Here is a 93067-nt window from a genome sequence, read left to right as displayed (position 1 = left end):
TTCTGGAAGCAAACCAAACAAGCGTACACTCCATCTCATAGCCAAAGGTTAAATGTGTACACTTAAGAACTTCCTATTTTTATTGGTAACAGATACCAGTGTTATTACCTCTCATAAAAACTGTTCATCTCTTCCAACTGTATAGCATGGTTAATTGTTCTCTTCTGAGTTCGCTAACGTAAACAGGGATTAAATGAATCTAGTTTATCTTCAAGCTTTTTTAATACTAAAGAATTGTTTTTCTGTCAAAATTGGTTTCTTGTGCTATTGCTGACTTAAACCAGCCTAATTGATGTAGCTCTAGTATCATAAAAAACTCCGTTCCAATTAACATCGCTATATCACTCTTTCAAATTAAAAGTACTTAATGATTATCTGTTATGAACGGAAAAATAGTCTTTCAGCCAGAAAGGATATCCTTATAGTAATGCCTGTATAGAATCGTTTCACGCCATATTAAAGAAAGAAGAGTTTATCATGCGCAATACACGGACTATTGGGTAGAAAAGTTGGCTATGTTTCAGTTTATAGAAGGATGGTATAACCGAAATAGAAGCCACAGCAGTATCGAACAAACTATTGAAGACAAGGCTACAAGAGCAGCTTAAGACTTAACTTTTTCGTGTCCAAATTATTGACTTAAATCCAAAACTTATAATTGATTTTATCTTCGATCATAAGTTGCTTATATACCGAGTCCCTTCTGTTAATGTATCTTCCACACCTGTACCAGACTCCACTACCTATATATACAATTTCGTCATTAATCCAACTTTCGTACACCGTATATTTTTAACTTTTCTTAACTCATCTGAATTTATTCCGTACTTTTTAATAAGTTAAATAATCTCCTCTTTTGTTTGTAGCAAAAAAATCACCTTGACTTTGAAATCAGGGTGATTTTTATGAGACAAAATTGATTTTTTAATATTACCTAGCTTATTCTATTGGTTCTTTTATTTCTAATGCTGGTAAACTATTGACTAAGTCAACTGTTTGAACAGATACATTAATAATACGGAGTAACAAATTAAAAATATACTTTTCATCCTCGGAATAATCATTCGGATCATCAATAATACCTGATGTCTTATCCTTTTTAACTTGGTACTGATCAATAATCCATTCAATTGCAGGACGACCGTTCACAACATATTCATATGCTCTTTCAGGGATTTTAAAAATTGTTATATCCTCATTATATAGAATGGTATCAAGCATATTTCTTTTTGGATGCTTCATTTTAGTTACTTTAAATGAGGGATTAGGTTTAGAATTAATTTCAATATTACTGTATGGTGTAACTGATTCATAATTAATATGGAGATCAATAAGCTTGCTTCCAATTTCTATAAATTCATTATAGTTAGCTAAATAAGGAATTGTCGGCAATCCTTTTTGCAATTCATTCTTATTATTTTCAATGTATTCTTTGGAATGTAATACTCCATAAATATAAGCAAATACATCCTCATTTGAAAGTTCTATTCCATATTGATCTTTCCAGGTTTTTATATAATTTTGGCTAATCGCAGATGCATTTGTACTTCCAAATAGTAAATCTGCACTTTCATCATAAACGAGATATGGAAATCCCTGTGCACCACCAGAAAATAAATTCAAATCTGAAACTGTATCTGTGACCAAACAAGAAAATTCTTTGGTGCCAGATTTTCCTGGCATCATAATTACTTTATTATTAGATGCTGGATTTGGAAAAATCTTAGGCATCAAATATTGCATGTCTAATAATGAGTTTTCAAAATAGAGGTGTTTTTTAGTGAACGGTCGATATAAACTAATAAATATTCTTTCTTTCACATATTTCAACTTTTTCTTATTCTTGAAGTTTGAAATTAGTCCTCTAGTCCATTTTATTTGGGTTGGTGATGTCAATTGTTCTTGAGTTAATCCCTTTTCTATACCATCATTATAATTATCAATCATCCGATTTATGTTTTGAATTAAATCTCTGTTTGAAAAATTGTATGCCCAAGAATCACGTCCAGTAGCTATACCTCTTGAATACGTTGTAAATACTGTGGTTTTTTCTTTATCTTTTTTATTACCAATGTCCACCGTATTTTCTTTATCAACTCTTTGATTAGTCCAATCATTATATTCATTGGGAACAATTGAGGCAAAATCTATGTTGGAAATTGTTTTCCATGAACTTAATGTCTCCAATTTTTGATCTCGAGTTAAATAATCATCTACTTGTTTGTAATGAATACTGCAAGAATCTTTACTGCTATTTTTAACCATAATTACTATTGCAACAGTGGTCCGAGAACCCGAACCAAATATTTTCCCTCCTTCTTTTCTAGAAGTTTCACCTGATGTTCTCTGGTTTCCACGCAAATTAACTATGTAAATGTCATTAAACTCTTCATATAATGAATAGCGCATACCATCCGCAGCTGCACCATCTATAAAAGAACCATTACTTACGAAAGCTACAATTCCATTTTCACCGATTCTATCTGAAGACCATCTGAAAGCACGAGCATAAGAATCATATAGAACTTGTTTATTAGTAGCTGTAGAATGTGTTACATATGTTTTCTCAATGGATTTATCCAATTTTGAGTACTTGATATTTTGTAAATTATCGTTATTACTTCGCTGTTTAGAGGAATATGGAGGGTTTCCAATTATAGCAAAAATAGGATTCTCTTGCTGCTTCTTTAAACGCTCATTGTTTTCATTAAATAATTCACTTATAAAAGAATCCTTTGTTTCTGTACTCTCAAAAGTATCTGTAAGTACAATACCTTCAAAAGGAAGATAGTCTCCTCCGTAAATACTATGAAAAGTTTCTTCTATATTGATAGCAGCAATGTAATAGCTTAATAAAACAATCTCGTTCGCATGAATTTCTTGTGTGTACTTTCTTAGTAAATCTTCCTTAGGAATTAGACCACTTTGTAATAAGCGTGTTACGAATGTCCCTGTTCCTGTGAATGGATCAAGTACATGTACTCCTTTACTTGCCAAAGATTTGCCAAAATGTTTTTTTAATACGTCATCCACTGAATGGATGATAAAATCAACAACTTCAACAGGTGTAAATACAATGCCTAAACGTTCTGTTGTTTCTTTAAATCCAACTTTAAAGAACTTGTCATACAGCTGAATGATAATATCTTGTTTTGCTTTTAAATTATCGATGCCTTCTGCACGAACCCGAACGCTATCATAAAAGTCATTTAATCTCTCTTGTTCCTTCATTAATCCCTGTTCATCTAAAATACTTAGAATAGAGTCCATCGCTTTAGATACCGGGTTATTATGAACAAAACTATAAGAGTCAAATAATGCTTCAAAAACAGGTTTTGTAATCAAGTGTTGTGCTAACATTTCAATCGCTTGTGTTTCAGAAATTGAGTTATTAATGTTGTAACGTAGACTTTCAACAAATTTTTGAAATTCAGTATATACTTCGCTCTCTGTATCTTCAAGCATAACTCGTATACGTAACATATGTTGCTGTGCAATCTCTGCAACATCTTTTGACCAGTCTTCCCAATAACGTACATTACCCACTTTTTTAACAATTTTACCGTAAATAGCGCGTTCTAAATCTGACCAATCTTCTTCTGACAGCTCCATCGCCAACTGTTCGTTGCCATGGCTGTCTTTTAATTTTCCACCTTCCGGAGCATCACCCACGCCTATAATTTGAATTTGGCTTGGTTTCTTTTTATTTAATTCTAATTTATTAATTGTTGCATCAAAGCGCTCATCCAAAGAGCGTAATGCATTTAATACTTCCCATACAACTCGATATTTATCGTTATTATTAAGGACCGCATGTGCATCTTTTCCAGATGGTACGCCTATAGGTAAAATAACATAACCGTAGTCTTTTCCTTCTGATTTACGCATTACACGTCCAACCGCTTGAGCTATATCAATTTTAGATTTACGAGGTTTTAAAAACATTACAGCATCTAAATCAGGAACGTCTACACCTTCTGTTAAGAAACGTGCGTTTGATAAAATACGACAGGTATTATCAGGTACTTCTGACTTTAACCAGTTAATTTTTTTATTCTTTTCTAAAGCATTCATTGAACCATCTGCATGGTCAATTTCAATTCCATATTTACTTGTTTCATCATCTTGATTAAGATATTGATTTACTACGTGAGCAAACATATCTGTAATCAATTTTGATTCACGAATTGTACCTGTAAATGCAATTGCACGTTTCATTGGAGCACCAAGTGTTTCGTCTGAATGACTCTTTCTTTTTACTAACCCGTTCCAACACCCAATAATTTTCGTATAATCATCAAATTCTAATTCAGATTCTTTATTCGCTAACATCTGTTGAAATTTGCGAGCAATGACTTCTTCATCTACAGCTAGAACCATTACCTTGTAATCAGTTAGAATGTCCTTACGAATTGCATCACCAAATCCGATACGATAAAATTCTTCTCCGTAAATCTCGGGATCGCTCATGTCTGCAATCAAAACAGACATTTCTTCTGCCTTCTCTTTGGCGTCTTCCCCGTATACCCGTGGTGTTGCAGTCTGATAGAGACGCTTAGAAGCCTTGATATTGTCATCACTATGTACTTTTGTAAAAGCAGAAGCTTCACTATTAAGTTTCGTTGCACCAGTAGTACGATGCGCTTCATCACAAACAACTAGATCAAAATGATAAAAACCATTTTTCTGGGCTTCAATGATTACGTCAATTGATTGATATGTCGAGAAGACTGTCAAGAAGGTTCCTGAATCATCACTATTTTCAATACGTTCTTGATATTCTAACAGCTTTTCAGTATTTGTAGTAGCTGGATAGCCTATATCTGCAGCTGCAATGTCTTCTAGCTCACTTTCGCCTTTTTCCTTCGTTACCTTTCTATCCGAACACACTGCGATGGAATCCATCTTATAGTTAGTATCGGCATTCCAACTCCGTAGTGTTTGTGATAATAATTGAATACTCGGAACCAGATACAGGACTTTGAATACTCCATTTTTTTCAGCAGCCATTTTTTCAGCAATGGCCATGGATGTATAAGTTTTCCCTGTACCAGGAGCCATGATTAGTTTTCCGCGATCAGCGTTCTTAAAACCTTCAAGCACAGCATCGATGGCTGGTACCTGGTGAGAGCGAGGAGTCTTTTTGCCTTGCAGCCTAACTTGTTTTGGATTGTTAAATGAATAAGCAGACCAATCAATTTGACTTTCTTGTAAATCCGCCAATGAGATACGCATAATAATTTTGTCTCGGAACTTCAGAGCGTCATCTGCATTTGCACTCCATTTATCGGTTGTTGTGACAATGATTCCTTCAGAGTAATAGCTCTTTCCGACCTCATTTAAAAATGAATCAATGTGTGCTTTTCTTATGACAGTATCTTGGGAATAATATTTACATTGTATGGCTACCAACTCTCCTGTTTCTCGTTTTTTTGCTACTAAATCTACACCTGTATCTTTTTTAGGAATATTATATTCAGCTGGAACATCACTTAATTTCCAAATTTTTTCAAAAACCCGGGTGTACATCGGTTCATTTTCTAAATATGCAATAATTAATAATTCAAATAGTGTTCCCCTATCACGTTGCGTATGTTGCTTCGTGTCTATCTCATTAATTAATGTCACGAAACTTTTATAATTTTTTGATTCCAAACTTCTTCACCTATCTTTCACCCAATAACTTAAATATAGCTATTATTTTATCATGAAAACACACAAAAAATGTACGGCTATAATAGTGGTTTTTTGATAAGAAAGGATTTGAAAGTTATGAAAAAAATTTCATACTTGTTAATTCATTTTCCAAAGAGATTATTTTTTGTTTAGAGACTTGCTATAACTTCAACATCCTATGGGTCAGTGGGTAATGGAGCAGTGGGTGGAACTTTCTCCGTTACTCAGGTTCGGTTAGGCTTGACTTTTTGAAATTTGATTATCAAAGATAATTAGGTATTATCTTTGATTTATATAAAAATGTTATTGTTATTTTAAAAGGTAGGGCCAACTGAGCACTCCCTTTATTACTTGGATAGCAGAGAAACATGACATGACAAGACCACGGTCTTAAATCACTTAAGACTTTCCTCTCCACTAAACATTACTTTTCCCAATTCCTTCTGCAAGGATTCGTAATACAACCTCCTGCATGCTGATTCCTTCTCTTTCTCCTTTCTTTTTGATTTTTTCTTTCATATTTTTTGGGAGTGAAATCGTAAGCGTCTCCATATCCGTCTCAATAAAAAGGTAGCCTTCCTGGTCGTAGAGAAGAGAACCTTTGGTGACATACCTGTCTAGGAAGTGGAAAAGGTGCTCGGGCACTTCTTTCAGAACGGTTTTCTTTAAATGGATTTCCACGTCATTCAAGGTATCGTAATCAGTTGGGTCAAAATGAAGCAGTAGATTCGAAAGTTCATACTGCTGGTAGACCATATCAAAAAACTCCATCGTTAATGGATGCTTAGCGGGCAAAACCATTTTTAAAAATCCCGGTCCCGTGTTCGGTTTTCCGTAATTCAGTTCATAAGAAGATTCCAGTTCCTCTTTGAACATTCCTTCCTCATAAGATTTAATCTCATGCGTATCTGGAAATAAGAATGCCCATCTGCCATCTGAATCGAATACCAGCCGGGCTTCTCTTCCCGCTTTCGTCGAGAACTTCTGGAAGAAAGCGATGTTTCTCTCCTTATCATAATAGTGCCGTCTTTTTAAACGCTCGGATTGAAGATAAGCAGCATTTTCGCCTGCGAACTGCTCGAGATCTATCTGGTTAATATAAAAAATCTGCCGGCCACGGTATGTTCCTTGTACAGCTGGAATGGTTCCCTCCTTCACGAGCTTATGCAGCGTAGAGCGTGAAACGCCCAGGAATTTCGCAGCCTCTGTTGTGGTGAGTCCTAATTTTTTCTCCTGTTTTCTTGCCAGTTCCTCTACTTGCTCTTTTGGGAATACTCGTGTGTTCAGCATTCTCCATTTATGGTCTGGAAGCGGGACTAATAGGCCTTTCTGGATATAGTTATAGATGGTAGCTTTCGACTTGTTGAGCATCTTTGCTGCTTCCTCGGTCGTATAATACTTTTTTTCTTCTGTCATTTTCTTCCCTCTTTCTTTGATGGATTGCTGTGCCTATCTCGTAAACTTACTCTTCTATGTATAGTTAGGTATCTCTATTTGAAGTTACTACTAATCTTTTTTAAAAAACATTCTTTTCAATTAGTTATGTTTCTTCCATTATTTTAATTATAATTTCTAATTTTGTTCATTTCAATTTATATAATTAAAAACAATAAAATAATTTATCTTTTATAAAAATGATAATTATAAAAATATCAAAAGAACATAGATAACTGATATATAAACAAAGAGAATATTTTTTTATATGTATCAGAAAATGACTTTCTTTTGAATCATTTATAAAACAGGATTATAATTATAGATAGATAAAAAACATATATTTTAAAATAAAATAAATAAAAACGAAAAGAGGAAAAAGTACATAATGAAACCATTATCTATGTCTGAAAATAAATTGACTCTTTTCAAGAACTCTGAAGATATGGACTACTCTTTATTGCTTCAGATAAAGGAACAGTCTGAAAAACAGGGAGAAGCGCCTTTTTCCCAATTTGATGATAGGGATATGCTGGCTTACTTCCTGTATCAGCAAACAAACATCGACCAAAAGAAAAACAAATCTGAGAGAACAATCAAGGAGTATCAGCGGGAACTTACTATGATGATCGAACACATGCTTCGGTATGCAGATGAAATGGATCTTGATATTGAAAGAATCATTGAAGGGTCCTTGTTCAAAAGTTTGAGCAAGCGGCATTTAAGGAGATATCAAGCGTGGGTAGTGGAGCGGAGCCCTCATGTTGTAGAAAAGGGTCCTTATTCCCCAGCAACCGTTGCCCGGAAAACCGTGATTTGGAAAAGCTTCTTCTCTTTCCTTCACCGGTCGGGATATATTAAAGAAGCCGTCCATGAGGGATTGCTCAGCGCCACAGTCCGAAAAGAAGACCGACCTAATCGAGACTTAGGGCCAAACGAGGTCGTCCAGCTGCTGGATTATTTTAAACGTGAAAATCACCCGGTTCTTTTTGGCCTTATGCATATTCTGGTCGCAACAGGTTTACGAAATGAAGAGTTATGTAAACTAAAAGTTTCTGATATAAAATATGACAGCTTATTCGGTGGTTATTATCTATCCGTGTGGGGGAAAGGCAACAAACACCGTTCTATTCCCCTGAAACCAAAAGTGGTGGAAAGCATTCGTCGTTACAGAGAAGCTAGACTCTTGGATACTCATTTTTCGGAGAACGATAATTCGCCTCTCTTCCCCACCAGTACCGGAAAGGCTTTCTCTCCCTCTTATCTCGCTCAATATTTAGGAAAGGCGATTGAACGGACGGATCTGCCCTTCCTGCAGAATCGGAGCTGTAGGATCACCGCTCATACATTCCGGCACAGTTTTGCCATTATATCGAGAAGAGCCGGTGCAGATATTTATAAAATTATGCGAAGCCTGGGTCATGAAAAAATCGAAACGACCATGATCTATCTGGAGAAAATATTCGAACGTGAGCAACATGCTGTTCATGACTGGAAAGATGGAATTTTAGGAGACTATATATAATAGGAAGAAACTCGTCATAAAAAGAAGCAATTAAGGTATACGCGTTTTATAAGATCGTGGAAGAAGCAGTGGATTTAGCCGGAAAGGATTCAAAAAAACAGCGCTATTGGGTCCGTCATACCTTTGTGATATTGATGTTAGAGAAGCTATGTCACTGATAGGTGTTAAAGATGACCTTGTCAAACCTAGACAAAGTAAAGTTATTTTTTGCTTTTAGGATGCTGAGAGAAGGCTAATTTTGCATCGAAATTTAATTTCTCATAGAGAGATGCTATTCGATGCAAAATTGACCATTATATGAATGAGTGATCTTTTTGATTTTTAATGAGAATTATTGCTCCTGTTTGCTAGTTTTACTTAAATTTAATTTGAATTTTGCACAGTTTGATTTTTATATTTATTCTTCTAACTAACCATTGTATAAAGAGCTAATAAAGGTTATTTAATTATGATATAAAAATATGAGAGCCTTGCTACATTTTATTATAGAAAGGCTCTTTAAAGTGGTTTATTTTATATCGGTTTAAATGCGTTTGCACTCAAAAAACAATAGTGAACCAAAGACGTCGAATAATTACTTTTAAAACTTTCATTTTCCATTGAGAGCACCTCTTTTCATACTAACTCTCTTCATATTACATTGTTTTTTGACAAAACTGAAAGTTCTTCTTTCCCTATTCGAAGAAGTTCTTCAAATACCTCCCGATTGTGTTGACCTAGCGTCGGCGGGCCAAGTTTTGTTTGAATATTTAACCCGCTATGCCGTAGCGGACTGGCCAGCAGCTTTACCTCTCCCGTAGCATGAGGAACTGTTTCAATTCCTCCTCTAGCGATTACTTGATCTTGCTCCAATGCCTGTTGAATATTATTAACACGTCCAACAGGAACTTTAGCTTTTGAAATAATTTCAACCCATTCACTTGATATCCTAGTCGCTAATACTTCCTCAATAAGCTGAACTAATTCATCTTCATGTTGTTTTCGATCATTATTTGTTAAAAAGCGTTCATCACTGCCCCACTCTGGATGCTCCAAGGCGTGAGATAACTTTCGAAATAAGTGATCGTTCCCTGCACATATCATGATGGGAAAATCAGCTGTTTGGAATAATTGATAGGGTGCTACATTATTATGCTGATTGCCTTTCCGCACAGAAATCATTCCAGTATTTAAATAAGCAGTCGCCACATTGGCCATACTCGATACTTGAACATCCAGCAAAGACATGTCGATATATTGGCCTTCTCCCGTTAGATCTCTTTGCCTTATTGCAGCTACTATGCCTAATGCCACATAAACCGAAGTAATAATATCCGCGATCGGAATCCCTACTTTTGTCGCTTCACCATTTGGGTCGCCCGTGACATCCATCAACCCACTCATCGCTTGTATGACTGGATCAAATCCGGGCAATAAACCTAGAGGGCCATTCTGCCCAAATCCTGTAACCGAACAAACAATGATACCCTTATTTCTTTCCTTTAAAACTTCATAATTCAGCCCGAGTTTTTCCATCGTTCCAGACTTAAAATTTTCAATGACGACGTCTGACTTTTCTAATAAATTTAGGAATAGTTTCTTTCCTTCTTCAGTTTTTAAATTAAGAGTAATAGACCTTTTATTACGATTGGCACTTAAGTAGTAAGTACTCTCTCCATTTTTAAAAGGTCCCCACTCTCTCAAACTGTCCGATCCGCCTGGCGGCTCCACACGTATGACGTCTGCCCCCATGTCTCCAAGTGTCATCGCTCCAACTGGGCCCGCATAAACTCTAGATAAATCAAGCACACGTATATCATGCAGGGGTTGTAACAATTTAACTCACCTCTTTTACTTTATTGACGTTTTATTTTTCCCGAAATTCGGTTTTCTTTTTTCCATGACAGCCCGCACACCTTCTTTATGATCTTCCTCTTCCATGACAAGCGCCATTTTCGATGAAATATAATCAAGTGAAGAGCGTAAGGACATTTCGCTATTTTGATAGACTGCACGCTTGATGAGCTGCGTTGCCAGTTGAGGGCCGCAGGCTAAACCTTTTGCGTAGTCTGCAACTGCTTGGTCAAGTTTCTCATCTGGTACAACAAATGTAACAAGCCCGCGTTCTTTTGCTGCTTCTGCTGTCAACACTTCCCCTGTCCACAACATATGCAATGCCATATCCCGGCCGACAAGCCGCGGCAAGAAGTACGCTCCACCATCTCCAGGTACGATTCCTACTTTGATATAGCTTTCAGACAATCGGGCTGATTCCGAAGCAAAACGAATATCACACATTAGAGCCATGTCAAGTCCTGCTCCGAAGGCCGCTCCATGTACTTTCGCAATCACTGGTTTATCGATTTCTTCTAACAAAAGAGGAATTCGCTGCACTTTTTTCCATAGCGAGTTCTTACGATTGATTCCTTTTGAAACATTATCTTGATTCGACTTGTAGAATCCATTACCAGCGATCATCTCCTTAATATCTCCACCGGAGCAGAAACCATTTCCTGCTCCTTGGACAATTAAAACAGAAATCTCATCTGAATCCCTCACTTTCTCAAGCGAATCAATCCATAAATCAAGCATTTCACCACTAAACGCATTCAGTGTTTCAGGACGATTTAATGTGATTGTTGCAATTTTATTATTTATTTCAAACAGTAGATCCGGCATGTGTTTCCTCTCCTTTTACATGAGTAATCGATTCCCAAATCGTTTCTTCTCGAGCCTGATACAAACTAGCTAACTGATCAGCCCAATATGTCTCATTTCCTGCTTCTTCACGCCACGACCACAAACGACGAGTAAAATGATGAAGTTCATGTTCATATGTCATCCCAATTCCAGCATGAAGCTGGTGTGCAGCTTTTGCGACTACATTTGCGTTAGCAGATAACTCGATTTTAGCCATTGCAATTTGCTCTTTCCCTAAGTCTGATGGATAAAATGAACTCGCCACAGAAAGTGCTGAATAGGCAGCAGCCACCTCGCCCGCCATTGCAGCCAGGTGATGCTGGATGGCCTGGAACCTGTGCAGGGGACGACCAAACTGATGGCGCTCTTTTGCATAAAGAGTAGATAAAGCGAGCACACTTTCCATCGCACCTGTCATCATTGCCACACGGCTAAGCGCTAAGAATTTCGTGTAATTTTCTAAAGCCTCTTTAAAACTTAGATCTAATTTCTTTGTTTCTCCTAGATTTAAAAAGGTTAAGTTATCACGAGGCTCTGCAGCTAAATTGGCATTCTTCTCAATTTCACCTGTTAATACATCCACAATTGAATAAGAAGCTTGTTGACCCTCCTGCCGGATCACAACCACTTCGTCAACATATCTTCCGTATGGAACATGCATCAACTTATACGGAGATTGAATCATAGAACTCTCTTCAGCTAAATGAACGACTCTTAATTTATCCTCCACCTCACCGTCATGTGTGGCAAGAAATTGATTGGCGTATATAACCTCAGCTAAAGGAATTGGAGCAGCGTACTTTCCAACGACGCGCAAAATAGCAAAAACGTCCTCATAATCCCCGCCGACTCCACCTTTCTCTTCTTCAATTCCAAGTAATGTTAGCCCGGATTCTTGAATCGTTTTCCAAAGTGAATTTGCCCACTCACCTTCTTCAAAACGTTCCCGTTGTTCTTTAGTCGATAAGTCTTTTAAAATTTTTCCAGCAGTGTCTTCAATAAATGATTTCATCTCACTCATGCAGATATCACTCCTTTTCCTACTATTCCTCTGAGGATTTCAGTTGTCCCCCCGCGAATAGTAAACCCTGGACCGTGTAGAATGGATTCCGCTAACAGCCTGACATACTCATCTTCTGCATTCTTGCTTGGCACCGCTGGTAAAAGAAGCCGAATGACTTCAGCTACATGTTGCTCAAAGCTGTTGCCAAGATCTTTCACTAGAGCAGCTGCTAAGTTCACATCTTTTTTCTCTTCAAGCAGAGCTGCAATCCCTATCGACATATTACGCAGTGACCACATTCGGCTTACTAGTTTCGAAGCATCCATCAAACCTCTATGATCCTTTTTTTCTTTCAATAAACGAATCGCCTCTTCAAGCAGTGGAAATGTGCTTAAAATTCGTTCGGGACCACTTCGTTCGAATGCCAGTTCAGTTAACCCTTGTGCCCATCCATTCCCAACTTCTCCAACTACTCTGTTATCTGGAACAAACACGTTTTCAAGAAAGATTTCGTTAAAATGATGTTCACCCGTTAAGAACTGAATTGGCCGAATAGTTACACCATCAGATTTAAGATCAATAATTAGCTGACTCATACCCCCATGACGATTTTTTGGATCCTGAGGAGAAGTTCGGCAAAGGGTGATCATGTAGTGCGAATGATGAGCACCAGAGGTCCATGTCTTCATTCCATTAACGATCCAGCCGCCATCCACTCTTTCAGCAGTTGTTTTTAGTGATGCTAAATCAGATCCTGAGTTCGGTTCAGAAAGTCCAATGGAAAAATAACATTCACCTTTCACGATTTTTGGAATGAAAAATTCCTTCTGTTCTTCTGTTCCAAACTTTAAAAGTAACGGTCCAGATTGACGATCTGCAAACCAGTGTGATGCAACAGGAGCTCCAAAAGCCAAAAGCTCTTCTGTAACGATGTAACGATCAATCGAGGAGCGTGCTTGCCCTCCGTATTTTTTTGGAAATGTAATCCCGATCCAGCCTTGGGCCCCAATCTTTTTCGAAAATTCCTCACTATATGCGCTAAGCCAAGAATCAGCATGTGTGTCAAATGTTCCTTTTTGTTTCTCAGCTTGTAAGAAAGAACGTACTTCTTTCCGAAACTTTTTTTGTTCTTCCGTAAATTTAAATGCCGGAAGTTGTAATTGTCTCACCACTCCTCACTCCTTTTACCGTTATAGTGTAACCATTACGCAAACGGTGTATAGAAATTCAAGTTAATCCACCTTCACTTTATTTGTTAATTTAGAATTGACAGAAAATTTCACATTAATTTATTCGTTGATTAAGAATTAGTGTATCCCATAGGCTTCGGCTAGCAGTTTAACAATATGAACAACTTTGATTTTTTCTGCCTTCCCTATGCGCCTGGCACCTAATTTCATCTGTAAATGGCAGCCCGGATTACTTGTGACGATGATATCTGGCTCTACTTTTTTAATATGATTCATCTTTTGATTCAACACTTCCATCGCTTCATTGTAGTGGACAACATTGTAGATTCCTGCCGATCCGCAGCACCCATGTCCTATTTTTCAAAAAAACGATAATCAATCCCTCATATCTTCTTTATTAATTGCTCAGGCTTATTAATGACTTTTTGAACATGCCGTAAATAATAAAATAAAAATCATATTTTTCAAACAATCCAGTATTCTTTTGAGCTAGTGAATAGTCTTTCTTTTTTCCGCTATGATGCAAAAGAGCTTCACAGACTGCTAGTTGCAGCAGTTTCACGCTGTCATCATTGATTTTTAAGAACATCATATCCATAATACAGCCAACAAAAAATACAACCGTATAAGTCTTCTTCCCAATTGAAGGTAATACTTTGTATTCTCTTTCTTTTTCGGCATCTTGATCTCGGGGGCGGTGGATTCCGTTGCCTCCGCTTAACCCTGTTAGTACTAAGAAATAACATACGGGATACAAATGATCGTTTGGGCAATTAAAAAACTTGTTGGTGTATCCGCAAACATCATCGGTGAAATAAATAAGCAAGGTAATCCCCAATACTAAAATTAAACAACCTGAGTCTATATCAATATAGAGCCCAGGCTGCATAATTATGCTTTTTTTATTGACTATTTGACAGGGATCAATTCACTATAAGAGTGCTTATGATTCAGTCTATATTGGGCAACGTCAGCAGAAAACGTAAAAAATATGTTAAGAGTTATGTTTATATATCACAATGTTTTTACAATGAACAGTTGCTCTTTGAATTATTTGTTTTAATATCCATGGAAATATATTTTTCCTCTAAGTATTCGTCCAGTCCTTGATGTCCACCTTCACGGCCCTTTTATTCCTCCAAATGGTGCTTGAGCAACAGTAAGAACGGCCATATCCGGTAATCATAAAAGCCTCCTGTACAGTAATATGAATTTACTGTACAGGAGGCCTATTTCTTGTAAAGCAATAGCTGATAACATAACAAAAGATAAGTTTAATCACTCGTTTGTAAACTAAAGGCTCATATTCACTAAAATTTTACACTGACTGCGGTCTTTCGTTAATGTTTCGAAGCCTTTTTCAACAATGTCATCTAATGCAATCTCACTTGTAATTACGGCATTCCCGTCAATTATGCCACTTGCAAGCAAACGAATGACTTCTGGGAATAAACGAATATATGCATATGATCCACTGATTTTCGCTTCCGTTCTAACGATCATATTAGGATCAAAATTGACCGGTTTTTCCCACACACTTACAACTTTGAATTCACCGCCTGGGCGTACAGACCCTACGCCACTTGTAAATGTTGCTTGAACGCCTGCAGCATCATAGGCAACGTTTACTCCCCCATTTGTTTTTTCACGAATAAACGCTACAGCATCTGTATCAATTGGGTTAAGCACATATGTAGCTCCAAGTTCTAACGCCTTTTGACGACGTTCATCCGATACTTCCACTATAAAAATTTCACTTGCTCCTGCTGCTTTAACAGCTTGTAACAACAATAATCCTATTGGGCCAGCACCAAATATGGCTGCAGAATCCCCGAGCTTTAATTGACTTTGGCGGACAGCGTGAACCGCAACAGCTGTTGGCTCAACGAGTGCACCAAGCTCTAAACTCATATTTTCAGGTAAATGGAAAGTATTTTCTTGCTTCACCACTGCAAATTGGGCAAATCCACCTGAAACCGTATACCCATAGCCTTGACGTTCCGTACACAAATTTACAAATCCTCTTTGGCAATTATCACATTTTCCACAAGGAATAAGAGGTTCAACGGCTACCCGATCTCCCACTTTTGTCTTTGTTACTCCTTCTCCTACTTCTACAACTACACCCGAAAACTCATGACCTAGAACAGGCTGGGTACGCATTGGATAAGTACCAGCTAAATACTCATGCATATCACTTCCACAGATACCAGCGTATTCAACTTTTACCTTTACCATTCCCTCTTCAAGGGTGGGTAATTCTGCTTCTTCTACTCGAATATCTCTTGCTCCATATATTTTTGCCGCTTTCATCTTTCCTTACCTCTTTCCTTATTCTAAAGTTGCTTGTAGTCCATTCATGATAAAGCTTACAGCCAGATCTGCTACCTGTTCAGGAGACAATTCAGATTGAGTTCGGTTCAAAAATGCGTTATTGAGAGAATACATTAATGTTCCCATTATAAAATTAACTGCTGCATCAACCGATGGAAAATCGATCGTTTTTTTATCCTGACACTCTTGTAAAATTAAGCGAAGCTGCTCCCAGGAAGGAAGAAATACATCTGTCAGCATCTCTAATCTCGGACTATTCATTACTAACTCTTGTTGCAATATACTAACTAATTCACTTTCTTCATTTCTAAAAATAACAAACTGTCTACAAAAACTCTTAAGTGCACCTAATGAATCAGATAAATCATATTTCATATTCTCAAACAGTTGTCTAATCGGTTCAAACATCTCAAAGAAAACGTTCTCTTTCCCTCCGAAATGATAAGAAACAAGAGCCAACGAAACATTCGCCTCATTACAAATCTGTCTAACAGTTGTTCCCTCATAGCCTTTTCTCGCAAATAGTAGCTTTGCTGCTCGAAGGATTTGATCTCTTACATCTTTATTTCTGTCATTACTTCTGCTCTGTTTTAATTGACTCATCCCCTTTCACACTTTTTAATAAAGGTGTTGAGTATTTTTTGAACAACTGTTTTGAACAATCGTTCAAAACCTATTATACTCTTGTTATTTTTTATGTCAAAAATAGAATTCACCAGTTATTTGCTCAAATTGAACATGTCCCCGTAATCAATCAACTTACATCGATTACAACCAAAGTAGTAGAAGCTGCATGAAATAGCTCAGTAATTGGACGTATATCATAAAGAAACCAAGTTAATCTTCTCGTGTAGAGATACCCGGGTTTTTAAAATTGTATAAGCAAATTATCTCTTAAAGTACCACTTGAATGATAATCAACATTCTTTTTGGGTGCTTCTACGGAAGTCCATTTGGAATAAGAAATCTCGTACTAAGCCCGATCTGTACAATAATCCAGTTCCACTCCTCTCGACTATAAGAAAATGTTTGTTAAATGATATGGCTTGTACATATTTAATAGATTTGCTTCTGTTGGGTACTACAAGCAGACGCGAATTTACAGCGTTAAGGACATACAAATATAAAAAGCCTAATTCCTCAGGTGTTATAAGTGAGAAACTAGACTTTAGTCACTTCAGAAAAGCGCTTTTTGAAGTAAAATGAGCATCTGTTAGATGAGGGAGTTTAACAAGAAAAGCGAATCATCTCCAACATAATTTAGTTAATAATTGTCCGTTTTATATTTTTTGTAAGCTAATGGTGTCATGTTCATCGAATGTTTAAACTTCTCAATAAAATAACTTGTACTATTAAACCCTACTTGATAGGCAACTTCAGTAACATTAGATTCTGCTTGTTGCAATAGACTCAAGCTTTTTTGAATTCGATAATCTATAACGTAATTTAATGGGGTAGTTTTTAAAATTCGCTTGAAGTAGCGACAGCATTCCGATCGACTCAATTGGCCAGCCCTTGCAATATCCTCTAGCATGATTTTCTCAGCATAATGTAGATGTATCCAATTTAGCATTTGCTTCATTCGCTGGCTCTTTAACATTTCTGTCTGAAGGTATTCAGGTTGAAAGCCATTAAAGAGTAGATTTTTCCAAATTAATGCTAGTTGCATGGTTATATCGATTTCAAAGTACTGTGTTTTTCGCTCAATCAACTGTTTGATTTTTAAAATGGCATCTACTATGTTTTTCCCCCAAAGCTCAGTTGCATCTACAAAAACGTAAGGTAAATTAGTTGCTTGCATATAAGGAACTACATAACTCATGTAGAGTTCTTGTGGCAGGACGAAATGAGGGGAAACATTTAAACAGATATAGACACAGCCGGATTTTTTCTTTTCTTCTGCCATGTGCAGACAGCCACTATTTATAAATAGCCCGTCGCCTTCCCTTACTACTATTCTTTCTTCATTTATTTGAAAAATTGCTTCCCCTTTAACAATTAGAACAAATTGAATTTCCTCGTGCCAATGGAGGGGTATATAGCCATGTATATTTTGCTTAATCGTTGTTTCATAACATGCAATCGGTAACTCAACTGTACGATGTTCAGTTAGCTCTTTTAAACTTTGATTAACAATGAAATTTTTTATCTGCAAATAATCACCTCAATATATTTATATTTTTTGATTCTATTTAAGTATTATTAGAACGATTTTTCACTTATTATAACATTATTATTATATTTAAGATGGAGAATGATCATGAATAGACCTACTAGAAGAACAGGATTATTTCTCGTAATAACGGGAGCGATATTTTGGGGTGTTGGCGGTACAGTTGCACAGAAGCTCTTCCAACAATACGCAATCGATGTAAATTGGCTCGTAACGACACGATTGCTCATCGCTGGTTTTTTACTCTTAACAGTTCAATTTTTTGTAAAAGACCGTTCTGAAGTTTTTGGTGTCTGGAAAAATAGGGGGACAGCTGTTCAACTGATTATTTTTGGATTACTCGGCATGCTTGCGGTTCAATACACCTATATGGTGTCCATTAAATATGGGAATGCTGCTGTTGCGACACTATTACAATACTTAGCGCCTGTAATGATTATCATTTACTTAATTTTGCGCAAGCAAACTGTTCTCACGCGGCAAGATTTATTAACTGTTTCACTTGCTTTAGGAGGGTGCTTTTTCTTATTAACGAACGGTTCAATCTCCAGCCTGTCTGTGCCGACAATTGCCATCATTTGGGGCGTATTATCCGGACTATCGTTAGCATTTTACACCTTATACGCCGTTCCTCTCCTTGAGCAATATGATTCCCTTGTCATTGTGGGCTGGGCCATGACGATCGGTGGTTTTTCATTAAGTTTTATCCACCCACCTTGGCAAATGGACTTTACAGGCTTAACAGCAGAAGCCTATTTGTACTTAGTATTCGTTATCATATTCGGTACAATGATTGCATTCTGGTTTTATATCGAAAGTTTGCAAAGCCTTTCACCTGCCGAAACAAGCCTTTTAGGTAGTTTAGAACCACTAGCAGCTGTTCTCACAACGGTCTTTTGGCTAAAAGAACCTTTTGGTTTTTTTCAATGGGCTGGTACTGCCTGTATTCTTGGGATGATATTGTTACTGGCTTTGAATAAAAAATCTCCTTCCAAGACTAAGCAATCTCTAAAAAATAAAGAGCCTTTCAGAGTTAGCTAATTTCAGCAATTCTGAGGGGCTTTTTAATATAATCCTGCTTCGTAAAGTTTAGGATCATTCTTTTCAATCTCTTCTAAATTTCATCTATAAAGAGATGTAGCAATTTTCAAAAGTAAGCCACGGGTGCCTTTCCAGAAACAAGGATAATTGCTCTTTTTCCATTTTAGCCCTAAATTAAGAAAGCCTATGCTCATATAATTAATTAATAATGATTGAGCATTGTGATATAGTAAAGCTTATAAATAATGGAAAGGAGATGTTGCTTTTATGTTTAGCAACCAGAGCTTTGAGATTGTAGCAAATGGGGAGGTATGTGCAAAATAAATTATGCATAAAACCTCCCAAAAGTTATGATCTAAACTTTAGGAGGAAATGAAATTGAATAATACTGATATGAAAAATTTAGGACTTACTGAAGAATATATACAGGAGTCTAAACTATATAAAGATCTTTTTGTAGGTCGAGTTTCTTCGCAATCTAAAAATCTGTATAAGGTAATTACGGAAGATGGCGAGATTGCAGCTGAAATATCTGGGAAATTTCATTATAGTGTAAAAGAACTTTCTGAATACCCTGCTGTTGGAGATTTTGTAATGGTTGACAGAACGGATAATTCACAGGGAAACGGAATTATTCATCATACACTTACACGGAAAAGTGTTTTTGCACGTAAAGTGGCAGGTTCTAGGGAAGATATTCAAATTGTTGCCACAAATATTGATACAGTTTTTATATGTATGTCGTTGAATAATGATTTTAATCTTCGCAGACTCGAACGTTACCTCTCTATTGCTTGGGACAGTGGTGCCATACCGGTTATTGTACTTACAAAATCAGATTTATGTAAAGAAATAGAGGCAAGACTTAATGAAATATCTTCTATTGCCATAGGTGTAGATGTGCTTGTTACAACAAGTGCTTTTTATGAAGGATATCAGTCCTTAAAGAAATACCTTGCCAATGGTAAGACCGTTGCGTTTATAGGATCATCTGGAGTTGGAAAATCGACCTTAATCAATTGCCTGCTTGGTCAAATTGTATTAGATACAAATGGGATAAGAACTGATGATAAGGGTAGACACACAACTACAAGACGCGAACTGATTATGCTGCCAAATTCAGGTGTTGTTATAGACACTCCAGGGATGAGAGAACTTGGGATTATTAGTGCGGATTTAATGAAATCCTTTTCTGATATTGATGAACTTGCTTATGATTGTAAATTTAATGACTGTACACATAAAAACGAGCCAAACTGTGCAGTGCAAAAAGCCATTAAAGATGGCGTCTTATCGATTGAAAGGCTAGAAAGTTATTGGAAACTAAAAAAAGAAACTAAGTATGAAGGTTTAAATTCTAAAATGATTGAAAAAGAAAAGATAAATGACATGTTTCATGGTATGGGTGGCATGAAAAACGCTAGGAAATTCATCAAAGAACAAAATAGAAAAAAAGAAGATAAAGTCTGAGAAATGTTAGATATGAAGATCGGGGTAACGGCTCATCATTGAGCTGTTACCCTATTTTGTCGGATAAAATAGGGTGTATAGTGAAATGAAACCTTGTTCATTTTTAATTCGAGTAATTTACTAGAAGCTTCATGATAAAAGATTTTATTCCATTCAACAAAAACAGCTAATGAAACTAGATCGATTGGGTCGGGATGGTGATGGGATCATACTAATCAACTTTAATCTTTTTTTGAATAAAAATTATAGCTAAAAAAAATCGACTTCCAAGGAGCAAAATTATATATAAAGTCGGTGTGATTTTTCGAAATTGATGTGCACAGAAACCCTTGTGTCATCAGCCTTAACCACACATTTGACTTTGCAGGTCGGGTAAGTGTAAAAGGCAAATTAACAGATGAGATTAAATAGAAAAAAGATGAATAAAAAATGAATATTCGTTCCGACAACTAGTTAAGAAAATAATAAGAAACCCAGCTAACCTTCTCATGTGAAGGCAGCTGGGTTTTAAAAGTGAAGGGGCAAAATAGAACGATTGAGAGTTTTGTGTAATAAAGTATAGCTAAGGTGAAAAATCCTGGTTAACAAGATTTCTTATCAACCGTGATCTTAAAGCCATATTTAACGATGATATTGAAGCAGTTAAATACTTCAATCCATTTATACGTTATACCTTTAAAAGTGAATTAAATCTAAGAATTTTTAAAGGTTATTTTTTATTCAGCTACTTCACACTTTAAATTTCATAATCAATTGCTGGAGTTCTTCTGATATTTCTGCTAAAGTCGTAGACGCTTTAGAAATTTCCTCCATTGAAATTAACTGTTCTTTTGTTGCTGTTGACACGCTTTCATTACCTGCTGCTGACTCTTCGGCTACATCTTTGACTAGATTCATTGAATTAGCAACTTGTACTGTACCCGCAGACAATTCGTTAATCGCGCCAGCAACATCTTTAATTTGGGAAACGACTTCATGAATAGAGTTCTCAATCTTTTCAAACGACTCCCCGGCTTCCTGTACTACACCCAAGCCTGCTTCTACTTCTGTTGCGGCAGATTTCATGGATTGCAATGTTTGGCCTGTATTGTCTTGAATAACTTGTATTAAGTTGGTTATTTGCTCGGCCGATGCTGCTGATTGTTCGGCAAGCTTTCGCACTTCATCTGCAACTACAGCAAATCCTTTCCCTGCTTCCCCTGCTCTGGCTGCCTCGATGGCAGCATTTAAGGCAAGAAGATTCGTTTGACCGGCAATAGCTGTAATCACTTCATTAATTCTCCCAATTTCACTTGAGCTTTCACTCAGCCCTTTTATAGAAACGTCTAATCCCATCACATTTTCATTGATTGAATTCATCTGTTGGACAACCTTTTCAATCGATTGCTTTCCTTCAGAAGACATTTCAGAAGTTTGGGCAACCTTTTGTGACACTTGCTTAGCATTTACAGTGATTTTTTCCGCATGTTCCGCCATCTCATTAATAATTCGTGTGCTCTCTTCCACACTTCGCAGTTGGCGGTTTGAGCCTTTCGCCAGTTCTTCAATATTTGTAGATACACTTTCTCCTGCCTGGCTGTTTTGCTCAGCACTTGCACTCAACTCTTCAGAGGAAGCTGCAACCAATTCGGATGTCACACTTACGGTTTTAATAATTTGTTTTAATCCATTAATCATATTATTAAAAGATCGTACTAGCTGACCTATTTCATCTTTAGAACGATAATTCCCCTCGATTGTAAAATCGCCATCCTCCGCTTTGGACATTAAAGTTTGAATTTGTTTGATTGGATTTACAATGATTCGAGTAATTATCCATCCGATTAAGATTAAAACAGCAACCCCTAGTAATCCAACTGTAGCTGAAACGACTGTGGCTGTTTTCATCCTCTCATTATTTTTCTCTTTCACGTTATTGGCTAACTGTTCGTTGAAATTTTGCAAATCATTAATTGCTTGATTAATTTCCTGACGTTGAGTCAGATTTTTGTAAAGGCCATAGGCTTCCGCATCTTTACCCTGAGCAGCTAAATCGAGCACTTTCTGCCTCGATTTTTGAAGGCCAGCTACACTTGTTTGAAAGGACTTCAATCCTTGTCTTTCCTCAGGATATAAATCCAATTTTTCATACCGCTGTATCCATTCATCGTTTTCATTTGCCGCCTTGCTAATATTCTCCATAAGTTCATCATATTTAGCAGGATCTTTGGTCATGATCGCTTCCAGTGTAAAAGAATCGATAGCATGATTATTTGCATTTACCTGCCCTAACCAATCAATTGGTTGCAAATAATCTGTATACATCTTTGTTGATCCCTCTGCCATATCTTTCATATTTTTATAACCGACTATGCCGACTATGCTCGTAATTAGAGCTGAAATGATAATCAATAGCAACAGCTTTTTTGATATCTTTAAATTTCGCAGAAACCTCATCATCTTTCTCCTTTTTAAGCTTTTTATTACGTTATATCGGATACTTTATTAATAAAGTGAAGAAAAAATTTTATCTTTCCAATACTTTTGTAGCTCTCTTCAACTCAATACGGGGCTGTCAGGAAATTTAAGAAGCATGCACATTCTCTTTAATTAACTTTAATTCCCTTAGTTCTAATAAGCTATCTCTCTAATATTTTGGTGAAAATCATTACAAATCCTATTCTTCAACTAATGAGAAATAAAGTATTCATTCAGCGACCATAGATAGAGAAGCTCTTATAGGGTATTAATTAAGATAAATGTATTTGAATTTTGCACTGTTTGTTTTTTAAAAAAACATGCCTGATAACAAGCGCGCAAGCATGGCAGTATTTCATAACTATTATTCCCCCAGCTATTAGACGATTTATACTTATAACCCCTTGTTCTAGATTCATTGTATGTTCAGACGTATAAGTTATAAACAGCTTCTAACCTTTGGTGAAAGTAGCTCTACTAATTCTTCTCTTACTTTAATTATTCTGTTTCTTCCTTTAAATGTACTCCACTTAAGTTCCGATTAAAAACAGTTGTAGTCGGTTTTTTATTCAAGATGGCCAGTAACTGTTCAGCCATATAGCCAGAACTGTATTTAAATCCACTATTCACCCACTCAATAATCATGCCAAAAATAGCATGTGAATGATAACTAGCTGCAAGTTCACGATTTATAGTAGAAGTGGAGGCATCGTCACTAAGATCTTGCAACGTTAAAGTGGTAAGGATATCACATATTTTATAATGGAATCCTGATAAAACTTTTGAATTCACAATTAAGGTATAGAAATTGGAATGGTTATTTACATGTTCAAATACTTTGACGGCATTGGAAGAAAGTTTACCTACGTCAAAGGTGTTCTTATTTTTATAAGGGTCACGATACGAGGCAATCAAATCCGTAATAACGTCATCTATGATTTCATTTAATACATCTTCTTTATATTGATAATGCTTGTAAAAAGTCCCTCGATTTACATCGGCTAGCTGAACGATTTCTGTAATTGTGATCTTTTTGAAATCCTTTAGCTCCATTAATGACAGTAATGAGTCTTTTAGTGCTTTCTTCGATTTAATAATTCTTCTGTCAACTTTCACCTGTTTATTAGACATAAGCCACCTCGAATGCTCAAAAAATAAATTAATCATCATTAGCGAGCCATACTGTATATTAATCAACAAATACAGCTCTTATTGCGGATTGAAACGCTTACACAAAAGTAATTATACTATAAGTATGTTGATTAAATAATGAACATTTGTCCATTATTTAATCAACTAAAAAAGTAAAGGAGGAATGGAAATGAGACTTCAAGATCAAGTAGCTGTAGTAACGGGGGCCGCTTCGGGAATGGGAAAAGCGATTGCCATTCTATATGGAAAAGAAGGAGCAAAGGTAGTCGTTTCAGATATTAACCTAGAAGGAGCCAACTTAACCGCTGAAGAAATTAAATCTAATGGAGGCAATGCCGTAGCCGTATCAGCTAATGTCGCTAAAGAAGAGGACATTCAAAAACTTATTGACACGGCTGTGAGTACATATGGAACTTTAGACATTCTTGTTAATAATGCCGGTATTATGGATAATTTTGAGCCTGCTGGTGATATTGAAGATGAGAAGTGGGAAAGGATCTTTGCCATTAACACAACAAGTGTTATGCGCGCTACGCGTAAAGCTCTTCCTATCTTTTTAGAGAAAGAAAAAGGAGTGATTATTAACGTTGCCTCTGCAGGTGGAGTGCAAGGAGCACGCGCGGGTGCAGCTTATACTGCTTCCAAGCATGCCGTAGTTGGATTCACAAAAAATACAGGCTATATGTATGCACAAAAAGGCATTCGCTGTAACGCAATCGCACCAGGAGGAGTTGAAACAAATATCAGCCATTCCATGACAGGGGTCAACAATTTCGGTATGGAGCGCATCCAGCCTGGGCTGGGGATAAATCCTCGTGTTGGAAAACCAGGTGATATTGCGTCCGTAGCTTTGTTCCTGGCAAGCGATGACTCAAGTTTTGTAAATGGCACAGTCATAACGGCCGATGCTGGCTGGACTGCTTATTAGAGTAAGTAACTACTATTTGTACAGAATGATAAACGTAGATCACTATATCCCTAGCATCAAACAAAGCAAGACCTGAAAAGGGCAGTTGCAGAAAGGAAGAGGATCATGAATAGTTCAGATCAAATCCAGCCTGAGAAGGCCGTACTAGGTGTGTTGAGCGGTGAAATCGGAGAAAACCCCTTCCCTATATTCGCACAGTTGCGAGACATGGGATCGGTCATTCCCATTCCCTTTCCAATGGGTGATGCCGATAGTCAAGTATGGATGGTTACACGTATGGAAGAGGCTATGAAGGTCTTCAAGGATCATGCCCGCTTTACGGTTGACCGAAGAAATATTGTAGATAATAGCAACATTCAGCAATCCTTAACTGGGAGTGAGGAACAAACTGATTCATCTCTTTTTCTCGCCAATTCCTTGAATGCGATCGATGAGCCCGATCATCGGCGATTACGTATATTGGTATCTAAAGCTTTTACACCGAAATATATGGAAAGCTTGCGCCCTCGTGTACAACATATAGCAGATGAACTGCTCGACCAGGTTCAAGAAAAAGGGGAGATGGATTTAGTCAAGGACTATGCTTATCCATTACCAATCAATCTTATTTCAGACATGATAGGCGTGCCGAAAGAGGATCGGTCCAAGATCCATGAATGGTCTGAAGGCATCTCGAATGGCCTTGGCCTCGGAAGGCTTGAGCCAGAAGTTGCCGGAAACCTCCAAGCTTTCGGTGATTATATCAGACAGCTTGTGGCCGATAAACGCAAGTCCCCTAATGATGATTTAATTAACCAATTGATCGCCATTGAAGAGGAAGGGGATCGTCTCAACGAAGATGAGCTGATCTCGATGGTCCAGTTATTAATCTTTGCCGGCCATGAGACTACTTCGAACTTAATTTCCACAGGTGCTTTACTCTTATTAGATCACCCCAATCAGTTGGAGATGCTTAAAGCCGATCGCAGTCTGGTTCCTTCAGCTGTTGAAGAACTGCTGCGCTTTAATGGCCCCTCTACAATTACTGGACCGCGGTTCGCTCTCGAAGATACTGAGCTTGGAGGCCAACAGATCAAAAAAGGGGATGTACTGCTTCTTTTAGTGAAATCGGCCAATCGAGACGAGCTTCAGTTTACACAGCCGGAAGAATTAGATATCACGCGCAAAATTAAGCGTCATCTCGCCTTTGGCCACGGCATTCATATGTGTTTGGGCGCCCCTCTCGCCCGTGTTGAAGGAGACATTGCGTTTACCACCCTGCTTAGACGCATGCCAAATCTTCATCTAAGCATTCCCCGGGAGAAGGTGAGCTGGCAATTCAAGCTATCCTCACAAGGGTTAACTTCTCTTCCCGTCGCTTTTTAGGAGTATTAATATATTTTGATGCCAGAGGAGAGTGAGGATGGGGTCTCATTCTCTTCTCCTCCTGCCGAGTTTCTTGCTAGACTATAGATTTTTTCATATTCTTTCCTCTTTTCGACCATGTGCATACTATCTAAATGTACTTGCGAAAGAATGATTCCTTTTTATATAGGTCTCTTTTAAAAGAGTTTTCCCTGTGTCACAAAATATCTTCTTATTATTCAGCTAAATTTAAATTTCCATCAACATCCCGCCTGTTTTTAGTACGATATTGTTAAACTAAAAAATTCAAGAGAGACTGCTGATTGTAGAATAAATACCCCCGTATATAACCATCAACTTAAGGAAAGGTATACAATATATAGAGTTGGGCACAAGACCTTGTTTCTTTGCTTATCTTTCCTAGTCAGACTGTTAACTCTGAATCATGAAAGAGTTGCTTCTCTTTCCAATTCACGATGTAATACCTCTCCCATACGCCTCATGCCTTCCATGATTTTCTCTATAGACATATTTGAGTAATTTAAACGCAATGTATTTTTTTGTGTACCATTTGGAAAAAATGGCACACCAGGTACACAAGCAACATTGTTTTTTAAACACTCGGTAAATATATGTGTTGAATCAATGCCCTCTGGAAGCTCAATCCAAATAAATAATCCACCTTCTGGTTTACTGTAAGACAAATTCTTTGGGAAAAATTCTTCAATACAAAATAACATCGCTGTGCATCTTTCTTTGTAAACCTCTCTGATTTTATTAATGTGCTCTTCAATATCATAAAGTTCCATATACTTCGCTGTAATTCTTTGTGCAAAACTATCAGTATGTAAGTCAGCTGTTTGCTTAAAAGCAATGTACTTATCAATGAAAGATTTGTCTGCACAAATCCATCCAAGTCGAAGACCGGGAGTAAAAATCTTAGAGAAAGTACTTAAATAAATGACCCTCCCCTCCGTGTCAAAATGTTTCACAGGCGGGATTTCCTCTCCAGCAAATCTTATAGCTCCATAAGGATTATCCTCTATAATCAGCACATCATATTGATTAGCAAGCTCAATCATTCTTTTTCGTCTTTCGAGTGTTAATGTACGTCCGGTAGGATTTTGAAAATCTGGAATAGTATAGATGAATTTTGTCTTAGGATGCTCTTGCAGCTTTTTCTCTAGCTCTTCCATAACCATGCCATTATCATCCATAGCTACTTCAACAAATTTGGCATTGTATGACTTGAATGCATTAATGGCTGCAAGGTAGGTTGGGCTTTCACAAATAATTGTATCTCCCTCATCGATAAATAATCTTCCGGTAAGATCAATAGCTTGCTGGGATCCTGATGTAATAAGAACATTTTCAATAGTCGAGTTGATTCCAATCACTTTCATCCTTTGACAAATAGCTTCTCTTAAAGGAATATACCCTTCAGTCGTACTATATTGAAGAGAATCGGCACCTTCTTCATTCAATATGGCATTGCACACATCTTTAAGGGCTTCTATAGGAAACAACTCTGGAGCTGGCAGACCTCCCGCAAAAGAGATGACTTCTGGTCTTTCTGTCACTTTCAATATTTCACGTGTCTCAGAAGATTTTACTAAATGCGTTCTCTTAGCAAATTTATTTTCCATTTATAATCATCCCTTTATATTTTTTGTAATTGATTACGTTTAACAATTATTTTAAAAGTTTAATAGCTCCCTCTACCTCTACTTCAATAGCATTATGAATATTCAGTTATTTGATTAGACATTACTCTGTTTATTGATACGTGCCCAAATAATAACGGGAATAAGCAGTAATGAAAGCATAGCGCCACTAATTGAAAGAACTGCATAACTAGAATGGGCTACAACCATTCCAGATAAACCTCCTCCTAATGCTCCTAACAAAGCAATCCAAACATCTACAGAACCTTGTATCTTAGCCCGAGCAGCTGGTGGGGTTGCGTCTACAAGGATGGCTGTTCCACTAATTAAACCGAAATTCCAGCCAAGCCCAAGTAAAACAAGTGCAGTAATGAGTACTACCATCGAATCAGCAGGCCCCATAGCGGCTAAAAAGCCAGAAGCAAGCAGCGTAATGGCAGAAGCAATAGCCATAACAGCACGCCCCATCTTATCAACAAGAAAACCCGTTACTAATGAAGGCAAAAACATAGCACCTATATGAAATCCAATGACAATCCCTACTTCATTCAAACCATGACCATGGTGTCCCATATGTATGGGCGTCATCGTCATAACAGCCGTCATCACAAATTGAGTAAGAACCATGACTGCAGCCCCTGCAAAAATTCCTCGCCTGTTTATCGATAACAAATTAGAATTTTCCTCTGAAATTAAATGACTGGTTGTTCTCTGAGCATCTGATATTGCTTTTGCAACGATAAAGGGATCAGGACGAAGTAAAATGAAGAGAATCAAACCAGCCAGTGTATAAGCTGCGGCAGCTAATATAAATGGACCAGCTAAAGCAGGGATTCCTACAGACATTGCAAACTTGCCCATTACATCGACCAAGTTTGGACCTGCAACAGCACCGAATGTGGTGGAGACCATGGCCATACTAACAGCCTTTGCTCTTTGCCTTGAATTTGCCAAGTCAGTTCCCGCGTAGCGTGCTTGTAGATTTGTAGCTGATCCAGACCCATAGATAAGCAGTGAAATAAATAAAAGCAGAATGCTATTTGTTAATGCTGAAATGACTACTCCAATGGCACCAAGACCTCCAGCCAAAAATCCTGCCGCAAGTCCAGAACGGCGCCCATGCACTTGAGAAAGTCGGCCCACAAGCAATGCGGCCCCTGCTGATCCTAAAGTAAATAATGCCGTAGGAATTCCAGTTACACTATCTGTACCTAACATGTCTTGGGCTAGAAGTGCCCCTACTGTTACTCCTGCTGCAAGTCCTGCTCCTCCAAAAACTTGAGATAGAACAATAATGATTAATGTTCTCTTATATAGTTGTTGCTGTTTTTCTGGTGAACTAACGTAGCTTGGTAACCAATCTGATTGCCGATCTAACACTTTTACATTTTCTTTATGTAGCACAGTCTATCCTCCCTTTTTAAAAAATGAATTCTATTTCTTATCATCCTCCAACTAAATTTGAATCATCATAACACGCACAAAAATGCCATACAATATTATAATTGTATGGCAAACAATATTAGGTAAGATTGATTAGTAAACGTTGAAGGATGATCAATCCTTTCTCAAGCTCTTCGATCGTATTGGGCGCACAGATAGAGACCCTTACTGCTCTTTCTGGACAACTATTCCCAACTACAAAACGTTCGGCCGCATACACTTGTACTCCCTGCTGTGCAGCTAACGTTTCAAATTCAGCACCGGTAATTTTACCTGGTAATAGCAGCCAACGAAAGATGCCTGTTTCAGCACCTAAACACATATAGTCACCCAAATATTGATGTACAACTTGGTTTCTGCGAATGGTTTGTTCCCGATGACTCTCAATTAAGCATTCAAATTGATTTGATACGATCGTACGTGCTGTCAGTTCTGCTAATAACGGAGACACAGTTATATTTAAGTTATAAAGTGCCTTTGAAATTGGCTCCTTAAATTGACTTGGCACTGCTACATAGGCTAGTCGTAACCCCGGTGCTAATGATTTAGATAAACTTGCAATATAAATAACTTGTTCTGGTGCAAATGATGCGACTGCTGGCAGTGGTTTTTTATTGAGAAGATGGTACGATCCATCTTCAATAATGAACTGATTATACTTTTTGGCAATGGCTGCAATCACTTTTCGGTTCTCAACCGACATAAAGGAAGCTGTCGGATTATGATAATCTGGAATCAAGTAAACGCCTTTAATATTTTCATTTTTACATGCATATTCAAAAGAAGTTGGGCTCATTTCGTAGTTATCTGATTTGATCGGCACTATTTGCACATTAAGCATTGCTGCCACAGTTTTTAAGCCAGGGTATGTATGCTGATCAACACCAATTCGATCTCCGGGCTTACAAAGACTCGCCAGTGTGGCAGCAATCGCATTTTGCCCGCCATTTGCAAATAAAATGTGATCAACAGTTGTTTCAAATCCACTTCTTCGGATTAGCTTTATAGCTGCATCCTTTTGCCATAGGCTTTCGCCTGCCCGACCATAACCAAACCATTTTTCATAATCTGTCTCTTGCAGCATACTTTTTAGTTGGAGTAACAGCGGCTCGTAAGAAGCATGATCTGGGAGGGTTGCTCCCATTTCAATTAAATGTTTCGGCTTTGTATCTTCAAGTAAATACGCATTCGATAACGCGTCATACGATACAAATGTGCCGCTTCCAACAGTTGCACTTAACAATCCCTTTAACTCACACACTTTAAACGCTTTTGAAATGGTACTCAAATTTAAATCTAAATAATCGGCCAGTTCTCGCTGTGGAGGCAGTTTTGTTCCTGGTAATAGAACTCCGTTTAAAATATCCTGCTCCAATTGCCCTGCGAGTGCTTGATAAATAGGCTTTTTAGTTTTATCAATCGATGGCTTCCAGCTCATCGGGTAGTTTTCAAAAGAGTTAATTGGCATGATACGCATCCTTTTTCAAACAATTATATGATTGCTCCCTTTATAAAACAATGATCATTGAACCTTTTTAAACTAGTCTTTGCTTACATACATAATCCACAATCCTATTAAAGAAAGCTTTATTGAAACTTATGTAGGTCGTAAAAACTTAGATTATACGCATAGTTGAATATTAAATTCCTATATGGCTCCCCTGCTACCTTATAAAAGAGAATTGTAGAACATAGATGTATATACACCGTCATGGTGTTAGGGGCTACCAAGCCTATCTTATGACATGAATAAATTGACATTTTCTGATCTTACAAATGTACAACTATTTGATTAGGCTTCTGGACAAAACACAAAAACAGCCCTTTTGATTGGGCTGTTTTCAAATCTGATTAAATACCGCGTTAGTGATCCATTGTTCCGGTAAAACTATACAAGATTTGCTTGAACTTATCTCTTTTTTAAGAATTTATTTCTTGGTAAAAGTGTATATATTTCATCAGTTCTGTGATTCCTTTCAATTGAAGTAATAGTTGATTGTTCAGATTTTCCAATGCTAACTGAAAGGAATATTCAATTTTATCATAGTTTTGTGTGTCTAAATCGTTTAATAATTTTTTCATATTTTCTATATAATAAACGGTTTTTCTTAAACTGCTTATGATCAGTATTTTTCGAAGTTCAGGTATCGAAAACATTCTATAACCGTTTTCTTTATTTCTTTCTGAATGGACTAACCCTTCATTTTCCCAATGGCGGATAGCTGAAGTATTTACTCCCGCTATTTTTGCCGCCTCTCCAATACTCATACACTCATTTAATTCCACGTTTTTATATTGAATAAATTCAGCATTTTGAATCATGGTCAGGATTTCTTCCACTCGCTGTTTCTCCACTTGTATATGGAATTGCTGTTCATTCACTAGCCACAGGGCTTCTTCAAACCTTGAACTTTTAATCATTCTCATAACTTCGTAAACAATGGGTATGTCATATCCTTTTAACAAGGCTTTAATGGTAGTAAAAGCTTGGAAGTGAATCGATTTATAAAGACGGTGATTACTATTCGTTCTTGGTACAGCAGGAATGAGATCTTGTTCTTCATATCTTCTCAAAGTTGTTGTGCTAACATTTAAGGCGTTTGCAATTTGTTTAGGGGTATATGAATCCATTTATTGTCTCCTTTTTTAAAGTAAAACCTTCAAGTGCTACAATAATATATTTCAAATAAAATCCCAATATATATAGGGAGAAAGACGAAAAACCGAAATATTGCATGAATGTTATACGATAATAGTATAAACATTTTAGGAGTGATAAATATGGAGAATAACATAAAACTTATGGATGAATCAGAATTAAAAGTTGGTTTAGTTGGGAATCCCGACTCTCCAGCCATCATGCTTCCAATTGCTAAAGAATCTGTATATGGACAAGCAGCTGAAAACCTAAAGTTGTGGGGAGTAGACCCCGAATTAGGGAAACATTTTATTGAGGGCCTCGCGGACAAGTTTCAGATTCTATATTTCGACTACGAAGGACACCGTTTGCAACATCCGACCCCTGAGAATCTCACACCTGAAAATATAGTAAAAGATTTGCTAACAATTGCTGATGAAATGAACGTTAAGAAATTTAGCTACTATGGATATTCTTGGTTAGCTTTAGTTGGATTACAATTAGCCATTCGGACAGATAGATTAGAAAGTTTAATCATGGGTGGTTTTCCGCCAATAGATGGTCCGTATAAAGAAATGATGGTGGTAACAAATAAAACATACGAACAAGCTTTGTATAATCAAAACTCTCCTGTTAGTAACGAACAGAATCATGTTAATCCAGAAAATGTTGAGTGGGATAACATACAGGTAAAAATCGACACGAATCAAATTAAACAATTTGTTACAATGTACAAAAATTTGATGGAGTTTGATGATCGAGAGATTCAGTATAAATTAGTTATTCCAAGATTGGCGTTTGCTGGGGAAAAAGACACTATTGTTTATGGAGAAAACTTTGGCAGTGTAACAGTAGATATTATCGGTATACTTCAAAAAAATAAACAAGAGTTAGAGCATCTTGGATGGGATGTAGAAATCATAGAAGGAAATGATATGGATCACACCAAAGCTATGCAGCCTGTAACGGTACTGTCATTGATAAAGCACTGGTTGATTACAAATTTGAATATAACTCGTTAAATATAGTAATCCCCTACCCTAATCTCACAGAGTCGAACAGGATGAACAACTTGACAGACCTATTATTCCTCCCAGACCTTAGAGCAATAAAATCGCCACAAGAAAATGAAACTGACATGATTCAAGAAAGCAACTAATTATGGACTTACCCATTCGTTTAAAACGAGTGGGTTCACAATTAAATCGAAGAAGGTATAAGTGTCGTAAATGTGATTCTACTATGGAAGTAGCTGAAAACATTGGTGTAAACGAAAAGGCCGTTAGAAATGTCTTTAAGAATCGTGTGGCATTCAAAGAACGCGAATACCAGTTTGAGACTCGTAAATGGCTAGGGATTGATGAAATACACATGATCCGTAAGCCCCGTCTTGCACTGACTAATGTTGAGCATAAAACTATCTTTGATATTAAGCTATAACCGTAATAAAGAAACAGTTATCCAGCGCCTAACTGAAATAGATGATAGATATGGCATTGAATATGCCACAATCGATATGTGGAAGTCTTACAAAAATGCAGTTAATACGGTATCGCCTCATGCTAAAGTTGTTGTAGATAAGCTTCATGTAGCCCGAATGGCTAACCAAGCCCCTAGATAGCTTTAGAAAGGCTATGAAATCGAAGCCTTTCGTGCAGTTTGCCTATCTAGGCAGCTGCGTTTGATGTTTAATTCCCTCTGCTAATAGCAAGAGCGATTTTCCCGTCTGCTACGTGGTATGAACGAAGTCTCATCGCTACTCCATCGACCATTTCAATAACATAGGCATCCAGAGGGTGTATTTTACGCCTGACAGCTTCTACACAGGCAAAGAAAGAGTAAATCCAACTATGAACTAGTTGTTCAATAAAAAACTTTTCTTTAGAAAATCAATTTGATCGGCGATAATTCCCTCACGCACTCCCGATTCATAAAAAGCGAAGTGAGAAACCGGATACTGTTTCACCATTACTTTAGACAAGTTTCTGATGAGTTCTATCGTCTGTGGCCCTTGTGTTTCCTTATCATACTCACCATAACAATTCCCTTTATTTTATTCGCAACATTGCTTGGCTTATATTTCATCATTTCTATGAGCGCTCTTGGAGCAATCTCATTACGCCATGTTTTTGACTGCACACCTGCTATTGCTTTTATCGCTTCATCACCCACCATAACGGCCAATTCTCCAGTCTTGCCAATTGCAGGTATATATAGGAGTGTCCTGTGTACCCCCAAATCCTGCGCCCATAATGATACATGGTCTTGCTAAATCAGACTTTATCCTATATAGATATCCAACACATGTTATTCCACTGCTTTTAAACTCCAACCTCTCCTTACTTACTTTCTTTTCAGCCATTTTTCTATTAATACTATCAGGGCTTTAATCGTTTCTTTTTATATGCTTTAGTTCGTATCCCATTATTTTAGGCTTCTTCTTTCACTACCTTGCTCCGTTCGTTCAATAAGAAAAACTGAAGTCTAGATGTCGCTGTAAAATTAAGTTTGATTAAAAGCACATCGCAATCCTAGATTTCACAATAAATAAGAAGAATCCTTTTTAAAAAAGCTGATCAAAATGGAGACACTCTTTTTAGAGACGTATGACATTTTTATAAAAAGTTTAATCAAAATCACTTAGAATTCTTTGCTTGAAGGGATAACACATCGTATCTTTTTTGTAAGCATGCCACTTTCTTTAAAGCCTCGCGTCTTTTTTAACCATAATTACACATACTTATGCTCTTTGCATCAACGCACAATGAATTAATTTTCAATGAACCTATAAAAACTAGATGAATTGTGTTCTTACAAACCCAACAATCGCCTATCTATAAATTTGATAGGCGATTGTTAAAGTCGTTTAACTTTAGAAGTAGAATAATGATTACAGCATTATATTAATACATGGTTTTTCCTAAAAAGCCCTGTGCACTTGAATAAAATTACACTTATATACTTGGATATTTGTTTATTTGTGTTATTATTTATCTTTTCACCAGGGCTATCACGTGAGTCAATTCTTTACTACATGATAAACTTCCACCATAGTTTGTAAAGGTCCGAAACAAGGCTTCTGTAGGCACTGTCCTATTTATGATTTTCTTTAAGGTGATTATTTCAATATATAATTACTCACCCCGGAATACAGGTTTCCTTTTCTCGGTAAAGGCTCGAACTCCTTCCTGTACATCTTTGGTCTCAAAACAAATTTTGATAGAGGCGTACTCTTGTTTTAGAATGGTCGTAAGATCCGTGTCAGGGCTTACGGCAAGCATTCTTTTGGATAACGTCATCGCAACCGGTGGTCCTGCCGCTAGTTCCCTAGCAAAATTCATAACCCGATCCTGAAATTCTATATCAGGGAATATCCCGTTAATCAAACCGATCTGCTCGGCTTCTTCAGGATAGATGTCTCGACCTGTATAGATCAATTCGGCTGCTTTGGCCTGTCCCACTAAACGCGGTAAAAAATAGGTCATTCCCGCATCGGGGCTTAGACCACGACGAATGTATCCGGTTGTTACACTTGCTCCAGCAGACATAAAGCGCATGTCGCAGGCCAGAGCCAGGGCGAGTCCTGCACCAGCAGCTATACCATTGATCGCGGCGATAACCGGTTTATCACAATGAACAATGCCTAATGCTTGATGACCAACCCAACCCAAGTCATCTAATCTTTTATGACGGGAATAAATGGATGGATTTCTCTTTGAATAATCAGACAGGTCAAGGCCTGCACAAAAGCCTCGTCCACTCCCGGTTATTACAAGGACACGGACTTCATCATCAGCTGAAGCCTCCTCAATAGTCTCGATTATCTCCATACTAAGCTTATCATTTACGGCATTGAGACGCTCAGGTCTGTTTAAGGTCAGTGTGCGAACCCCATTTTGTGTATCCACGATAATATGCTCCATATATTTATTCCTCCTTAAACTATTGTTGAAATATACATATGTATTAAGGTCTTTTTTATTTTTTTACTAGTCATCGCTACTGTACATCGAGGAATACAATTACTTTCCACTTTCATCCGTAATGACAATGCCATCCCTTTTGCCGCCGATATGATTTCCATTAATCCCCGAGCTAATTGAATTCAATTTATTAGGGCTAGTATATTAATAGCAGCTGTTATGGTCGCCGTGATTTTCGCTAAAACAATAGATGCCCCTCCATGCAATAGTCCAGTAGGCTATCAAGTTTGAGGTTCTACTGGCATCGTTATAATCATACGGTCAGGTATAAATTCTAAATAGTCTATATTAAGTTCTTTAATAAGCTCATGTTTATCCCAAAATCGAAGCTATTCTGAAAAATCCGCCTCATATTCCGCATTATATAAGTCTAGTACTTATTTAGATACGAACATTCAATTTATATTCTTCTGTTTTCATGCTAAAAGGATGGATTTATGTTGCCACAGCCCATCAGCAAAAAAATCCCCGCTTCAGGTATTAAGGACAGAACTCTCCAATTTCTCTTTTATTCTTATTTCAGCTTTTGAAAAGGGTATTTTATAGGTAATGCAGCCGTTTCTCCATCTTCCTTTAATAACTTTGCTCCCTCAACCTGCTTGCAGCATCAAAAGAATTCATTTGTTTCAGTAAACTTTGCTTTGTTTGAATATACTCTTGATAGAGCTTGTCTATAAATGCCGCTGTAGTTGTGATCTCATTAATGGTCCCAATGCCTTGACCAGCTCCCCAGATATCTTTCCACGGTTTTGTCTCTCTAGCAAAATTCATCTTAGAAGGATCACTTTCAGGAAGATTATTAACATCCAAACCGGCAGCACGAATGGATGGGGCCAGATAATTCCCATGTACACCTGTAAAGAGATTACTATACACAATGTCGTCAGACGTACTATCCAAAATGGCTTGCTTATATACATCAGAAGCATTGGCTTCGTAAGTGGCAATAAAAGGTGTTCCAATATAAGCAAAGTCCGCCCCCATTACTTGAGCAGCAAGTATCGCTCTTCCGCTTGCAATGGAACCTGCTAAAGCAAGTGGACCATCGAACCACTGTCTAATTTCCTGAATTAATGCAAAAGGACTTTTTACACCAGCATGCCCTCCTGCCCCTGCAGCAACAGCAATCAACCCATCCGCGCCCTTTTCTATTGCTTTATGTGCGAAAGTGTTATTAATCACATCATGTAAAACAACTCCCCCATAACTGTGTACCGCGTCATTTACATCTTCCCGTGCGCCTAAAGATGTAATAATAATAGGAACTTTATACTTCTCACAAATTTCCATATCCTTTTCCAGGCGTTGATTAGTCTTGTGCACATTCTGATTAATTGCAAATGGCGCGGCAAGACGGTCTGGATTACGTGCGTTATACGAGTCGAGTTCCTCTGTGATTTCTGCCAGCCATTCGTCGAGTTGCGAGACTGGCCGAGCATTGAGCGCAGGCATTGATCCGATAATGCCGGCCTTACATTGTTCGATTACTAATTTGGGATTACTAATAATGAACAGTGGTGAACCGATTACAGGCATTCGTAACCCTTGAAATATTGACGGAACTTTACTCATAATTTTTATTCCTCTCTACGTAAGGTTATGTAAGTGGAACGTTCATCTGTCTTTCATTTGCAAATATTGTCTCTACTGAACTTTTTGTTTATCTTCGATCTCGTAAAATGGTCTGGCCATTTATCATTGCAGTTCCAGCGGTGTCCCTTTTAAAGCAACCTTTTGTAGGAAAAAATTTCGTTTGAAGGCAACACCAAGTTCATTCACTCTGTTTCTAATTTTTCAAAAGAAATTATATGGCAGTTCCTATTTCTTAATGAAGGAACTTAAACCGTCTGCTAATCAGCTGGAGCGATTTTACACTTTCCGAATATGCAATCATTTATAGTAGTTTATGTTGTTGATTTTGTTGAACAAACTCAATGCCTAGTTCCTAATAGGATTCTTCTTTTTTTAGTATTGTAAGTGATGTCAAAGAAACCCTCTAAAATATTATAAATAGATTTCCAATAAACCCCTTTTCTTTTTTTAGTCACTTCAATCATCCTAGCCACTCCTTGGCCGCCACCGCCACAGAGGGTTGCGATCCCGTATCTTTCTTGCCAGCAAATTATTTCAGGAATTAAAGTGATGACCATGCGGGCACCAGCCGACCCAACCGGATGTCCCTCCCCATTCGCATTGCCCTTGTTAATATCAAGCCACAATTCCCAAATAATAGCCGCTGCCTGGAAAGCAAAAGCTTTATCATGATAATTAGCTATATTGTTAACGCAAGAAATATGCCCACACTAAAAATTACTTTTATCCTTGTTTGTCAACCTGGAACAACATATTATTCGAGAAAAGCAAGGTTACTCCTCCCTTTCAATAATTGCCGCAATTCCTTGGCCTCCGCCAATACAAGCTGTAATAAGACCATACCTTCTATCGGATCTCTTCAGTTCATAAACAGCTTTCGTAAAGAGAATGGCTCCTGTAGCACCAAGTGGATGACCGTGTGAAATAGCGCCGCCGTTGACGTTCACTTTAGTAGGGTCCATTTTTAGTTCCCTGTTACAAGCAATCACTTGTGCAGCAAATGCCTCGTTAATTTCAATAATATCCATATCACCTATAGAGAGACCGGTTTTTTCCAGAACCTTTTGTGTAGCCGGAACAGGACCGATTCCCATTAGATTTGGGTCTACACCAGCAATAGCGTGTGCTTTAATGACCGCTAGTGGTTGAATGCCAAGCTGCTCTGCCTTTTCTCTTGACATTACAACTAGAGCGGACGCCGCATCATTCAATCCGGAACTATTTCCTGCGGTCACTGTCCCCCCTTCCAGGAATGCTGGTGAAAGTTTAGCCAAAGCTTCTTTTGTTGTTTGAGGTCTTGGATGTTCATCCTTCTTAAATACAATGGGGTCTCCTTTTCGGACAGGTATATGTATCGGCACAATCTGTCCTTCAAAACGCCCTTCTTCCATTGCCTTAGCCATTTTTTGCTGACTTTTTAAAGAGAATTCATCTTGTTCTTCCCGGCTTATTTGATATTTTTCTGCTAAGTTTTCAGCGGTTATTCCCATTGGAGGATCCCCAATTCCGATTGGGGATAACTGAGATTTCCTAAATTTTGGTGGGGTAGCGCTGTAAGGTACTTCTGGCCGATCCATCAAGTAGGGGGCTCTGCTCATACTTTCTACTCCACCAGCAATATACACATCACCCTCTCCAGCTCTTATTGCTTGAGCGGCTAGAATAATGGCATTTATACCGGATCCGCACTGGCGGTCTACAGTGAGCCCTGGAAGTTCCATGCCCATTCCAGTCTGTAAAGCGGTCAATCTCGCGATATTGCCGCCTCCGCTTAGGACATTTCCTAAAATGACATCTTCCACCCATTCTGCTTTCACATTCGCCCGCTTTAATGCTTCTTTTATAATTTCTGCCCCAAACAAATGGGCTGGTACTTTTGCAAGCGCTCCCCCTTGCTTTCCAATTGCCGTGCGCACCGCCGATACGATGACTGCGTCTCTCTTCACTTATTGATCCTCTCCTTGCTTCTATCTTAAAAATCATCTTATCTTTTACCTCTGCTTCACTATGTTGCTTCACGTTAATGAGGATCTTAAGAAGACAAGCTTCTTTCTAAAGCGCCCTTATTGCTGACTCTATCTGTTTCGACCTATGAAGCCGGCCAATTTTGCATAAGCAGGGAACGATCTCCGGTCTGGCTCCAGTCTCCTTAATTACTAGTTATATAGGCTGCCCTTTCTCTAAATCCTCCTGACGCTTCTTCCCTTCCTCAGCTGTTTCAGCAGGTTGGATCAGTTTAAATGTCCCTGTTCCTTTTGCTAACAGCCCCCCTTCTTGATCTTTTAGAATTCCCTCAACAAACGCCGTTTTATATCCTTTAGAGATAATGGAGGCTTCAGCAAACATTTCTCCAGCCGATACAGGCGCTGTGTAGTGAATCGTTAAATTTGTTGTCACACAACGTGTTTTTGTCACCGAGCGCAGATACATGCTTTGAATAAAATCTAGAACAGACGCATATACACCACCGTGCAGAGTATAATTTGTGTTCAGCAAGTGCTCTTGTATGGTTAGCTTAATCCTTACATCGCCTTCTTCAAATTTCAGAATATCCAATCCAAGGTGCTGTAAAAAAGGACATTCCTCAAACTCCTTTATAATATCTTCAAGCAACAATCCTCATCCCTCCTTAGTTCGCCGTAAACTGTGGTTTTCTTTTCTCAAGAAATGCACTTGTCCCTTCGTTTTTATCTTCCGTTGCGAACAGAACCGCTTGAGCGAGCCTCTCTACGGTTAAGCCTGTCTTCATGTCCGCATCAAACCCAAGATGAATGGCTAGTTTGGCCATTTTGACCGCGAGCGGGCCCTTCGCTAAAATTTGCTCCGCCACCTCTAGTACTTTCTCCTTTAATTTAGCTGCCGGCACGGTTTCTGAGATTAGACCGATATGCTGGGCTTCTGATGCACTGAGCATTTTCCCGGTTAAAATCAGCTCAATCGCTTTGCCCTTTCCGACCAGACGAGCAAGACGCTGTGTGCCCCCTGCACTTGGAATAATCGCAAGATTCAATTCGGGTAAACCAAATTTTGCATGTTCTGAAGCGATCCGGATGTCGCATGCCATCGCGAGTTCACAGCCTCCTCCAAGGGCATAGCCATTGACCATCGCAATGGTCGGTTTGTCATACGCTTCAATATAGCTGTATACCTCTTGCATACTGCCTGGCTTAAATACATCAAGAGGCGTGCGCGTTTTTAATTGGCTGATATCAGCGCCCGCAGCAAAGGACTTTTCTCCGCGGCCGGTGAATACAATACAGCCAATCCTTTCATCATGCTTGAATTCCTCAAGCGTTGCTGTTATTTCCTCTAATACTTGCTTGCTGAGGGCGTTTCGCTGATCTGGACGGTTAATTATGATAAAAGCAATGTTTCCCTTTCTTTCTACTAAAATAGCCTCAAATTTCTCCATGATCCCACCTCATTCTTTATAGGATTGCTTTGCTTCTGCTGTTAGCAGTTTGAAGGCAGCCATGCCTGAAGCGACAAGGCGCCCGCTCTCATCGAAGATTTCTCCCCGCCCGCTTGCGTTTTTTCCTTCTATTCCAGAACAATAGCCTTTGCAAACAAATAAGCGGCTTGCTTCATTGCGTAAAATCTGAACATGCAAATCTGTTGTCACACCAAATGCTCCGCCTGCCTCTGACACTGCCGTTCCCATCGCAGCATCGAGCATTGTGTAAAAGAGGCCTCCCGCTACTTTTCCTGTTTCCGACAAATGGCTGTCAACCAGCTTCACACTAAGAACAGCGGCCCCCGCTTCATCCTCCTGCCGCTCCAAGCCTAAATAGGAAAAAAAGAAAGAATGGTCAACCTTTTTGGCTGCTTCCATATTCCTTCTCCTGCCGTCTTATATTTTCAATCATGATCGCCATCCCCTGTCCGCCGCCAACACATAATGAGGCAATCCCATATCGGCCTCCTCTTCTGCCAAGCTCGTGCATCAATGTGACGACAAGCCGTGCACCAGTCGCTCCCACAGGGTGGCCAAGCGCAATGGCTCCTCCATTTACATTCAGTTTATCGGAGCTGATGCCTAACTCTCTTTGAACGGCTAGCGCCTGTGACGCAAATGCTTCATTGATTTCAAATAAATCAATGTCGTCTATTGACATTCCGGTACGGTCAAGCAATCCTTTAATGGCAGGGACAGGCCCGATTCCCATTATTTCCGGTGCTACTCCGACTGCCGCCCAGTCGACAATCGCTGCTTTCGGCTGTAACTGCCGATTTTCAGCCTCCTCCTCTGATAAAAGAAGGAGTGCAGCCGATCCGTCATTTCGTCCGCATGCATTTCCAGCTGTAACCGATCCTCCTTCTTTAAAAACGGGCTTGAGAGTAGCAAGCTTTTCCATCGTTGTTTCGGGCCGCGGATGCTCATCTTGATCGAAGAGTATGGTTTTCTTCTTCGTAGTGACATGGAATGGGACTATTTCCTCTTTAAAGATTCCTTGTTTCATTGCTGTAGCTGCTCGGCACTGGCTTTCAAAAGCAAAACGGTCCTGATCAGCTCGGGAAATATTATATTTTTCCGCTACATTTTCTGCTGTTATGCCCATTCCCAGCTGATCTCCATACATTTCTTTCGGCTGCTGGCCCGCTTCGAGATTAGAATCAACGAGATAGGTCTTGTCTCCGCCAAAACGCGCTCCTCGCAAGTAGATTGGCGAACAGCTCATGCTCTCTGTTCCGCCAGCCACTACAATGTTCGCCTGTCCCGATTGGATTTGCTGCACCCCGGAGGCAATCGCCTGCATGCCAGATGCACACAAACGGTTGATGGTAAAAGCAGGAGCTTCCACCGGAATACCGGCTCGCAGCGCAGCCACACGGGCGACGTTAGAAGATTCGGTGGACTGCCTTACTTCACCTAATATTACTTCGCTTACCTGGTCTGCCGGCATGTTTGCTCTCTCGAGAACTTTTTTGATCACATGAGCGCCTAGAAAACCAGAGTTGACCTCTTTTAGGGAACCGCCGTACCGGCCGATTGGTGTGCGAACACCTTCTGCAATAACGATCCTCTTCGTCTCCATTGCTTCTCCTCCCGTCAGCTGTATTCTTTATTCAATTGCCCAGCAATAATGTTTTTCTGGATTTCTGAGGTCCCTTCATAAATGCGAGTAATGCGGGCATCCCGATAAAAACGCTCAATGGGATAATCGGAAATATAGCCAATGCCTCCGTGTACTTGTACAGCTTTATCCGCCACACGGTTATACACTTCAGAACCGAACAACTTCAGCATCGCTGCTTCCTTAATAATCTTCTTCCGCTCATCCACCATCCAAGCAACACGGTAGGTAAATGACCGCAGGGCTTCAATGTCTACTGCCATTTCAGACAGCATATGAGCTACTGCCTGGTGTTCGATAATTGGAATGCCGAATTGAAACCGCTCTTTCGCATAGCTGACGGACAAATCGAGCAGCTTCTGACTGGAACCGAGGTTTCTAGCGGCTAAACCGGCTCGCCCGTTTGCCAGAATCTTCAAAGCATTGACATAGCCTTCTCCTTCTTCGCTTAGCACATTTTCTGCCGGCACCTCGCAGTCTTCGAGAATAATTTCCGCAGAGTGAGAACCGCGCAGACCCATTTTTGGCTCCACAGCCCCCACGTGAAATCCTGGAAAGTCTTTTTCTACAATAAAAGAAGTAATGCCTTTTGCCCCTTTGGACGGATCAGTCACCGCCATCACTGTAAAAATATCTGCTTCTGTGGCATTGGTTATGTAATGCTTCGTGCCGTTTAGTATATATTTATCCCCTTTTTTGACCGCAGTGGTTTTTAAATTTGTTGCATTCGATCCGGCAGCAGGCTCCGTCAGGGCAAAGGCTCCGATACGATGGCCTGCAGCCATATCCGGCAAATATTTTTTCTTTTGTTCTTCGCTGCCCATCTCCACGATTCCCACCGTGCCAATGCCGGTATGCGCTCCAATTAACGTTGTATAGCCGTTATGTGTCGCTCCGATCTCCTCATAAAGAGCACACTTGCCAACCATTCCGATGCCGAGGCCTCCATACTTCTCTGGAATGCTTAACCCGAACAAGCCAAGCGCTTTGGACATGTCCACAATGCGCTTTGGAATTTCATCCGTTTCTTCTATTTGCATAGCCACTGTTTCTACTTCATTTTGAATAAAATCGCGCACATTTCTCTTTAGAAATTGAATATCTTCGTCAAATTCAAAGTTCATGACCGCCCCTCCTCCAGCTTTTCCCTGCCCATATTGATAAGGTTGATCATTCCGATCCATCTTTTATGGCGAACCGGAACGATAAAATATCCTATTTAAACCGTCGCCTTCAGCTTCTCAAACTCCTCTGTCAGCATCGGCACGACTTCAAACAAGTCGCCGACAATCCCATAATCCGCTACTCCAAAAATACTCGCTTCCGGATCTTTATTGATGGCCACAATAATTTTAGAGTTAGACATACCGGCTAAATGCTGAATCGCTCCCGAAATTCCACAGGCAATATATAAGTCTGGTGTGACGACTTTCCCTGTCTGGCCAATTTGCAGCGAGTAGTCGCAGTAGTCTGCATCACACGCTCCGCGGGAAGCGCCGACTGCGCCGCCAAGTGCGGCAGCGAGCTCTTGCAGCGGCTTAAAGCCATCTGCACTTTTCACACCACGGCCGACTGCAACAATCACTTTCGCCTCTGATAAATCAACGCCTTCCGCTGTTTTGCGAACCACTTCCTGAATAATTGTACGAATATCTTTAATATCCGTGTTTACAGAATAGACATCACCTCTGCGGGATTCATCTTTTTCAAGCGGCACAATGTTATTTGGACGTACCGATGCCAGCAGAAGCCCTTCGCTCACTTTTTTCTTTTCAAAGGCTTTTCCCGAATAAATCGGACGAGTGAAAATCACTTCGCCGTCCTCTTCTTCTAACGCTGTTGCATCCGAAATGAGCCCAGCTTGCAGTCTAGAGGCGATCTTTGGAGACAAATCCTTTCCAAGCGCTGTATGGCAGAAAATAATCGCATCTGGATTTTCGCGGTCTACAACAGCAAGCAATGCCTGTGAATAACCGTCAGATGTATATTGCGCTAACTTTTCATGCTCCACAACCGCCACACGATCGGCTCCGTAATGAATAAGCTGCTCGGCTAGGTCGCTGATAGATTCGCCAACCAGCACCCCTACTACTTCTCCGCCCTGGGCGACTTTTTTGCCAGCTGCCATCGCTTCAAACGAAACATTTCTTAGTGCCCCATCACGTGCTTCTCCCAATACTAATACTTTTTTTGACATATGAATCCCCCTCCTGTCCTGTTTGTCCTTTAGATAACCTTTGCTTCGTTATGCAGCAAGCTCACAAGCTCTTTTACCTGGTCGCTTACATCGCCTTCTAAAACGCGGCCCTCTTCCTTCTTTGGCGGCAGGAACACATCGATTGTTTCGGTCTTTGCTTCTACGTCGTCTTCATCAAGCTCTAAATCATCCAGCTCTAACTCTTCAAGCGGCTTCTTCTTCGCTTTCATGATGCCCGGCAAAGAAGGATAGCGCGGATCATTTAAACCTTGCTGAGCTGTGACAAGCAGCGGCAATGAAGTCTCGATTTTTTCCGAGTCCCCTTCTACATCTCGCACAATGCGAACGCTTTCACCTTCGATTTTAATATCCGTAATTGTTGTTACATACGGGATGCCGAGCTGATCGGCTACGCGCGGGCCAACCTGTCCGCTTCCGCCGTCAATGGCGACATTTCCAGCGATAATTAAGTCTGCTTCCTTGTCTTTTAAAAACTCAGCAAGAATCTTGGCCGTTGTGTATTGATCACCGTTTTCGACATCGTCTTCTGTATTGATGAGCACGGCTTTATCAGCTCCCATGGCGAGCGCCGTACGGAGCTGCTTCTCCGCTTCTTCGCTGCCAACGGAAACAGCCGTTACCTCACCGCCTTTCTCATCACGGATTTGAATCGCTTCCTCCACGGCATATTCATCGTATGGATTGATAATAAATTCAGCGCCTTCCTCCTGAATTCGGCCATTTGCCACGCTGATTTTTTCTTCTGTATCAAACGTTCTTTTTAGCAATACATAAATGTTCATGTTGTCACCCCCACTTTTTGGCCTTGCTCATTGTATTCATAAAAACCTTTGCCTGCTTTTCTGCCGAGCTCTCCTTTTTCGACTTTTTCCTGGACAATTTTAGATGGTCTGTCTCTTTCATCACCGCTTTCTTGAAAGCGCTGCATGCGAACAAAATAATTTACATCCAAGCCTGTCAAATCCATGAGTGAAAACGGACCGATCGGATGATTTAACGCTTTTGTGCAGACCAAATCAATCTCTTCATGTGTGGCATAGCCGTTCTCTAACAGGAAAAGTGCTTCATCTACTAATTTTCCGAGCAGGCGGTTTGCAATGAAACCTGAAATCTCCTTTTTTAACAAAACCGGCGTTTTATGAATGGAACGGATGAACGTCATGCTGATTTCAGCTGTTTCCTCTGATGTATGAGGCCCTTTGACCACTTCCACGAGCTCCATTACAAGCGCCGGATTAAAAAAGTGAATATTGCAAACATTTTCTGGCCGGCTGACCGCCTCCGCTATTTTTGAACTGACGATGGTTGAACTATTCGTTGCTAAAATGGTGTGTGGCTGGACAATGCCTTCCAGTTTAGCAAACAGCTCTTTTTTGGCCTCTAGTTTCTCCACAATGGCTTCAATCACCATGTCCGCTTCCTTCAGCTGCTCCAGGGCCGTTGTAAACATAAGTCTGGCAAAGGCCTTCTTCGCTTCTTCTTCAGTGAAACGGCCCTTCTTCACCCGCTTCTCCATTTGTTCCTCTAAAGATCGCTTTGCTTTCTCCAGGCTTTCCTGCTGAATATCATGTAAAATAACGGGGTAGCCGGCTAGTGCGCAAACCATCGCAATCTGCGAGCCCATTGCTCCGGAACCAATGACCGCTACTTGTTTAATTGACTGGCTTGTCATGTTTTTGCTCCCTTCTTTCCATTTCCTCTTTCACTAACAATCTCTTGAGCAGCTTTCCCACGCCGTTTCTCGGCAAACTTTCTCTCACTTCTATTTCTTTCGGCACCTTGTAAGGGGTCAGTTTTGTGTAACAATAGTTTCGTAGTTCCTCACTGTCTACCTCTTTGCCTTCTTTTGGAACAATGTAGGCTTTAATGATTTCACCGTGTATCTCATGAGGCAATCCCACGACCGCTGCTTCTTTCACAGCCTCGTGCTCAAATAACACCCCTTCAATTTCCTGTGGATAAATATTGAATCCCCCGAAAATAATCATTTCTTTTTTTCGGCCCACGATATAAAAGTAACCGTCTTCATCCATCGTGGCGAGATCGCCAGTGTATAGCCAACCGTTTTGCAGTGCTTGTTTCGTTTCTGCTTCATTGTTCCAGTACCCTTTCATCACCTGAGGTCCTTTAATGAGCAATTCACCCACATAGCTCGTTCCGAGGACATTATTGTTACGGTCGATAATCAGGCAATCTGTACCTGGTACCGGAATGCCGATACTTCCTGCTTTTCTCTCTCCATGGATTGGTGTGCGGTGTGTCGTTGGTGATGTTTCGGACATCCCAAAGCCCTCTAAAATTTTTGACTTTGAAATTTTCTCAAACCTTTTAATCACCTCTATCGGAAGAGGGGCCGAACCGGATGAACAAACCTTTAAGGAATCTAGCCCATACTCATGAGCTCGTGGATGATTAGCGAATGAAATATACATTTTCGGCACACCTGGGAACATCGTCGGCTTATACTGTTTAATTTTTTCCAGCACTTCCTCTGTATTAAATTTTTTAATCAGTAAAATATTAGCCCCAATGTACAGCCCAAGATTCATTGCACTCGTCATGCCGTATACGTGATATAAAGGCGTCGCAGCTAAGACGGTCTCTTGCCCTAGCTCAATTCTCTGCCGGTACATGGTGAAACTTTGATAAACATTTGTGGTTAAGTTATAATGCGTCAGCATCGCTCCTTTTATTTTTCCTGTCGTGCCGCCGGTATACTGAATCACCGCTACGTCTTCTTTTGGATCCACGATAACCGGAGTTTGAAGTGGGGAGCCCACGTTAATCAAGTCTTCTAGATGCCACAGAGAACCGTTTTTTATTTCACTCAGTTGTGAACCCATCACTTCTCTAATCTTATAAATCTCTTTTATCTCCTCTATCGTGTCAAAGGAACGGTTGTCCACTATCACGTAAGAGACATTGGCATCATCCAAAATTTGCAGCAACTCTCTGGTTGTATATGCCGGGTTAATCTGTACAACAATCAGTCCGAGTGCCTGGGCAGCATAATAAGAGATAATGTAATCGGGATGGTTGCTTATCATGAGCCCGATACGTTCTCCCTTTTGAAAATTCATGGTTTTCCAGCTGCCAGCGAGCCGGTCCACTCTATTTTTCAATTCACGATAATCGATTGTCTCGCCGTTATAGGTTATGGCTGTTTGTTCACTATATCTCTCAGCGGAGTCTGCCAGCAGGGAATAAAGAGAAACCTCGGGCAGTGATAACTGAAAGATGTCATCCTGATAATATTTGTGCCATGGCTGCTGTTGAACTTCCTGCAATGTCATCCCCCCATTTTTTAAAGAGCTTTTCAGCCGCTATGAATCAATTCGACGTTTTAAGCAGGCTGTCTTCCTGTTCTTTTTCTACATTTTTTTGATTAGCAGGTCTCACTAACATGATGAATAAGATAGAAAATACCAATACAAGAACGGCCATAAATAGAATCGACAGGTTATAACCGAACAACTTATCCGATTTAGTCAGTCCCACAATAAAACCAGTCACAAGCGGCGCCACAATTCCCGCAATATTTCCTGATGAAGTTAAAATGCTTGTCATCAAGCTGCCTCTTTCAGGCAATTCGTTGATCATGATGGTCGGTCCAATCGGCAAAATCGCATAGGTTAAACCTTTTGCCAAACACATGGCAGCCACTACCCAAACCGGATGCTGAAAAATCGTAATGGAAGCCATACATAATGCACCGATAGCCATGGAAATGCCTACGACATACACTCTTGACAATCGCCAGTTCTGGTTCTTTTTAAATAAATAATCTGATAAAGCAGAAACACCGATATAAATAATGGTGGAAGCGATTCCAATAACCATGACACCGAATCCCATTTGGGCCGAGCTCATCTTGACGACTTCAACAAGATAGATCGGAAGCCATACGGCAATCCATACGACAAGAAAATACGTGGAGAAGTAAGCAAGTGTTGTAAATAAAGCGGAAGGAGAAGCCAGCAGCCTTAGAAAATCTTTGATATTCAGCTTTTCCAATGGTTTCTTCTTTTGGCTCTTCGCTTTCTTATACGCGTCCACAGGACTTTCCTTTGTCATGAATTGAAAGGCAATCGCCCAGATAATACTCGCTGCCCCTAGCCAGGCAAAAGCCATTTTCCAACCTAATATATTAATAAGCGCAACTAGCAAGGGAGCTACAATCATAGCTCCGACAGTCGCTCCTGAAACAACGACCGAGTTGGCAAATCCGCGGAGCTTCGGTGGAAACCATGAATGGGCATGACTATAGGCAACCGGGCTGAAAGGCCCTTCAAATGCCCCAAGCAAAACACGGTATACTACAAGAAGCGGCAATACTGTAATGGCCAACACGCCGAACTGCAGAACAGCCCAGGTCAGCATTAGCACCCCCAACACTTTTTTGGCCCCAATTCTGTCCGCAAGAGCTGCGCCGAACACACCTGTCACTGGATAGAGCCAGTAATAACTACTTCCGACGATGCCCCATTCCGCATAAGAAAGGTTCAGATCTTTCATAATGGGAACAGCAGCAAGCCCGATAATAGATTTGTCTGCAAAATTAATAATCATGCCAAAGAACAGAAGAACGAGGACAACCCAACGCATAGCAAACCCTCATTTCATGATTAATAGGTAGATACTTCTTAATTTTCTTCCAGTACTTTTCTTGCAATAATCATCCGCTGAATTTCGTTCGTTCCCTCATAAATTTTTGTAATCCGAGCGTCCCGGTAAAACCGTTCTACAGGATAGTCTGACACATAGCCCATGCCACCGTGAATCTGCACTGCTTTATCAGCTACTCTATTAAATACATCAGAAGCAAATAATTTTGCCATCGAAGCCTCTTTAATGGCTTTTTTGCCTTCATCAATCATTTGAGCTGCACTTATGGCCAATGCACGGGCCGCTGCTGTTTCAGTTGCCATGTCTGCCAGCATCCATTGAATTCCTTGATTAGCAGCAATCGGCTGTCCAAATTGCACCCTTTCTTTCGCGTAAGAGGCCGATAATTCAATCAGCTTTTGACATGAACCGACTGCGCGGGCTGCTAGACCAACACGCCCTTCGCCCAAAATACGTAAAGCAGAGACATAGCCCATGCCGACTTCCCCAATCACATTTTCTTCCGGCACTTCACAATCTTCAAAAATGAGCTGGGCTGTATAAGAACCGCGAAGTCCCATTTTTTTATCCTTCTTTCCAACTGTAAAGCCTGAAAAGTCTTTTTCCACTAGAAAAGCTGTAATGCCTCCTTTTGCCCCTTTTTCTTTATCATTTAAAGCGAATACCGTAAAAACATCGGCTACCGGTGCATTTGTAATAAAATGCTTCGTTCCGTTTAAAATCCATTTGTTGCCGCGCTTTTCCGCTCTCGTCGCTAAATTTGTTGCATCTGAACCGGCACCGGGCTCTGATAGGGCAAAAGCGGCAATTTTGTTTCCGGCAGCCATGTCTGGGAGATACTTTTCTTTTAAATAAGGGGAAGCGAGTTTTACTAAACCTGTACTGCCAATTCCCGTGTGAGCACTGATTAAGCTGACAAATCCATTATGCGTGCGTCCGAGCTGCTCTAAAACAGTCGCTTTGCCGACTTGATTTAACCCAATGCCTCCGTATTCTTCTGGAATGCTAATTCCAAAAAGGCCAAGTTCCTTCGCTTTTTCAACAAGGTGCTGCGGAATGGCATCTTCCTCTTCAATTTGCTGAGCAAACGGTTCTACCTCCTTATCTACGAAGTTTTTGATCATCTGCTTCATTTGTTCCAATTCTGGTGTCATGGTTTCAATCATGCCAATTCCTCCTTTTATTCTGTTATTACTCCTTTATAATGCAATCCTTATGCCAAGCGGAAAGCTAATTTATTCTAGAAAAAGGAAGGACAAAAAAGAGAAATAATTCATAATTGAATCCGACTAAAAAGATTATCGCTGTAAAGCTCAATTCAAAAATGTATCCTTAATACATTTTTGAATCTTCAACGAGGAAATGGAGGTGGTTGTCAAAAAGAAAAAGCTACCTTTTCGGATAGCTTTTTTCTTCATTCTTCAATCTTTATCTTATATTTTTTTAGTTTCCTAACAATCGTCGGCTGGCTCGTGTCTAAAGCCTCCGCGATTTCATAAGTCGTTTTGTATTTTTTGACGGCCCACAGCAAGACTTTCTTCTCCGCTGCTTCTGTGGCTTCTCTTAACGTGACTATGTGTCCATCTTGTGCGGCCGCTTCTACGGCTTCTGCTTTATACTCTGCAGGTAAGTTTTCTAGGCCAATAATATGGTCTCTAGTCAACAGGACGAGACGCTCCAGTAAATTAGAAAGTTCTCTCACATTTCCAGGCCAATGATACTCATAAAAGAAGGATTTCAGCTCCTCATTCAATTGCTTCGTTGTCCCATACTTTTGATTGATTTTCTTCAGATACAGATTCACAAGGGGCAAAATCTCTTCTTTTCTTTCACGAAGAGGCGGAATGTGAATCGGCACAACATTTAGCCGGTAAAATAAATCTTCACGAAACTCTCCATCCTGGACCATCTCTTTCAAGTTGCGGTTTGTTGCCGCAATCAGCCGAACGTCAACTTTCTTTGTTGCGATTCCGCCGACACGTTGAATTTCCCTTTCTTGTATAACGCGAAGCAGCTTTACTTGAAGATTCAGCGGCATTTCACCAATTTCATCTAGAAATAAAATGCCCTTATCAGCCAGTTCAAACATCCCTGGCTTCCCCTGTTTATTCGCTCCAGTAAAGGCCCCTCCTGAATAGCCAAATAACTCAGACTCTAATAAATCCGGCGGTATAGCCCCGCAATTCACTTTAATAAACTTGCCTTGCTTTCTTCTTTCGCTGTGATTATAGATATGCTTCGCAAGCACATCTTTCCCCACACCTGTTTCTCCTAGAATGAGAACCGTCGCCTCTACATTAACAATCCGGCTAGCAGTATCATAAATTAACTTCATTTGTTCACTTTGGATGATTGCATCCTCGCCCGTTGCAGCAAGATTTCCTTTTAATCGTTCAATCTCTTTCTGATAGGTCTTATTCATTTCCGTTGCTTTTCGCAAAGCTGTTTGTAAGTCGTTTAAATCCGATAAGTCGCGAATATTTGTGACAACGCTTTCGATTTCTCCTTCTTCGTTCAGTACTGGGCTGCCTGTCAGCAATGTCTCACGCCCTGAATAATTTAATTGAACGACCGATACGGTTTTCTTTTTCCGCATAACTTGCTCTGTGACAGAGTTTTCAAGGATGCCTCTTTCCATAAGGGCTGTCACACTTTTATGAATATAATACTCTTTCGGAATACCTGTTATTCTCTCAATAGCCGAGTTGGTCTTTAACGTGATACCGTCCCGGTCTGTGATATAAATTCCATCGTATGAGCTTTCAATAACGGCATCAAGATGACGGTTTGCCTTTTTGAGTTTTTCTAATTCTTTCAAAAGGGAGGCCAGCTCCTCTGAGAATACCCCTACATATAAAATCTGTCCCTGTTCCATCACCTCTTTAAGGAACAGACAGTATTTGCGACCTACCCTTGCGTGAACAAGACGATCATTTTGTATAACCTTCCATTCGTCAAATGCTTCTTCTACACGCTTGTATACTATATTCGATACAAGCTGCCTATTCATTTCCTCATTGACCGACAGAATCTCCCCTTGTGTTGAGGTAATAAAGTAAGGAAATGGAAGCGCCTCTGTTGATAGAATCACACTCATATCCTCCTCCCCCTTCCCTTACATGTTACCTGAGTTTTCTAAATATTCAAAGCGCTTTCTGTACAGGCTGTACGGCAATACAGGCTCTTTCCAAGAGTTCTGCGATATCGTGCGTTCGAATGGTATCCTCCCTCTCCACCGCCTTCACTCCGTCCGACAGCATCGTCAAGCAGTACGGACAGCCCGAGCTAATGACAGATGGGCTGACTGCCAGTGCCTGCTCCGTCCGTGCTACGTTAATGCGGTGGCCGGTATTTTCCTCCATCCACATCAATCCGCCGCCGGCGCCGCAGCACATGCCGTCTTGCCGGTTCCGGGCCATTTCTACGATCCTCACACCCCGTATCGCTTTCAAGATTTCCCTCGGCGGATTGTAAACATCATTATAGCGGCCGAGATAACACGAATCGTGGAACGTGATCGTTTCATTGACCGCATGTTTGGGGTTCAGCCTGCCTTCTCTCAACAGCTGAGCGAGCAGCTCGGTATGATGATACACTTCCGCTTTGAAGCCCATGGCTGGATATTCGTTTTTAAAAATATTGTAGGCATGCGGATCGATCGTCACGATCTTCTTCACGTCGTTTTTCTCGAACTCTGCGATGTTCGCAGTTGCCAGCTCTTGAAATAAAAATTCATTGCCGAGACGACGCGGGGTATCACCGGAGTTTTTCTCTTTGTTGCCAAGGATCGCGAACTTTACGCCTGCTTCATTTAACAGCTTCGCAAAAGAAAGGGCAATTTTCTGGCTGTGGTTATCAAAGGATCCCATCGAGCCAACCCATAACAGGTACTCAAATCTTTCTCCGGCTTTCTTCATTTCCTTTATTGTCGGTACGTAAACATCATCGCGCAGCTCACGCCAATTTTCTTTTTCCTTACGGTTCAGTCCCCATGGATTGCCTTGGCGCTCAATGCTTTGCATCGCGCGCTGGGCATCAGGATCCATTTTTCCTTCTGTTAAAACGAGATAGCGGCGCAGATCAATGATTTTATCCACATGCTCATTCATGACCGGGCACTGGTCCTCACAGTTGCGGCATGTTGTACACGCCCAGATCTCTTCTTCGGTGATCACATCCCCAATCAAGCTCGGATGATGCAGTTCAGCCGCTGCTTCCGCTCCACCGGCAAGAGCCAATTGATTCCCTGTTGTATTGGCAAATGCAAACGCCGGCACCCATGGCTGTTTGGATGTTACCGCTGCCCCGGTATTTGTTAAATGGTCGCGCAGCTTAACAATTAAATCCATGGGCGAGAGCATTTTCCCTGTGCCGGTTGCCGGACACATATTCGTGCAGCGGCCGCACTCCACACAAGCGTAGAAATCAATCATTTGCAGCTGGTTAAAATCTTGAATCTTCCCCACACCAAATGATTCCTGCGTCTCATCCTCAAAGTCAATCGGCTTCAACGTACCCGGTCGATCCAAGCGATAGAAGTACGTGTTGACCGGCCCGAAAATCAAATGAGCGTGCTTGGATTGCGGCACATACACGAGGAATGTCAGCAAGACCAATAGATGCACCCACCAGGACACGTAAAAAAACGCAATGGCGGCTTTTGTGCCGATCCCTGAAAACACAACGGCTGCAGCAGAAGCCACCGGTTCCAAGCCAGTCCAGTGGACATCTGTCCCTTCATGCCAGATTAAATCCATCCCATTGCCGATTAAGACGGACAACATTAAAAGGCCAATAAAAATAAGAACAAGTCCGTTCTTCCAGCCGCGCTTTAAGCGAACCAACTTTTCAACGTAACGACGATGAAACGCCCAGACGACGGCCACAAGGATTATGATTGTGACGAGCTCCTGGAAGAATTTAAATCCTCCATATAGCGGACCGAGCGGCAAATGCGCTTCCGGTATGATGCCTTTAATAATAAAGTCGACAGCCCCTAGCTGCACGAGCAGAAAGCCATAGAAAAACATAACGTGGATGGCTCCGCTTTTTTTATCTTTGAGCAGCTTCTTCTGCCCAAAAACAAATACCCAGATTTTCTCCATCCGCTTCTTTACATCGTTGTCAAACTCTTGTTTCTTGCCCAGCTTAATGTATTCATAACGGGTCTTTAATAGATACATAAACAAATAGATTCCATAAGCTGTGACACCGGCTGCAGCAAAAAGATTTAACCAAAGCAAATTCACAAGATCACTCCTTATTCAAGATTACCCTTTTATGGTTTTATGTGGATAAAAAGAAAGAACGCCCATTTTCTTAAAGGTGAAACCATGAGAGATTTACCTTCATCTGCACACCCCCTGCGTCTTTTTATTTTATGTATAGAGAGGCTCCCTCATAAATGCAATTTTTATGCCATTACGCGCGCCCTCTCTTTCTAACTGCTATGAGAGAAGAGGTTTTGCACCAGAACCAATGAAACATGAGCAATATAGAAAAAAATTTAGAAATCATATGATTGATCGCCTGTTCATTTCCAATATGGAATGATCAAGGGCTTTTTTGCTTAGCAAGGGATGAATTTTCTTATGGGCCATCAACCTTTTGACGGTTTTATACGCTGGGAATCATCGATTCATTAAAGGATAGTGTCAGAAAAATGCAGGTTTGCAACGTTAAGGAAACCCCGATATAAAAAGCCTAAATTCTCGGTGTTATAAGTGAGAACTTAGGCTTTAGCTGCTCCATTAAAGCGCCCGATTATTAAGGTTTGGCTTCGGTATACAGTGTATTTTCAGGTCTTGCCTTCGAGGGTTTTTATGCAAAATTCGGCGGGGATCCAATCAACCAAGCTTATATTTAAAAGTTTCATTTCTTCTTGCTAATCCGGCCCTGGCTTCGTAAAAAAACCTTTTGTGTATCCTGGGTCTTTTGTTTAGGCAGATTTCTGGATGCATATTTGAAGGAAGGGATAATCAGTTAAGGTTTTATTATAGTTATGAAAGTCTATAGTATTCCTTTATTAGCTCCATAAAGTTTTTTGCAGGTGTAGAGACATAATGATTTTCAAGAAAAATAACTCCTAAAGAAGATGCCAAGTTAGCATCATTGATCGGTATGGAATAGAGACATTTATCCCTATAGACATCCAAAACTGATTTTGGAACAATTGTTGCTCCCATGCCTCCTTTAACCATCTCCATTAAAGTGTGCATATCGGAGCACTCCGCCATTTTACTTAGTTGAAGATTTTGCCTTGAAAATGCTTCAAGAATCGTACTATAGATACCCAATCCCTCTGTACTTGGAACGATGAGAGGGATATCTGAAAGCTCTTCCAATGAAATAGTGTGTGTTTCTTTATTTGTTACGAAAAAAAAGGGCTCATTCATTAGATGATGATAGGCCAAACCCCGATGTTCAAGCGGAAGACGCACAAATGCCAATTCAATGGCCCTTGTTTTTATCATTTCTGCTAAATAAAAAGAATCATTTTGAACTATTTTTAATGAAACAAGGGGAAACTTCTTGTGGAAGGATCGGAGCATTTCTGAAAATCCTGATAGAGATAAAGTGTTGATCCCGATAGCAAGTACACCCTTTTTTCCTTCCTCTGTTTCCTGTATTTCATTTTTTATTTCTTCTGCACTATTCACAAGATGTAACGCCCTTTTGTAGAGTACACCGCCTTTATCAGTTAATTCCAGGGTCTTTCCGCTTCGTTCAAATAATTTAACCCCTAACTCCTGCTCCAATTGTTTCAACTGTATGCTTAGTGGTGGTTGAGACATATGTAGCCGAATCGCAGCAGCTGTTAAACTCTTTTCCTCAGCAATTGCAATAAAATACCGTAATTGTTTAAGGTCCATAAATGTCTCCTTGTATTTAAAAACTGTATAGTTATTATTCAAATTATATATTTTCCATATAATTGAGTCCATGTTAAGATTACTTTCATATTCATTTGACAGGAAATTAGAAAGGTGATTAATATGGAGCGCTTTTTCAAATTCAATCAATATGATACGACAATTGCAAAGGAAGTTTCTGCAGGGCTGATTTCATATATAACTGTGGCCTATATTATTATTGTCAATGCGACGATTTTGGTGGAGGCAGGAATCCCGATGGAGGCGGGAATTATTGCAACTATATTAACCAGTTTTTTTGGTTGTTTAGTCCTCGGCTTATGGAGTAATACTCCTCTTCTTATTATTCCAGGTATGGGGTTAAATGCGATGTTCACCTATACAATCGTTCAATCTGGGGGATTTACTTGGCAGGAAGCCTTAACCATGGTTTTCATTTCAGGACTGATTTTTATCGTTATTGCCTTTACACCAATGGCAAAAGTGATTACTTCCTCCATTCCTAACTCCTTGAAAGAAGCCATTACCATTGGAATTGGGATTTTACTGATTTTTATTGGCTTCGAAAATGCGGGAATTATTTCGAAATCTGAGCACACCTTGCTTGCAATTGGTGATTTAAGCAGTCCCACAGTAATCATAACGTTTATTGGTTTGATTATTACGATTATCTTATTTATTAAAAATGTACCTGGAAATCTCTTATTAAGTATTATCATTACTTCGATTTTATCAATTTGGTTAGAGGGAGATACATTTAAGGGAATGTCCCTTTCAATGCCCTCTTTTCACGAATATTTTGGAGTGTTTGGTCAAATATCGTGGGGACAAGCAGGAAATATCGTTTTCTGGCTCACTTCTATTTCCTTTGCCATGGTGATCGTATTTGAAAATATTGGGCTGATACATGGACATAGCAAAATGCTTAACCGTCCTGAAAGTAGCAAGAAATCGCTTCAGGCAACAGCCGTTTCAGTTTTATCTTCGGGTATCTTTGGCACAAGTCCCACTGTAGTATCGGTGGAGGCAGCCGCAGGAATCACAGCAGGCGGGAGAACAGGTTTAACGAGCATGGTGACAGGATTTATGTTTCTCATTTCTATTTTGTTTATACCTGTTATTAAAATTGTTCCGGCAAGTGCGGTTTCTCCAATTCTGATATTGATTGGACTTCTTATGTTGCAAAACGTAGTTCATATTCCAATGGATGACTTAACAGAGAGCATTCCAGCACTTTTAATTATCGTATTGATTCCTTTAACATATAGCATTGCAGATGGCATGGCCATTGGCTTTATTCTCTATCCGCTGATAAAGCTATTAATAGGAAAGGGCAAGGAAATTCACCCAGCTCTTTATATGATTGCCATTCTGTTTTTTAGTAATTTTGTTATTCAGTACGTATTTTAGGTGAAGGCTCAAAAACGATGAAATAATTACTAGAAGGGTGAAAAATAATGAAAGAAAATATATTATTTAGCAAAGAAGAAATTGATGGGAAGGTAAAAGAGTTAGGGGCACTTGTGTCAAATGACTACCAAAAGGAAGATAAAAATCTCCTTATTATTTCATTATTAAGAGGAAGTTTTATTTTCACGGCAGACCTAGTTCGGCACATAACGGTTCCCGTTAGAATTGAATTTATGGAAACTTCAAGCTATGGCTTTGGAAAAACTAGCAATGGAAATGTAAAGGTCTCTGACTTTTCTGTGGATATTTCCGAATATGATGTCCTTATTATAGATGATATATTGGATTCAGGACATACAATGAAAGCAGTATATAATGTTCTTAAAGAAAAAAACCCCAAAAGTTTAAAGACCTGTACATTCCTCGACAAACCATCACGTAGACAAGTTGATATTGAAGTAGATTATAAAGGATTTGTTATCGAAGACAAGTTTATAGTAGGGTATGGGCTGAACTATGGTCATCATTACCGCAATATACCTTACATTTTTGAAGTCATTGAAAAGTAATATTATGTAATTTGCTTACTTCCCTCTGTTAAAAAGTCGGTATCGAAACAGCAATGTAGCAGGGAAAGGTATCAGGCGTACACTATGTATTCAATCGTTTTTTCGTTGAATATCAATATTAATCCAGGGCAGCTCCTATAGAGTGTTGCCCCTTTTTCTGTTATCAAATATTCTCCTAATCCTTTGTCCAGCAACGGTTTAGCTGCTCCTTGAAATCCTATTCCAGTTATCAATCCCAGAAGAGCAGGTATAACGCAATTCCAGATAAGAAGGTCATAAGGACCTTTTTATAAGAAACATACATAGCAACCCCTATAAAGGTAGTTGCTATTGCTTAATCTATTCCCACTAAATATTTCAAAGACCCTTTTAACTCTAAAGGCAAATGAGTGGCAATGGGGTTTCGTTTGTCCTGCCGCGCCCATTGTGCCAAAAGAGTGTTTTTGCCCCCAAACTTCCTCTACGTTCGTGACCTTAAAATAACCTTCAAAAGAAGGTTATTTTAGTGTTTTAGTCATTATAAAGTCTATCTGTTCTTCATCACCCATATAAAAAGAGTGGGATCCAGTTTGGATAAATCCCATTTGCTTATAAAAAGCAATAGCATTTTCATTTTTTTCCCATACACCTAGCCAGATTTTCTTTTTATTATGTTCCATGGCAATTTCTATAGCTTTATTTAGCAGATATTTACCAATCCCTTGCTTCTGAAATTTTTTCTTTATATAAATCCTCTCGATTTCAAGTGATTCATCCCCCATTTCTTCAGACTGAGCATCATTCGTGTTGACCTTTAAATATCCAGCGATTTCATCATTAAAGTAAACAAAAAAGAATTGTGAAGAAATGTTGGATAATTCTTTTTCTAGTTGTTCTAACTTAAATGCCCTTTCCAAATAAGCGTTCATATTTTCGGGTGAATTCTGATGCTTAAATGTCTCATCAAATGTTTCATAACTAATTTCTTGAAGTTTACGTGAGTCTTCTAGGTTACATTTTTTTATCTTTATAGTCATTTAAATATGTCTCTCCTTTAGATCATCAATAATTTCTCTTGTTTCCCTTTTTTACAAATTCCCAGTCTTTTTCTATATTTTTTCTTACTCTTTGAAGCAGGTTGAAAATGGTTTCTATTTCTGTTTCGGAAAACCCTTCTAATGCAACGATATCAGAATAATCATGCTCTCTTTTTATAAAAGGATAAACACTTTTCCCTTTCTCTGTCGGAAAGAGCTTTTTTATTTTTTTGTTTTGTTGGTCTTCTCGCTTTTCAATAAAGCCCTTAATTTCCAGTTTCTTTATAGCGCGCGCTGCTGTTGTTCGATCTACTTTTATCATCTCAGCTAATTTTTCTTGAATGATTCCCGGGTTTTCACATACTCTCACAAGGTATAAATACTGCCCCTTTGTAAGGTCATATTCTTTAAATTCTATATTACTTATAGAATCTAATGCCCTTGCTATCATTCCAATCTCACGAAGAACTTCCTTCATAATTAACTCCTTAGTATATATTTTTGTTGCAAATGCAATAAAAATGGCATATATTAAATTTAATCTAAATTTGTTGCATTTGCAACAAAAAATAATGATAAAGAGGTCGTATAAAGTGAAATATGTTTTTTATGTATTAGGAATTTTAATATTAACTCTTGGTATTTCTTTCACTATACAATCAGACCTGGGAACTTCCCCTTTTGATGCACTGTTAGTAGGTCTGTCTATAAATGTAGGGCTTACTGTGGGAAGTTGGGAAGTCATCCTAGCTTTAATATTGATATGTTGCAATTCACTTTTAAAAGGACAAAGACCAGAAGTTTTAGGATTAGGAACTGCCCTTATAACAGGTATTGGCATTGATATGTGGCTTTTTTTATTGCACAATTTGATAACTCCTGACCTTTGGTACAGCAAGTTTATTTGTTTTGGAACCGGTCTAGTTGTTATAGGGTTAGGAACCGCAATATATCTACACACAAATTTTGCACCGATTCCAATTGACCGATTAACATTAATCATACAAGAATTAACTGGAACAAATATATTTTGGTCGAGAACATTCATTTACCTCATATTCCTGATCATGGCCTTAATTTTAAACGGACCAATTGGTGTTGGAACTTTATTAACCGTTTGTTTAGGGGGTCTGATACTTAATTGCTTTATGTCATTTACAAAAAAAGTATTAGACCGCATATTAGCACACTCCAGTACTTCACCAAATTATGATGAAAAGAAAAAGTATTCTATATAGAAGTTTTGCTTTTTAGCGAATGCTGCCCCTATTGTTTTAAAAAATCCTGCAGAAACAGGATTTTTTAATCATCTTTTATTGTAAATAATCAATTTTGCTATAACAGAACAGTTCCGTTGGTATCACCTCAATAAATATATAGCCTCATTTCTATGATAATATATTTTTCTGCAAACTCCTTAAATATGAAAATGATCAATTCTTTTCTAAACAACGCAATGAAGAGACTCTCTAAAACCTAGTATCTCCTTTTTAATAGTCATATGTAATAAATTTTAGTAACTCTTTATAACTTATAGATAGCTTGATTTCATCATATACAAATAGCTATCGTTCTGAAAAAAGATTGGTCAGAACGATAGCTTTATTTTGTTTTTCATAAAAAGTTAGATTAATTTTTAATGCCCCTATTCCTTTTATTAATAAGTTTATCATATCCTCATTATACAATTTTCCCCTAATTTCATCATTGCTGATAACTAGCAAACAATACACAGATGGTTTAAAATGGAATTAGAACAAATCAAGCAGTATGAAGGAATGGACCATGAAAAATAAATAATATGAAACTCATCAAATAAAGATTAACTATTTTTAGCTTCTTTGCTAAAGCTATAAAGTGTGGATTTCCATAACTTTGAGACTATAAATACTTATAGAGTATAAGGAGGAAAATGAGTGAAACGTCTGGGTCTTATTTTACTTACAATTATGGCATTACAAACATTGATTGGTTGTTCTTTGGTTGATAAGGGACAAGGGGCACTTGAATTAGTTACACCAACCATCACTACCGCAGATGATGCAATTGAAATTAAGGTTAGTGGCATTGATGAGAATAAAACTACCTTTATTTCTGTGGCCAACGAAACAATTTTTGAAGATACCATCGAGAATGATAAAGTATATACGTTAGACATTGGTGATATCAAAGACGCTCTCCGAACAGATTACAAACCAAAAGTACAATTACTACAAACGGATAATGACAAATCATCGGGAGACATTACCACTTTTAAACAAGTTAGATACACTGTAGAACAAGAATAGATAGATGACAAGTTTGCTATGCTTTCCGTTAATAAATATTGTCAAAAGCAATATCACAAGAACAATAAAGATAGTAGAAGCATACAAAACAATCATTAATGAATAATTGGACAGACATTGATTATTGTCGCAGTTTGGACATTTCACACTCTCATCAGCAAAATTATTTTACATACATTTAATCATCTCCCTCGTTTTCCATAGCTCTTACGGATAGTCATTATAAATTTAGCCCCCTAATGAATTGGGACACCTGCTAAGAGTGGTTTTATACTTGAAGTAACCCAATAAGGGGGCTTTCGTAACGAAAAGACAAAACAATCAGAATAACATCTAAAAAGACTCCTACAAGATGCGGCTTTGAAATAAAGTTTGATAGAGGTGAGGTCGTAAACCTGTATTTAAAAACTAGAAAAACTCCATTTTGAAAAAAGACTCATCAAAATGGAGGCACTCTCTGTAATATGTATGGAACTTTAAAAACAGTCGAAACTTTATTGAGTCCCGTGTTGCTTGTAGAATAGTGATTGGATAAAACTTCACTTTATATTGTCTTTATCTCAATTTTACTGCTTCATCATCTGTCAATGTTACCCCGTGGCATTTTATTAACAGTTCTTTTAATGATTGAGGTGTTCTCCCAGCATTATACGCACATACTGAAATAATCCCTTTTTCATTTGTTATTTTATCCACTTCTTTTTCATATTCCTCTATACATTGGTGAATTTCTTTATCTTCCCCCCATTCGATAAGTCCCCAAGTACAGATCGAAGCCCCTTTTTTTAGGAACGGTTCTATATTTTCTAAGAAATGATTGACAATCGTATGAGGATTAAAATTCTTATTAAAATAGTAAAAATCATAATTATTTATAACATGCAAGAAGGTCCATTCTTTCTTACTCAGCACTTTTTCTAACTGCTTATTTATAAGAAGAATATTTCTATCATTTTCGACGAGCAAAATGTGGTTACCGTTCCTTATTCCTGTAACTATAAAGGAAACGACATTATTTATGTAAGTTATTTCATTATTATAGAAATAACAAATATGCCCCCTTTTCACTTTTTTCAAATCTTTGATTACTTCTATAATCGAGTTTTTCATTATAATCCCTCTATGTGCATTATTATTCATTGTAGCATTTTTATCTATTTATACAAAAATTCTATATCATATATAAAGAGAAAATAAAGTGATTTAATCTTGATATAAGATCGAGCAGCTAAAATATTAGAAAAGTGCTCTCCTCCTCTTTCTTCATCCAACCACTGTTCATTTACTATGTAAAATATTTCAAATTCAAAACCCTATTACATTTTAATAATTGATTTTTGTATAAAACAAAGAAGGAGCACTATTCCATTTTCGATTACTCCTTGCTAAACTAATGCGGTCCAATAGTTTAAGTATATTTCTTCGCAATTTTTGTTTTTACTTAATCTTAGTCAAACTGTTAGAAAAAATAATAACGATGTTCAACTATCCTTCTCCGTTAAAGAAGAGATTATTACTACCAGTCGAGATTCAGCAGTTTTTCATTCGCTTCCCGCTTGATTTAGTCACGCAAGGGATATTGAGTACTCCAATCTTTCGGCTTTATGTTCCGATTCATCCATTTCACCGGTGGTGCTTGGTATGGAGCGGAAGCGATTAAATAATTATTGTGCCAGCATGCTGCTCCGGAACGAATCATCTCATCAAGCAGGATTTGAATAAACTCTTCTGGCCGAAGCTGGAAAGAGTAGCGTGCAAAATCTTGGAACCAGCCACATCTTAATAGGTCATTATCGATTTCTTCTTTTGCCAATCCGTTTTTCATGATTAATGTGAATGCAAAAATCCTCTTGCAGGCATGCCATGCAACTTTTTCTGGTGCCTTAATCCACTTATCCAACCGAGTCCTCGCTGCATCAATGGCAACCAGAGGATTATCTATTCGAGGACCATGTCCGGAGTAGGCGTGTTGGATTTGAAGCTTGGACAACCGATCCAAACTTTCCATCGATCGTTGAATAGATGCAACGCCTTCTCGAAAGATATTTAACCACCCAATATCATTTTTATGAAAAAGATCCCCGCAAATTAATATCTCTTCCTCAGGTTCATATAAAGAAATATGCCCTAACGTATGTCCCGGTGTGTGCAAGACTTTCAAGGTTCTGCTTCCTGTATGAATCTCATCATTATTTGAGAGCTTTATATTGACTTGATAAGGTTCTACAGGCTGGTCTAGCCATTCTGCACTACAGGCTTCACGGTCACAAGAATTAATTAAACCGGCGTCCCATTTATGGGCAGCAATTGTAGTTCCATAGTTTTTTTGAAGATAAAAATTGCCTCCTACGTGGTCACTATGATAGTGCGTGTTCACAACAAGATGTAACTCTTCTGGTAAAATACCTGCTTCTCTAACTAATTGTTCTGTTTCTTCCGCATCACTCCCAAAGCCAGTGTCAATCAAGATGGGGAGCTGGTCCTTAATAAGGACCATATTTGCGCTTGGAAATTTCCTTTGAAAAAAAATAATACTGGATTTCCTCATAGACGATTCCCCCTTAAACTCATTAAATTAAGTGTGATGAACGATCGCTCAGCTAATTACATTTTACATAATTCTCTGATTAATAAAAATAAAACCGCTTGACACCGGCCCCTTCCAGCACTATTCCCGCTTTTACTGACTTCCCCTTTGTGGAAGAAGTACTGCGAAATTTAGACTTCAAGTTCATCAACTTGACTGGAGGGATTTTATTTACTCTATGTCTGGCTTTTCCCTCTCTGGTCATCAATTTGATGCTGGTTTATTTTGCGGATTGTCATCGGCATGGGAGATTTTTACAAACTCGCTTTTTCATCCTCTCAAACATCATTTTTTTTGAGAGAAGTTGAAATTACCTCTTAAAATGACAGCCTTACCTATTGTCGATCCATAAAAAATAAAAACTTCATTAAACCCACTTGATTAATTGGTTTAATTGTTTTAATATCAATTAGTAATAAAGCATTATGAAAGTTCTAACTCAAGAGATATCCGATTGGTCAACCAAAGGATACAGAGATGATTGATTTTTCCATTCATTTCTGTGTCCTTTTTTATTTATTAAATTTTAGAAAACTAGGAGCATTCAATATGGTTATTCACACTAAAAATAGGTTGGTGGAAGAGTTGGAAATTGATTTTTATAAAGAACTTCAAAATGATTATGAAGAAATTGTTTCATGGAGAAGACATTTGCATCAACATCCTGAATTATCCTTTGAAGAGTCCGAAACCCCTAAATTCATTGCTGAAAAGTTACGAAGTTTTGGAATTGATGTTCGTGAACAGGTTGGAGGAAATGGTGTAATTGGCATCATTGAAGGTGTTAAACCAGGGAAAACTATCGCATTTCGAGCAGATTTTGATGCATTGCCGATTCAGGATGAAAAAAGTGTGTCCTATAAATCAACAATCGATGGAGTAATGCATGCTTGCGGCCATGATGGTCATACATCAAGCTTACTAGGAGTAGCAAAAGTATTGAGCAGCCATCGTAAACTATTGAATGGAAATATCATCTTCATCTTTCAACACGCGGAAGAGAAACCGCCCGGTGGAGCGAAGCTTATGATTGAAGATGGTGCCTTAGAGAATGTTGATGTTATTTTTGGAGGCCATTTAACAACCGATATTCCGATTGGAAAAATTGCGACAAGACAAGGGCCAATGATGGCATCTGTTGATAAATTTAAAGTTACACTGCAAGGCAAAGGAGGACACGGAGCGCGACCTCATGAAACTATTGATGCTATTACAATTGGTAGTGAACTAGTGAGTCACTTACAGCAAATCGTTAGTCGTCGCATTAATCCAGTAGAACCGGCTGTTGTAACAATAGGAAGTTTTCATGCTGGTAATGCATTTAATATTATCGCAAACACTGCAGAACTTGAAGGTACTGTCCGCACGATGAACTCTAAAGTTCGTAAACAAATAGAAGCTGAAATTCGTGCAATTCTCGAAGGGATTAAAAAGGCTGATCATGTTGACTACACATTAGATTATGAAAATGGTTATCCCGTTTTAATAAATCACAAAGAGGAAGCTACACTTATCGAAAAAATTGTAAAAGAAAACATTTCCCCTGATTCGTTCCTTGAAAAACAGATAGTTCTTGGAGCAGAAGATTATGCTTACTATTTAGAACACAAACCAGGTGCTTATTTTAATGTTGGGGCAAGGAATGATCAACCTGAGACACAATTTCCTCCTCATCACCCGCGATTCGATTTTGATGAAAAAGCCTTATTAGGACTAGGAAATGTCTTTCTAGAATTGGCGGCACATTATTTAACTTCAAAATAGACATTAATGATGGAGAGGAGAATGATTATGAGATTTCAGTTTGATCATCTCGTACATTTTGTAAACAGTCCATTAAAAGCGATAAAAGAATATAAAAAATTAGGACTATACGCAGTAGAAGGAGGCAAACATGAATACCTTGGTACATATAACTCCCTTAGTTATTTCGACTTAAGCTACATAGAGTTAATTGGTGTGTTTGACCAACAATTAGTAGAGTCAGCTGCTGATATAAAATACAGCTTAAGGAAGACATTCCAAAACGATAATTTTGTGGAAGGTTTATCAAGAATAGCTCTTCGATCAACGGATTTAGAGGCCGAAGCAAAGCGTTTTCGAAGTTTAGGGTTAGAAGTATATGGTCCTTCTCCATTAAGTAGAAGAAGACCTGATGGTAGCCTTGTTAGCTGGAAGCTATTACATGTTGGGAAAATTGGTGAAAAGCTTGAATTACCATTTTTCATAGAATGGGGCGAGAAAGATGATGAGCGTAAACAGGATTTAATAAATCGATCTGTTATCGCCGAGCATCCCAAAGGGAACATTTCGTTATCATCTGTTGCATTCGCAGTCCCAGATTTCAAGAGTGTAATTGAAAACTGGTCCAACTATTTGAACTTAAAGGCTGAAGAACCATTTGTTGATAAATCGTTAAACGCTAGCGGTCAACGATTAAAACTAGAAGGTGGGGATATAGTATTTTACAGTCCAATTGGAGATGGCATAGTCTTACAAGCTCTAAAGAATAGAGGAGAAAAGCCGTTTTTAGTTGAATTTTCAGATTCAAATCAAAAAGAAGATTTCCAAGTACTAGGTGCTATCTATAGATTTTCAAAGAAAAATAAGTAAAAAGGGAGATATATAACAATGATTGCAAAAAAATCAAAATTGGTCGTATGGCTTGTTCTATTAATGTCAGCATTACTGATAATCACTGGTTGCGGATCATCGAAAGCAAGTTCAGATAGTAAAGATACAAAAGTCATAAAAATTGGTTACCAAAAAGGCAATACACTAAATATCCTTAAGGAAAGTGGATTTTTAGAAGAAGCGTTAGAAAAAGACGGTTACAAAGTAGAGTGGAAACTATTCACACACGGGGGCACATTATTAGAAGGAATCTATGCTAAGTCTATTGATTTTGGTCACGCTGCTGATGGATCAGGGATTTTTGCTCAAGCATCTGGTAAACCTCTTGTTTATGTTGGGGCAGATGCTCCAAACCCTGAAGGTGTTGGTTTAATGGTTTTGAAAGACTCAGGGATTACATCCATTGAGCAATTAAAAGGAAAGAAAGTAGGCGTTTTAAAAGGTGGAAATCACCATTACTTAACGGTTCTTGCACTTGAATCAGTTGGTCTATCAGCTGACGATGTTCAATGGGTATATCCAGAAGATGCTGCACAAGGTCGTTCTCTTTTTGAAACAAAAGAAGTGGATGCTCTTGCTTCCTATGATCCTTTCTTTGCTGGTATAGAAACAGAACTTGACACCATTACGTTTACAGAGAATAAGGATTATGACTATCCAAACCGTACATTCTATTATGCTACCCCTGATTTTTCAAAAAATCACCCTGATGTTGTGAAAACGATTATAAAAGCTATAGATAAATCTGATCAGTGGGCAAACGAGAATAAGGATGAAGTTACAGCATCATTATCTAAAGAATTAGGTATTAATAAGAAGATTATTGCCAAAGCAGTTGAACGTCGTACGTATGGAGCAACTTCAATTACACAAGAAATAATTGATGCTCAGCAAAGGCAAGCTGACAAGTATTTTGAAATTGGGTTAATTCCTAAAAAACTTGATGTATCCAAAGATATGCCTATCCAATAATTAAAAATTGCTAAAAAGGAATGAAACAAATGACACAAACATGGTTAAACAAGTCCATACCTTGGATTATTCCAATTATACTATTGATTATTTGGGAGTTAGTCTCCTCACTAGAGCTTGTCTCAGCATCATTGTTTCCATCTCCAGTAACAGTGTTAATTAGCGGATGGGAGTTAACAGTTTCCGGTGAATTATTCCAGCATGTGCTAGCTAGTCTTTCACGTGCTGCGATTGGTATGTTAATTGGCGGGTTAATTGGTTTTATTCTTGGAATATTAAATGGACTTTCCAATATATCATTTCGTTTAACAGATACAACAATACAAATGATAAGAAATATTCCTCACTTAGCTTTATTACCTCTTGTGATTGTATGGTTAGGTATTGATGAAAGCGCAAAAATCTTTCTTGTTATATTAGGGGTTTTATTTCCCGTATATATTAACACTTATCATGGCATTCGAACTGTTGATTCAGGCTTCATCGAAATGGGGAAAATGTATAATCTAAAAGGTTGGGATTTATTTAAACATATTCTTTTCCCAGGAGCACTTCCTTCAATCTTTGTAGGCTTAAGATATGCCCTTGGTGTAATGTGGCTGACTTTAATTGTTGCAGAAACAATCCCAACAGAAGAGGGCATAGGATATTTAGCAACAAATGCTCGAGAATTTATGCAAACCGATATTATTATCTTAAGTATTGTAATATACGCCTTACTTGGCAAATTAGCCGATATTATTGCTCAAATGGGGGAAAAGAAAGCTTTAAAATGGAATGCAAACTATAATAGACAACTATAAGAGAGGTGTGAAGATTGAGCGATTTACAAGCAAAAGATTTGAAGAAAAATAAACATTCTCTCCATGATCATGCCATTCAAATTGATATTAAGAATGTAAGTAAATCTTTCGGTAACAAAAAAGTTTTAAAAGGCATACAACTAACCATTGAAAAAGGTGAGTTTATAGCAATTATCGGAAAAAGCGGGAGTGGTAAAAGTACACTTTTGAGACTAGTAGCCGGATTAGAAACACTGACCAATGGGGAGCTACTGTTTGATGAGGTTCCATCTAGTCAATCGACAGCCAATATAACAATGATGTATCAAGATTCTAGACTGTTACCTTGGAAAAAGGTAATTGAAAATGTAGGACTAGGCTTAAAAGGAAACTGGTCAGAAAAAGCAGAACGAGTTTTAGATGCAGTAGGTCTATTATCTCTAAAAGATCAATGGCCATCTATTTTATCTGGCGGTCAAAAGCAACGGGTAGCCCTTGCTCGAGCACTAATTCACGAACCATCTTTACTAATGCTCGATGAACCACTTAGTGCACTTGATGCTTTTACTAAACTAGAAATGCAAAATTTAGTCGAAAGTATTTGGGAAAGAATAGGATTCACTGCATTACTCGTTACACATGATGTTAGAGAGGCAATTCGATTAGCCGACAGGATCATCCTAATAGAAGACGGTCAAATTGCAATGGATATAAAAGTAGATGCACCAAGACCGCGCCATTTCTCTTCTAATAACCTAGCTTTGTTAGAAGAAAAAGTGCTGACTCGAATTATGACTGGAGAAACTCCGCCAAACGATATTGAAAGAAGAAAACTGTATCAGGTTTAATAAGTTACTCACACCTTATTCCAAGGCATAATAAAATTTTCAAACAAATTAAACCTACAATTAGTAGGTTTAATTTGTTTGAGATTGTGGACAAACCTAATGAACTTCGAGAGTTTATTTGCAGTCTGAAAGGGGTTCTATCCCCCTTTCTTGTTTATATGCAAAACTGGAAGTAAAGAATCACAATTTTTTTGTAAACTTCAAAACTTTATTCAAAATATCGCATCTTTTTTATAATTATCGTAACTTTATTTCAAACCCACACTTCTGGGAATTCGTTTAAGTCATATGGTGCCGCCTCAGCCGCTATTAAATTGTTATAAAGATCGATTCCGTTATTTCGAGAGAACCACTTCATTTCTTGGCTTGGTAACAGTAAGCTTTTCATTATCCAACTTGGGTCTACCTAATGTCTTCCCATGCCTTTTACTTGCTTTGAGTCCCTCCTTTACTCTCTCAGTAATAAGGTTTCTTTCTAATTCAGCAGTGACACCCATCATTTAGAACATGGCTTTGCCCGTAGAGGTTCTCGTATCTATATTTTCTTTTAAAGAAATGAATTGCCCCTCATCTCGTCTAACTGTTGAATAATATTGAGGATATCCAATGTTTTACGTCCTAAACGGAAGATGATCTCCACTACAACTGTATCGCCTTTCCTTATGATATCAAAAAGTTAATGATTCCTTTTCGATCTTTAATCGTACCAGTAAATTTCTCTTTAATTATTTTTTCACAACCATATTCATTAGCATACCAATTTGCCGATTTAAGTTTTGATTAATAGTAGACACTCGAGCATATTTCTTTCTCATTACTCGAAAAGGGCTGTAAAAAGGCAAATGTTGCTTTAAAATAAAGTTTAATCAAATTGATACTCATAACCTTGGTAAACGAACATAGAAAAGAGCGTGTTTTGAAAAAAGATTGATCAAAACACGCTCTTAATATTTTAAATTGACTCATTCTTTTATAAAAAAGTTTGCACATTTCCTTTCTATGTTAATCCACAACCGCGCCCGATTGCGGAAGAACGTTGACTAAGGTAACGCTTCATAGATGTTCTATAAAAACCCTCGATTATTGAGTAATTTTCTGTTTACTTAAATCAATTCCTATAGAATAATAACAAATTGTTTTTCCTGTTTTTTAGCATATTCTACTCCTTTATTTGTACTATTGCTAATATAACCATCTACATCAATCACAAATATTTCATCTGACATATCAATTTTCGTGTAATGCAAAAGCAATAAACACTATACTTTAAAGTTTCTTTAATTATGGGTGGGTATCTTTTCCTCCACATCTCCGGCCTATTTATTAGAAAACGCACTGTCCTCACCAATAAGTCTGAAGCCACATTTCTCTAAATTCAATCTTTTCTGGATACACTACTTTCAACTGATTTTTGATAGTTGCTTCATTGCATCATATTCTTTGTTTGATAACTCTAAAAGAAGATCGGAAGCCTGATTTAAGAATAGTAATTCATGAGTTTCTCCAGCCTTTTTGATAAGCTTAGATGTTTCCTCCCACATTGGCGCAATTTCGGTAAATAGGTTGTAGGCGTTTTGTAAAAGAGCATTATCAAATATGCTTAAACATTCTTTTAAGAAATCCCTGTAAATATTTCTAAAGAGGGAGCCTCCGGTTCCCCCACGCTCCATTAGAGTAGCTGTTAATACTAAGTCATTTTCAATATTTTTACTTCTCTCAAACCATTTATTAATCTCTACACTTGTTTTCTTAATCCCTTTATAGCCCAAATTTGTTATAGGAGGATTAGCATAAGCAATAGCGTTATTTTTGATTGCTTTTGTAATCACATCCTTTAAATTTGGTATAACCTCTTTTTTCTTGATCGTATAAGATAGATTTTTTGAAGACATTGGACCTTTTTCGCTTCTTGCCAATGCCAAAGTTTCGAGACTTGTTTTTACTAAACCACCCTGTTGTTTGGTATCAACTAGGTAGGCAATATGATCGTCATATCCATACATGGCCACATAATGGCCAGCAAAATGTACCTTATTAGTAAAATAATCTAAGTAATAACTGTCAAGCTTCAACCCTACTATAATTCCTTTATCTATATTTTGTTTAACATTTTCCCACGCCTTTTTTTGGGAAGAAGTTTCTTTTACATCCATTCGTAGATGTAAATTGTTTACAATTTTGTTAGTGAGAAGATCTGGTTTAACTCTTCCTCCAAGAAACGGAAAAGCCATGTTTTTCATGTCCCAATATATATAACCTAATCCTTCACCAATGCCAAACAACATCGCTTCAGACATTTCAATTCCTAAACTTTTCAGCAAACTTCCGGTAGCAGTAGTCTCACAGTGTTGTCCTGAAAAAGGTGAGAAATTCTCTATTAACATTTATCCATCCTCCTTATTATCACTTTTTTCCAATAAATCCGTTATTAAGATATCCATAAATTCAATTTCATTTTTAATTAATAAAAGAGGATGTCTGAATAATGCTTGTACGTGAACAGGTAATCTTATTCCACCTTGAGAATCAAATTTTTTATTAATATTTTTAGCAACTTCAGAAAGGAAAACTTTTCTTTTTTGAAGTGCTGCCAAAACTTCCTCTGTAGTTAAGAACGGAATGCCCCCAAGAGCTAAATCAAATCTATTATCCCTTTCCCTTGAAGATGATAGAGATTCCAAAGTATTTTTTTTTAGTAGTTTTACACCATTAGCTGTTACTTCAAATTTTCTTGGCATCGGTCCTTTACCTTGTTTTGTTGTATCTAGATAGGAATTTACAAGTTGTTTTTTACTTAATTTTTTTAAACCAACATAAATAGATGTAGTACCAATATCTCCCCACTCCCTATATCCTCGTTCTTTTATTAAATGGTTAATTTCATAACCAGAGACCGTCTTCTGTTCGCAGATAATCTGTAATAGCATAAATTCAACATTAGTAATTTCCATAAAATATCCTTTCGCTTTATTATACTGTATCGTAATATTACATAAGTGTAATATTAAAATCAATGAGAACGTTTAAATTAAAATGGCAATCGCTTAGCTCAAACTTACGTTTATCGTGACTTTATTTCAAAGCTATACCTTTTTGACGTTATTATCAGCAGAACAAATTTAGCAAAAATAAAAATTCCAATTAAACTTTTTGTTTCAATTTTCTTATCATTTTAAGAACTTCCTCTCTGTTTTTTGACAGTTTCATCCATGTTGGCAGTCTGCTTTTAATACTTAGATAATATAATCCAGAGGGTCTTAAATGCTTTTCAATATAATCTTCTATATCATGCAGATGTTCATAATTAAAAAACCAAATTTTATGGCTACAACATTGTGTTTAAAGATATAAAGGTAAGCCAAAATACCAATCAACTCCTAGTTTTTCATCGAACAGTTCATGGCTGAATGCCCATAGGTTATCCCATCTTCTCTTTGGATGTATATCTTTCATGAAACCACATTTGCTACACACTAATCGCTTGGATTCGTGCCCTATATCCCTTGGTTCATTCCGACCTTTAGCATTTTCTAGAGTAAAAATTCTTTCACAGCTGTTACATTTAGGACAATAAACAAGAAATAAATGAGAATAAGCCATTAACGATTCACCTATACCATCTAGCACAATAAATTTCCCCTACCGTTCCTTAAACTACGAGTTTTGTTACATATATCTAGCTTGTAAAATATTAACATGTTATCATTTTGCTTAAAGGGCGCTTTTTAATCTTGTTCAGCAATCAGGCTACCTTTAATGGAATAACACTTCTAAACAAAATGGTAATTTATGTTGGTGTAGGTTACATGTACTTCAGCTAATGCAAGCAGGCTTGTGGAAGAACTTTAATATATATGAGTGACATTAAGAAATGAATTCAGGGCTAAGCAATTCATACATTGCAGTGAGGATAGATGAAATGGTTAATGCATCCTATGTTTTTAGTAAAATTCATGAAAGTACAGGTATATTTATGGATATAAAAACATTATGGGGTTTAAGGGTTCAGGAATATTATAGAAAAATGTTCAGGTACTATTCAATAATTGGTGCGAATGTTGTTTATTTTTTTCTGATCATTAGCAGTATCTTTATATATTATTTTAATTTATTTCTTCAGTGGATACCTCCTCAAATATCTGTTGAAGTAATCCTATCACTATTTGTAACCTACATTTTAATACAGACAAAAGTTCGTACATTTACTAAAAGGGCAGATATAATGTTTTTGTTGCCATTAGACTGGGGATTAAAGTCGTATTTTATTAAATCGTTTATATATAATTTTGTTATTGATGTTATTAAATTAGTAAGTTTCATAACTGTTTTTTTATCCCTATTTTTGCACACACCTAATATAAATCTTCCCTTTCTTTTTTTTATAGTGGGGATTGCTGCTTATAACATTTTAATGAAGTGGGATGAACAATGGTTAGAGAACCATGTACAATTTGTGTTACATAGGTTAAATAGGTTTTTTTCAATATATTTAACGTGTTATTTTTTGTTAAAAAATAACTGGATTTTTGCACTTGTTTTAATGAGTGTAAATTTCGTCTATTTAATTTATTTTATAGGAAAAAAAAGAAATTTGAATTGGCAGTGGCTAATAGATGAAGAAGAAAGTGCATTATTACAAAACTTTAAATTTATTAATCTTTTTATGGATGTCCCCAATCTTAAACGTTTTTTTAGGAATAGACGTTTGCTTACTTTGATTCTGAAAAGGTGTATCCCATATAGTCAAAGCAGCACATTCGTATATTTATACTCACACTTGTTTGTAAGATACAATGATTACTTTTACCTTTATTTGAGATTGACTTTAATTGGCATATTTGTTAATTATGCTATACCAACAAGTGGTTGGATTTTTAATCTCCTAATTTTATTTATGACTGGACTTCAAGTAATTCCTTTACAACATGAAATTAAACAAAGTGCATTACTTTACCCTATTTCTAAATCCCAGATAAATAACTCTTTCTTAGTGTTTGTTTTGGTTATATTATATGCACAATTATTTATTCTGTATTTCGCTATGCTTATTCATACTTCTACTGCTAAAATTTACTATCTTTTAATTGGAAGTTTATTTGTTTATGTATTCGTGTATTTCTTTGCATCAAAGAGAGTCAATGTCTCAGGAAGTACCTTAAAAGAATAGCGTGGTATTCAACTATCGGGCGCGTTTGTGAAGTAAGCAACTGGTCCAATTTCTTAATTTTAATGTTGAGAAATTGGACTTTTTATATTGATTTATAGTGCAAAATAGCACTTAAAACGGGTGCAAAATAACTCCAAAAGTGACAAATATTCTCGAAATTTAAGGATTTTCATATCAAAACTTATATCAAAATCTATATTTCTAAAAGGGATGTTTTTTGATAGAAAAGAAGAAAGGAAAATGATTTAAAGGGGAACGTCTTATAATAATTGGGTACGCAAGGGTTAGTATAATTGATCAGTCATTGGATTTACAATTAGACGCCTTGAATGAATTTGGTTGTGATGAAATTTTCAAAGAGAAAGTATCGGGCGTGCAAGACGATCGAGAAGAATTAAAACAGGCATTGAGGATGCTGCGTGCCGGGGATAAGTTTGTGGTCTACAAATTAGACCGTCTGGCTAGGTCCACAAAACGCCGGATTGAGATTGCAGATGAACTATGTGAGAAAGAAGTAGAATTTGTCAGTATTCAAGATAAAATAGATACCGGTACAGCTGCAGGTAAAGCAATGTTTGGAATGTTATCAGTTCTGGCGGAATTTGAACGAGATATTATTCGTGAACGAACGATGGCCGGATTGAAAGCAGCGCGTGCTAGAGGAAGAAAAGACGGACGACCAAAGGTTAATCAGCAAAAGCTGCATCAAGCAATGGCCCTGTATCGTTCGCAAAGAATGAGTGTCAAAGAAATACAGGAAGCGACGGGAGTACCCGCAGCAACCTTATATAGAGGACTTAATCAAGAAAAGACTTTAACAACGACTACTCAAAGTAGAGGAGATAATAAATAAAGTCTTTATTAGTGAGCATTAACTAAAGATTTCTTCTTCTCAACTGTGTACGAATAATAAAGTCATTTAACAAATAAAATAGTTATTTTAAAAAATAATATGAAATTAGAGATTCATATCACCTTTTTATGTTGCTTGTATAGTATATCCCTAATTGATAGAATCATTAGCATATTGCAAAATGAAAGAGGTAAAATAATGGAGACTTGTGCTGATGTTTTAATCGTTATAGATATACAAAATGGTGTTTGTTACAGTGGAGATCATTTATTTGATTTACAAAATTTTCTTAATAAAGTAAATGATAGAATCACTTCATATAGAAAATTACATAAACCAATCATTTTTGTTCAACACTGTGATGAAGAATTAGTACCTGAAGAAGAACCATGGGCTATTCATGCCAATCTAGATGTTCAAGAACAAGATTTTTTTGTAAGAAAAATACATGCGAATTCTTTTTACAAAACAAACTTAAAAAGTCTTTTAGACCAGTTAACTGTACAGAGTATTGAATTTTGTGGTGCTCAAACAGAATACTGTATGGATGCTACGATTAAATTTGCTCATGGATTAGGATACGAAAATTTCATGGTACAGAAAGCAACCTCTACTTTGAATAATCCATTTATGTCTGCAAAAGAGACGATTGATTTTTATGAAAATATATGGAACCATAGATTTTTAAAATTTATAGAAGATAAATGAACGATTATAGAAAATCCTAAAATGAGGATTCATCAGCGAAAAACAACTTTATTGTTCCTTTAAATGAAAGACTATAACAAACTTTTCAGCAACTTCAGGGAACCATCCAACAAGCAGCTCAAATGCTGCAAGGTGTGGGGCAAAACCTCCAATCATTTAATGTCCTTAATCAAATGACTCAACAGATTGACCAATCTCAGCAGCAACTAAAACAATTAAGTTCCCAGCAATCTCAGCAAAACCAACAGAATCAGCAAACAACTTCGTTTAATCAACATTGATCTCTGAAATCATAAAGAAAGATAGGAATATTGTTTAATTACGAAAAGCCCTGTTCACACGGAGCAGGGCTTTTACGCTTTATGGAATCTTATTTATAAAATGAATGAAAAGAACTCTCCTAATTTATTCAGTGATCAAGCCGAATTCTTGGATAAGTAATCGGTTTAATTACTTATCCTTTCATGATGTTCTTTTTGAAATAGCGGAGGCTAAAAGTTCAATGAGTAAAACTAACTTCAAAGATCTTTGATCTCCAGCAAACGGACGTGATTGCATGCTGAGAGGATTTTCTTGTAGATCTATCATTATCTTATGTGAAAGCCGTATCCATTTTTGAGTACAGCTGGCTTTATTTCCTTTTTAAGAAAGGATAAGATAATACTAATCCGAATACATATAAAATGACTAAAAAGTAAACGGGAAGTAAATGTATAAAGGTTGTATATCCAATATATATATGGGTTCCAATCCCAGCTATAAACGCAGGTAATGCCCCGGCAGCAAGGGTATTCCAAACCCATTGTTCCCCTTTTCTGAACCCCCACAAGGAAATCATTAGAACAAGCAAACCAACACTTACAAGGGCACTGCCAAATCCTGCTCGGTCATGTGCAATAAGGGGAATCAAATTGTTACTAATACGATCTAACATCTGAGATGACATGCACAAGAAGCTTAGATCTGTTGGCACAAAAACTTTGGATGCACCTATTGTAGAGATCACTATACCGCCTGCTAATATTAAAAATCCTAGTGTAATAAACATGAGTTGTCCATAAAGGCCGTATTGCCACTCTTTATCATTCTTTCCATGAATGGAGGACGGGGTACCTGTGACTCTTTTTCCTTCCCTAAAACTAAAATAATATATCGGCAATAAGAACAGCCAAAATAAACCGTGTAACCAATCAAAGTAACCGAAGCCGATAAAAAGAAAAATACCAAGAAATCCTATGATTGCTGCACTATGAAAAGCAATCCTTGCCCAATGCATGTTATATTTAATTCCGTGTCGGGCAAGCTGGATATACAATATTCCTCCAGATATCATTGTTCCAGCCAGCGCTATTCTGTCATGTGACATAAATGATAAGATGAGAGGATTTATTTGAAAGATATCGGCTTTTGACAGTCCGATAAACGATTCATCATAAGGGAGGACAATACTTGTGAATGCAATATATAAGGCGATGATTCCTCCAACTAATATGGAGAGACCAAATAGAAATGACCAGTACCAGTTTGGATTTTTAATAGGTTGGACTTTTTCATATAATAATCGTTCATGAATTCGCTTCGGTAACCCTGGCCCAGCTTTTACATATCCATCTGTTAGCATTAACAGATCTGCACCAGCACCAACTAAAGCACAAGCCTCCTCCGGTGTCTCCACTCCACCAGAAGTTATGATCATTAGCTTGGGATGTAAATCTTTAACCTGTTTTACCAATTTAGCTAGGCATTCATTTGCATTTGCAACTTCATGCCAATAACTGCCCTCAATTCGACGAGGAGCCTCTATGACAATACCCCCAATACTTGTATGCTGTATTAATGTCCCTATTTCTGATTTTTTTTCGTTCATTTCTTCAGCAGAAAAAGATACATAAAAAGAATGCTCTAAACATATTAAACTTTCCTCTACGTATGGGATAATCTGCTCGCTTGTTCCGACAAAAGCATCTACAAAAGGTGTTAAATGTTGTACAATTATGTCCCATTCATTTCTTTTTACTTGTGCATCTATCTTGGCAAATACGGGAATTCGAATGTTCAATCTTGTTAGTTTTTTGATCGCCAGTTTGAGAGGAACTTTCTCTTGATGATTAGAAAACAAAATATGACTATTTTCTCTTCTTGGTTTTATTTGATTTTTAGGTTCGTTTAATACGATTGGCCCTATTTCCACAAATCCAAACCCCAACTCTTGGAAGGCTTTAACACCTGACAAATTAGGATCAATATGGCCACTTAATCCAATAGGAGAAGGAAATCTAGTATGATAAATTTCCTTCTGAAATTCCCTTGGGGGATTCATATGCCCTAAAAACCCAATAAGACCTCGACCGCCAGGAGTAGATGCTATTGCACTCATAGATTTATGAAGAAACTCTCTGCTTGTTTTCGGGCTTATTTTATCCAGTAAAAATTTTTTCAATGGATGATAAGACCAGTCTGGCATAAACAACACCTTCTAAACTTTAATTTGGGCTACTCTCTTTACCACTCCGATCTTAAGTCCCTCAATTATTTTTCTTTCTTTAATTCTAGCATGTACAATTACATAGCATAAAATATCCTTCTCTATTATTTAATGTACTGCTGCCGAAGTTCAATAAATGTACCACATCTTTAATGGCCTTTGATCTTCTACAGTGGAGTGGAGTGTAATTACTTAACAATAAGCAGCCGCCTTTTTGCTAGGTAGATCTAAATAGTTCTAAAAATGATTAAATGTAAATAATTTAGCACTCAAGCTTCAAAGTTGGGTATGCAAAATAGCACTTAACAGAAAGGGAATCTCTAATGAAAGCGTTGCTTTAAAGTAAGTTTGATCAAAACTGCCCTATAAGCCAGCATTTTGCTAGAAATAAAAAAGAATCGATTTTGAAAAAAGAGGAATCAAAAATCGATTCTTATCCAGCAGATTTAACGTTGGTTTTTATAAAAAAGATGGATCACTTTCTACCTATGTTATTCATGATGTAGACTAATTTTTTATATATAATGCTGTTCATAAATGACTTGAGAGAAGTAGAATCATCATTAGTTAATCCTACTCCGTTTTATTTTTCAATATATTCAAATAGAAACGACTGTCCATCACGGTAAAAACGTGGATCGTATAATCCCAACATCTTCCCATCATCTACTAAAACAACAAAAGGTGACCATTCATAGAGTGTTTTGGCTTCAGGACGTTGAGAGAATAAATAGTCAAGATCCGCATCTTTATTAGAAAATAAAACAGATTGTTCTTTCTCTTCCTGAAATAGATTATCCTGAAAAATAGTCACGGTATCATTTTGTTTAACAATGACTGAATATGTCCAAGGGACAAAATCAGCAGAAAGAGCGACCTGATCATATTTTTCATCATATTGGTTATAAATGAGGAACCCTTGGGTACTTTGAATAATAAGATGAAGACTCATAAATGCCCAAGCCATTTTAAAATAATAAGGCGACTTTTGTTTGTTTTTTTTCGATAAAATAAAAGCAATCCCCATGGTGATCCAGAATACAAAATCAATAATGGGGATGGTTCCGAAGGTAATTCGATTATTTGAAAAAGGTTCCAAATAACCTGTCCCCCAAGCATTAAACAGATCACTAGTGTCATGAATAAACACAGCCAACCATCCAAGTAAAAATAGCTTTTTATCTTTTATCTTGAAAATGGCAGCACAAATCAAAAAGAATAAGACTGCCCATAGCGGTGTTAGGAAAATAGAATGCGTGATACCTCTATGCCACATCTGATATTGCCCTGAAGTATCCCACAAACGAGAAATAACATCTATATCGGGAATTAAGCTTGCTCCTACCGTTGTCACCAAATAAGCACGTTTATGATTTTTATCCAAGTTTCTTTTATCAACTGCTCCGTACAATGTTAGTCCGAATAAGGTATGAGTAATCGAATCCAAACTACTACCTCCAATATTTTACTTATTCTTATATAGATAAATTGTACTGTGAACAGCCAAACAGGAGATTGAAAAAATAGCCCCTATCCTTTTTCAGGATTGCGCCTTTTGCTTAATTTTTTTTAACCTTTTTCAAATTAACAACCAGCCATACAATCTGTATACTCAGTGGAATTATAAACGCAATCAATAATACTATAAAAGCAACTAGTTTTAGCTCAGGTGTTTGAGTAACACCAGCGCCATCAACCTCTCTTGTCCAAACAACCACTGTTCCTGCTGCAAAAAGGACAACCCAAATAATGTTGGCAATCCACCAAGAAGCCCATCGTTTTTTCACATTATCATTCCTCATTTCTTAAACAATCTGGCTCAGTTGTAGAACACAAGTATAAATAACTATATTATTTTTTAAATGACTTTATTGTAAATTAAAGAACTTTATTATCTCTGCACATCTATGACTTGCCTCTTACGAACTGATCTTCTCTGTTAATTCAATAAACACATAGTAAAATAGCTTAGACTTTATCATTTCGAGTACAACACGATCATCATTATGTGGCATTAGGTCTTATTGCACAAATGTATAAACTCTATATTTTGTTGTATACATGGCACTTTCGACAACCAAATTTTTACTGTTTTTGGTAAAAAAGAGAGAGGCTCCCGCTTGGTCTCACCTGGGATTCCTACAACACTCTCATCAGTGATTTGTAACTTTGCCATGCCAATAGCAAGGGGAACAGGGTTTCCTTCCTGAAATATAATCGGTGAACTTATGAGAAATAAAAGAACAAGTACTGCGATAAAAATCAAAAGCATTCTTTTTATCAAAAAACCCCTCCATGCCCTTCTTCATTAACTAAAAACCGTTTATGTATATAGAAACCGGATATTTTTTTAATTCCTCTTATTTTTTCTTAAAAACAAAGGTGTAAAATAAGTGAGCATAGCTAGTAGTAAGCCAAAGCACAACGATATACTACCAATAATGACAAAGTTATTTATATATGTCTTAATAATCATGTTGTATTGATGAGTATCAGCCATCCCTTCGTTTTGCTTCATCAGCCATGAATCGCCTAAAGAGGTTCCAAAAGAAACACTTGAAAACATTAGAATGAAACCTCCTACTACTAATAAAATTGAAAGAAAAATTAACCCTTTTATATTATCCCTCGACAAATGAATTCCTCCTAATTATCCCACAATCACCACAACCCATATATTACCACAATACCCTCATTTAGTTAATTATTGAAGTTCTTTTCTACCCTTGCACGAATGATTATTGATTTTCCAAATACATGAGCAAGCGAGAAAACTCATGAGAATTCTCATGAGAAAAGTGGAGGTTATCCCTTATATTTGCTAGAATAAAACAACATAAAAAAGTGGGAAATTGGTTAACAACCAGACGGTATATGAATAAGCATTCCCCTCATCTTCTCGTGAAAAAATACAACTTCTGCCTTGTTTCAGATGAATCCATAGAGATTATCCAAAAGATTAGGAACTTGTATTCAGAGGGCAAGAATGTTGAAGAAGTAGATAATGCTTTGTCGAGTCTAAGAGTACCCATAAGTATAACTGTAGAAGAGGATGAGAAACAGGTGAACATAAATCTATCAGAAGTCATACAAAAGCAAGGAGAAGCCTTTGTACAACTTCGAAAAGAGATGAGAAAACAAAGAGAAATGACTGAGAAATTGCTTGAACAGATGAAAAAGCAACAAGAATACATAGACCATAAACTAGAGGCTCGAGATCAGAAGCTTATGGACGCATTAAACCAGAGTTTAGAGATAAGAAAAAAGCTGGAAGTAATTGATTTTCCTAACAGCTGGAACTCTAGTAGACATTGAGATAGCTGTTTCTAATACTTTAACTATGCTCGTTAATCTAACAGTTTAGTGAGAAGGATTTCATCGTGAACTGGGATACCGTCATTACCCAGGTCAGGAATTTCAGGCTTTAGTTTTCTCGCCTCAACAACAGCACCTCTATAAAGTTCTGTTAAATAATAGCCTCGTTTTTGATAAAATTTTAACGCATGTAAATTATCATTCGTGGTGATCAGTTTTATCATATTGCAGCCTTCTTCTTTTGCCGTCTGTTCCACCTTTTGAAGTAAAGCCGATCCAATCCCTTTCCCTTCTTCAATGCTATCTAAAGAAATTATTTCACACTCATTCGAGCCAATAACGTATGTTATGTATCCAACTATTACTTCTTTTTCGTTTACTACGGCAAACCCTTTTAATTTTGTACAATCAAATATCCCGCTCGAAATGACCATTTCCGGGCTTCCCCAATGTTCAATAAAAAAATCATTGACCTTGTTTTCTTGTAGCTGGCTGGCTGATAAAATTCGCATTTTCATTTCCTTTCTTGCTTAATAAGGCATGAAAAATCTTCTGTTACAAATATACACTTAAGTTGTATTCAATTAAATGGCCCATTTGCGGAATAAGAAAAAAACCTGCACTTCAATACAGGATTTTTGATCAAACTTTATTATAAACGATCAGACTTTTTTATAAACGATCAGACTTTTTTATAAATGATCAAACTTTATGTCAAAGTCACATCACAACAGACCTGAGCCTTTTCGCCTCAGTTGCTTAGGCATACTGAAAGGTTTTTGCGCAAAAGTATACTTTTACGAACGTAACCTTATCCTTACAGCGAAAGATTTGTTAAACGATGGTGTTGATTTTTGGGCAAACAAAAAGAACCCTGTCCTGTAGAGTCCTTCTAGTATTCCTTCTTTAACTAAAGCCCCCGTTAGTTTAAGTGCTGGAGTTAGTATAGTTTTGTGGTCACAGTTTAGTTAAGCCCTTACAATCATTTTGAGAGAATGTGTCCGAATGGGAACGTAAGCCTACAGGCAAAAAATATAATGATGACTTTAAGAAAACAATTGTGGATTTATATCCTTCCGGCAGCTCAGTTAAAGAATTAAGCAGCGGATATGGTGTATCAGAAGTAACGATTTATAAATGGGGAAAGACTTTAACCCCATCAATTCGGAGAAAGAGGCCCCGACACCGAAAGAGTTAGCAGATGTTCAGAAAGAAAACCTTCGGTTAAAACAGGAAGTAGAAATCTTAAAAAAGGCTATGGCCATACTTTTTTAGATGTCCAAAATGTAAGGAGTTATTTGAGAATAGTCCAGATAACTAGGTGATTTATGAATGTGAAGTTGAGAAATCTAAATGGATTGTCTGTAAAAGCAATTGTTCTTTAGGGGGTACCACCAGAAAAATGCGAATTTACAACGTTAACAAAGTTCTATATTAAAAAACCCAATTTCTCAGCGTTTACATTGAGAAATTAGGCTTTTTTCTTTCTCCGATAAAGTGCCCGGTTCTTGAATTAATTTATAAAAGTTATATTTTTTTCGGAATAACAAGTCCTTTATATAAATGAACTGTAATAAGATAATAAGCTGTGTAAACGGTCAAAAAAATAACAATTGGTAGCCAGATGCGATAATAAGGATCAATTAAGATAAATCCAAAAATGTTCATTCCTATTAATACATGAGTCATGCCTATAATTGCTGGAACTAAAAATACGATGAATAACTCTTTATAGATGGACTTAATTAATAACTCCCGACGGACTCCGATTTTACGAAGCATTTCATACCGGGTAATATCTGATGTTGCCCCAGATAGGATTTTAAACATTAAACAACTCGCCATCATCGCTAAGAATGCAAACCCTAAAAAGAACCCCATAAATACTGTTCCACTTGCGACTGTGTAGAATTCATTATAGATTTTATATTTACTTAGCATATCATCTGCTTTAACATCCTTATTTTTTGCCAACTGCAATTCATCAAGCTGTTTCCACTCTTTTGTATGTGCAATAAACTCATCTGTTTTGCCAGTAAAAATGATACCTGTTTTGCCTTTTAATTCATGATACATTTTTAGATCTACAATTTTTATTGGCTTATTAAGATCCTCTATATAGATAGGTTGTATATTTGTTAAAGCATCTTCCCATTCATCCGGAATTGTCTTAGTATTTTGCTTGTTTTCTTGACTGTAAACTGAAATAGAGCCCACAGGAAGATCTTCAGAAACACGTTTTAGTTTAACCATATTTTCCTCACCGCTTCTAACATGGATTAATGGCGGATATTTCTCCAGATCTTCTTTAACATAATAAAAGAATTGATCGTCCACTTTATAACGATATTCTCCTTTTTCTTTAAATGGAATATCATCTAGGATTTTCATTTCTTCAGGAGTTGGGTTGTTAATTACTGAATCATATATTTCGAAACGATCAGCGGATGTCATCACATTATTTTTAAAGGCCCATCCACCTGAAATGGCGCCTGCCCCAAGAGCAATTAGCATGGCTACCGTAGACAATACTTTTGTTAAACCGTTGATTCTGAAATTTAATTGTGCCAATGTAAAGGCATTAAGACCTTTTTCGTTGCATGCTTTATTTGCTCTTAGCTTTTTAACAAACAGCGGAAAAAGGGCTTCAAAAAACAAATACGTACCTGCTGTTGTCGAAAGCATAGCGATCATAATTCCAGATTCCTTCAAATTTTCCAAATAGACCATGGATGCATAGCCAATTCCTAATAAGATCAGCGAGAAAAGGGCAACTATACCAGTCATTTTTCCTTTAATAATAATAGAATCAGCGTAAGTATCTCCGTGAACAAGCTGCAGAATTGAAATTCGCGATAATTTAATACTATTCATAATGGCGGATAGAATAAATAACAAAAAGAAGAAGATACAAGTAACGGTCATCGATGGAACGTATATTGCCTGATAACCATTCGCAGTAAAATCAAGCTGCTTCATAAGCAGCTTGCCAATTCCTTGTGCAAGCCCTGAGCCGACTGAAATCCCAATCACCAGTGATACTGTCCCGATAATGATTGTTTCTATAAACATTAGAAGTGTAATCTTATTTTTTTTCGCTCCTAATGTCATGTACATTCCAAACTCTTTCCGCCGAAGGGACATCAAGAAAGAATTCGCATAAAAGATATAGAAAGATGTTATAATGGCAAGTAAGACGGAGCCTGTTTGAAAAACATAGCCGATTGACTTAATCGTTGCGTTTGCTTCAAGAAATGCTTTATTTAGAGCTAGTGTTTGAAACATATAGAAAATGGCAATTGACATAACTAGACCAACAAGCAAAACAATGTAATCTTTTAACTTACTTTTTAGTCCTGATATGGAAAGTTTAAATAACATCATGAACCACCTTCCGCTGTTTGAGTACCTAAGTCTGCAAGTACATCTAAAATTTCTTTATAAAACGCTTCACGTGTACCATTGCGATGAATTTCTTTGTATAATTCCCCATCACGGATAAATAAAATACGCCGACAATAACTTGCACTAAACGAGTCATGGGTAACCATTAGGATTGATACACCTTGTTCTTCATTTAAATTCTCCATCGACCGTAAAAGGCTTGTTGCGTTTTTTGAATCAAGCGCCCCAGTTGGCTCATCTGCTAAAATAATGGCTGGCTCATGGACAATTGCACGTGCTGCTGCTGTACGTTGCTTTTGTCCTCCGGAAACCTCTGCTGGATATTTAGCAAGAATCGCTGCTATCCCTAATGCCCCCGCTACCTTTTCCACTTTCGGCCCAATCTTTCCTGAAGAGACACCTTGAAGTGAGAGTGGCAGTGCAATATTTTCATAAATCGTTAAATTTTCAAGTAAGTTGAAGTCTTGAAAAATAAACCCTAACTTTTGAGATCGGAAGTCAGTGAGTTCACTTTGTTTCATCTTCGTGATATCCATGCCGTCAATTTTAACGGTACCATTTGTAGCTTTATCCAGTGTTGAAATGACATTTAGTAATGTTGTTTTTCCAGAACCAGATGGTCCCATAATTCCAATGAATTCACCATCTTGAATGGAGAAGGATAATCCTTTTAATGCATGTGATTGGTTTTCTCCTTTTTTGCCATATACTTTTTGTACATTTTTAACTTCAACAATTAGTTTCTTCATATTTCCTGCCTCCACTAAGTTATCTTTTCTTTAGCGTTTCTCTTACCTTTTCAGGCACGTCCTTCTCTGCTACTATCTCGTATTCATAAACATATTTTCCTTTTACATGGGCTTTCAAATAACTATTTTTAGAGAAATTTTTAACGGAAGACGTTACTTTAATTTCTCCTACCTCTCCTGACTCATCAACCCCATCTAACATGAACATATATCTATGCTTAAAATTAGGGTCGGTTTTTCCTTCTTTATTTACAAGTACATACACATCTTTTTCTTTAATAAATGGATTAAACCTATCCCGATTTTCCTCTCCAATAAGGGATAATACGCCAATCCCCATAATAATCACTACGAGTGCTCCAAGTAACCATTTCTTCATCTTTTATTTCCACCTTTCTTTGCCTATTAAAATTTTGGGCTTTCTTTGAAACAACATAAGATAATCCAAAGTATAAAATGCATTCCTTAATAAAAGATGAAGAAACTTCTTAAGCTTTTCTTAACAAATGAAAGAAATAACCATTTCTTTTGCAAAAAAAGAACCCTTGCAATGTAAGGGTCCTTGAAAAAACATGCTTTGTTTTGGATGATTCTACTTTAAGGTAACAATTATTGTTCAGGTGACATTGGCAATAAAATAATAAATTGGACAACTCCATTTTCATATTCCGCCTTAATCTCTCCTTCTTGCAGTTCTACAATGCTTTTTGCGATTGCAAGGCCAAGTCCAGAACCCTCAGCCACTCTACTTCTTGAATGATCTCTTTTGTAAAAACGTTCAAATAAGTTTTCTAACTCTTCTTTGGTAAATTCATCGCTTTGGTTGGAGATGGAGACTTCAAGATAATGCTGATGTCTTTGAAGAAAAACCTGAATATCTCCGTTATCTTTGCTATATTTAATGGCATTCATTAGTAAGTTGTCAAACAGTCGTACCGTTTGTTCGGAATCGACAACAGCATATAAAAGCTCATCAGGAAATCTTTTCACAATTGACAAGCCGTGATTTTCCGCTTGCGGTGTGATCTCGTCGATTAATTGGCCTAGGAGTTTATTGATGCATACATCATGTCGAGCTAAGGACATATTTCCATCTATAAGCTTTGTGTACTCAAACAAATCCTCGATTAAATTTTCCAATTGCTGCGATTTTGAAAAGGCAATTTTTATATATTCATTACCTTTTTCTTTATTTTCAAATCTTCCATCACGTAGCAAGCGCAGATAACCCATGATGGAGGTCAGCGGTGTTCTTAAATCATGTGATACATTTGTAATCAATTCATTTTTTTGCTTCTCCAATCTCCGTTCTTTTTCCATTTTGTTCATAAGTTCTTCAGCCATATGATTGATGTGTTCCGTTAATGAGGCAATTTCATCTTGCCCTTTTTGTTCAATACGGTAAGCCAAGTTTCCTTTTGCAATCTCTTTTACACCATGTGCCATTGCTTCAATCTGTTTCATCTTTCTCTTCGTTATAATAAAGAAAGAAAAAATAAAAACAAGCATCCCAATAAAAAATGGAAAAGGGCCTTCTTTTGTACTATAGGTTACCTCTCCTTCTGGAATTCCGCTTACAAACATATATAAGTTCTTATCCTTAATTGTAAGTGGGTAAAACGCAATGAACTCTTTACGCGATTCCCATACTGGTTCCTCCCCACTTGTATACGTTGGGTGGTTTATAGCAAAGGACATAACATTACTAATGGTATCATGCAGATTAATTTGAATTTCCTGTGCTTGTTGTGTTTTATACAATACTTTTCCAGTCTCATCTGTAACAAGCACTTTTAAAACGTTTCTATTTTGTTGTAATAATTCATTTTGTTCATTGATAAATTTTTTTATGGCTCCCATTGTATTTTCTTTAACTGTTGTTTCTGCTGTAATTTTGGCTTGCCAATTAATGCTTTGCATATCACGTCTATAATCAATCGTGGCCTCTTTATTTATGTTTTCAAAAACTGGCGCTGCTATTCTTGATGCAAAAAAACCCAATAATGCACAAACAATAAACGTAGTTATTAACTGAATCCTAATACTCCGGCTTATAGTGGTTATCAGCTTTTCAGTAAGGCGTTTTATAAAATGAATGGGATTAATTTTCTTTTTCAATTTTATATCCCACTCCCCAAACCGTTTTGATATACCTTGGTTTTCTTGGGTTTTCTTCAACCTTTTCACGGATTTTTCGAATATGCACCATGATTGTATTGTCTGATTGAAAAGACGGTTCTTTCCACACTGTTTCATAAATTTGGTCCACACTAAATACGATGCCACGATTCCGGGCAAGAAGTTCTAGGATTGAGAACTCTCTTGGCGTTAGTTTTACTTCCTGATTCCCAACCATTACTTCATGTGTCGATACACTTATTACCATCTCTCCAATTACAATTTCATTTTCCTTCTGAGCCATGCCGCCACTCATCTTCATATACCTGCGAAGCTGTGATTTAATTCGGGCTACCAATTCTAGCGGATTAAAAGGTTTCGTTACATAGTCGTCTGCTCCTGTTGTTAATCCCATAATCTTATCCATATCCTGAGTCTTCGCAGATAGCATAATAATCGGCATTTCAGCTATTTGTCTTACTTTTATACACATATGAATACCATCTATTTTAGGCATCATTATATCAAGTATAATTAAATGCACTTCATTATTTCTCAAAATATCTAGGCCTTCTTCACCATCGCTAGCCAGTAATACTTCGTATCCTTCATTCTTTAAGTAGATTTCTATAAGATCTCTGATTTCCTTTTCATCATCCACTATAAGTATTGTTTCTTTACCCATAAGAAATCCCCCAATTGTCAAAAATACCTTCAAGTGTAAGTTTAAATGGAATTTCTTAAAAAAATAGAAGTAGAATTCTGAAGTATTTCTTAAGATAATAATATGTTGTGCATAAAATATATTTTAAGTTTTATACTTCTTCCACAATCCTGCTCTTAATGGAATGAGGTATAACTATTTGTTCCCTTCCGAAAGCTTTCTGTATAACGAAATCCTAGATACATTTGTAATTTCACAAATTCGTTTTACAGTCATGCCTCCTTCGATATAGAGTTTTATAGCATAATTCATTCCTGCATGGTTTTTATGATATTTCTTTAGCCGGCCTTTAAACTTACTTCTTTCTTAGCCAGATCAATTCCTTCGCGTTTCCCTATGCGGATAAGATCACGCTCTAATTGACTAACACCAGCCATTACTGTAATTAAGAATTGACTGTATAGATTATCCTCTGATAAATCCTTGAGTGATTTTAAGCTGGCCTTTTTATCTCGTATTCATTCAGTCAATTCAAATAAATCTTGTGTGCTTCTAGTGATTTGAGTTAAGTCTGTAACATAAATAATGTCCCCTTCCTGTAAATTCCCTAACATTTTTTGAAGCTGCTTACGATCCTTTGTCGCTCCAGAAACTTTTTCATCAAAAATAATATCCATTCCGATTTCGTATAGTTGCTGAAAATGCCTTGCTATAGCTTTAAAATAAAGCTTAATTGAAATAATGTTATTAACCTTGATAAACGACCAAAAGAAACGAGCATGTTTCGAAACAAAAGATTACTCAAAACATGCTCTTCTTGTGTTAAATTGAATGATTCGTTTATAAAGAAGTTTGATCATTTTTGTTCCTTCTTCAACAAAAGACAACTACAATACTTCATACACTGGACTTTAAAACTTGTTCTAACTTTTTTATTAACGTAACTGAATTTCTATGGAAAGCTTATTGGTCTTTTTCGTTTGTGATATTAAAGCATACCCAAGAAAGACCAGTTACTCTGTTTTTTGCAGAAATACCTTCAAAAGAACAGTAACCATTTTCGTATTCATCTGGACCTACTATACTCCAACCACTAGAAATTTTGGGTCTTCGGAATATATAGTGGAATTACTATTTTAATTACTTGATAAAAATCACATCATAAATCGGATTATATAGTGGAATGATGGATTAATTAAACCATACTGTAGTCAGAATCTTTTAAAAAAGAACTTGAAAAACATTTTAAATCGAATTACCTTATCTAAGAAAGGAGGATTAAAATATGAAAATAACTATTGAAGAATTACCTGAATCAAGGATTGCTTATTTCCGAAATGTTGGGGAGTATGGTGAAAAGCAAAACAAAGAATTAATGGAGAATTTTAAAAAGTGGGCAAAATCGAATGATGTATTTGATAATTCTACAATTTTAGGTATACCGCAAGATAACCCAAACATTACTCCTAAAGAGGAATGTCGTTATGATGTTTGCGTTGTTATAAATAAAGATTTTAATGTGGAAAAACCAGCTCATGTTGGTGAATTTTCTGGTGGGAAATATGCTGTTTTCTTGCTTGACCATACAAAAGAGGCAGTCAGTGAATTTTGGGGCAATATTTTTTCTGAGATAGAAAGAAATAATTTATCAATAAGAGAACAACCAATTATAGAAAGATATACTTCACAAATGATTGATAATCATTTGTGTGAAATATTAGTTCCTATACAGTAACGAAGCAGGGACATTTCCCACCTTCTGTTTAAAGGATGAACAACATAACAGACCTACTATGTCTTGCAGATCTAACTGCAATTGAACCACCACAAGAAAATGACACCGATATGATGTTTAAAGTTGAAGCAGTCGAGCCACCTGAACGTTGTCCTGAATGTGGTTTTGATAAGTTGTACAAACACAGTTCAAGAAAACAACTAATTATGGATTTGCCCATTCGTTTAAAGCGAGTGGGCTTACAATTGAACCGCAGACGATACAAGTGTCGTGAATGCGGATCTACCTTCTGGGAACGCCTAATATCCGTTGATGAAAAACGTAGTATGACCAAAAGGCTTTTAAAGTCCATTCAAGAGCAATCCATGTCTCAGGCCTTTGTAGAAGTCGCAGAAAGCGTTGGTGTTGACGAGAAAACCGTTAGGAACGTCTTTAAGGATTATGTGACACTCAAAGAAAGTGAATACCAGTTTGAGACTCCTAAATGGCTTGGGATAGACGAGATACATATTATTCGTAAACCTCGGCTTGTATTGACTAATGTTGAACGTAGGACTATCTATGACATAAAGCCTAACCGTAACAAGGAAACAGTCATCCAACGTCTTTCAGAAATCAGTGATAGGACTTATATTGAGTACGTCACAATGGATATGTGGAAGCCCTACAAAGACGCAGTGAACACTGTCCTTCCACACGCTAAAGTTGTCGTAGATAAGTTCCATGTAGTTAGAATGGCTAATCAAGCATTAGATAACGTCAGAAAGTCTTTGAAAGCCCAAATGAGCCAAAAAGAAAGACATACCCTTATGCGTGAAAGGTTTATCCTCCTAAAGCGTAAACACGATCTAAATGAACGTGAATTATTCCTCTTAGAGACTTGGTTAGGTAATCTTCCTTCTTTGAAAGAAGCCTATGAACTCAAAGAAGAGTTTTACTGGATTTGGGATACTCCTGATCCAGATGAAGGTCTACTTCGTTATAGTCAATGGAGACACCGTTGTATATCCAGTAACTATAAAAACGCTTATAAAGACCTTGTGAGAGCCGTAGACAACTGGCAAGAAGAAATATTTAACTATTTTGATAAAAGGCTCACTAACGCTTATACGGAGTCAATTAATAGCATTATTAGGCAGGTAGAGCGAATGGGTAGAGGTTACTCTTTTGATGCCTTACGAGCCAAAATTCTGTTTAATGAGAAGCTCCATAAGAAGCGTAAACCACGATTTAATTCGAGTGCTTTTAACAAAGCTATGTTATACGATACTTTCAATTGGTTTGAAGTGACTGATCATGACATTACAGACAACTTCGGTGTCGATTTTTCCACACTTATTAAGAATTTGGAGAAGGGTGATTTATAAGCCCTTTTCCACCATAAAATCCGAATACCCGAAATTTTATTACTCAATTTTAAAGATGTATAAATTGCTAGTGGAAAATTGTTTTGATCTAACGGAGAGGTAAATGTAACTTCGTATTGAGTTTCATCTTTCCAGTACTTCTTACAAGAATGAACTATACAACCATGTTGTAACTCTTAATTCAATTCTCTTTAGGACTCTCAGTGCCTTGTCTTGCGACACTGCATTAATATATGCTCTTCAATTGGAAGATGTTTTGTGCTTCTTAATTTAATTAAACACCTGTTAGCTTAATAATATTGCTATCTTTTTACCTGATCTTTATTGGAATGGATACACCATATTGGCACTTTCACCAGTTCTCCTTCATCTTCCTCGTGACCTGTGAACAGAACCTCAAATACAACAGCGTCTTCTTTGAATCCAACGACTTCAACAAAATTTCTTCAACTTTTAGTGTTTTACCTGTTTGAAGTCCATTCGATAGAAACTCCTTTTTGACGTTATTATCAGCAGAACAAATTTAGCAAAAATAAAGATTCCAATTAAACTTTTTGTTTCAATTTTTTTATCGTTTTAAGAACTTCCTCTCTGTTTTTTGAAAGTTTCAACCATGTTGGCAGTCTGCTTTTAATACTTAGATAATATAATCCAGAGGGTCTTAAATGTTTTTCAATATAATCTTCTATATCATGCAGATGTTCATAATTAACAAACCAAATTTTGTGGCCACAACATTGTGTTTGAAGATATAAAGGTAAGCCAAAATACCAATCAACTCCTAGTTTTTCATCAAACAGTTTGGAGCGTCTACACTTATCTGGACAGAAAAATTAAGGTCACGTACACTTGACCTAAAACAGATGAGGAGCTCCAA

Annotated in this window: 74 protein-coding genes and 6 pseudogenes; 24 read left to right on the top strand and 56 right to left on the bottom strand. The window is 37.6% G+C overall.

The features are described from left to right. Positions 1–396 precede the first annotated feature (396 nt). Positions 397–608: pseudogene (locus tag ACH0BF_RS18245) on the top strand (integrase core domain-containing protein); the annotation flags it as partial. Between the two features lie 331 nt (positions 609–939). Here ACH0BF_RS18245 and ACH0BF_RS18240 read toward each other — a convergent pair. Continuing rightward, positions 940–5655 carry a DEAD/DEAH box helicase gene (locus ACH0BF_RS18240; protein WP_406909965.1) on the bottom strand — a complete coding sequence of 1572 codons (4716 nt, stop codon included), beginning with the start codon at positions 5653–5655 and terminating at the stop codon, positions 940–942. A 438-nt stretch (positions 5656–6093) separates the two neighbouring features. Next, on the bottom strand, positions 6094–7092 hold the full coding sequence (locus tag ACH0BF_RS18235; protein WP_406909964.1) for a helix-turn-helix domain-containing protein: 999 nt from the start codon (positions 7090–7092) through the stop codon (positions 6094–6096). A gap of 406 nt (positions 7093–7498) precedes the next feature. On the opposite strand from ACH0BF_RS18235, the gene ACH0BF_RS18230 reads away from it, so the two are divergent. Continuing rightward, positions 7499–8635 (top strand): tyrosine-type recombinase/integrase, encoded by a 1137-nt coding sequence (locus ACH0BF_RS18230; RefSeq protein WP_406909963.1) that lies wholly within the window; start codon positions 7499–7501, stop codon positions 8633–8635. A gap of 630 nt (positions 8636–9265) precedes the next feature. On the opposite strand, the gene ACH0BF_RS18225 is transcribed toward ACH0BF_RS18230, so the two are convergent. From ACH0BF_RS18225 to ACH0BF_RS18185, 9 genes are all read right to left on the bottom strand, one after another. Next, positions 9266–10450 (bottom strand): CaiB/BaiF CoA transferase family protein, encoded by a 1185-nt coding sequence (locus ACH0BF_RS18225; protein ID WP_406909962.1) that lies wholly within the window; start codon positions 10448–10450, stop codon positions 9266–9268. A 15-nt stretch (positions 10451–10465) separates the two neighbouring features. Next, positions 10466–11293 carry an enoyl-CoA hydratase/isomerase family protein gene (locus ACH0BF_RS18220; RefSeq protein ID WP_406909961.1) on the bottom strand — a complete coding sequence of 276 codons (828 nt, stop codon included), beginning with the start codon at positions 11291–11293 and terminating at the stop codon, positions 10466–10468. Beyond that, entirely contained in the window at positions 11274–12335 is a 1062-nt protein-coding gene (locus tag ACH0BF_RS18215) for an acyl-CoA dehydrogenase family protein (RefSeq protein ID WP_406909960.1), read from the bottom strand. The genes ACH0BF_RS18220 and ACH0BF_RS18215 overlap by 20 nt, the downstream gene beginning before the upstream one ends. Next, complete coding sequence (locus ACH0BF_RS18210) at positions 12332–13486, bottom strand: acyl-CoA dehydrogenase family protein (RefSeq protein ID WP_340856586.1); 1155 nt, start codon at positions 13484–13486, stop codon at positions 12332–12334. Before ACH0BF_RS18210 ends, ACH0BF_RS18215 begins: the two co-directional genes overlap by 4 nt. A gap of 138 nt (positions 13487–13624) precedes the next feature. Further along, positions 13625–13864 (bottom strand): heterodisulfide reductase-related iron-sulfur binding cluster, encoded by a 240-nt coding sequence (locus ACH0BF_RS18205; protein ID WP_406909969.1) that lies wholly within the window; start codon positions 13862–13864, stop codon positions 13625–13627. Positions 13865–13904: 40 nt separating this feature from the next. After that, positions 13905–14396, bottom strand: a complete 492-nt coding sequence (locus tag ACH0BF_RS18200; protein WP_406909959.1) for a hypothetical protein — start codon at positions 14394–14396, stop codon at positions 13905–13907. 404 nt (positions 14397–14800) lie between these two features. Beyond that, positions 14801–15820: a 2,3-butanediol dehydrogenase gene (locus ACH0BF_RS18195; RefSeq protein WP_406909958.1), complete on the bottom strand. Its 1020-nt coding sequence runs from the start codon at positions 15818–15820 to the stop codon at positions 14801–14803. 18 nt (positions 15821–15838) lie between these two features. After that, entirely contained in the window at positions 15839–16444 is a 606-nt protein-coding gene (locus ACH0BF_RS18190; protein WP_406909957.1) for a TetR/AcrR family transcriptional regulator, read from the bottom strand. Between the two features lie 661 nt (positions 16445–17105). Further along, on the bottom strand, positions 17106–17996 hold the full coding sequence (locus tag ACH0BF_RS18185; RefSeq protein ID WP_340856593.1) for an AraC family transcriptional regulator: 891 nt from the start codon (positions 17994–17996) through the stop codon (positions 17106–17108). Positions 17997–18101: 105 nt separating this feature from the next. On the opposite strand from ACH0BF_RS18185, the gene ACH0BF_RS18180 reads away from it, so the two are divergent. Beyond that, positions 18102–19055, top strand: a complete 954-nt coding sequence (locus ACH0BF_RS18180) for a DMT family transporter (protein ID WP_406909956.1) — start codon at positions 18102–18104, stop codon at positions 19053–19055. A gap of 372 nt (positions 19056–19427) precedes the next feature. Beyond that, positions 19428–20525 carry a ribosome small subunit-dependent GTPase A gene (gene rsgA / locus ACH0BF_RS18175; RefSeq protein WP_406909955.1) on the top strand — a complete coding sequence of 366 codons (1098 nt, stop codon included), beginning with the start codon at positions 19428–19430 and terminating at the stop codon, positions 20523–20525. A gap of 729 nt (positions 20526–21254) precedes the next feature. Here the strand turns inward: rsgA and ACH0BF_RS18170 are convergent. Beyond that, entirely contained in the window at positions 21255–22961 is a 1707-nt protein-coding gene (locus ACH0BF_RS18170) for a methyl-accepting chemotaxis protein (protein ID WP_406909954.1), read from the bottom strand. Positions 22962–23480: 519 nt separating this feature from the next. Continuing rightward, positions 23481–24113, bottom strand: coding sequence for a TetR/AcrR family transcriptional regulator (locus tag ACH0BF_RS18165; RefSeq protein ID WP_340856597.1), 633 nt, complete (start codon positions 24111–24113; stop codon positions 23481–23483). 190 nt (positions 24114–24303) lie between these two features. Here ACH0BF_RS18165 and ACH0BF_RS18160 point away from each other — a divergent pair, with 190 nt between their 5' ends. Both ACH0BF_RS18160 and ACH0BF_RS18155 read left to right on the top strand, forming a co-directional pair. After that, positions 24304–25062 (top strand): SDR family oxidoreductase, encoded by a 759-nt coding sequence (locus ACH0BF_RS18160; RefSeq protein ID WP_340856598.1) that lies wholly within the window; start codon positions 24304–24306, stop codon positions 25060–25062. Positions 25063–25167: 105 nt separating this feature from the next. Continuing rightward, entirely contained in the window at positions 25168–26427 is a 1260-nt protein-coding gene (locus tag ACH0BF_RS18155) for a cytochrome P450 family protein (protein ID WP_340856599.1), read from the top strand. A 422-nt stretch (positions 26428–26849) separates the two neighbouring features. Here the strand turns inward: ACH0BF_RS18155 and ACH0BF_RS18150 are convergent, their stop codons facing one another. The 4 genes from ACH0BF_RS18150 to ACH0BF_RS18135 form a co-directional block, all read right to left on the bottom strand. Further along, a complete protein-coding gene (locus tag ACH0BF_RS18150; RefSeq protein ID WP_406909953.1) occupies positions 26850–28052 on the bottom strand; it encodes an aminotransferase-like domain-containing protein in 1203 nt (400 codons plus the stop codon). Between the two features lie 114 nt (positions 28053–28166). Then, positions 28167–29474: an MFS transporter gene (locus ACH0BF_RS18145; protein ID WP_340856601.1), complete on the bottom strand. Its 1308-nt coding sequence runs from the start codon at positions 29472–29474 to the stop codon at positions 28167–28169. Positions 29475–29592: 118 nt separating this feature from the next. Beyond that, positions 29593–30981: an aminotransferase-like domain-containing protein gene (locus ACH0BF_RS18140; RefSeq protein ID WP_406909952.1), complete on the bottom strand. Its 1389-nt coding sequence runs from the start codon at positions 30979–30981 to the stop codon at positions 29593–29595. 452 nt (positions 30982–31433) lie between these two features. Further along, positions 31434–32144, bottom strand: a complete 711-nt coding sequence (locus tag ACH0BF_RS18135) for a MerR family DNA-binding transcriptional regulator (protein ID WP_406909951.1) — start codon at positions 32142–32144, stop codon at positions 31434–31436. 150 nt (positions 32145–32294) lie between these two features. On the opposite strand from ACH0BF_RS18135, the gene ACH0BF_RS18130 reads away from it, so the two are divergent. Next, on the top strand, positions 32295–33173 hold the full coding sequence (locus ACH0BF_RS18130) for an alpha/beta fold hydrolase (RefSeq protein ID WP_340856604.1): 879 nt from the start codon (positions 32295–32297) through the stop codon (positions 33171–33173). A 50-nt stretch (positions 33174–33223) separates the two neighbouring features. Further along, positions 33224–33794, top strand: a pseudogene (locus tag ACH0BF_RS18125) (transposase); the annotation flags it as partial. A gap of 352 nt (positions 33795–34146) precedes the next feature. Here the strand turns inward: ACH0BF_RS18125 and ACH0BF_RS18120 are convergent. The 20 genes and pseudogenes from ACH0BF_RS18120 to ACH0BF_RS18025 all read right to left on the bottom strand — a co-directional run bounded on the left by ACH0BF_RS18120 (position 34147) and on the right by ACH0BF_RS18025 (position 56668). After that, on the bottom strand, positions 34147–34389 hold the full coding sequence (locus tag ACH0BF_RS18120) for a hypothetical protein (protein ID WP_340856605.1): 243 nt from the start codon (positions 34387–34389) through the stop codon (positions 34147–34149). A gap of 896 nt (positions 34390–35285) precedes the next feature. Beyond that, positions 35286–36074, bottom strand: a complete 789-nt coding sequence (locus ACH0BF_RS18115) for an enoyl-CoA hydratase/isomerase family protein (RefSeq protein ID WP_340856607.1) — start codon at positions 36072–36074, stop codon at positions 35286–35288. A 633-nt stretch (positions 36075–36707) separates the two neighbouring features. After that, positions 36708–37706, bottom strand: coding sequence for an NAD(P)H-dependent flavin oxidoreductase (locus tag ACH0BF_RS18110; RefSeq protein ID WP_340856608.1), 999 nt, complete (start codon positions 37704–37706; stop codon positions 36708–36710). Positions 37707–38065: 359 nt separating this feature from the next. Beyond that, entirely contained in the window at positions 38066–38191 is a 126-nt protein-coding gene (locus ACH0BF_RS18105) for a hypothetical protein (protein ID WP_406909950.1), read from the bottom strand. A 3-nt stretch (positions 38192–38194) separates the two neighbouring features. Continuing rightward, positions 38195–38410, bottom strand: a pseudogene (locus ACH0BF_RS18100) (acetyl-CoA C-acyltransferase); the annotation flags it as partial. A gap of 90 nt (positions 38411–38500) precedes the next feature. After that, on the bottom strand, positions 38501–39673 hold the full coding sequence (locus ACH0BF_RS18095; protein WP_406909949.1) for a thiolase family protein: 1173 nt from the start codon (positions 39671–39673) through the stop codon (positions 38501–38503). 214 nt (positions 39674–39887) lie between these two features. Beyond that, positions 39888–40343, bottom strand: a complete 456-nt coding sequence (locus ACH0BF_RS18090) for a PaaI family thioesterase (RefSeq protein WP_406909948.1) — start codon at positions 40341–40343, stop codon at positions 39888–39890. Between the two features lie 13 nt (positions 40344–40356). Beyond that, on the bottom strand, positions 40357–41139 hold the full coding sequence (locus ACH0BF_RS18085; protein ID WP_406909947.1) for an enoyl-CoA hydratase/isomerase family protein: 783 nt from the start codon (positions 41137–41139) through the stop codon (positions 40357–40359). 9 nt (positions 41140–41148) lie between these two features. Continuing rightward, on the bottom strand, positions 41149–41559 hold the full coding sequence (locus ACH0BF_RS18080; RefSeq protein WP_340856612.1) for a PaaI family thioesterase: 411 nt from the start codon (positions 41557–41559) through the stop codon (positions 41149–41151). Continuing rightward, on the bottom strand, positions 41537–42763 hold the full coding sequence (locus ACH0BF_RS18075; RefSeq protein ID WP_340856614.1) for a thiolase family protein: 1227 nt from the start codon (positions 42761–42763) through the stop codon (positions 41537–41539). The genes ACH0BF_RS18080 and ACH0BF_RS18075 overlap by 23 nt, the downstream gene beginning before the upstream one ends. A 14-nt stretch (positions 42764–42777) precedes the next feature. Further along, positions 42778–43926, bottom strand: a complete 1149-nt coding sequence (locus ACH0BF_RS18070; RefSeq protein WP_406909946.1) for an acyl-CoA dehydrogenase family protein — start codon at positions 43924–43926, stop codon at positions 42778–42780. 95 nt (positions 43927–44021) lie between these two features. Continuing rightward, on the bottom strand, positions 44022–44999 hold the full coding sequence (locus ACH0BF_RS18065; protein ID WP_406909945.1) for an electron transfer flavoprotein subunit alpha/FixB family protein: 978 nt from the start codon (positions 44997–44999) through the stop codon (positions 44022–44024). Positions 45000–45028: 29 nt separating this feature from the next. Continuing rightward, positions 45029–45802, bottom strand: a complete 774-nt coding sequence (locus ACH0BF_RS18060; RefSeq protein WP_406909944.1) for an electron transfer flavoprotein subunit beta/FixA family protein — start codon at positions 45800–45802, stop codon at positions 45029–45031. After that, positions 45799–46692 carry a 3-hydroxyacyl-CoA dehydrogenase family protein gene (locus tag ACH0BF_RS18055; protein ID WP_406909943.1) on the bottom strand — a complete coding sequence of 298 codons (894 nt, stop codon included), beginning with the start codon at positions 46690–46692 and terminating at the stop codon, positions 45799–45801. The genes ACH0BF_RS18060 and ACH0BF_RS18055 overlap by 4 nt, the downstream gene beginning before the upstream one ends. After that, on the bottom strand, positions 46673–48307 hold the full coding sequence (locus ACH0BF_RS18050; protein ID WP_406909942.1) for a long-chain-fatty-acid--CoA ligase: 1635 nt from the start codon (positions 48305–48307) through the stop codon (positions 46673–46675). Before ACH0BF_RS18050 ends, ACH0BF_RS18055 begins: the two co-directional genes overlap by 20 nt. Positions 48308–48350: 43 nt before the next feature. Next, positions 48351–49625: an MFS transporter gene (locus tag ACH0BF_RS18045; protein WP_406909941.1), complete on the bottom strand. Its 1275-nt coding sequence runs from the start codon at positions 49623–49625 to the stop codon at positions 48351–48353. Positions 49626–49663: 38 nt separating this feature from the next. Continuing rightward, positions 49664–50812, bottom strand: a complete 1149-nt coding sequence (locus ACH0BF_RS18040; RefSeq protein ID WP_340856622.1) for an acyl-CoA dehydrogenase family protein — start codon at positions 50810–50812, stop codon at positions 49664–49666. Positions 50813–51060: 248 nt separating this feature from the next. Continuing rightward, positions 51061–52743 carry a sigma-54 interaction domain-containing protein gene (locus ACH0BF_RS18035; RefSeq protein WP_406909940.1) on the bottom strand — a complete coding sequence of 561 codons (1683 nt, stop codon included), beginning with the start codon at positions 52741–52743 and terminating at the stop codon, positions 51061–51063. Positions 52744–52789: 46 nt separating this feature from the next. Continuing rightward, the gene (locus tag ACH0BF_RS18030) at positions 52790–54895 is read right to left on the bottom strand and encodes a (Fe-S)-binding protein (protein WP_406909939.1); all 2106 of its coding nucleotides are present in this window, start codon (positions 54893–54895) and stop codon (positions 52790–52792) included. Positions 54896–55645: 750 nt separating this feature from the next. Next, positions 55646–56668, bottom strand: coding sequence for a LysR family transcriptional regulator (locus ACH0BF_RS18025; protein ID WP_406909938.1), 1023 nt, complete (start codon positions 56666–56668; stop codon positions 55646–55648). Here ACH0BF_RS18025 and ACH0BF_RS18020 point away from each other — a divergent pair. Both ACH0BF_RS18020 and hpt read left to right on the top strand, forming a co-directional pair. Then, on the top strand, positions 56642–57928 hold the full coding sequence (locus tag ACH0BF_RS18020) for an NCS2 family permease (RefSeq protein WP_406909937.1): 1287 nt from the start codon (positions 56642–56644) through the stop codon (positions 57926–57928). The two genes, ACH0BF_RS18025 and ACH0BF_RS18020, sit on opposite strands and share 27 nt — an antisense overlap. A gap of 47 nt (positions 57929–57975) precedes the next feature. Then, a complete protein-coding gene (gene hpt / locus ACH0BF_RS18015; RefSeq protein WP_406909936.1) occupies positions 57976–58497 on the top strand; it encodes a hypoxanthine phosphoribosyltransferase in 522 nt (173 codons plus the stop codon). A 497-nt stretch (positions 58498–58994) separates the two neighbouring features. Here the strand turns inward: hpt and paiA are convergent, their stop codons facing one another. Together paiA and ACH0BF_RS18005 are read right to left on the bottom strand one after the other, a co-directional pair. After that, the gene (paiA, locus tag ACH0BF_RS18010) at positions 58995–59513 is read right to left on the bottom strand and encodes a spermidine/spermine N(1)-acetyltransferase (RefSeq protein ID WP_340856628.1); all 519 of its coding nucleotides are present in this window, start codon (positions 59511–59513) and stop codon (positions 58995–58997) included. Between the two features lie 25 nt (positions 59514–59538). Next, positions 59539–59991, bottom strand: a complete 453-nt coding sequence (locus tag ACH0BF_RS18005) for a MarR family winged helix-turn-helix transcriptional regulator (RefSeq protein ID WP_340856629.1) — start codon at positions 59989–59991, stop codon at positions 59539–59541. 115 nt (positions 59992–60106) lie between these two features. Between ACH0BF_RS18005 and ACH0BF_RS18000 the strand changes: the two genes are divergently transcribed. Together ACH0BF_RS18000 and ACH0BF_RS17995 are read left to right on the top strand one after the other, a co-directional pair. Further along, complete coding sequence (locus ACH0BF_RS18000) at positions 60107–60751, top strand: YczE/YyaS/YitT family protein (RefSeq protein ID WP_406909935.1); 645 nt, start codon at positions 60107–60109, stop codon at positions 60749–60751. A gap of 678 nt (positions 60752–61429) precedes the next feature. Next, the gene (locus tag ACH0BF_RS17995; protein WP_406909934.1) at positions 61430–61801 is read left to right on the top strand and encodes a hypothetical protein; all 372 of its coding nucleotides are present in this window, start codon (positions 61430–61432) and stop codon (positions 61799–61801) included. 555 nt (positions 61802–62356) lie between these two features. Here ACH0BF_RS17995 and ACH0BF_RS17990 read toward each other — a convergent pair. Further along, positions 62357–62911, bottom strand: a complete 555-nt coding sequence (locus tag ACH0BF_RS17990; RefSeq protein WP_406909933.1) for an MEDS domain-containing protein — start codon at positions 62909–62911, stop codon at positions 62357–62359. Between the two features lie 451 nt (positions 62912–63362). Then, complete coding sequence (locus ACH0BF_RS17985) at positions 63363–64349, bottom strand: MBL fold metallo-hydrolase (RefSeq protein ID WP_406909931.1); 987 nt, start codon at positions 64347–64349, stop codon at positions 63363–63365. A gap of 588 nt (positions 64350–64937) precedes the next feature. Here ACH0BF_RS17985 and ACH0BF_RS17980 point away from each other — a divergent pair. From ACH0BF_RS17980 to ACH0BF_RS17960, 5 genes are read left to right on the top strand one after another with little or no spacing between them, the layout of a single operon-like run. Further along, on the top strand, positions 64938–66152 hold the full coding sequence (locus ACH0BF_RS17980; protein WP_406909930.1) for a M20 metallopeptidase family protein: 1215 nt from the start codon (positions 64938–64940) through the stop codon (positions 66150–66152). Positions 66153–66179: 27 nt separating this feature from the next. Then, a complete protein-coding gene (locus ACH0BF_RS17975) occupies positions 66180–67001 on the top strand; it encodes a VOC family protein (protein ID WP_406909929.1) in 822 nt (273 codons plus the stop codon). Positions 67002–67019: 18 nt separating this feature from the next. Further along, entirely contained in the window at positions 67020–67994 is a 975-nt protein-coding gene (locus ACH0BF_RS17970) for an aliphatic sulfonate ABC transporter substrate-binding protein (RefSeq protein WP_406909928.1), read from the top strand. A gap of 29 nt (positions 67995–68023) precedes the next feature. Further along, the gene (locus ACH0BF_RS17965) at positions 68024–68797 is read left to right on the top strand and encodes an ABC transporter permease subunit (RefSeq protein WP_406909927.1); all 774 of its coding nucleotides are present in this window, start codon (positions 68024–68026) and stop codon (positions 68795–68797) included. A gap of 14 nt (positions 68798–68811) precedes the next feature. After that, complete coding sequence (locus tag ACH0BF_RS17960) at positions 68812–69624, top strand: ATP-binding cassette domain-containing protein (RefSeq protein WP_406909925.1); 813 nt, start codon at positions 68812–68814, stop codon at positions 69622–69624. A 371-nt stretch (positions 69625–69995) separates the two neighbouring features. On the opposite strand, the pseudogene ACH0BF_RS17955 reads toward ACH0BF_RS17960, so the two are convergent. The 3 genes and pseudogenes from ACH0BF_RS17955 to ACH0BF_RS17945 all read right to left on the bottom strand — a co-directional run. Further along, a pseudogene (locus ACH0BF_RS17955) lies at positions 69996–70439 on the bottom strand (recombinase family protein); the annotation flags it as partial. 585 nt (positions 70440–71024) lie between these two features. Next, entirely contained in the window at positions 71025–72008 is a 984-nt protein-coding gene (locus tag ACH0BF_RS17950) for a BtrH N-terminal domain-containing protein (protein ID WP_406909924.1), read from the bottom strand. After that, entirely contained in the window at positions 72009–72575 is a 567-nt protein-coding gene (locus ACH0BF_RS17945; RefSeq protein WP_406909923.1) for a PadR family transcriptional regulator, read from the bottom strand. 920 nt (positions 72576–73495) lie between these two features. Here ACH0BF_RS17945 and ACH0BF_RS17940 point away from each other — a divergent pair. From ACH0BF_RS17940 to ACH0BF_RS17930, 3 genes are all read left to right on the top strand, one after another. Then, positions 73496–74791, top strand: coding sequence for an ABC transporter permease (locus ACH0BF_RS17940; protein WP_406909922.1), 1296 nt, complete (start codon positions 73496–73498; stop codon positions 74789–74791). Positions 74792–75053: 262 nt separating this feature from the next. Beyond that, the gene (locus ACH0BF_RS17935) at positions 75054–75644 is read left to right on the top strand and encodes a recombinase family protein (RefSeq protein WP_406909968.1); all 591 of its coding nucleotides are present in this window, start codon (positions 75054–75056) and stop codon (positions 75642–75644) included. A gap of 198 nt (positions 75645–75842) precedes the next feature. Next, on the top strand, positions 75843–76352 hold the full coding sequence (locus tag ACH0BF_RS17930) for a cysteine hydrolase family protein (protein ID WP_406909921.1): 510 nt from the start codon (positions 75843–75845) through the stop codon (positions 76350–76352). Between the two features lie 631 nt (positions 76353–76983). On the opposite strand, the gene ACH0BF_RS17925 is transcribed toward ACH0BF_RS17930, so the two are convergent. The 5 genes from ACH0BF_RS17925 to ACH0BF_RS17905 all read right to left on the bottom strand — a co-directional run bounded on the left by ACH0BF_RS17925 (position 76984) and on the right by ACH0BF_RS17905 (position 81472). Next, the gene (locus tag ACH0BF_RS17925) at positions 76984–78816 is read right to left on the bottom strand and encodes a dihydroorotate dehydrogenase (RefSeq protein WP_406909920.1); all 1833 of its coding nucleotides are present in this window, start codon (positions 78814–78816) and stop codon (positions 76984–76986) included. A 604-nt stretch (positions 78817–79420) separates the two neighbouring features. Then, complete coding sequence (locus tag ACH0BF_RS17920; RefSeq protein WP_406909919.1) at positions 79421–80284, bottom strand: metal-dependent hydrolase; 864 nt, start codon at positions 80282–80284, stop codon at positions 79421–79423. Between the two features lie 112 nt (positions 80285–80396). Next, positions 80397–80624 carry a DUF3923 family protein gene (locus ACH0BF_RS17915; RefSeq protein ID WP_340856639.1) on the bottom strand — a complete coding sequence of 76 codons (228 nt, stop codon included), beginning with the start codon at positions 80622–80624 and terminating at the stop codon, positions 80397–80399. 227 nt (positions 80625–80851) lie between these two features. After that, positions 80852–81121: a hypothetical protein gene (locus tag ACH0BF_RS17910; RefSeq protein WP_406909918.1), complete on the bottom strand. Its 270-nt coding sequence runs from the start codon at positions 81119–81121 to the stop codon at positions 80852–80854. 66 nt (positions 81122–81187) lie between these two features. After that, positions 81188–81472 carry a hypothetical protein gene (locus ACH0BF_RS17905; RefSeq protein ID WP_340856641.1) on the bottom strand — a complete coding sequence of 95 codons (285 nt, stop codon included), beginning with the start codon at positions 81470–81472 and terminating at the stop codon, positions 81188–81190. 428 nt (positions 81473–81900) lie between these two features. On the opposite strand from ACH0BF_RS17905, the gene ACH0BF_RS17900 reads away from it, so the two are divergent. Continuing rightward, positions 81901–82152: a hypothetical protein gene (locus tag ACH0BF_RS17900; RefSeq protein WP_406909917.1), complete on the top strand. Its 252-nt coding sequence runs from the start codon at positions 81901–81903 to the stop codon at positions 82150–82152. Positions 82153–82184: 32 nt separating this feature from the next. On the opposite strand, the gene ACH0BF_RS17895 is transcribed toward ACH0BF_RS17900, so the two are convergent. Then, positions 82185–82664, bottom strand: coding sequence for a GNAT family N-acetyltransferase (locus ACH0BF_RS17895; RefSeq protein ID WP_406909967.1), 480 nt, complete (start codon positions 82662–82664; stop codon positions 82185–82187). Positions 82665–83149: 485 nt separating this feature from the next. Here ACH0BF_RS17895 and ACH0BF_RS17890 point away from each other — a divergent pair. Further along, positions 83150–83406, top strand: a pseudogene (locus tag ACH0BF_RS17890) (transposase); the annotation flags it as partial. Positions 83407–83679: 273 nt separating this feature from the next. Here the strand turns inward: ACH0BF_RS17890 and ACH0BF_RS17885 are convergent. From ACH0BF_RS17885 to ACH0BF_RS17860, 6 genes and pseudogenes are all read right to left on the bottom strand, one after another. Then, positions 83680–85533 carry an ABC transporter permease gene (locus ACH0BF_RS17885; RefSeq protein ID WP_406909966.1) on the bottom strand — a complete coding sequence of 618 codons (1854 nt, stop codon included), beginning with the start codon at positions 85531–85533 and terminating at the stop codon, positions 83680–83682. Next, on the bottom strand, positions 85533–86306 hold the full coding sequence (locus tag ACH0BF_RS17880) for an ABC transporter ATP-binding protein (protein WP_406909916.1): 774 nt from the start codon (positions 86304–86306) through the stop codon (positions 85533–85535). The genes ACH0BF_RS17885 and ACH0BF_RS17880 overlap by 1 nt, the downstream gene beginning before the upstream one ends. A gap of 19 nt (positions 86307–86325) precedes the next feature. Continuing rightward, positions 86326–86685, bottom strand: coding sequence for a YxeA family protein (locus ACH0BF_RS17875; RefSeq protein ID WP_120038705.1), 360 nt, complete (start codon positions 86683–86685; stop codon positions 86326–86328). 230 nt (positions 86686–86915) lie between these two features. Then, entirely contained in the window at positions 86916–88424 is a 1509-nt protein-coding gene (locus tag ACH0BF_RS17870) for a HAMP domain-containing sensor histidine kinase (RefSeq protein ID WP_340856648.1), read from the bottom strand. Further along, entirely contained in the window at positions 88408–89109 is a 702-nt protein-coding gene (locus ACH0BF_RS17865; protein ID WP_406909915.1) for a response regulator transcription factor, read from the bottom strand. The genes ACH0BF_RS17870 and ACH0BF_RS17865 overlap by 17 nt, the downstream gene beginning before the upstream one ends. A gap of 174 nt (positions 89110–89283) precedes the next feature. Further along, positions 89284–89846: pseudogene (locus tag ACH0BF_RS17860) on the bottom strand (recombinase family protein). 527 nt (positions 89847–90373) lie between these two features. On the opposite strand from ACH0BF_RS17860, the gene ACH0BF_RS17855 reads away from it, so the two are divergent. Both ACH0BF_RS17855 and ACH0BF_RS17850 read left to right on the top strand, forming a co-directional pair. After that, the gene (locus ACH0BF_RS17855; RefSeq protein ID WP_340856652.1) at positions 90374–90823 is read left to right on the top strand and encodes an AraC family transcriptional regulator; all 450 of its coding nucleotides are present in this window, start codon (positions 90374–90376) and stop codon (positions 90821–90823) included. A 44-nt stretch (positions 90824–90867) separates the two neighbouring features. Beyond that, the gene (locus ACH0BF_RS17850) at positions 90868–92190 is read left to right on the top strand and encodes an ISL3 family transposase (RefSeq protein ID WP_340856931.1); all 1323 of its coding nucleotides are present in this window, start codon (positions 90868–90870) and stop codon (positions 92188–92190) included. The last annotated feature ends 877 nt before the right edge of the window (positions 92191–93067 follow it).

The sequence above is a fragment of the Pseudobacillus sp. 179-B 2D1 NHS genome, from assembly GCF_045370945.1.
Taxonomy (GTDB): Bacteria; Bacillota; Bacilli; order Bacillales; family Domibacillaceae; genus Pseudobacillus.
Note: the sequence above shows the minus strand (reverse complement) of the source record. Positions and strands in the feature narration are given on the sequence as shown.

Excerpts from the sequence above, each read along its gene's own strand:
- ACH0BF_RS17980 (WP_406909930.1), top strand. The coding sequence starts at position 64,938 with ATGGTTATTCACACTAAAAATAGGTTGGTGGAAGAGTTGGAAATTGAT.
- ACH0BF_RS18040 (WP_340856622.1), bottom strand. The coding sequence starts at position 50,812 with ATGATTGAAACCATGACACCAGAATTGGAACAAATGAAGCAGATGATC.
- ACH0BF_RS18110 (WP_340856608.1), bottom strand. The coding sequence starts at position 37,706 with ATGAGTAAAGTTCCGTCAATATTTCAAGGGTTACGAATGCCTGTAATC.
- ACH0BF_RS18215 (WP_406909960.1), bottom strand. The coding sequence starts at position 12,335 with ATGAGTGAGATGAAATCATTTATTGAAGACACTGCTGGAAAAATTTTA.
- rsgA (WP_406909955.1), top strand. The coding sequence starts at position 19,428 with ATGAAATTGAATAATACTGATATGAAAAATTTAGGACTTACTGAAGAA.
- ACH0BF_RS18195 (WP_406909958.1), bottom strand. The coding sequence starts at position 15,820 with ATGAAAGCGGCAAAAATATATGGAGCAAGAGATATTCGAGTAGAAGAA.
- ACH0BF_RS18170 (WP_406909954.1), bottom strand. The coding sequence starts at position 22,961 with ATGAGGTTTCTGCGAAATTTAAAGATATCAAAAAAGCTGTTGCTATTG.
- ACH0BF_RS18230 (WP_406909963.1), top strand. The coding sequence starts at position 7,499 with ATGAAACCATTATCTATGTCTGAAAATAAATTGACTCTTTTCAAGAAC.
- ACH0BF_RS18060 (WP_406909944.1), bottom strand. The coding sequence starts at position 45,802 with ATGAACATTTATGTATTGCTAAAAAGAACGTTTGATACAGAAGAAAAA.
- ACH0BF_RS17855 (WP_340856652.1), top strand. The coding sequence starts at position 90,374 with ATGAAAATAACTATTGAAGAATTACCTGAATCAAGGATTGCTTATTTC.
- ACH0BF_RS18035 (WP_406909940.1), bottom strand. The coding sequence starts at position 52,743 with ATGAGTGTGATTCTATCAACAGAGGCGCTTCCATTTCCTTACTTTATT.
- ACH0BF_RS18065 (WP_406909945.1), bottom strand. The coding sequence starts at position 44,999 with ATGTCAAAAAAAGTATTAGTATTGGGAGAAGCACGTGATGGGGCACTA.
- ACH0BF_RS17885 (WP_406909966.1), bottom strand. The coding sequence starts at position 85,533 with ATGTTATTTAAACTTTCCATATCAGGACTAAAAAGTAAGTTAAAAGAT.
- ACH0BF_RS17930 (WP_406909921.1), top strand. The coding sequence starts at position 75,843 with ATGGAGACTTGTGCTGATGTTTTAATCGTTATAGATATACAAAATGGT.
- ACH0BF_RS17875 (WP_120038705.1), bottom strand. The coding sequence starts at position 86,685 with ATGAAGAAATGGTTACTTGGAGCACTCGTAGTGATTATTATGGGGATT.
- ACH0BF_RS18130 (WP_340856604.1), top strand. The coding sequence starts at position 32,295 with ATGGAGAATAACATAAAACTTATGGATGAATCAGAATTAAAAGTTGGT.
- ACH0BF_RS17965 (WP_406909927.1), top strand. The coding sequence starts at position 68,024 with ATGACACAAACATGGTTAAACAAGTCCATACCTTGGATTATTCCAATT.
- ACH0BF_RS18075 (WP_340856614.1), bottom strand. The coding sequence starts at position 42,763 with ATGGAGACGAAGAGGATCGTTATTGCAGAAGGTGTTCGCACACCAATC.
- ACH0BF_RS18055 (WP_406909943.1), bottom strand. The coding sequence starts at position 46,692 with ATGACAAGCCAGTCAATTAAACAAGTAGCGGTCATTGGTTCCGGAGCA.
- paiA (WP_340856628.1), bottom strand. The coding sequence starts at position 59,513 with ATGACTATAAAGATAAAAAAATGTAACCTAGAAGACTCACGTAAACTT.
- ACH0BF_RS17925 (WP_406909920.1), bottom strand. The coding sequence starts at position 78,816 with ATGCCAGACTGGTCTTATCATCCATTGAAAAAATTTTTACTGGATAAA.
- ACH0BF_RS17975 (WP_406909929.1), top strand. The coding sequence starts at position 66,180 with ATGAGATTTCAGTTTGATCATCTCGTACATTTTGTAAACAGTCCATTA.
- ACH0BF_RS18020 (WP_406909937.1), top strand. The coding sequence starts at position 56,642 with ATGGAGCGCTTTTTCAAATTCAATCAATATGATACGACAATTGCAAAG.
- ACH0BF_RS18135 (WP_406909951.1), bottom strand. The coding sequence starts at position 32,144 with ATGGATTCATATACCCCTAAACAAATTGCAAACGCCTTAAATGTTAGC.
- ACH0BF_RS17950 (WP_406909924.1), bottom strand. The coding sequence starts at position 72,008 with ATGTTAATAGAGAATTTCTCACCTTTTTCAGGACAACACTGTGAGACT.
- ACH0BF_RS18080 (WP_340856612.1), bottom strand. The coding sequence starts at position 41,559 with ATGGAAGCAGCCAAAAAGGTTGACCATTCTTTCTTTTTTTCCTATTTA.
- ACH0BF_RS18070 (WP_406909946.1), bottom strand. The coding sequence starts at position 43,926 with ATGAACTTTGAATTTGACGAAGATATTCAATTTCTAAAGAGAAATGTG.
- ACH0BF_RS18165 (WP_340856597.1), bottom strand. The coding sequence starts at position 24,113 with ATGTCTAATAAACAGGTGAAAGTTGACAGAAGAATTATTAAATCGAAG.
- ACH0BF_RS18190 (WP_406909957.1), bottom strand. The coding sequence starts at position 16,444 with ATGAGTCAATTAAAACAGAGCAGAAGTAATGACAGAAATAAAGATGTA.
- ACH0BF_RS17985 (WP_406909931.1), bottom strand. The coding sequence starts at position 64,349 with ATGAGGAAATCCAGTATTATTTTTTTTCAAAGGAAATTTCCAAGCGCA.
- ACH0BF_RS18115 (WP_340856607.1), bottom strand. The coding sequence starts at position 36,074 with ATGGAGCATATTATCGTGGATACACAAAATGGGGTTCGCACACTGACC.
- ACH0BF_RS18235 (WP_406909964.1), bottom strand. The coding sequence starts at position 7,092 with ATGACAGAAGAAAAAAAGTATTATACGACCGAGGAAGCAGCAAAGATG.
- ACH0BF_RS18105 (WP_406909950.1), bottom strand. The coding sequence starts at position 38,191 with ATGATTGAAGTGACTAAAAAAAGAAAAGGGGTTTATTGGAAATCTATT.
- ACH0BF_RS18005 (WP_340856629.1), bottom strand. The coding sequence starts at position 59,991 with ATGAAGGAAGTTCTTCGTGAGATTGGAATGATAGCAAGGGCATTAGAT.
- ACH0BF_RS17895 (WP_406909967.1), bottom strand. The coding sequence starts at position 82,664 with ATGCGAATTTTATCAGCCAGCCAGCTACAAGAAAACAAGGTCAATGAT.
- ACH0BF_RS18200 (WP_406909959.1), bottom strand. The coding sequence starts at position 14,396 with ATGCAGCCTGGGCTCTATATTGATATAGACTCAGGTTGTTTAATTTTA.
- hpt (WP_406909936.1), top strand. The coding sequence starts at position 57,976 with ATGAAAGAAAATATATTATTTAGCAAAGAAGAAATTGATGGGAAGGTA.
- ACH0BF_RS17945 (WP_406909923.1), bottom strand. The coding sequence starts at position 72,575 with ATGGAAATTACTAATGTTGAATTTATGCTATTACAGATTATCTGCGAA.
- ACH0BF_RS18085 (WP_406909947.1), bottom strand. The coding sequence starts at position 41,139 with ATGGAGAAATTTGAGGCTATTTTAGTAGAAAGAAAGGGAAACATTGCT.
- ACH0BF_RS18180 (WP_406909956.1), top strand. The coding sequence starts at position 18,102 with ATGAATAGACCTACTAGAAGAACAGGATTATTTCTCGTAATAACGGGA.
- ACH0BF_RS18155 (WP_340856599.1), top strand. The coding sequence starts at position 25,168 with ATGAATAGTTCAGATCAAATCCAGCCTGAGAAGGCCGTACTAGGTGTG.
- ACH0BF_RS17990 (WP_406909933.1), bottom strand. The coding sequence starts at position 62,911 with ATGAAAAACTCGATTATAGAAGTAATCAAAGATTTGAAAAAAGTGAAA.
- ACH0BF_RS18045 (WP_406909941.1), bottom strand. The coding sequence starts at position 49,625 with ATGCGTTGGGTTGTCCTCGTTCTTCTGTTCTTTGGCATGATTATTAAT.
- ACH0BF_RS18220 (WP_406909961.1), bottom strand. The coding sequence starts at position 11,293 with ATGCCGGATCTACTGTTTGAAATAAATAATAAAATTGCAACAATCACA.
- ACH0BF_RS18160 (WP_340856598.1), top strand. The coding sequence starts at position 24,304 with ATGAGACTTCAAGATCAAGTAGCTGTAGTAACGGGGGCCGCTTCGGGA.
- ACH0BF_RS18150 (WP_406909953.1), bottom strand. The coding sequence starts at position 28,052 with ATGGAAAATAAATTTGCTAAGAGAACGCATTTAGTAAAATCTTCTGAG.
- ACH0BF_RS17940 (WP_406909922.1), top strand. The coding sequence starts at position 73,496 with ATGAATTCAGGGCTAAGCAATTCATACATTGCAGTGAGGATAGATGAA.
- ACH0BF_RS17970 (WP_406909928.1), top strand. The coding sequence starts at position 67,020 with ATGATTGCAAAAAAATCAAAATTGGTCGTATGGCTTGTTCTATTAATG.
- ACH0BF_RS17865 (WP_406909915.1), bottom strand. The coding sequence starts at position 89,109 with ATGGGTAAAGAAACAATACTTATAGTGGATGATGAAAAGGAAATCAGA.
- ACH0BF_RS17880 (WP_406909916.1), bottom strand. The coding sequence starts at position 86,306 with ATGAAGAAACTAATTGTTGAAGTTAAAAATGTACAAAAAGTATATGGC.
- ACH0BF_RS18140 (WP_406909952.1), bottom strand. The coding sequence starts at position 30,981 with ATGCCAATTAACTCTTTTGAAAACTACCCGATGAGCTGGAAGCCATCG.